The 87,257-nt window shown below is 72.7% G+C and carries 81 protein-coding genes (1 of these 81 running past the window's edge); 43 read left to right on the forward strand and 38 right to left on the reverse strand.

Features of this window, described 5'->3' with window-relative positions; all coding sequences use genetic code 11:
- Positions 1-61: the 3' portion of a tautomerase family protein gene (locus ACZ52R_RS19110; RefSeq protein ID WP_360502064.1), read on the forward strand. Its footprint begins 125 nt before the window's first position; only the last 61 of its 186 coding nucleotides appear in the window; its start codon lies beyond the left edge, outside the window; the stop codon is at positions 59-61.
- A 332-nt stretch (positions 62-393) separates the two neighbouring features.
- A complete protein-coding gene (locus tag ACZ52R_RS19115; protein ID WP_465623523.1) occupies positions 394-1,251 on the forward strand; it encodes a class I SAM-dependent methyltransferase in 858 nt (285 codons plus the stop codon).
- Positions 1,252-1,285: 34 nt separating this feature from the next.
- On the opposite strand, the gene ACZ52R_RS19120 is transcribed toward ACZ52R_RS19115, so the two are convergent.
- Positions 1,286-2,143: a class I SAM-dependent methyltransferase gene (locus tag ACZ52R_RS19120; protein ID WP_465623522.1), complete on the reverse strand. Its 858-nt coding sequence runs from the start codon at positions 2,141-2,143 to the stop codon at positions 1,286-1,288.
- Between the two features lie 328 nt (positions 2,144-2,471).
- On the opposite strand from ACZ52R_RS19120, the gene ACZ52R_RS19125 reads away from it, so the two are divergent.
- The gene (locus ACZ52R_RS19125; protein WP_465663939.1) at positions 2,472-3,677 is read left to right on the forward strand and encodes a cytochrome P450; all 1,206 of its coding nucleotides are present in this window, start codon (positions 2,472-2,474) and stop codon (positions 3,675-3,677) included.
- 126 nt (positions 3,678-3,803) lie between these two features.
- Here ACZ52R_RS19125 and ACZ52R_RS19130 read toward each other — a convergent pair whose 3' ends face one another.
- Entirely contained in the window at positions 3,804-4,835 is a 1,032-nt protein-coding gene (locus tag ACZ52R_RS19130) for a class I SAM-dependent methyltransferase (protein WP_465623519.1), read from the reverse strand.
- Between the two features lie 341 nt (positions 4,836-5,176).
- On the opposite strand from ACZ52R_RS19130, the gene ACZ52R_RS19135 reads away from it, so the two are divergent.
- The 7 genes from ACZ52R_RS19135 (at position 5,177) to ACZ52R_RS19165 (ending at position 10,971) form a co-directional block, all read left to right on the forward strand.
- The gene (locus ACZ52R_RS19135; protein ID WP_360502052.1) at positions 5,177-5,347 is read left to right on the forward strand and encodes a ribbon-helix-helix domain-containing protein; all 171 of its coding nucleotides are present in this window, start codon (positions 5,177-5,179) and stop codon (positions 5,345-5,347) included.
- 13 nt (positions 5,348-5,360) lie between these two features.
- A complete protein-coding gene (locus tag ACZ52R_RS19140; RefSeq protein ID WP_360502050.1) occupies positions 5,361-5,705 on the forward strand; it encodes a VOC family protein in 345 nt (114 codons plus the stop codon).
- Between the two features lie 377 nt (positions 5,706-6,082).
- The gene (locus tag ACZ52R_RS19145; RefSeq protein WP_465753777.1) at positions 6,083-7,474 is read left to right on the forward strand and encodes an MFS transporter; all 1,392 of its coding nucleotides are present in this window, start codon (positions 6,083-6,085) and stop codon (positions 7,472-7,474) included.
- A gap of 108 nt (positions 7,475-7,582) precedes the next feature.
- Positions 7,583-8,203, forward strand: a complete 621-nt coding sequence (locus ACZ52R_RS19150) for a response regulator (RefSeq protein ID WP_360502044.1) — start codon at positions 7,583-7,585, stop codon at positions 8,201-8,203.
- Between the two features lie 198 nt (positions 8,204-8,401).
- A complete protein-coding gene (locus ACZ52R_RS19155; protein ID WP_465753778.1) occupies positions 8,402-9,199 on the forward strand; it encodes an FAD-binding oxidoreductase in 798 nt (265 codons plus the stop codon).
- A 79-nt stretch (positions 9,200-9,278) separates the two neighbouring features.
- Entirely contained in the window at positions 9,279-10,049 is a 771-nt protein-coding gene (locus tag ACZ52R_RS19160; RefSeq protein WP_465623515.1) for an O-methyltransferase, read from the forward strand.
- A gap of 76 nt (positions 10,050-10,125) precedes the next feature.
- Positions 10,126-10,971 carry a class I SAM-dependent methyltransferase gene (locus ACZ52R_RS19165; RefSeq protein ID WP_465753779.1) on the forward strand — a complete coding sequence of 282 codons (846 nt, stop codon included), beginning with the start codon at positions 10,126-10,128 and terminating at the stop codon, positions 10,969-10,971.
- A 166-nt stretch (positions 10,972-11,137) separates the two neighbouring features.
- Here ACZ52R_RS19165 and ACZ52R_RS19170 read toward each other — a convergent pair whose 3' ends face one another.
- The 8 genes from ACZ52R_RS19170 to ACZ52R_RS19205 form a co-directional block, all read right to left on the reverse strand.
- Entirely contained in the window at positions 11,138-11,602 is a 465-nt protein-coding gene (locus ACZ52R_RS19170; RefSeq protein ID WP_465663947.1) for a VOC family protein, read from the reverse strand.
- Between the two features lie 37 nt (positions 11,603-11,639).
- Positions 11,640-12,680: a pyridoxal phosphate-dependent aminotransferase gene (locus ACZ52R_RS19175; RefSeq protein ID WP_465623511.1), complete on the reverse strand. Its 1,041-nt coding sequence runs from the start codon at positions 12,678-12,680 to the stop codon at positions 11,640-11,642.
- Entirely contained in the window at positions 12,677-13,072 is a 396-nt protein-coding gene (locus tag ACZ52R_RS19180) for a cupin domain-containing protein (protein ID WP_360502028.1), read from the reverse strand. Before ACZ52R_RS19180 ends, ACZ52R_RS19175 begins: the two co-directional genes overlap by 4 nt.
- Positions 13,069-14,058, reverse strand: coding sequence for a methyltransferase domain-containing protein (locus ACZ52R_RS19185; protein ID WP_465623510.1), 990 nt, complete (start codon positions 14,056-14,058; stop codon positions 13,069-13,071). The genes ACZ52R_RS19180 and ACZ52R_RS19185 overlap by 4 nt, the downstream gene beginning before the upstream one ends.
- A gap of 182 nt (positions 14,059-14,240) precedes the next feature.
- Positions 14,241-15,359 (reverse strand): NAD(P)/FAD-dependent oxidoreductase, encoded by a 1,119-nt coding sequence (locus tag ACZ52R_RS19190; RefSeq protein ID WP_465753780.1) that lies wholly within the window; start codon positions 15,357-15,359, stop codon positions 14,241-14,243.
- The gene (locus ACZ52R_RS19195; RefSeq protein WP_465663949.1) at positions 15,352-16,314 is read right to left on the reverse strand and encodes a cucumopine synthase-related protein; all 963 of its coding nucleotides are present in this window, start codon (positions 16,312-16,314) and stop codon (positions 15,352-15,354) included. The genes ACZ52R_RS19190 and ACZ52R_RS19195 overlap by 8 nt, the downstream gene beginning before the upstream one ends.
- 224 nt (positions 16,315-16,538) lie before the next feature.
- Complete coding sequence (locus ACZ52R_RS19200) at positions 16,539-17,696, reverse strand: NAD(P)/FAD-dependent oxidoreductase (protein WP_465753781.1); 1,158 nt, start codon at positions 17,694-17,696, stop codon at positions 16,539-16,541.
- 157 nt (positions 17,697-17,853) lie between these two features.
- Positions 17,854-19,830: an IS701 family transposase gene (locus tag ACZ52R_RS19205; protein ID WP_465753782.1), complete on the reverse strand. Its 1,977-nt coding sequence runs from the start codon at positions 19,828-19,830 to the stop codon at positions 17,854-17,856.
- A 527-nt stretch (positions 19,831-20,357) separates the two neighbouring features.
- Between ACZ52R_RS19205 and ACZ52R_RS19210 the strand changes: the two genes are divergently transcribed.
- The 4 genes from ACZ52R_RS19210 to ACZ52R_RS19225 all read left to right on the forward strand — a co-directional run bounded on the left by ACZ52R_RS19210 (position 20,358) and on the right by ACZ52R_RS19225 (position 25,025).
- Positions 20,358-21,560: a 3-deoxy-7-phosphoheptulonate synthase gene (locus ACZ52R_RS19210; RefSeq protein ID WP_465663953.1), complete on the forward strand. Its 1,203-nt coding sequence runs from the start codon at positions 20,358-20,360 to the stop codon at positions 21,558-21,560.
- Positions 21,561-21,642: 82 nt separating this feature from the next.
- Complete coding sequence (locus ACZ52R_RS19215) at positions 21,643-22,413, forward strand: 2,3-dihydro-2,3-dihydroxybenzoate dehydrogenase (protein ID WP_465663954.1); 771 nt, start codon at positions 21,643-21,645, stop codon at positions 22,411-22,413.
- Positions 22,414-22,440: 27 nt separating this feature from the next.
- The gene (locus ACZ52R_RS19220) at positions 22,441-23,064 is read left to right on the forward strand and encodes an isochorismatase family protein (RefSeq protein ID WP_465623500.1); all 624 of its coding nucleotides are present in this window, start codon (positions 22,441-22,443) and stop codon (positions 23,062-23,064) included.
- 8 nt (positions 23,065-23,072) lie between these two features.
- On the forward strand, positions 23,073-25,025 hold the full coding sequence (locus ACZ52R_RS19225) for an anthranilate synthase family protein (protein WP_465753804.1): 1,953 nt from the start codon (positions 23,073-23,075) through the stop codon (positions 25,023-25,025).
- Positions 25,026-25,078: 53 nt separating this feature from the next.
- Here the strand turns inward: ACZ52R_RS19225 and ACZ52R_RS19230 are convergent, their stop codons facing one another.
- From ACZ52R_RS19230 to ACZ52R_RS19250, 5 genes are read right to left on the reverse strand one after another with little or no spacing between them, the layout of a single operon-like run.
- Positions 25,079-26,524, reverse strand: coding sequence for a nitrosuccinate lyase (locus ACZ52R_RS19230; RefSeq protein WP_465623498.1), 1,446 nt, complete (start codon positions 26,522-26,524; stop codon positions 25,079-25,081).
- Positions 26,521-28,500, reverse strand: coding sequence for an FAD/NAD(P)-binding protein (locus tag ACZ52R_RS19235; protein WP_465623497.1), 1,980 nt, complete (start codon positions 28,498-28,500; stop codon positions 26,521-26,523). Before ACZ52R_RS19235 ends, ACZ52R_RS19230 begins: the two co-directional genes overlap by 4 nt.
- On the reverse strand, positions 28,497-29,711 hold the full coding sequence (locus tag ACZ52R_RS19240) for an FAD-dependent monooxygenase (RefSeq protein ID WP_465623496.1): 1,215 nt from the start codon (positions 29,709-29,711) through the stop codon (positions 28,497-28,499). The genes ACZ52R_RS19235 and ACZ52R_RS19240 overlap by 4 nt, the downstream gene beginning before the upstream one ends.
- Positions 29,712-29,713: 2 nt before the next feature.
- Positions 29,714-31,282, reverse strand: a complete 1,569-nt coding sequence (locus ACZ52R_RS19245) for a class I adenylate-forming enzyme family protein (RefSeq protein WP_465623494.1) — start codon at positions 31,280-31,282, stop codon at positions 29,714-29,716.
- Between the two features lie 19 nt (positions 31,283-31,301).
- Positions 31,302-31,844 carry an SRPBCC family protein gene (locus ACZ52R_RS19250; RefSeq protein WP_465623493.1) on the reverse strand — a complete coding sequence of 181 codons (543 nt, stop codon included), beginning with the start codon at positions 31,842-31,844 and terminating at the stop codon, positions 31,302-31,304.
- 146 nt (positions 31,845-31,990) lie between these two features.
- On the opposite strand from ACZ52R_RS19250, the gene ACZ52R_RS19255 reads away from it, so the two are divergent.
- Both ACZ52R_RS19255 and ACZ52R_RS19260 read left to right on the forward strand, forming a co-directional pair.
- Positions 31,991-32,983, forward strand: a complete 993-nt coding sequence (locus ACZ52R_RS19255) for an NADPH:quinone reductase (RefSeq protein WP_465623491.1) — start codon at positions 31,991-31,993, stop codon at positions 32,981-32,983.
- Positions 32,984-33,046: 63 nt separating this feature from the next.
- Entirely contained in the window at positions 33,047-34,693 is a 1,647-nt protein-coding gene (locus ACZ52R_RS19260; RefSeq protein WP_465753783.1) for an MFS transporter, read from the forward strand.
- Here ACZ52R_RS19260 and ACZ52R_RS19265 read toward each other — a convergent pair.
- From ACZ52R_RS19265 to ACZ52R_RS19280, 4 genes are all read right to left on the reverse strand, one after another.
- Positions 34,621-35,454: a class I SAM-dependent methyltransferase gene (locus tag ACZ52R_RS19265; protein ID WP_465623487.1), complete on the reverse strand. Its 834-nt coding sequence runs from the start codon at positions 35,452-35,454 to the stop codon at positions 34,621-34,623. The two genes, ACZ52R_RS19260 and ACZ52R_RS19265, sit on opposite strands and share 73 nt — an antisense overlap.
- Positions 35,455-35,676: 222 nt before the next feature.
- Positions 35,677-36,168: a DoxX family protein gene (locus ACZ52R_RS19270; RefSeq protein WP_465623486.1), complete on the reverse strand. Its 492-nt coding sequence runs from the start codon at positions 36,166-36,168 to the stop codon at positions 35,677-35,679.
- A gap of 266 nt (positions 36,169-36,434) precedes the next feature.
- Positions 36,435-37,997, reverse strand: coding sequence for a 4-hydroxyphenylacetate 3-hydroxylase family protein (locus ACZ52R_RS19275; protein ID WP_465623484.1), 1,563 nt, complete (start codon positions 37,995-37,997; stop codon positions 36,435-36,437).
- 38 nt (positions 37,998-38,035) lie between these two features.
- Positions 38,036-38,698, reverse strand: coding sequence for an FMN-dependent NADH-azoreductase (locus tag ACZ52R_RS19280; protein WP_465753784.1), 663 nt, complete (start codon positions 38,696-38,698; stop codon positions 38,036-38,038).
- A 322-nt stretch (positions 38,699-39,020) separates the two neighbouring features.
- On the opposite strand from ACZ52R_RS19280, the gene ACZ52R_RS19285 reads away from it, so the two are divergent.
- From ACZ52R_RS19285 to ACZ52R_RS19295, 3 genes are read left to right on the forward strand one after another with little or no spacing between them, the layout of a single operon-like run.
- A complete protein-coding gene (locus ACZ52R_RS19285; protein WP_465623481.1) occupies positions 39,021-40,304 on the forward strand; it encodes an aromatic ring-hydroxylating oxygenase subunit alpha in 1,284 nt (427 codons plus the stop codon).
- Positions 40,305-40,339: 35 nt separating this feature from the next.
- The gene (locus ACZ52R_RS19290) at positions 40,340-40,825 is read left to right on the forward strand and encodes an aromatic-ring-hydroxylating dioxygenase subunit beta (RefSeq protein WP_465623479.1); all 486 of its coding nucleotides are present in this window, start codon (positions 40,340-40,342) and stop codon (positions 40,823-40,825) included.
- Positions 40,825-41,142 (forward strand): ferredoxin, encoded by a 318-nt coding sequence (locus ACZ52R_RS19295; protein WP_465623478.1) that lies wholly within the window; start codon positions 40,825-40,827, stop codon positions 41,140-41,142. The genes ACZ52R_RS19290 and ACZ52R_RS19295 overlap by 1 nt, the downstream gene beginning before the upstream one ends.
- A gap of 62 nt (positions 41,143-41,204) precedes the next feature.
- Here ACZ52R_RS19295 and ACZ52R_RS19300 read toward each other — a convergent pair whose 3' ends face one another.
- Complete coding sequence (locus ACZ52R_RS19300; RefSeq protein ID WP_465753785.1) at positions 41,205-42,260, reverse strand: alpha/beta hydrolase; 1,056 nt, start codon at positions 42,258-42,260, stop codon at positions 41,205-41,207.
- 461 nt (positions 42,261-42,721) lie between these two features.
- Here ACZ52R_RS19300 and ACZ52R_RS19305 point away from each other — a divergent pair, with 461 nt between their 5' ends.
- The 3 genes from ACZ52R_RS19305 to ACZ52R_RS19315 all read left to right on the forward strand — a co-directional run bounded on the left by ACZ52R_RS19305 (position 42,722) and on the right by ACZ52R_RS19315 (position 45,284).
- On the forward strand, positions 42,722-43,471 hold the full coding sequence (locus ACZ52R_RS19305) for a maleylpyruvate isomerase family mycothiol-dependent enzyme (protein ID WP_465753786.1): 750 nt from the start codon (positions 42,722-42,724) through the stop codon (positions 43,469-43,471).
- A 270-nt stretch (positions 43,472-43,741) separates the two neighbouring features.
- Positions 43,742-44,338 carry a P-loop nucleotide/nucleoside kinase family protein gene (locus ACZ52R_RS19310; protein ID WP_465663967.1) on the forward strand — a complete coding sequence of 199 codons (597 nt, stop codon included), beginning with the start codon at positions 43,742-43,744 and terminating at the stop codon, positions 44,336-44,338.
- Positions 44,339-44,381: 43 nt separating this feature from the next.
- The gene (locus ACZ52R_RS19315; protein ID WP_465753787.1) at positions 44,382-45,284 is read left to right on the forward strand and encodes an NAD-dependent protein deacetylase; all 903 of its coding nucleotides are present in this window, start codon (positions 44,382-44,384) and stop codon (positions 45,282-45,284) included.
- A gap of 32 nt (positions 45,285-45,316) precedes the next feature.
- Here ACZ52R_RS19315 and ACZ52R_RS19320 read toward each other — a convergent pair whose 3' ends face one another.
- Positions 45,317-46,012, reverse strand: coding sequence for a hypothetical protein (locus ACZ52R_RS19320; protein ID WP_465753788.1), 696 nt, complete (start codon positions 46,010-46,012; stop codon positions 45,317-45,319).
- 274 nt (positions 46,013-46,286) lie between these two features.
- Here ACZ52R_RS19320 and ACZ52R_RS19325 point away from each other — a divergent pair, with 274 nt between their 5' ends.
- A complete protein-coding gene (locus tag ACZ52R_RS19325) occupies positions 46,287-47,297 on the forward strand; it encodes an NHL repeat-containing protein (protein ID WP_465753789.1) in 1,011 nt (336 codons plus the stop codon).
- A gap of 106 nt (positions 47,298-47,403) precedes the next feature.
- Here ACZ52R_RS19325 and ACZ52R_RS19330 read toward each other — a convergent pair whose 3' ends face one another.
- Positions 47,404-47,820: a DUF3291 domain-containing protein gene (locus ACZ52R_RS19330; RefSeq protein WP_465753790.1), complete on the reverse strand. Its 417-nt coding sequence runs from the start codon at positions 47,818-47,820 to the stop codon at positions 47,404-47,406.
- Positions 47,821-47,964: 144 nt separating this feature from the next.
- Here ACZ52R_RS19330 and ACZ52R_RS19335 point away from each other — a divergent pair, with 144 nt between their 5' ends.
- Both ACZ52R_RS19335 and ACZ52R_RS19340 read left to right on the forward strand, forming a co-directional pair.
- Complete coding sequence (locus ACZ52R_RS19335) at positions 47,965-48,582, forward strand: MerR family transcriptional regulator (RefSeq protein ID WP_465753791.1); 618 nt, start codon at positions 47,965-47,967, stop codon at positions 48,580-48,582.
- A 154-nt stretch (positions 48,583-48,736) separates the two neighbouring features.
- Positions 48,737-49,582, forward strand: coding sequence for a hypothetical protein (locus ACZ52R_RS19340; RefSeq protein WP_465663973.1), 846 nt, complete (start codon positions 48,737-48,739; stop codon positions 49,580-49,582).
- A 128-nt stretch (positions 49,583-49,710) separates the two neighbouring features.
- On the opposite strand, the gene ACZ52R_RS19345 is transcribed toward ACZ52R_RS19340, so the two are convergent.
- The 4 genes from ACZ52R_RS19345 to ACZ52R_RS19360 all read right to left on the reverse strand — a co-directional run bounded on the left by ACZ52R_RS19345 (position 49,711) and on the right by ACZ52R_RS19360 (position 52,812).
- Positions 49,711-49,908 carry a hypothetical protein gene (locus ACZ52R_RS19345; protein ID WP_465663974.1) on the reverse strand — a complete coding sequence of 66 codons (198 nt, stop codon included), beginning with the start codon at positions 49,906-49,908 and terminating at the stop codon, positions 49,711-49,713.
- Positions 49,905-50,354, reverse strand: coding sequence for a hypothetical protein (locus ACZ52R_RS19350; protein ID WP_465623460.1), 450 nt, complete (start codon positions 50,352-50,354; stop codon positions 49,905-49,907). The genes ACZ52R_RS19345 and ACZ52R_RS19350 overlap by 4 nt, the downstream gene beginning before the upstream one ends.
- 212 nt (positions 50,355-50,566) lie before the next feature.
- A complete protein-coding gene (locus ACZ52R_RS19355) occupies positions 50,567-52,054 on the reverse strand; it encodes a sensor histidine kinase (protein WP_465663975.1) in 1,488 nt (495 codons plus the stop codon).
- Between the two features lie 8 nt (positions 52,055-52,062).
- Positions 52,063-52,812 carry a response regulator transcription factor gene (locus ACZ52R_RS19360; RefSeq protein WP_465623457.1) on the reverse strand — a complete coding sequence of 250 codons (750 nt, stop codon included), beginning with the start codon at positions 52,810-52,812 and terminating at the stop codon, positions 52,063-52,065.
- 186 nt (positions 52,813-52,998) lie between these two features.
- Here ACZ52R_RS19360 and ACZ52R_RS19365 point away from each other — a divergent pair, with 186 nt between their 5' ends.
- The gene (locus ACZ52R_RS19365; protein WP_465623456.1) at positions 52,999-53,433 is read left to right on the forward strand and encodes an SRPBCC family protein; all 435 of its coding nucleotides are present in this window, start codon (positions 52,999-53,001) and stop codon (positions 53,431-53,433) included.
- Between the two features lie 193 nt (positions 53,434-53,626).
- The gene (locus ACZ52R_RS19370) at positions 53,627-54,022 is read left to right on the forward strand and encodes an SsgA family sporulation/cell division regulator (protein WP_465623455.1); all 396 of its coding nucleotides are present in this window, start codon (positions 53,627-53,629) and stop codon (positions 54,020-54,022) included.
- Between the two features lie 11 nt (positions 54,023-54,033).
- Here the strand turns inward: ACZ52R_RS19370 and ACZ52R_RS19375 are convergent, their stop codons facing one another.
- The gene (locus ACZ52R_RS19375; RefSeq protein WP_465753792.1) at positions 54,034-54,918 is read right to left on the reverse strand and encodes a winged helix-turn-helix transcriptional regulator; all 885 of its coding nucleotides are present in this window, start codon (positions 54,916-54,918) and stop codon (positions 54,034-54,036) included.
- Between the two features lie 109 nt (positions 54,919-55,027).
- On the opposite strand from ACZ52R_RS19375, the gene ACZ52R_RS19380 reads away from it, so the two are divergent.
- A complete protein-coding gene (locus ACZ52R_RS19380; RefSeq protein ID WP_465753793.1) occupies positions 55,028-56,305 on the forward strand; it encodes an MFS transporter in 1,278 nt (425 codons plus the stop codon).
- 151 nt (positions 56,306-56,456) lie between these two features.
- On the opposite strand, the gene ACZ52R_RS19385 is transcribed toward ACZ52R_RS19380, so the two are convergent.
- Both ACZ52R_RS19385 and ACZ52R_RS19390 read right to left on the reverse strand, forming a co-directional pair.
- The gene (locus tag ACZ52R_RS19385; protein WP_465663978.1) at positions 56,457-57,119 is read right to left on the reverse strand and encodes a response regulator; all 663 of its coding nucleotides are present in this window, start codon (positions 57,117-57,119) and stop codon (positions 56,457-56,459) included.
- Positions 57,107-58,468: a sensor histidine kinase gene (locus ACZ52R_RS19390; RefSeq protein ID WP_465663979.1), complete on the reverse strand. Its 1,362-nt coding sequence runs from the start codon at positions 58,466-58,468 to the stop codon at positions 57,107-57,109. The genes ACZ52R_RS19385 and ACZ52R_RS19390 overlap by 13 nt, the downstream gene beginning before the upstream one ends.
- A 129-nt stretch (positions 58,469-58,597) precedes the next feature.
- Between ACZ52R_RS19390 and ACZ52R_RS19395 the strand changes: the two genes are divergently transcribed.
- Together ACZ52R_RS19395 and ACZ52R_RS19400 are read left to right on the forward strand one after the other, a co-directional pair.
- Positions 58,598-59,044 carry a hypothetical protein gene (locus tag ACZ52R_RS19395; RefSeq protein ID WP_465753794.1) on the forward strand — a complete coding sequence of 149 codons (447 nt, stop codon included), beginning with the start codon at positions 58,598-58,600 and terminating at the stop codon, positions 59,042-59,044.
- A 58-nt stretch (positions 59,045-59,102) separates the two neighbouring features.
- The gene (locus tag ACZ52R_RS19400; protein ID WP_465753795.1) at positions 59,103-60,722 is read left to right on the forward strand and encodes a glycosyltransferase 87 family protein; all 1,620 of its coding nucleotides are present in this window, start codon (positions 59,103-59,105) and stop codon (positions 60,720-60,722) included.
- A gap of 168 nt (positions 60,723-60,890) precedes the next feature.
- On the opposite strand, the gene ACZ52R_RS19405 is transcribed toward ACZ52R_RS19400, so the two are convergent.
- The 5 genes from ACZ52R_RS19405 to ACZ52R_RS19425 all read right to left on the reverse strand — a co-directional run bounded on the left by ACZ52R_RS19405 (position 60,891) and on the right by ACZ52R_RS19425 (position 65,227).
- A complete protein-coding gene (locus ACZ52R_RS19405; RefSeq protein ID WP_465623442.1) occupies positions 60,891-61,169 on the reverse strand; it encodes an SHOCT domain-containing protein in 279 nt (92 codons plus the stop codon).
- A 46-nt stretch (positions 61,170-61,215) separates the two neighbouring features.
- Complete coding sequence (locus tag ACZ52R_RS19410) at positions 61,216-61,680, reverse strand: DUF6325 family protein (RefSeq protein WP_465623441.1); 465 nt, start codon at positions 61,678-61,680, stop codon at positions 61,216-61,218.
- Positions 61,681-61,789: 109 nt separating this feature from the next.
- Positions 61,790-63,352 carry an MFS transporter gene (locus ACZ52R_RS19415; protein WP_465753805.1) on the reverse strand — a complete coding sequence of 521 codons (1,563 nt, stop codon included), beginning with the start codon at positions 63,350-63,352 and terminating at the stop codon, positions 61,790-61,792.
- Positions 63,353-63,447: 95 nt separating this feature from the next.
- On the reverse strand, positions 63,448-64,785 hold the full coding sequence (locus ACZ52R_RS19420) for a DUF2252 domain-containing protein (RefSeq protein WP_465623560.1): 1,338 nt from the start codon (positions 64,783-64,785) through the stop codon (positions 63,448-63,450).
- A gap of 91 nt (positions 64,786-64,876) precedes the next feature.
- Positions 64,877-65,227 (reverse strand): hypothetical protein, encoded by a 351-nt coding sequence (locus tag ACZ52R_RS19425; protein WP_465623440.1) that lies wholly within the window; start codon positions 65,225-65,227, stop codon positions 64,877-64,879.
- Positions 65,228-65,519: 292 nt separating this feature from the next.
- Here ACZ52R_RS19425 and ACZ52R_RS19430 point away from each other — a divergent pair, with 292 nt between their 5' ends.
- Positions 65,520-65,888: an STAS domain-containing protein gene (locus ACZ52R_RS19430; protein ID WP_465623438.1), complete on the forward strand. Its 369-nt coding sequence runs from the start codon at positions 65,520-65,522 to the stop codon at positions 65,886-65,888.
- A gap of 186 nt (positions 65,889-66,074) precedes the next feature.
- Here ACZ52R_RS19430 and ACZ52R_RS19435 read toward each other — a convergent pair whose 3' ends face one another.
- Positions 66,075-66,881, reverse strand: coding sequence for a YhjD/YihY/BrkB family envelope integrity protein (locus tag ACZ52R_RS19435; RefSeq protein ID WP_465663982.1), 807 nt, complete (start codon positions 66,879-66,881; stop codon positions 66,075-66,077).
- Between the two features lie 408 nt (positions 66,882-67,289).
- On the opposite strand from ACZ52R_RS19435, the gene ACZ52R_RS19440 reads away from it, so the two are divergent.
- The 7 genes from ACZ52R_RS19440 to ACZ52R_RS19470 all read left to right on the forward strand — a co-directional run bounded on the left by ACZ52R_RS19440 (position 67,290) and on the right by ACZ52R_RS19470 (position 74,487).
- Positions 67,290-68,603 (forward strand): hypothetical protein, encoded by a 1,314-nt coding sequence (locus ACZ52R_RS19440; RefSeq protein ID WP_465753796.1) that lies wholly within the window; start codon positions 67,290-67,292, stop codon positions 68,601-68,603.
- Complete coding sequence (locus tag ACZ52R_RS19445; RefSeq protein WP_465663983.1) at positions 68,596-69,903, forward strand: cation:proton antiporter domain-containing protein; 1,308 nt, start codon at positions 68,596-68,598, stop codon at positions 69,901-69,903. Before ACZ52R_RS19440 ends, ACZ52R_RS19445 begins: the two co-directional genes overlap by 8 nt.
- 121 nt (positions 69,904-70,024) lie before the next feature.
- Entirely contained in the window at positions 70,025-71,635 is a 1,611-nt protein-coding gene (locus ACZ52R_RS19450; RefSeq protein WP_465753797.1) for a sulfatase-like hydrolase/transferase, read from the forward strand.
- Between the two features lie 34 nt (positions 71,636-71,669).
- Positions 71,670-72,125 (forward strand): SHOCT domain-containing protein, encoded by a 456-nt coding sequence (locus ACZ52R_RS19455; protein WP_465623429.1) that lies wholly within the window; start codon positions 71,670-71,672, stop codon positions 72,123-72,125.
- A 257-nt stretch (positions 72,126-72,382) separates the two neighbouring features.
- Positions 72,383-73,060, forward strand: a complete 678-nt coding sequence (locus ACZ52R_RS19460) for a response regulator (RefSeq protein WP_465623428.1) — start codon at positions 72,383-72,385, stop codon at positions 73,058-73,060.
- A gap of 124 nt (positions 73,061-73,184) precedes the next feature.
- On the forward strand, positions 73,185-73,478 hold the full coding sequence (locus ACZ52R_RS19465; protein ID WP_465663985.1) for an SHOCT domain-containing protein: 294 nt from the start codon (positions 73,185-73,187) through the stop codon (positions 73,476-73,478).
- A 16-nt stretch (positions 73,479-73,494) separates the two neighbouring features.
- Complete coding sequence (locus ACZ52R_RS19470) at positions 73,495-74,487, forward strand: Acg family FMN-binding oxidoreductase (protein WP_465663987.1); 993 nt, start codon at positions 73,495-73,497, stop codon at positions 74,485-74,487.
- Between the two features lie 144 nt (positions 74,488-74,631).
- Here the strand turns inward: ACZ52R_RS19470 and ACZ52R_RS19475 are convergent, their stop codons facing one another.
- Positions 74,632-76,395, reverse strand: a complete 1,764-nt coding sequence (locus ACZ52R_RS19475) for a sensor histidine kinase (protein ID WP_465663988.1) — start codon at positions 76,393-76,395, stop codon at positions 74,632-74,634.
- A gap of 193 nt (positions 76,396-76,588) precedes the next feature.
- Between ACZ52R_RS19475 and ACZ52R_RS19480 the strand changes: the two genes are divergently transcribed.
- Positions 76,589-77,515: an alcohol dehydrogenase catalytic domain-containing protein gene (locus ACZ52R_RS19480; protein ID WP_465753798.1), complete on the forward strand. Its 927-nt coding sequence runs from the start codon at positions 76,589-76,591 to the stop codon at positions 77,513-77,515.
- 498 nt (positions 77,516-78,013) lie between these two features.
- Here the strand turns inward: ACZ52R_RS19480 and ACZ52R_RS19485 are convergent, their stop codons facing one another.
- On the reverse strand, positions 78,014-79,594 hold the full coding sequence (locus tag ACZ52R_RS19485) for a flavin-containing monooxygenase (protein WP_465753799.1): 1,581 nt from the start codon (positions 79,592-79,594) through the stop codon (positions 78,014-78,016).
- A gap of 410 nt (positions 79,595-80,004) precedes the next feature.
- Positions 80,005-81,003, reverse strand: coding sequence for an alpha/beta fold hydrolase (locus ACZ52R_RS19490; RefSeq protein WP_465623416.1), 999 nt, complete (start codon positions 81,001-81,003; stop codon positions 80,005-80,007).
- A 211-nt stretch (positions 81,004-81,214) separates the two neighbouring features.
- Between ACZ52R_RS19490 and ACZ52R_RS19495 the strand changes: the two genes are divergently transcribed.
- From ACZ52R_RS19495 to ACZ52R_RS19510, 4 genes are all read left to right on the forward strand, one after another.
- Complete coding sequence (locus tag ACZ52R_RS19495) at positions 81,215-81,976, forward strand: helix-turn-helix domain-containing protein (protein WP_465623415.1); 762 nt, start codon at positions 81,215-81,217, stop codon at positions 81,974-81,976.
- Between the two features lie 172 nt (positions 81,977-82,148).
- Positions 82,149-84,176, forward strand: coding sequence for a glycoside hydrolase family 16 protein (locus ACZ52R_RS19500; protein ID WP_465753800.1), 2,028 nt, complete (start codon positions 82,149-82,151; stop codon positions 84,174-84,176).
- Between the two features lie 323 nt (positions 84,177-84,499).
- Positions 84,500-85,576, forward strand: a complete 1,077-nt coding sequence (locus ACZ52R_RS19505) for a hypothetical protein (protein WP_465663994.1) — start codon at positions 84,500-84,502, stop codon at positions 85,574-85,576.
- 115 nt (positions 85,577-85,691) lie between these two features.
- Positions 85,692-86,810 (forward strand): hypothetical protein, encoded by a 1,119-nt coding sequence (locus tag ACZ52R_RS19510; protein ID WP_465753801.1) that lies wholly within the window; start codon positions 85,692-85,694, stop codon positions 86,808-86,810.
- Positions 86,811-87,257 lie beyond the last annotated feature (447 nt).

Genomic DNA, 87,257 nt, shown 5'->3' on the forward strand with positions numbered 1-87,257 from the left:
CATCAACGATGTCGAGACGGACCACTGGGGTCGCGGCGGGACGCTGGCCTCCGAGCTCTGAGTGAACGGCCGGGCCGCCCCCCGGCCCGGCCGTTCCACCGCCCGGCTGCCTGGCGATCTCGACGGCGGGCGCGCTACCTTCGCGTCATCGGACGGCGAGGCCGTCAGCAGCCTGACGTGCGTGGTGCTGCGCGTCGATCCACCCGCGAATTCCAGCAGGGAGAGCGCTGTCCGCACGCCCGGGACCGCGCCGCGCAGCCCCCTCGCCGATCCGAACCCCGCAGGTTGCGATCGGGAGGACACCGGACATGACCATCCCGCACACCGGAACCCCATTCCCCGGAACATCAGCCCCCGGAACGCCGCACGGCCGGGCCGCCGCAAGGGGGCACCATGCCTGAGCAGACCGGCGCCGAGCCCAGCAGCACCGCGGTGCGCACCGCCCTGTGGCGTGCGCTCCACGTGCAACACGACGACCCGCCGGCGGTGTTCGACGACGAACTCGGTCTCCGTCTCGCCGATCCGGGCAGCGACTGGCGTCGGCGCCCCGACATGGACCCGGACGACAACCCGTTCGCCCGGGCCGCCGTCATCACCCGCGCCCGGTTCGCCGAGGACCTGGTCCTCGAACAACTCGGCCGCGGCGTGGGCCAGTACGTCATCCTCGGAGCCGGCCTGGACACCTTCGCCCAGCGCCGCACCGAACTCCTCCCGTCGTTGCGGGTCTTCGAAGTCGACTCGCCGGGACCGCAGTCATGGAAGCGGCGGCGGCTGTCGGAACTCGGCCTCGACACCCCCGCCGGACCGCACTTCGTGCCGTACGACCTCGAGTCGGGCGGATCCTGGTGGGAGGCCGCGGTGACGGCGGGCTTCGACGCCGGGCAGCCCGCCGTCGTCGTCTCGCTCGGTGTCACCACCTTCCTCGGCCGGGAGGCCGTCGTGGCCATGCTGCGCCAGGGCACCGCGCTGGCCCCCGGCTCGACACTGGCCACCACCTTCCAACTCCCGCTCGCCATGGTCGAACCGGGCCCCCGGGAGCTCCGCGCCCGGGTGGAGGAGGCCGCGCGCGCCTTCGGCACGCCGTTCACCAGCTTCTTCGAGCCCGAGGAGATGCTGGCGCTGGCCCGCGACGCGGGTTTCCGCACGGCCGAGCACATCCCCGCCACCGCCCTGACCGCCCGCTACTTCGCCGACCGCGCGGACGGTCTGCGGCCCTCCAACGCGGAGGAACTCCTGGTCGTCACCACGTGACGGCCGACCGGCGCCCCCGTGCGCCGGGCAGCCGTCAGGTGTGCGCCAGCATGAAGGGCTCGCCGGCCGCCGGACGGAAGTCGTCGGTCCGGCCGGCGAAGTAGCGCGCGGTGATCTCCTCGGTGGAGACGTACTGGGCCTCGCGGAATCCGGCCTTCCGGGCGAGGCCCAGTATCGCGTCGGGGGTGAAGTGGCTGCGGAACTGCACCCGGGGCCCGGGCTTCGGTTTGCCCGCGGCCGCGTGCGCGGCGGGATCCTCCGGTTCGTCGAAGGCGGTGGGCAGGATGAAGGTCATCGCCAGCGTCGAGCCGGCGGCGGCCCGCGCGGCCTGGTCCAGGGTGTCCCGCACCGCCTCCTCGCTGAGGTACATGGTGACGCCCGCGCACGCCAGCACCGCGGGCCGGTCCGGGTCGAAGCCGTTCTCGACCAGCCGGTCCCACCACACCTCGCCGGTCTCGAAGTCGACCGGCACCCAGTGCTGCCACGTCGAGGAGCCGTGGCCGAGTTCGGCCAGCCGCCGCCGCTTCCACTCCTGGGTCGCGGGCTGGTCGATCTCGAACACCCGCAGCCGGTCGGCGAATTCGGGCCGGCGCTGGACGAACGTGTCCAGTCCCGCACCGAGGATCACGTACTGGGTCACACCGGCGGCGCACTGCTCGGCCACCAGGTCCTCGACGAACCGGGCCCGGGCCACCACACCGGCCCGGAACCCGCGCATCCCGTCCCCGGCCATGTCCGGACGCCGGTGCCAGTCCTCGCCGGGGGACACCAGGCGCAGTCCGATCTCGTCCTCGACCACGTGCGGAGGCGCGTCGGTCCGCACGTGCAGGGCCCGCCAGAGGGCCACCCGCACTGCTGTCTCGTCCGGTACCTTCGATTTCTCAGTAGGCACGGTCAACCTCTCGGGTCAGTGGCGAAGGGTGCGTGCACGGGGGACCGCGTCCCCGGTTCCGAGTTTCGAGAGCCCGGATTTACGCGTCAAGCAAGGCCCGGAAACACCGCCGCCGGACGGCGGCGGGCGCATTCGCCGACAGTCGAGTGGGGAGATTCCCCACTCGGACGGCCCGGCGTCGTCCCGGTCCGCTCCGCCTTGCCAGCCGTCAACCTCACTACCTATAAACGGAACTGGTCGAATGCCCTCGTCCGACGGCATTTTCGGCCCGCCGACTTCCGACAGGACGGGATGGAATCCCATGGTCGACCGGAAAACACCACCACCCATGACGAGTGCGGCCACGAACGGGCAGCCGTACGCCTTCGATCCCTTCGCACCGGGAGTTTCTGACGACCCGTATCCGCACTTCGCGAAACTGCGCGCGACCAATCCGGTGTACCGGCACCCGGCGGGTTTCTGGATCGTCACCAGGCACGCGGACGTGGTCAACCTGTTGCGGGCCGACCACTCGGTGGAGGACGACAACGTCGCCAAGAGCCGGATCCACTCCCTGTCCATGATGGACCAGGACCCGCCGGACCACACCCGGCTCCGCAAGCTGCTCACCAAGGTGTTCACCGAGCGGGCCATCAACGCGCTCGCCCCGCTGATCACCGGCCTCGTCGACGAGGCACTGGACCGCGTCGAACAGCGGGCGGCCGAGCACGGCCAGGCCGACCTGGTCTCCGAACTCGCCTACCCGCTGCCGCTGTTGGTGATCTGCGACATGCTGGGCATGGAAGCCGACTACCACTGGCTGCGGGAGCGGGCCGAGATCCTGGCGCACTCACTGGAGCCGGTCGCCGAGCCGACCCCGGAGCTCATCAAGGCGATCGAGACGGCAGAGACCGAACTCGTCGACCGCGTCGCCACCGTGATCGAGGCCAAGCGCCGCAACCTCGTCCGGGAGGATCCGGACCTGCTGACCCAGCTGATCCGGGCCGAGGACGACGGCGACGTGCTCAGCGACGAGGAGCTCATCGCCCAGGTCGTGCTGCTGTACCTGGCCGGCTACGCGACCACCATGAACCTGCTGGCCAACGGCCTGGTGGCGCTGCTCCGCCACCCCGGACAGCTCCGCCTGCTGCGCGAACGCCCCGACCTGGACGCGAACGCGGCCGACGAACTGCTGCGGTACGACACCTCCGTGCAGTACTCGCGCCGGATCACCCGCTCGCCCCACGAGGCGAGCGGCACGGTGATCCCCGCGGGGGCGACGGTGCTGGCCGGCCTGGCCTCGGCCAACCGCGACGAGGAGGTCTTCGGTCCGTCCGCGGCCGAGCTGCGGCTGGACCGGCCGAACGCCCGCAAGCACGTCTCCTTCGGCGGTGGGCCGCACCACTGCCTGGGGGCCGCACTGGCGCGGCTGGAGGCCCGGATCGCCGTGGGCCGCCTGGTGCGCCGGTTCGACCGGCTGGCGTTGGCCGAGGAGATCGTCTGGCAGCCGCTGATGATCACCCGGGGCCCGGTCTCCGTGCAGGTCACGGTGTGAGGCGGGCCCTGCCCACAGCCTGACGCCCACAGCCTGAGCCCGAACCCTGACGCCCACAGCCTGACGCCTGCGACATGCCCCTGGCCCGGCCTCCGTTCGCGGAGGCCGGGCCAGGGGCATGTCAGGTCAGCGGGGCTTGTGGCCCGACTGGAGGTTGAGGCCGCCGCTGGCGGGAAGCCGTACCGGCTTGGCGGGCCGGAGGCCGGCGGCGCGCTGCCAGGAGGCCATCTGCGAGGGCGACCAGGTGCCGGACTCGCTGGCCAGGGCGAAGTAGAAGTCCCGCAGCGCGGCCAGCTGCTGCGTCTTGCCCTCGCCGCTGGCGGCGGGGAACTCGGCGATGGTGTAGGTCCCGCCGGGGCGCAGCGCGCGGGCCACCTTGGCGGTGAGCTCGCGGTTCTGCGCGTCGCTGAAGTGGTGCGCGACGCCGATGATCACCACGGCGTCGTAGCACTCCTCGCCGAAGTCGTCGGTCAGCGCGTTGCCGGGCTGGTGGCGCACCCGGGTGCCCATCCGCTCCTCGGCCAGCAGCGGCGCGGCGTGCCGGACGGCGTCGGGCAGGTCGAACACGACGGCGCGCAGCGACGGGTGGCGGCGGCACAGCGCGACCGAGTAGGCCCCGTGCGAGCCGCCGATGTCGAGCAGGTCGGTGGCGCCCGCGGGGACCGGGATGGCCTTGGCCACCATGCCGGTCTGACCGGTCGTCAGGCACTTCATGCCGCGCTGGTAGGAGTCCCACACCTCGTCGCTCATGCCGGTGTGGAAGTCCAGCGGCTTTCCGCTGCGCAGGTACTCGTCGGCCCGCGCCATCAGCCCCAGCTCGTAGAACTGCAGCATCAGTTTGTCGTTCACCGCGTGCTTGCTGGTGGTGACCAGCCATTTGCGGGAGAGCGGGCTGAGTTCGTACTGGTCGCCCCGGGCGCGCAGATATCCGGATGCCGCCAGCGCGGGGAGCAGTTTCGCGGCGCCGTCGGGGTGGATACCGCAGCCGGCCGCGATCTTTTCGGCGGTGGCGGGGCCGTGGGCCATTGTGTCGAACAGGCCGACCTTGACGGCGGCCATGATGACGTGGACGTATGTGCCCGCTACCTGGGTGTCGAGGACGGGCCGCGCGATCAAATTGAACTTGACCAGCAGCCATTCAAGTGGATTGCTTGCCATTAAGCCGAATCGCATGGGCCGAGCATAACGCGGGGTGCTTGGTCGGGGAACTCGTCGGGGTGGGGAACTTGCCTTCCACGCGGGGGAGTTCGGGCCGCCTGTGCATTTCCGCTATTGGGGGGGACGGTCCGCGGATCGGCCGCCGTTCCCGGAATGCTCGGGCGCTATTCGGGCAGTCGAGTGCGGTGGAGTGCAGTGGAGTGCAGTGGAGTGCGGTGGAGCGGACGGCGCCGGCCGGGGCGCGGGGCCCGCGCGGCTGCCCGGTACACGAGGCCCTTGCGGCCGTCCGGTACTCGGTGCCACTTCTTTACGACCCACCCCGGCAGTGCTAGCATGCTAGCATGACTGCCGAAGAGGTAAAGCAGTTCAACGTCTACCTGCCGGTGGAGCTGATTCGGCAGGTGAAGCACTACGCCATCGACCGCGAGCTGTCGCTGTCGGCGCTGGTTGCCGAGGCACTGCGCAACCATCTCGCCGAGCGCCAGAAGCACATACAAGACGGAACCGCGTGAGAGGAATCAACACATGACGACCCGGGGTGCCGAGGGCGTTTACGTAGAGACTCACAACTGGGGCAAGACGGCCAAGTTCCTGGAGTCTCTGGGCTTCAAGATCGAGTTCGCCACCGAGCACGGTTCCGGGATGCTCAAGAACGACGAAGGACCGTACTTCGTCGTCAGCGAGATCCCTGAGGAGCGTGCACCGCAGGTCCAGCTCGTGCTCCGCGTCGAGGACGCGGAGACCTTCCGGCCCGATCCGATCGTCGAGGTGGTCTCCCCGTTCGAGGAGACCCACTGGGGCACCCAGCGCATGGTGGTCCGCGACCCGGACGGACGGGAGTGGAGCATCGAGGCGCCGCTCAAGGGCTGAGCGGCTGTCGCGAGGTGGGAGCGCGTCGACGGCCGCCGGAACCCGGTGGTTACCCCTGACGTCCGGCGCGCTCCCACCCCGTCGAACGCCCCCGATTCCCTTCGGGGCCGGGGGCGTTCCCCGTGTGCGGCGCGTGGAACGGGCTGAGACGGTGGTGGCTTCGGTGAACGTGCTGCGAACATGGTCCACCAATGCGGTGCCCCCTTGTTCGTGGTGGAGAGCCCTGGTCGGCCGTGGCCCTTTTCGCGCCAGCATGCTAGCAATCTAGTGTAATAGTCATCAGAGGGATGCGGGGTTGGTTAGCGATGGTCAGTGAAAGCATCTCGGCCACGGCGGAGGACACCTCGCGGTTAACACCGCCACGGCGGGGCCTCGGCATGCTCGTCGTGATGATCGGCGTGCTCATCTCCGCGGTCGACGGCACGATCGTGGTACTCGCCCTCCCGGCGATCGAAGAGGACCTGAGCATCACCCTGTCCGCCGTGACGTGGGTGGTCGTCGGCTACCTCCTCGTGGTCACCGTACTCGCCACCCAGCTGGGCCGGTTCGGTGACATGTTCGGCCGGGTGCGCATGTACAAAGCCGGCTTCCTGGTGTTCACCCTCGGCTCGGTGCTCTGCGCCGTCGCCTGGAACGCGTCGAGCATCATCGGCGCCCGGCTCGTCCAGGGGGTCGGCGCCGCACTGATCGCCTCCAACAGCGGCGCGATCATCTCGGAGCTCTACCCGCCGCAGGAACGCGGCCGTGCCTACGGCTACAACGCCTTCGGCTACTCGTTCGGCTCGGTCCTCGGAGTCCTGGCCGGCGGCGTCATGGTGACCTACGTGTCGTGGCAGTGGATCTTCTGGGTCAACGTGCCGATCGGCATCATCGCGCTGGTGCTGGCGCAGCGGGTGCTGCGCGACACCAGCGAGCGGCAGCGCCGGAAGTTCGACTTCGCCGGCATGATCACGCTGGGCCTGGGCCTCTTCGGGGTGCTCTGGGCGATGACCGGACTGGCGTCCGGCCCGCTCGACGCGACCCTGATCGGATACCTGGTCGGCGGCATCCTGCTCCTGGTGGCGTTCGTCTTCGTCGAGCTGAAGCAGAAGGAGCCGACCCTCGACCTGTCCCTGTTCCGCATCCCGTCGATGGCGCCCTCGCTCCTGGCCTCGATGCTCCAGGGCATCGGCAGCTTCGCGGTGCTCTTCCTGGTCATCATGTACCTCCAGGGCACCCGCGGGATGGACCCGATCGACGCCTCGATGCTGCTCGTCCCGGGCTATGTGATCGGCGCGGTGGTGGGGCCCTATGCCGGCAAGCTCACCGACAAACTCGGGTCGGTCATCCCCGCGACCATGGGGCTCGGCATCTCGGTCGTCGCGATGGGGATCTTCGCCCAGATGACCACGACGAGCAGCCTGTGGCTGACCGCCATCGGCAACCTCGTGATGATGATCGGCGGCAGCTTCTTCTTCCCGGCCAACAGCACCGCCGTGATGAAGGCGGCCCCACCCGACCGGCTGGGCATCGCCTCCGGTGTGCTGCGCACCTTCTCCAGCATCGGCATGGTCTTCTCCTTCACCACCGCCATGCTCGTGGCCTCGCACTCGATCCCGCGGAACCTGGCGTTCGAGATCTTCGTGGGCACCAGCAAGCTGAACGGCGAGCTCGCGAGCGCCTTCGCCCACGGCCTGAAGGCGGCCTTCTACACCATGATGGGGATCATGATCCTCGCGGCGGTCCTCTCCGCCCTGCGCGGCGCGGGCCGGAAGGCCGCCACGTCGTAGCGGGACCCGCCGCCGCGGGGGCTCGCCTCCCGGTCCCGAGTGCCCGGGAGGCAAGCCCTCGCGGCGGCGGGCAACAAGGCAACTGTCGACCGACTAGTTGGCGGGAGAATGGTGATCCGGACAGCGACGTCGAAGGCACCCGGCGGCTCGCGCACCACGGTGCTGATCGCAGGCGACCACCCGATCTACCGATCCGGTCTGCACATCCTGCTCGACGAGGTGGAGTCGTTCCACGTCGTCGGTGAGTCCGGAACCGGTTCGGACGCGGTGGCCATGGCGCACACGCTGCGCCCCCAGGTCGTGGTGATGGACATCGTCCAGCCGGGCCAGAGCATCGCCGAGGTGATCACCCCGATCACCGGCTGCTGCCCGGAGACGGCCGTGCTCATCATCAGTCCGCTCGACGACCGGGAGGCCCTGCTCTCCGCGATGCGCGCCGGGGCCCGCGGCTACCTGCTCAACGGCGCCCGCTGGCAGGACCTGGTGCTCGGGGTGGAGATGGTGCGCGCGGGCGGGCTGGTCTTCGATTCCTCCGCGTCCGAGTGGGTGCTGGAGCACCTCAGCCGGCCGCTGTCGCCCACCGGGCGCTACTCCGAGCCGGAGAGCGGCCGGTGCGACATGCTCCAACTGGTCCGGAACGTCGGTCCGGCCGGGTCCGCGGGGGCCCGGCTGCCCGGCACACGCCGCACGGCCACGCGAGCCGGGGTCCAGCCCGCCACCCGGCGCTGACGGGCAGCCGGAGCGAGTCGCGGCTGGCAGCCGGCCGGAACGAGTCGTGGCTGACGGTCAGCCAAAAACCATACGCCGACCGGGAATTCGGGTGTCCGACTGGGGGAAGTCCCCAGTCGGGCACGCGTACGCGACCAGAGGCCCGCACGGTAGCGTTGCCAGCACTTTCTCGTCGCATTTCACGAAGCGAGGACGGCGATGGACCAGCGTTTCCACGCGTTACGGGTGGCCGAGGTGATCGTCGAGACGGAGGACGCCCGCTCGTTGGTGTTCGACGTCCCCGATGACCTCGCCGAGGAATTCCAGTACCGGCCGGGGCAGTTCCTCACCGTCCACATCCCCGATGCCGAGCACGGATCCGTCACCCGCTGCTATTCGCTGTCGAGTTCGCCGCACACCGCGGATCCCCTGATGGTGACGGTGAAGCGGACGCCGACCGGCCGTGCCTCCGACTGGCTGCTGGGCAGCGTGCGGGTCGGCAGCGTGGTGCACGTCCAGCCGCCGGCGGGCCGGTTCACCCCCGCCTCGCTCGACGGCGACTTCCTCTTCCTGGCCGCCGGAAGCGGCATCACCCCGGTGATGTCGATGATCAAGTCGGCGCTGGCCGCCGGTTCGGGCCGGCTCACCCTGATCTACGCCAACCGTGACGAGCGATCGGTGATCTTCGGGGAGCAGCTGACCGACCTCGCCGCCGCCCACCCGGACCGGTTCACCGTCCGGCACTGGCTGGAGTCCCGGCAGGGGCTGCCGGACGCGGCCGGGCTGCGGGCGCTGGCCGCGCCGTGCCGCGACCGCGAAGCGTACGTGTGCGGCCCGGGGCCGTTCGTGGCCGGTGCGGTCGAGGCGCTGGCCGCGCTGGGGGTTCCGTCCGAGCGGACGCACCTGGAACAGTACCGGCCGCCGAACCGCACCGCGTTCCCGGAGCGGTCGCCCGGCGCGGATCCGTGCGCGTGGACCTCGCGGAGCGTCAACCGCCTTCAGCTGATGCTGCCTTGACACCGAACGCTCGACACTTGACGTACCGACGCCGAACGGCACCTACCCCTACGAGCGGACCCCGGATCGGAGATCGGTGATGGCGAAACGGCTGAGCATGCTGATGCGGATGGGCAACCTGACCCGGACGGGCCAGGTCGGTGACGGCCGGGAGGAGGCGCTCGCCGACTACGTGCTCGCGCACGCCGCCCCCGGGGACGTCGACGACGCGATCCGGGTGATCGACGAGTACGCCTACCGGCAGGCCACGCTGATCAACATCGGGGACGAGAAGGGCTTGGTACTGGACGCCGCGGTGCGGCGGGCCGAGCCCCGGCTGCTGCTGGAGCTCGGCACGTACTGCGGGTACAGCGCGCTGCGGATGTCCCGGGTGATGGCACCGCAGGCCCGGCTCTGCTCCATCGAGTTCAGCGCCGCCAACGCCTCGGTGGCCCGACGCATCTGGGACCACGCCGGGCTGGGGGAGCGGGTCACCGTGCTGCACGGCACGCTCGGGGACGACGGGCGCACCATCGACCGCCTCAACTCGGAGCACGGCTTCGGCCCGGGCCTCCTGGACTTCGTCTTCGTCGACCACATCGCCCGGGCCTACCTGCCGGACCTGCAACGCATCCTCGACCAGCGGTGGCTCCACCCGGGCTCCATCGTGCTGGCCGACAACATGAAGGTGCCCGGCGCGCCGCACTACCGCGCGTACCTGCGTGAGCGCGAGGGCACGCAGTGGCGCACCCGCGAGCACCACGCCCACGTCGAATACCAGTCGTGGGTCAAGGACCTGGTGCTGGAGTCGGAGTACCTGCCCGCCGGGGCCGCTGCCGCAGCCGGCGGCACCGGCCCCGCGCCCGCGTGACGACGGACCGCTCCCGGCCGGACCCGGGAACCCATGACCACGAGGCCCACGAGGGCCCGACGGAGAGGAACCAGCAGTGACGGCGACGGCGGACAAGACCGCGATCCGGACCGCGTTGTGGCGGGCCCTGCACGTCCGGGCCGATCCCGAGCCGCACGTGTTCGAGGACGAACTCGGTGCGCGGCTGGTGGCACCGGACGACGACTGGCGGTCCCGGCCGGACATGGACCCGGTGCGCAGCGCCCGGGCGCGGGCGTCCATCGTGGCCCGGGCCCGGTTCACCGAGGACCTGGTCGTCGAGCAGGCCGGCCGGGGCGTCGACCAGTACGTCATCCTCGGCGCCGGCCTCGACACCTTCGCGCAGCGGCGTCCGCGGGGCGCCGAAGGCGTGCGGGTCTTCGAGGTGGACCAGCCGGAGACGCAGGCGTGGAAGCGGGCGCGGTTGACCGAGCTGGGCCACGGGGTGCCCGAGGGGCTGCGGCTGGTCCCCGTCGACTTCGAGGCGGACGACGACTGGTGGCAGCGCCTGACGGAGGAGGGCTTCGACCCCGGCCGCCCGGCGGTGCTGGCCTGCTCCGGCGTGACCATGTACCTCACCAGGGACGCGGTCGCCGACACGCTCCGCAAGGCCGCGGCCCTGGCCGAGGGCTCCGCCCTGGCCATGACGTTCATGCAGCCGGTCGACCTGGTCGACCCGGAGGAGCGGGGCGCGCGGGAAGGGGTGGAGCACGCCGCGCGCGCCGACGGGACGCCGTTCCGCAGCTTCTTCGGCCCGGACGACATCCTGCGGATGGCCAAGGAAGCCGGGTTCCGGCACGTCGAGCACCTCTCCGCGGGCGATCTCGCCGAGCGCTACTTCGCCGGCCGGGCGGACGGCCTCCGGCCCTCGACCATCGAGGAACTGCTGCTCGCTACCACCTGAGGCGTGACGACGAACCAGCCTGCGTGAACTGACGATATGTCATGTCGCGCAGGCTGGTTCCGCGTTGGTGCCACAACCCTCGTGTGCCTGGTGCGCCGGGTGCGCGAACGGCTCCGGGCCTGCCGCGGGTGCGCGGCAGGCCCGGAGCCCGATGGGTGCGGTGGTGTCAGCCCCTGCCCCGGACGTACGCGTTCGCCCGCCGCTCGAACTCCTCCGGGCTCACGTCCTCGATGCGGGTGGCGAGCGTCCAGCGGTGCCCGAACGGGTCGAGGAGCTGCCCGGTCCGCTCGCCGAAGAACTGGTCCTGGACCGGGCGCTTCGCCTCCGCGCCGGCCCGCACGGCCTGGGCGAAGGCGGCGTCCACGTCCGCCACGAACAGGTACAGGGTGACCGGCGTGCCGCCGAGGGCCCCGGGGCCGGGCAGACCGGCCGCGGGGGACTCGTCGGACAGCATCACGATGGTGCCGCCGATCCGGATCTGCGCGTGCGGCACCGAGCCGTCGGGCGCGGTGTACCGCTGCAGCTCCTTCGCCCCGAAGGCCCGGGAGTAGAAGGCGATCGCTGCGTCCGTGTCGGCCACGGACAGGTACGCCGTCAGTTCGGCGTAGCCGTCCGGAATCGGCTTGACCACGGTTGACCTCCAAAGATGCGTCGGATGCGGAGCGCGGCTACCGCACGCCCGCGGTGATCTGGTCGAGCGCGTCGAGGACCGCCCGCAGCTCCTCCTCGGTGCCGAGGGAGATCCGCAGGTGACCGGGGAAGCCGAACATCCCGGTGTCGCGCACGAGGATGCCGTGGTCCCGGGCCAGGACGTCCTGGGCCTTGCCGGAGTCGGGGACCGCGACGGTCACGAAGTTGGTGACCGAGGGCAGCCAGGGGTACCCGCGGCGGTCGAGCTCGGCGCAGAACCGGCGGCGCCGCTCCTCGGTCTCCCGCCGGACGCGGACCAGGAACTCCTGGTCCGCGAGGGCCGCCACCGCGGCGGCCTGCGCGGCCCGGTTCACGCTGAACGGCAGCACGGCCAGCGTCCGGCGCACCTCGGCGATCAGCTCGGCGGGACCGAGCGCGTAGCCGATCCGCAGCGCCGCCAGCCCGTAGGCCTTGGAGAAGGTGCGCAGGGCGAGCACCGGGGTGCCGTCCCGCAGCAGGCTCCTGGCCTGCGGCTGGTCCGCGGGGCCGAACTCGTGGTACGCCTCGTCGAAGACGAGCGGGGTGGCGCTGCCGCGCGCCGCGGCGGCCAGCGTGTCGAGCGCCGCCCCCGGCAGTGCGGTGCCGCACGGGTTGTGCGGATTGCACACGTAGCCGATCCCGCACTCGGGGAGCCGCTCCGCGAACGCCGCGGGGTCGATCCGGGGGCCGTCGAGCGGTACCCGGACGGCGCCCCGGCCGATGCGCTCCAGCGCCGCCAGGTAGCCGGGGAAGGTGCCGGCGTTGACCAGGCCGGGGCGGTCCCGGTCGCCGAGGGTGAGCGCGGTCGCCAGCACCAGCTCGTCGCTGCCGTTGGCCACCGCGATCTGCTCCTCGGGCACCTCCCAGTGCCGGCTGAGGTGCCGGACGAGCCCCTCGCGCTCCGGCGACGGGTAGCGGTTGATGCGGTCCAGTTCCCCGGTCACCGCCGCGACCGCGGCGGGGCTCGCGCCGAACGGACTCTCGCTGAGGTGCAGGCGCACCAGCGAATCCGCCGACGGGACACTGGTGTTGTAGATCACAGATGATCTCCCACCAGGATCCCGAAGCAGTAACTCCCCACCGTGGCCTCCAGGGTGAGGAAGCAGTGCTCGCTGCCGGCCGGGATCCGCATCACCGCCGGCGACACCAACTCGTGGCGCACGCCGTCGAGATGGACCTCGATGCGGGCCTGGCCCGGTTCGGGCGAGACCAGCAGGTAGAGCTCGTCGACGTCATGGGTGTGCGGAGCGGCGACGGGCCGGCCGACGAGCTTGCTCAGCTCCCCGCCGGCGAGCTGCACGGGCAGCCCGCCGAACATCTCCGCGGTGACGTAGAAGGGCGCGGGCCGGTGGTGCCCGGCGACCGCGAGCGGGATGGGCAGTGCGGTGATGATCTCGGCGTCCGTTCCGGTCGCCCGGTCCTGCACGGTCACGACGCCTCCAGGACGAACAGGTAGGTGTGCGGAGCGCCGAACGGCACCGTGCGGCGCAGGTGCATCCCGCCGCGTTCGAAGAGCCGCTCGTACTCCTCACGGGTGTGGATGGGCACGCCCATCAGCGCGTGGGCGAGTTCGAAACCGCTGGAGAAGACCGGCAGCCGGGAGTCCTCGCCCTCGGTGCGCGGCCGGATCGTGGTGTCGGCCAGCAGGAAGACCCGCGCCTCCGGGAAGGACTTGCGCAGCCGGGGGATGACCTCCTCGCGGCGCTCCGGATCGGCCAGCAGGTCGTGCAGGAACATGAAGCTCATCACGACGTCGGCCTCGTCGCCGCCGTCGACCTGGTGCTCCTTGAAGAGGATGTCGAGCACATCCGCGCAGACCGGCTGCACGGTGCCGCTCAGGCCGTGCCTGGCGACCGTCTCGTGCGCCAGCACCGTCGCGGGCCGGCTGATGTCGATGCCGATCCCGCGGCTGCCGGGCCGGTCCTTGACCAGCCGGGAGATCCGCTCGCTGACGCCCGCGCCGAGGTCGACCAGGGTGCGGAAGTCGATGCCGGCGATCTCCTCGTCGAGGATGTGGCGCATCAGCGCGGTGTCCGCCTGGGCGGATCCGAGCGCGACCATGGCCTCGTCGCGTTCCAGGTCGACGCGGAAGCGGCGGTCGCCGCGAGCGACCGGCGCCGCGTTGGCGAAGATGTCGTGGTAGCCGCCGACGCCCCAGGTGAAGAAGCCCAGGGCCCGGGCGACGTCCTCGCTGAGGGCGGTCGCCTGGACCCGGTCACCGTGCACGTCGAGGTACCCGAACGAGCCCGCGGCCCGGACGAGCGCCCGGAACACGGCGGTGTCCAGTGTGTTGGTGGCGCAGAACGAGGGAACGTCGAGCGTCCGCTCTGCGGTCAGGTGTTGGAAGACTCCGAGCTGTGCCAGCGCGTGCACCACGTTCGCGCAGATGTAGCCGTTGAACGCGGTGTCCGGATTCAACGGGGTCAGCGCCTGGCCTTGCCATTGCACAGGGAGTGCTTGTGCCGACGACAATTCACACCTCTCAGATCTCACTGCGGAAAACCGGTGCGTCGGCGGGGGCGGCGCGACCGCCCCCGCCGACGCCGTCCCGCGGCTGGGGGAGGGGGCGGCCGTGCCGCCGCCCCGCCGCGGGAACGTACTCAGGCCGGCTTGTGCGCCAGGTTGGTGGCGAGGGAGAAGGGAGTGAGGTCGACCTCCGGCGTGACGCCGCGGTGCAGGTCGCGGATGATCCGGCCGGCGGTCGGCGCGTGGGCCAGGCCGTGACCGGTGAAGCCGGCCGCGAACAGGATCCGCTCGTGCGCGCCCTCGCCCCGGCCGATCAGCGCCGACTTGGTCGGGGTGACGTCCAGGGTCCCGGTCCAGGCGCTGTGCAGCTCGGCGCCCGCGGCCTTCGGGTACCACTTCGGCAGCTCCTCGACGGCCGCGTCGAACCAGATGTCGCGCATGCCCTCCTGCTTGGAGATGCGCTCCAGGCCGACCAGGAAGCCCTTGCCCCGGCCCATCGTCTTCAGGCCGGAGACGGGGTGGAAGGTGAAGGGCGTGTCGGTGTCGGTGTCGGAGATCGGGTCGGTGTACAGCAGCTCGGCGAACTGGCCCCACACCGGCAGCTCCATGCCGGCGAGCTTGGCGACGTCGCCACCCCACGGCCCGGCCGCGATGACGATCGCGTCCGCGGTGAACTCCCCCGCGGTGGTGGTCACCTGGCCGCTGCGGGCGTCGATGCCGGTCACCTCGGTGCCGCTCAGCAGGCGGGCGCCGAGCTTCGTCGCCGCGTCCGCGTACCCCTTGACGATCGCTTCCGGCTTGACGCGGTAGCACTCCGGGGACCAGACCGCCGCCTCGAACGTGCCGGCGTCCAGCCAGGGGTTGTACTCGACGGCCTGAGCGGGGGTGAGCAACTGGACGTCGGCGCCCACCTCGCGGTGGGCCGGCAGCAGCGCCTCGATCTCGGCCGCCTGCTCGGGGCTGGTCAGCACCGTGAGCAGCCCGAGGTGCTTCAGCCCGAGGTCGGTGTTCGTCGTCGTCGCGAACGCGTTGAACTCGGCCATGCTCCGGACCGCCAGCTCGGAGTCGTACGGCTTCTTCGGGAAGTAGGTGCGGAACGCCCGCGCGGTCTGCGACGTGGTGGCCTCGCCGAAGCGGTCCCTCTCCAGCAGGAGCACGTCGATGCCGGCCTTGGCGCAGTGGTAGGCGATGGACACGCCGATCACGCCGCCGCCGATGATCAGCAGTTCGGCGGAGCTCTTCCCGTCAGGCATGTGCACTCCTCGCGGTGGTCGGACGGAACGTCCAGGTGTCGCCCCCCAGTTCCCACGGGAACAGCTGCAGGTTCCAGGAGCCGAGGGCGTTGGTGTAGGTGGCCAGGTGGGAGAGCAGCGCGATGAAGTCCTCCTTGGAGGTGGTCTTCTCCTCGATGACGGAGACCACCTCCTGAGTGAGGTCCCACAGTGTGTTCAGCCCGCAGTAGCCGAGGAATTCGGTGGGCTTGACGATGAGGATCCGGGCCATCTCGACCAGGGCGGACAGCGGTGCGTCGGTCAGCCGGGCGGCCCGCACCAGGCCGGTGTGGGAGACGTAACCCAGCGGCCGGGTCTCGCCGTTGATGCAGACCAGCGTGGTCAGGACCGAGCCCTTGGTCCCGGCACCGGTGTCGAAGCGGCCCTCGTGCGCGGCGACCAGTTCGTCGGGCGGATCGATCAGGACCCGCTCGGTCTCCGCGGCGATCCGCTCGATCAGGTCGCGTGCCCGGGCGGACTCCGCCGGCACGCGCCGCACCCCGTGGCCGGACTCGCCGTCCACCCGCCGCACCTGCGCGAGGATCGGGGCGCCGTTGCCGTGCACCGAGTCCCAGACCAGCTGGCCGATCTTCGGCAGCGCGTCGAGGTCCTCCGGGACGACGGAACCGATCGGCGCGGCGGGCATCGGCTCGGTCAGCTCGCCGTACTTGATGGTGAGGTGCTGCACCGCGGAACAGAAGACGGTGCCGCTGGGCTGGATCTTGCGGTCGACCTTGTGGTCCGGCACGGCGTGCAGGAGGTCGTGCGCCGGCGGAACGTGGTAGATGCAGTCGCCGGCCACGAGCGCGTGTCCTTGCAAGGTCTGGTACGGCAGCGCGGCCCAGAGCGGCTCGACGAGTTGCGCGTTGCGGCCTTCGTCGAGGGTGATGCGAACCCTGGCGTCGATCGACGGCCAGGCGATCTCAAACTGGCGCATTGTTCCTACTCCGTTCTCCTCGGTTCCTCCAATGCCCGCATGCGTTCAACAGGTTCGCGGGCCGTCGGATAGTGACGTTGGGACGCTATCAGCGACCGGAATCTCCGGGTAGGGAAATCCGCCGCACCTCCCGAAAAGCTTTCGACTTTGTCACGTCGATATCTCGGCGGTAAACCCGGTGTTTGTCAGTCGTGTTTGTCGGTTGTGTTTGTCAATCGCGTTTGTCAGTCTCCCGGGTTCCGCGGCGGCTTTGTCGGTATTTCGGGGCCGACCTGACAAAGCCCGGGTTCGGACGGCGTGGGCGCGAACGGCGTGAGGTCGACGCCGGGGGAGCGGCCGAGGTGGAGGTCGCGGATCATCCGGCCGGTGGCGGGTGCCTGGCCGAGGTCCTGGCCGGTGTACCCGGCCGCGACCAGGATCCGCTGGTGCGCGCCGCCCGCCCTGCCGATGCAGGGCGTCCTGGCCGGGGTGACGTCCACCGTCCCGGTCCACACGCTGTGCAGCCCGACGCCCCCGAGCTTCGGGTACCGCCTGGCCAGCTCCTCGGCGGCCTCCCGGAGCCACACCTGCCGCATGCCCTCCTGCCGGGAGACGCGCTCCAGACCGACCAGGAAGGACCGGCCGGCGCCCAGTGTCTTCAGCCCGGACGCCGGGTGCACGGTGAAGGGGACGTCGAGCTCGCCGTCGGCGAGGACCGGGTCGGTGCCGAACAGCTCGGCGGTCTGCGCCCACAGCGGGAGTTCCAGGCCGGCCGAGGCCGCGAGTTCGCCGCTGCCGGCCTCGGCCGCGAGGACGACGGCCTCCGCGGCGAACTCCCCGCGGTCGGTGGTGACGCGGCCGCTCCCCGCGTCCAGCCCGGTCACCCTATGGCCGGTCAGCAGCCGGGCGCCGTGTTCCCGCGCGCCGGCGGCGTAGCCCCGCATCACCGTGTCCACGTCGAGGAGGTAGGACTGCGGGCACCAGATAGCGGACTCGGTGCCGGCCGGGTCCAGCCAGGGATTACGCGCGCGGGCCTGGTCCGGGGTCAAAGGTTCCAGTTCCACGCCGACGGCGCGCTGGGCCGCCGCCTCGCGCTCCAGCGCGGCGGCCTCCTGCCGGTCGGACGCCACCACCAGCCAGCCGACGTCCGAGAGCACCAGGTCGGCGCCCCCGGCCGGGGCGAACGCCCGGTAGTCCGCGAGGCTGCGCACCGTCAGCTCGGAGTTGTGGACCTTCCCCGGCTGGTAGGTGCGCACCGGGCGGGGAGCCGGCGCGGTCTTTGCGGCGTCCGGGCCGAGCAGGACGACGTCGATGTCCGCCCGTGCGCAGTGGTACGCGATCGACAGCGCGGTCACTCCGCCGCCGATGACGAGCAGGTCCGTGGTGTGTGGCCGGCCAGGCATGTGCTCCCCCGTCTGAGGATTTCCGGTGTCGGAACGTGCGGTGCGGGAATTCACGATGCCGGAATTCACGATGCCGGAATTCACGGTGCGGGAATTCACGGTGTCGGAATGCACGGTGTCGGAATGCGCGCTTCAAGGGTGTGTCGGTGCGGCGGTGTCACCCGAGGTCTGCGCGGTAATCGGTTCGGGCGAGCAGCCGCACGAGATGGGCGACGGACGCGAGCGTGACGTGCCGGTGCCAGCCCGGAAAGGACCGGCCGCTGAAATCCCAGATTCCGGCGTTCCGGGAGACGGATTCCAGGTCCCGGTCCACCCGGCGCACGAGCCGGGCCAGTTTCAGCACGGTGGCGGCCGACACCGTCGTCAGCGTCGTCAGCCACAGCTCTTCGCACACGTTCTCCCCCACCGGGCTGACCGCGATCAGCCGCAGCGGCGCCTCCGCCCCCGGATGGGGCCGCTCGACGTCGGCGGGCCACCGGACATCGACGGTGGTGATCAGGTGGCCCTTCTCGACCGCGGGATCGGGGCCGTCGACCGGCCGGCGGCGGAACCTGGCCGCCTCGACGATCCGGCGCGCGGTGAGCGGCCCGTGCGGGCGGCGCCCGGTCAGCGCCGGGTCCTTGATCTGCAACGGCAGGGTCGCCGAGATCCGTACGAACAGGGGCACCTCGGCGGCGTGCAGCGGCCGCAGGAGCTGGGCGCGTTCCATGGCGCGCCCGTCGAGCACCACCGGCCGGTCGGGGCCCCCGGTGCGGGCCAGGACCTGCAGCAGGGCGCGGGCCGTGCACTCGCCGAGGGACTCCGCGCCGATGTCGTCGGGCATCCCCGCCCGCCGGCGCCGGTGCGCGTCCTCGACCCAGTCCTCGGGCACCTGAAGGCGCCAGCTGACCGGGGTGCTCGCCGTCTCGGAGACCGCGAGGACGCCGACCGCCCGCTGCCCGTTGACGGCCTTTCCCCGGATCGGGTCGAACCGCCGGCTCACCGCCACGGACTGCCGGCCCACCTTGGGGATCAGCACCGGGCGGATCACCCACGCCTCGGGCTCCATCGTCCGTGCCACGTACCGGGTGAGCGCGGTGCGGACGGGCTCCCAGTCCCAGGTGGAGTCGCTGATGAAGTGGTGCAGCCGCTGATCGATCCCCGGGCCGTCGACGAAGGCCGCGATGTTGCGGATGGTCTTGCGGCCGGGCGTGCCCAGGAGCCCCCGCAGGTACTGACGGGCCCTCAACCGCTGGTCACGCCGGGTGAACGTGGCGAACAGCTCGGCGCAGACCCGGTCGAGGACGAGCTCCGTCGGGTCGGGCGAGCCGGTGAGCCCCAGCAGGGGGGTCGGGTCGTCCGGGGCGCGCGGGGCCGGCACCGCCGGGGCGGGCAGTGCCGCGGACGGGCCCGGTGCCCCGGCGCCGTTCGGGCCCGGCGCCCCGGTGTCGCACGGCGCCTCGGGCACCTCCCGCAGGCTCCGGCGCAACCGGTTGAGCACGTCGACGACGGTGCACGGTTCCAGTTCGAATTCCGCCGCCACCTGGTGGACCGGCGTGCTGGGCTTCGGTGCCGGCGGCGTCCCGGGGAACTCGGCGTACCGCGGCGCCGCCGCCGGGCGGGTGCGGTCCAGCCGGACCAGGTTGGTCGGCGGGGAGTCGGGGACCTCCAGGCGGCCGCGGAGCGTGCGCACCGTCCGCGGATCGAGCCCGGTCACCGAGGCGATCGCCCGGTCCGGCCAGTGCCGGCGCGAGTTGAGGATGCGGGTGGCCGCCGCGGTGCGGTCGTCGAAGGAGAGGGGCATGCCGTGCCGGGCGTTGGACGACACCGCGGCCACGAAAGCCTCCTCCTCGTCCCCGTCGAAGAAGACCACCTCGATCGACTGGTCACCGCGCAGTTCCGCGGCCTTCAGCCGGTGCATTCCGTCCAGGATCCGCATCGTCGTGCGGTGGACGAAGATGGGCGGGAATTTGACCGGTGACCGGGCGAGCGTGGTGATGTATTCCTGGTTCTCCCCGTGCGTTCTGATATTTTCCCCGTGTCGCAGAATACGAATGGGAATCGTGCAGGCCGGCAGAACCGCCGGCGACTCCGGTGTCGAAAGGACCTCGGCCACGCTGTCGACCTGAGCGGCCGCAGCTTGTTCCCAGCGCATTGGTGCCCCCTCATCCAGTGAGTCCGTGTGGGGTATGGGTGTACCTGGAGAAAGCGAAAGGGTGGGATGGCCGGCCGACGCGCCGCACACCTGGCGCGCGCAGGAAGTACGCCACGCGGTACTCGATTCGGGAGATTCCCCCGACGGATCCCCGGCTCATGCTGAATTGGCAGATCTCGGCCCCAGGCTATACAAGCACTCGAAGGACAACAAGTGTGCGAGTCGATCGCCGCGGCAAGGGCGCTCCGTATTCTTCTCCCCAGTCGGACGGGTTACCGGAAATACCCAGTCGGACGGGTGCCCGAATGACCCAGTCGGACGGGCGGCGCGGAAACCGCGGAAATGCGCGGCCGCGGTCGGCCGCCGCCCCGGGACACCGGCCCGCGGCCGACCTGATGTGGAAGCACCTCACCTGACACAGTGCCCCGACGGGCATTGGCCCCGCCGCGCACGAGACCTGAGACTGAGGCGCAGTCAGCCGCCGATTCCCACCAGACCGTGTGTACCCGCCGCTTCGGGAGATCACCGTGCTCACTCGTACACCACCCGAGGACGCCTCGGTCACCGCCGCGTGCGACCTGGAGCTGGGTCCGGCGGCACAGCAGCCCCCATGGCCGGACGCGGAACTGGCCCGCCGGGTCCGCGGCCAACTGGCCGCCCTCCCGGGGCTGCTCGAAGCCGAGGAGGTGCTCGCGCTGCGCACCCGGCTCGCCGAGGTCGCCACCGGTGCGGCCCGGGTGGTGCAGGCGGGCGACTGCGCGGAGGATCCCGCCGACTGCACCCCGGGCGACGTCGCCCGCAAGTCGGAGCTGCTGGACCTCCTCGCCGGCCGGATGGAGGAGGGCACCGGCCGCCCGGTGCTCCGGGTCGGCCGGCTGGCCGGCCAGTTCGCCAAGCCCCGCTCCGCGCCGACCGAACGGATCGGTGACCTCGAACTGCCCGCCTATCGCGGGCACATGGTGAACAGCCCGGAGCCCGCCCCGGAGCGCCGGCGCCCCGATCCGACCCGGATGCTCTCCGGCTACCGGCTCGCCGACGCCGTCCTGCGGTACCTGGGCTGGGCCGACCGGGGCGCGCACCGGCGCCCCGCGCCGGAGGTGTGGACCAGCCACGAGGCCCTGCTGCTCGACTACGAGGTGCCGCTGGTGCGCCGCTCGGCGTCGGGCCGGGCCTGGCTGTCGTCCACCCACTGGCCGTGGATCGGCGAGCGCACCCGGCAGGTCGACGGGGCCCATGTCACGCTGCTCGCCCAGGTCGTCAACCCGGTGGCCTGCAAGGTCGGCCCCACGATGACGACCGGTGAGCTGCTGGCCCTGTGCGAACGGCTCGACCCGCGCCGGGAGCCGGGCCGGCTCACCCTGATCACCCGGATGGGCGCGGACGGGATCGGCGGCCGGCTGCCCGCCCTCGCCGCGGCCGTACGGGCCGCCGGGCACCCGGTGATCTGGCTGTGCGACCCGATGCACGGCAACACCTTCGCCACCCCGGACGGGTTCAAGACCCGGCTCCTGCCCCGGATCGTGCAGGAGGTGACCCGCTTCCAGGACGCGGTCGGCGACGGCGGCGGCGTCGCGGGCGGTCTGCACCTGGAGACCACCCCGGACGACGTCACGGAATGCGCCCGGACCCCGGCGGACGTCCCGCACGTCGGGGACAAGTACACCAGCCTCTGCGATCCGCGCCTCAACCCGGACCAGGCCGTCGAGGTGGTCTCGGCCTGGCGGACGTGAGCGCCGACCGGCTCGACGGCAGGCAACCGGCGGGCCCGAACCGGAACTTCCCCGTGCACACCCTGCAATGGAGGTCTGAACGATGGAGGACACAGTCGCCCTGGTCACCGGGGCAGCGGGCGGGATCGGCGCGGCCGTGGTCCGCGCCCTGGCCCGGCGCGGCACGCGAGTGGCCGCGGTCGACCGGGACGCCGGACGACTCCACGAGGTGACGGGGAAGATGGTCGCCGACGGCCTGTCCGTGGCGGCGTTCCCCGCCGACGTCACCCGCGCCGCCGAGGTGGCGGAACTGGTGGACGGCGTGGAGAGCACGCTGGGACCGGTGGACCACCTGGTCAACGCCGCCGGCGTGCTGCACCTCAGCCCGGTGCTCCGACTGACCGACGAGGACTGGGCCGCGACCTTCGCCGTCAACACCACGGGCGTGATGCACGTGTCACGCGCGGTGGTCGACCGCATGGTGCCCCGCCGTCGCGGCGCGATCGTCACCGTGGCGTCCAACGCGGCCGGCACGCCCCGCATGGACATGGCCGCCTACGCCGCGTCGAAGGCCGCGGCGACGATGTTCACCAAGTGCCTGGCCCTGGAGGTCGCCCGCCACGGCATCCGCTGCAACGTCGTCGCCCCCGGCTCCACCGACACCGCGATGCTCCGGTCCATGTGGCACGACGAGACCGGTCCGCAGGCGACGATCGACGGCCGGCCCGAGGCCTACAAGGTGGGCATCCCGCTGGGCAAGCTGGCCCGGCCGGCGGACATCGCGGACGCCGTGGTCTTCCTGCTCTCCGAACAGGCCGGGCACATCACCATGCACGACCTGACCGTCGACGGCGGCGCCACCTTGGGCGTGTGAGGAACCTTGGGCGTGAAGGAGAAGGCCATGGCAGGGATACCCCCCATCGAGCCCTACCCGATGCCGGCCGCGGGCGACCTGCCCGAGAACGTCGCCGGGTGGGAAGCCGACCCGGACCGGGCGGTGCTGCTCATCCACGACATGCAGCGCTACTTCGTCCGCCCGTTCCCGGACACCCTCCGCGGTGAACTGGTGGGCAACACGGCGCAGCTCCGCGAGCGCTGCGTGAGCCTCGGCATCCCGGTCGCCTACACCGCCCAGCCGGGCGGGATGACCGCCGAGGACCGCGGACTGCTCAGGGACTTCTGGGGACCGGGCATGCAGGTCGACCCCGCCGACCGCCGGATCGTCGACGAACTGGCGCCGGCCCCGGACGACTGGCTGTTCACCAAGTGGCGCTACAGCGCCTTCTTCCGGTCGGACCTGCGCGAGCGGATGGTGCGGCACGGCCGCGACCAGCTCGTCATCTGCGGCGTGTACGGGCACGTCGGGGTGCTGATGACCGCCGTCGAGGCGTTCACCAACGACCTCCAGACGTTCCTCGTCGCCGACGCGATCGCGGACTTCTCCGCGGACCACCACCGGCTGACCCTCGACTACGCCGCCCGGCGCTGCGCGGTGGTCACCACGGTCAAGGCGTTCTGCGCGTGACCGCGCCCATGACGCCCCCCGCGCCCACGACGCCCGCGGCGCCGGACCTGCTCGAGCTGGTCCGGTCGCCGCGGCCACCGGCGTTCGCGCTGATCCACCGCCCGGAGCGGACCGGCGGCGAGGTGCTGGACGTCCTCGTCGGCGAGGTGTCCGCGGTGGCCGCCCTGGCCGACATCCCGCTGCCCGAACGGGCCGACGGCGCGGGCCACGACGTGCTGGTGCTGGTGCCGTTCCGGCAGCTCGCCGAGCGCGGCTTCGCCTGTACCGACGACGGCGAGCCGCTGCTGGCGATGACCGTCACGGCCCAGGCCGAGGTGCCCTGCCACGAGGCGCTGGCACAGCTGCCCGACCTGCCGATCCGACTCTCCGGTGAGCACTTCGACATCTCCGACGACGACTACGCCGACCTGGTGCGCACGGTCGTCACCGAGGAGATCGGCCGGGGCGAGGGCGGCAACTTCGTCCTCAAGCGCTCCTACGTCGCGGAGATCACGCACTACTCGCCCGGGCACGGCCTGTCGCTGTTCCGCCGACTGCTCCAGCAGGAGACCGGCGCGTACTGGACGTTCATCGTGCACACGGGCGACCGGACGTTCGTCGGCGCCACCCCGGAGCGGCACATCAGCGTGCACGGCGGCACCGCCGTGATGAACCCGGTCAGCGGCACCTACCGGTACCCGCCGAGCGGCCCGGCCCTCCCGGACGTGCTGGCCTTCCTCGGCGACCGCAAGGAGACCGACGAGCTCTACATGGTCCTCGACGAGGAACTCAAGATGATGGCCGGGATCTGCGAGGGCGGGGGCCGCGTCGTCGGCCCGTACCTCAGGGAGATGGCCCGGCTGGCGCACACCGAGTACTTCATCGAGGGGCGCAGCACCCGCGACCCGCGCGAGATCCTCCGGCAGACCCTGTTCGCCCCCACCGTGACCGGGAGCCCGCTGGAGAACGCCTGCCGGATCATCCGCCGGTACGAGCCCGCGGGCCGCGGCTACTACAGCGGGGCCGTCGCGCTCATCGGCCGCGACGGCGGCGGCCGCACGCTGGACTCCGCCATCCTGATCCGCACCGCCGACATCGACCGGGGCGGCCGGCTCCGGCTCGGGGTCGGGGCGACCCTGGTGCGCCACTCCGACCCCGCGTCGGAGGTCGCCGAGACGCGGGCCAAGGCCGCGGGGCTGCTCGCCGCGTTGCGGGCCGACCGGCCCGCGTCCCGCGCAGACGGGCCGCCCGTCCGGGCCGACCGGCCCGCGCGCTTCGCCGACGACCCGCGTGTCCGGGCCGCACTGGCCCGCCGCAACACCGGCATCGCCGACTTCTGGCTGACCGACGCGGACCGGCGCAACGGCCCCCGGTCCGGGCTGTACGGCCCCCGGTCCGCGCTGGACGGCCGCCGGGTGCTGGTGGTCGACGCCGAGGACACCTTCACCGCCATGCTGTCCCACCAACTCCGGTCACTGGGCCTGGAAGTGACGGTCCGTCGGTTCGACGAGCGGTACACCTTCGACGGATACGACCTGGTCGTGACGGGCCCGGGACCGGGCGACCCGCTGGACGTCGGGCAGCCCAAGATCGCCCATCTGCACGCGGCGGTCGACCGGCTGCTCGCGGAACGGCGGCCGTTCCTCGCGGTGTGCCTCAGCCACCAGGTGCTCAGCGCCCGGCTCGGGCTGGAGGTGATCCGCAAGGGGGTGCCGAACCAGGGCCTCCAGCAAGACATCGACCTGTTCGGCCGCCCCGAGCGGGTCGGTTTCTACAACTCCTTCGCCGCCCGCAGCGACGACGACAAGACCGAGTGCCCGGGGATCGGCGCGGTGGAGATCAGCCGCGACCCGGCGACGGGGGAGGTGCACGCGCTCCGCGGGCCCGGGTTCGCCTCGGTGCAGTTCCACGCGGAGTCGGTGCTCACCGTCGACGGCGTCCGCGTCATCGCCGACCGGCTCGGTGAGGCCCTGGGACAGTGAGGACGACGGAAGGGGGCCCGCCGACCGAGGCGGGCCCCCTTCCGTCGTCAGCGTCACTCCTTCAGCGCCCGATCGACCAACGGCCCGGCGGCGCCGGTGTAGTGGGCCGGGTCGCACAGTCGCTCCAACTCGCCGACGGGCAGCCGGCCGTCGAGTTCCGGGGCCTCGGCGAGCACCGCGGACAGCGGGCGGCCGGACCGTTCGGCGGCCGCGGCGGCCTCGGTCAGCAGGTGCCGTGCGGCGGCCGGGCCGAGGGTGGCGCCCAGCACGGCGGCGATCCGTTCCGAGACGATCCGGCCCCCGGTGAGGGCGAGATTGTCGCGCATCCGGTCCGCCCGCACCTGCAGCCCTTCGGCCAGTTCCACCGCGGTGTGCGCCGATCCGCCGGTCAGCCGCAGGCACTCGCGCAGCAGCTGCCACTCCGCGTGCCAGCCGCCGGCCGACCGCTCGTCCTCGACGCAGAGGCACTGCGTCAGCCCGGCCGACAGCACCGGTACCTGGAGCGCCGCGCTCCGGATCAGGGTAGCGAGCACCGGATTGCGCTTGTGCGGCATGGCGGAGGATCCGCCGCGTCCGGGCGCGCCCGGTTCGGTCAGCTCCGCGATCTCGGTGCGGGCCAGGGTCTGGACGTCGAGCGCGATCTTGCCCAGGGCGCCGGCGGTGAAGGAGAGCGCGGCGGCGAGGTCGGCGATCGGGGTGCGCAGCGCGTGCCAGGGCAGTCGCGGCCGGGCGAGCCCGGTCTCCGCGGCGAACGCGTCGGCGAGGGCGTCGGCGTACCCGCCGGGGTCGGCGGCGCCCCCCGCGTCGGCGTGCGCGCCGGCGTAGGCGTCGGCGTGGGCGAGGTAGCCGGCGAGGGTGCCGGCCGCCCCGCCGAGCGCCACCGGCAGACCGTCCCGCAGCACCCGGTCGACCCGGTCGGCGGCGTCGAGCACCAGGCTCCGCCAGCCCGCGGCCTTCAGCCCGAAGGTGGTGGGCACCGCGTGCAGGGCCAGGGTCCGGCCGGCCATCACCGTGTCACGGTGCCGTCCGGCGAGGCGGGCCAGCGCCCGCGCCGTCCGGCCGAGGTCCTGCCGGAGCAGGCGCAGCGCCCGGTCGGCGACCAGCATGGCGGCGGTGTCGAAGATGTCCTGGCTGGTGGAGCCCCGGTGCACGTACTCGGCGGCGGAGGGGTCGTCGGCGGCGACGAGCGCGGTGAACGCCGTCACCAGTGCCACCACCGGATTGGCCGTTTCCCGCGCCTGTACGGCGATTCGGCGCAGGTCGAGGCGGTCGGCCCGGGCCGCGGCGGTGATCGCGGCGGCCGCCGGTCCGGGTACGGTGCCCAGCCGGGCCTGGGCCCGGGCCAGTGCCGCCTCGGCGTCGAGCATGGCCTGCAGCCACGCCCGGTCGGCGACGGCGGCCTCGACGGGGGTGCCGGCCCGTACGGGGGAGAGCAGGCCGGCATCGGCATCGGCACCGGTAGCGGCTCGGGCGTCGGCGGGGGGCGGCGGCATCGTCATATCGGAACTCCCGTCAGTTCGGTCGGATCGCTCGCCGGGTCGGCCGCGACCGGTTGGCGGTCCACCGGTGGCACGGCGAGCAGGGCGCGGGCGATGGCGTCGGCGTCGGCGAGGGTCACCGAGTCGACCCCGGGGCGGATGCCGGCCGCGGTGACCCAGTGCACCGCCTCGGTGGGGACGCCGTAGGCGAAGCGGCGCGGGTGGGCCTGCCCGTGCGCGTCGAGCAGCCGGTAGGGGCGTTCGGTGACGGCGAGTCCGCCGGTCTCGTGGGCGCCGCCCCGGGCGTTCGGGATGCGGTAGGTGGTGCACTGCTCGGTGCGGAGCAGGTGGAGCAGGAGCGGATCCGCGGTGCGGCGCAGGTCCGGCTCGGGCAGCCGGGCCTCGATGAGGACCCCGGACCGCACCGCGGGTCCCGGCGCGAGGGGCGAGTTGGCGACGAAGCCCGGGGAGGCGGTGTCGAAGCGCACCTGGGTGCCGGGCCCGGTGAGGGTGAGGACGCCCGCCTCGATCAGGGCGATCATCTCCTCGACGCGCGACACCGGCGGGCCGATGGAGAGGAAGGCGTTGAGCGGGGTGTACCACCCGTCGAGCTCGTCCCGGTGCGAGTCGCCGTCCAGGCCGCCGTGGTCCACCGCGAGCCGGATCTCGTTGCGCAGGTCGCGGAGCACGTCCAGGGCGGCCTTCAGCGGCCCGCTGACGTTGCCCGCCTTCGCCTCCCGCACGTCCCGCGCCAGGTACGCCAGCAGCCAGCTCCGGAACTCCGCCCGCCCGCCGAACTCCGTACCGGCGCAGGGCCGGGCGATCCGTGCCCAGTCCCACCGGTCCGCGGGGGCGATGCCGTGGCGTTCCAGCAGCCGGGCCCGGTCCGCCGGGTCCGGCAGCGCCACGTACTGCTCCGAGAAGGCCTCCCGTTCGGCCTGCCGCCCCCGGGACGCCAGCAGGGCGCCGTAGTAGACCGCTTCGACCTCCCGGGCGATCAGCGGCCACAGGTCGGCGCCGAAGCGGACCCGGCTGCCCGCGCGGGCGCGGCGGCGCAGCCCGTCGAGGAACCCGGGTGTCAGCAGTCGGGGCCGGTGGCGGCCGGAGGCGCCCTTCTCGTTCTCCCCGCGTGCGTGGTGCGGGACTCCGCGGCGGGAGAAGGCGTAGAGCAGGGGCTCGTCCCCGCCGGGCCGGTAGCGCAGCCGGTCGCCGTCGCGGACGAAGGAGCCGCCGCGGCCGACGGTCAGCAGGGCCATGTAGTCGAAGAAGTTCAGCCCGAGGCCGCGCAGCAGCACCGGGCGGCCCGGCGTGACCGCGCTCAGGTCGGTCTCCGCGGGGTTGCCGGGCGGCAGGTAGCCGAGGTGGTGGATGCGGGCCAGGCCGGCCGCGCGCTCCTCCCGGGGGGTCAGCCGGGCCGGGAGGTGGCCCTGGGCCAGCACCACGGCGTCCAGGTCGTCGAGCCGGGTCCGGTTCTCCAGCCGGACGCCCTGCGCGCCGTCGGGCAGGCCGTGGGTGTCGGCCATGGCCACGGCGAGCGACCGGTGCACCCGGACGCGCACCCGCTCGGGGGCGAAGGAGACCACCCGCCGGAAGGCGTCCCGGAGGTAGTGCCCGTACAGCGCCCGGGTGGGGTAGGAGTCGGGGCCCAGGGTCCGTGCCTCGGCGAGGACGTCCTCGTCGTAGTCGGCGGGGGAGCCGAGCAGCGCCACGTTCCGCGCCCAGGCGTGCAGGCTGGGGCCGGGCTCGATCGGCCCGGCGATGCGCATGCTGGCGTCCGTGTAGACGGTGATCTGCGAGGCCACGGTGTTGGCCAGCAGGTGGCGGGACTGCCCGGTCCGCCAGACGGCGCCGGCGCCGGGGGCCTGCGGGTCGACGACGTGCACGGTGACGGCGGGGGCCGTCGGATCGTGCCGGGCGTTGGCGCACAGCCGCTCCAGGACCGACAGCCCGCGGGGACCGGCCCCGATGATGCACACCTGCAGGTGCCGGTCGGTCATCGGGCCGCCTCCCGGTGGGGGAGGGCGGCCGGGGCGCCGGTGGTGAAGTCCCGTGCGCCGTGCATCCACGCGAGGTGGTCGTGCAGGTCGGTGGGCGACATCCCGGACAGCGCCGCGTTCCTGGCCGAGGCGTCCGCACCGGCGGGGTGCCACAGCGCGATGCTCGCGCGGGAGATCCGTTGGACCGCGGCGGTGCGGTCGCGCCGCAGCCGGTTGTACTCCGCGAAGCACCCGGCGACGTCCGTTCCGCCGCCGTCCAGCAGGTCGCCCAGAACCACCGCGTCCTCCAGGGCCTGGCAGGCCCCTTGGGCCGCGTAGTGCAGCATCGGATGGGCCGCGTCGCCGAGCAGGGCGACCGGGCCGTCGGTCCAGTCGTCGACCGGGGCCCGGTCGACCAGCACCCAGGACCTCCACTGCTCACCGAGGTCGAGGAGCCGGCGCGGCGTCGTGTCGAGCCCGCCGAACAGGTCGCGGACGACGCGCTGTTCGACCGGGACGCCGGCGAGCGCCCGGGTGGCGCCGCCGTCGTGACTGGCGGCCAGGTTGAGGTACTCGCCCCCGGCGATCGGGTAGTGCACGAAGTGGCACCCGGGACCGGCCCACCACGTCACGGCGTTCCACCGCAGCGGCTCCGGCACCCGCTCCATCGGGATGATCGCGCGGTAGACGGTGATGCCGGAGATGCGGGGCGGTCCGTCGCCGACCAGCTGCCGACGGACCGCGGAGTGGATGCCGTCCGCCCCGATCAGTGCGTCACCGGTGATCCGCTCGCCGTTGTCGAGGACGGCCGTCGCACGGGTGCCGTCCTGCTCGTACCCGGCGACCGGCCGGCTCGGGCACAGCTCGATCCGCGCCGTGTCGAGGCAGGCCGCGAGCAGCAGCCCGTGGAGTTCGCGGCGGTGCACGACCACGTACGGGTTGCCGAACCGCCGCCGGTAGCCCTCGGTGAGCGGCACGCTGGTGACGTGCTCACCGGTGACACCGTCCATGAACCGCAGCTCGTCGACGTGCACCGCGTGGGACCGGACGTCGGCACCCAGCCCGAGGCGGGCCAGGGCGTGCATCCCGTTCGGCGCCAGCTGGAGCCCGGCGCCGAGTTCGGCGAAGTGCGCGCCGCGTTCGAGGACCACCACGTCGTGGCCCCGCCGCGCGATGCCCAAGGCGGCGGCCAGCCCACCGATGCCGCCGCCGGCGACGACTACCTTCGCCATCGCTATCGGCCCCGGTTCCCGTTGCTCAGGGCTTTCGCCAGCTCCAGCCGCTTGATCTTGGTGGTGGCGGTCTGCGGCAGGTCCGCCTGGCGCCACTGGACCGGCGCCGCCATCGGGGGCAGGCCGGCCGTGGCACGCTCCCACGCCGCCTGGTCGAGCGGCTTGTTGTCCCGGGTGCACACCACCGGCACCGGCCTGCCGTCCGGGCCGGGCACGATGATGACCTCCGCCAGCTCGTCCAGCGCGGAGAAGAGGGTGTCCTCGGCGGTCAGGGTGCTGCCGAAGCCGGGGATGACGTCGACCTCGCGGTCGAGCAGGTGCAGGCAGCCCCACCGGGTGCGGTAGCCCACGTCGCCCATGCGCCACCACGCGTCGTGCTCCTGCCGGGCGTACCGCTCGGCTTCGCCCAGGTACGTCAGGACCCGGCCGTTGGAGCGGATCTCGATGAATCCGGGGGACGCCTCGGACACCGGCCGGCCGTCCTGGCTGACCACCCGGACCGCCGTCATGCCGGGGAACGCGTGGCCGACGCAGCGGCCGTCGGCGTCCTCGCCGCGCCACCGGGTGAAGATCCGCCCGACCACCGGTCCGGCCTCGCTCTGGCCGTAGAGCTGGGCGAAGATCGGCACCTGGTGCCGGGAGGCCCCCAGCATCCGCCGCACGGTCCGGGGGTGGATGGCGTCGAAGGTGCTGCTGAAGTACTTCACCTGGGCCAGCGGCCGTCGCGGGTCGTCCACCAGCTCCTCCCACCGCATGAACGTGTTGGGGTGGGCCTCGACCACACCCGGGCGCAGCCGGGCGAACAGGTCGGCGGTCCGTCGCGGGTCGTCGTCGGCCAGCATGACGAGCGGGAAACCGCGCAGCAGCGCGATGGCCATCGCGGTGAAGAGCCGGGAGTGCACGAAGGACACGTGCATCGCCACCGGGCGCCGCTTGCGGACCAGCGCGGCCGCCGCGGCCTGCGGCCGGTAGCGGGCCTGCAGCGTCCAGCCGGTGTGGACGGCCAGCTTCGGGATGCCGGTGGTGCCGGACGTGTGCGTGATCAGCGTCGGATGGTGGGCGGACACGGCGACCGGCGCGACCCGCGGTGAACCGGCCAGGTCCTGCAGCCGTCGGGCGTCGGGGTGGTCGCCCGCGGCGAGCAGCACCCGGCGCGCGTGGTCGAAGACCGCGGCGGGCAGTTCGCCGTCCAACTTGGCCTGGTCCGTGATGAGGTAGGGCCGGTCCACCCGGCGCACCAGCTCGGCCACGGTCGCGCCGTCGAGCTTCGGCGACAGCAGCACCGGCACCGCGCCGATCCGCACGGCCATGCACGCCAGCAGGGTGATGTCGAAGTTGTTCGTCTTGTAGACGACCACCCGGTCCCCCGGACGGACCCCGGCCGCCCACAGCCGGGACGCGAAGTCGTCGACCAGGTCCGCGATCTCCCCGACGGTCAGCCGGCGGCCCGGCTCGGGTGCCAGGTCCAGATCGTGGTCGAGGACCACGACGTTGGCCGGATGCCGGGCCGCCGCCCGGTCGAAGAGCGTGCCCAGCCGGATTCCGCGATTTCCCACCCGTTGCAGCAGCATGTTCCGCCCTTCCTCCCGGTCACGCCTTCTCGACGATCGCCCTGACGCGGCCCAGCGTGGCCTGGAGGTCCCCGGCCAGCTTCTCGGTCCAGTCGGCGAGGAACCTCCTCCTGGTGGCCTCGTCCATCTCCGCGGTGATCCCCCGGATCCCCTCGGTCGCGGTGCCCATGCGCAGGCCGTGCACCAGGACGCAGCCGTCGCCGTCCGGCGCGATCTCGTACGACCAGACGCTGTCCTGCGGGTTCCCGGCGCTGTCCCGCATGGCCCAGCGGAAGAGCCGCCCGGGCTCGGCGGCGACCACCTGCGACTCGGTGCGCCACACGCCGCGGACGACGGGCGCCCACGCGACGACGTCCGGGGCGCGCAGGTTCTCGCCGCGGAAGACGGCGCCCACCGTCCCCGGGCGGCCGGCCACCCACGTACCGCCCGTGCACTCCGGGCTCCACTCGGCGCTCCGCGGCAGATCGCTGACCACCGCGTACACCTCGGCCGGCGACGCGGCGATCCGGATCCGCGCCCGGACATCGAACAAGGGCGTGAGCTGGAAATCGGTTGAGGTCATGGATCGAATCTCGTGCGGGTGGCGCCGGCAGTCAAAGAAGAGGTCGCGGGTGCGTCAAGTCGGCACGTCTTGTGTGAGTTGACGAAGCCTCAGGTCGTTTCTCCGCACGTTCCCGCGCGCGGTCCACCGGTGCCAGAATCGGCAGGGTGCTGGCTGCCTATGTAGACCGACTCGGGTCACCCGAAGAGATTCGGCACGGCGAACTCCCGGCCCCACGGCCCCGATCGAACGAGGTGCTGGTCAACGTCCTCGCCTCGACGGTCAACCCGGTGGACACCTTCGTGCGGTCCGGGCAGTACCGGACCGCGCTGAGCTTCCCGTTCGTGATCGGCCGGGACGTGGTCGGCGTGGTCGCCGAGACGGGCGCCGACGTGTCCGGCTTCGCCCCGGGCGACCGGGTGTGGTGCAACAGCCTGGGCCACGACGGCCGGCCGGGGGCCGCGGCGGAACGGGCGGTTGTGGCGGCGGACCGGCTCTACCACCTGCCGGAGGGAGTGGCGCCGACCACGGCCCTCGCCGTGGTGCACCCCGGGGCCACCGCCTGGCTCGCGCTGTTCCGGCACGGCGCCCTCCGGCCGGGGGAGACCGTCCTCGTCGCCGGTGCCGCCGGCAACGTCGGCAGCGCGCTCGTCGTGCTGGCCGCCGAGGCGGGCGCCCGGGTGATCGCCACCGCCGCCCGCCGCGACCTGGCGTACTGCCACGGCATCGGTGCAGCCGAGGCGCTCGACTACGCCGATCCCCGCCTGACCGAGCACCTGAACTCGCTCTGCCCGCAAGGGATCGACGTGCACCTGGACACCTCGGGCCGGAACGACCTCGGCACCGCGGTCGAACTCCTCGCACCCCGGGGCCGGATCGTGCTGCTCGCCGGCGCGCGCACGCACCCCGTCCTCCCGGCGGGGGCGCTCTACATGAAGGACGGCTCGATCCGGGGCTTCGTCATCTCCCGTGCCACGACGGCCGAACTGGCCGACGCCGCCGACGCCCTCAACCGCCTGCTCCCCACCGGGCGGCTGAGGGCCCGGAGGACGGAGACCCTGCCCCTGCCCGCCGCCGCCGAGGCCCACCGGCGCATGGAGGCCGGTGAACTGCACGGCAGGCGGCTGATCCTGGACATCGCCGGAGCGGCCGGGCGCTAGCCACTGCGTAAACCGCTGCGTAGGGCGCGGCGAAGCTACTGCGAATCGAGGAGGCCCCGCCCGATGGAACGCCGATGGTGGACGCTACTGGTGGTGTGCGCGTCGATGTTCATGCTGCTGATCGACGTCAACGTGGTCGTCGTCGCCCTGCCGGACATCCAGCACGCGCTCGGCGCGAGCTTCGCCGGCCTGCAGTGGATGACGGATGCCTACGCCCTCACACTGGCCGCGCTGCTGCTCACCGCCGGTTTCCTCGCCGACAGGTACGGAAGGCGGCGGGTGTTCGTCGTCGGCCTGGTGGTCTTCACCGGCGGCTCGCTGCTCTGCGGCCTCGCGCCGAACGCGTCGACGCTGGTCCTGTTCCGCGCGGTGCAGGGGAGCGGCGGCGCGATCCTGTCGGCCACCTCGCTCGCCCTGCTCGCCGGTTCCTTCCAGGGCAGGCAGCGTGGCGTGGCGTTCGGTGTCTGGGGCGCGGTCGCGGGCGTCGCGACCGGTCTGGGCCCGGTCCTCGGCGGCGTGCTCACCGGTGGCGTCGGCTGGCGCGGGATCTTCCTGGTGAACGTGCCGGTCGGCATCGCCGCGCTGGTCATCACGGTGCGCCGGGTGGACGAGTCCCGCACCACGGGGGACCGCCGGATCGACTGGCCGGGCGTGGTGACCCTGACCACCGGGCTGTTCGGCCTGGTGTACGGGCTGATCACGGCGAGCGAAGCCGGCTGGGGGCAGCGCGGCGTGCCCCTCTGGCTCGGCCTGGCGGCGCTCTGCCTGGTGGCGTTCGCGCTGGTCGAACGGCGGGTGCCGGAGCCGATGTTCGACCCGTCGCTGCTGCGCATCCCGACCTTCGTCGGCGGCTCGGTGGCGGCCTTCGCCATGAACGCCTCGCTGTACGCGGTCTTCGTCTACCTCGTCCTCTATCTCCAGAACGGCCTCGGCGGCAGCCCGCTGGTCACCGGCGTCCGACTGCTGACCGGCTCCGCCTTCACCTTCGTCGCCGCCTTCGCCGCGGGCCGGCTGACCAGTCGGGTGCCGGTGCGGTGGCTGATCGGCCCGGGCCTCGGCCTGGTGGGCGCCGGCCTGCTGCTGATGCGGGGCCTGACCGCCGGGTCGGAGTGGACCCACCTCATCGCCGGGCTCGTCGTCTCCGGCCTCGGCGCCGGCCTGGTCAATCCACCGCTCGCCTCGACGGCGGTGGGTGTCGTGCCGCCGCACCGGTCCGGGATGGCCTCGGGCGCCAACCAGACCTTCCGGCAGATCGGCATCGCGGTCGGGGTCGCCTGCTACGGCACGATCTTCGCGGCCTCGCTGCACGCGACGCTCCGGCACCGGCTGGCCGACATCCCGGCGCTGAGCGGCCAGGTCGAGCAGATCGCCGGTGCGGTGCACCGGGGAGTCACCGACCGGGCGGTGGCGCTCGCGCCGGCGGAGGCCCGCGACGCGCTGGCCGACGCGATCCGGGCCGGATTCGCCGACTCCCTCGACGCCGTGCTGCTCGTCGCCGGCCTGCTGGCGCTGGTGGGTGGCGTGCTGGCCACCGCGCTGATCCGCAGCCGGGACTTCGTCGCCCCCCGGCCGCCGGTCCCGGGTCGGACGCCAGACGTGGGTCAGACGCCAGACCCGCGTCAGACGACGGACCCGCGTCAGACGACGGACCCGAGCAGGAAGGACTCGCCGACGTCCGGCCGGAGCCCGTCCGGGCGCCCGGCGAAGTAGCGCTCGGTCAGGTCCGCCGTCGAGACGTGCCGCACCTCGTGGAGCCCGCACTCGCGCGCCAGCCGGAGCATCTCCTCGGCGGTGAAGAAGCTGCGGAACCGGATCGGATAGTGCGGCTGCTCGCCCGCGGCGGCGACGGTCTCGGGCGGCAGCAGGAAGGTCATCGCGAAGGCGGAGCCCGGGGCCGTCTTCGCCGCCTTGGTCAGGGTGTCCGCGACCGCGTCCTTGGTGAGGTACATGCTGACCCCGGTGCTGGCCAGCACTGCCGGCCGGTCCGGGTCGAAGCCGGCCTCGACCAGGCGCTGCCACCAGTCCTCGTCCGCCTCGAAGTCGACCGGGACCAGGCGCAGCCAGTCGGGCACCCCGTAGCCGAGCTCGTTCAGCCGCTGCCGCTTCCACGCCTGCGGGCCGTCCTGGTCGATCTCGAACACCCGCATCTCGGCGGCGAGTTCCGGGCGCCGCTGGGCGAAGGTGTCCAGGCCGGCGCCGAGGATCACGTACTGCCGGACGCCGGCGGCGAACCGCTCGGCGACCAGGTCCTCCACGAACCGCGCCCTGGCGACGACGCCCGCGCGGAACCCGCCGGTGGCGTTCCTGCCCATGTCGGGCCGGCGGCGCCAGTTCTCACCCGGCGCGACGAGTTCCAGGCCGATCTCGTCGTCGAGGACGTGCGGGGGCGCGTCGACCTGGACGTGCATGGCCCGCCACAGGGCCACTCGCAAGGCGGTCGACTCGGGCGCGACGGTTCGCTGGGCAGGCATGACGTACTCGCTCTCGGTCCGTGGATCTCCGATCACGGTAGGTCATGCTCGGTGCCCGCGCCGTTGCGCCCGGGCGGATCCGTCGCGCCCGGGCGCGTGCTGCGGGGCTCGTCCCGTACTGCCGAGTTCACCCGATGGAATGACGCACGCTCCTCGGCATCGTCGCGGGAGCCGAGGAGCGTGGGATCGGTGTTCAGCTTGGCATCGGTCTGTTGCGGGGAATCAGTACGTCTCGTCGCGGAACACGCGCCACACGGTCGTCCCGGCGGCAACGCCGAGCGTGAGGGCGCCGAGCCCCCAGACGGCACCGGTCCGCTCGCGGCCGAGCGCACGGTCGACGGAGAGCGGCCCCGGGCCGTCCCAGGCCAGGCAGGCCGCGGCCGTGATCAGGACCACCGGGTACTCGTAGCCGCCGTTCTCGGCCCACAGGCCCTCCCGCCGGTGCACGGCCGCGGCGTTGACCATCTCCCCGATGAGGGCGGCCGCCGCCAGAGGGGTGGCCGTCCCGGTCACCAGGCCCACGCCCGCGGCCAGTTCGGTGACACCGGCCAGCGTGGCCATCGCCCGGCCGTTGCGGTACCCGAACTTCTCGAAGTTCTCCGCCGTCTGCTCGTGGCCCGATCCGCCGAACCAGCCGAACAGCTTCCGGCCACCGAAGCCGATGGCGAGTCCGCCGACGACGCCCCTCATGATCAACCGGCCCGTACCCGCCATCGCCGTCCTTCCGTCCTCCCGGCCGTGCCGGGGATGCGAGGTGCCGCCGGGCGCCGACCACCGGCGACCGGGGGTGAGATTGCTAGCATCCTAGCAGCCTTGGCATCTCTGGCGTCTGGCATTCCTGACGTTCGGTCAAATTACGTTGGCTGCAGCATCCCTGGCATCGCCCCTCCGGGTTGCCGGTGATCCCCGTGCTCCCGGGTGGCCCCGGTGGTCCCGGTGTGCGAGTGGGGAGATTCCCCGCTCGCACACCGCCACGGCCGCTACGACGACGGCTGGCTCTTCGCCGGGTACATCCCGGTGAGCGGCTTGGTCGGCGCGGGAGGGGGCGCCATGTGCAGCACCTCCGGCGAGAGCGGGATGTCCAGGCTCCGGTCCGAGCCGGCCAGCGCCCGCTCGACCGTGCGGTGGATCTCCGTCTTGTCCGAGCCCAGGTAGAGCCCGGCGGTCAGCCGCACCGGGTCGCCGCTGTAGTAGTTCACGTACTGCATGAGCCGCTGGCCGAACCCGTCGCCGGCCACATCCCAGGCGAGCTTGAACAGTCGGACCCGCTCCTCGGCCGAGACGCCCGGGCGACCCCGCACGAACCGGTCGATGAGCGGGCGCAGTTCCTCGTTGGCGAAGTCCCCGCCGGACGGCGCGTAGAAGAAGTTGCCCGCCGCCAGGATCTGGATGACCTCGACCATCCGGCGGTGCGTCGGCGCGGTCTGCATGAGGAACGCCATCATCCCCGGCAGGTACGGCACCCAGGTGCCGTCCGGCAGCGGGGCGGCCAGGGCCTCGGCGCCGTAGAACAGGGTCCGCAGGGTGTCGAGCCGGGAGATGAGGTCGCCGAGCTTCTCCTGGACGTGCAGGAACTCGTCGATCCCGGTCGCGTCGGCGACCTTCGTCGCGATGCCGCACAGCAGTTCCATCGAGGCCAGGCTCCGAGCGCCGTTGACCACCAGGACGCTCGGGTCGTTGCCGAGCACCCGGTTGACCAGGTCGCGGCTGCCGGGCCGGCCGTCGACGACGACCCGGTCCCACGGGACCAGCACGTCGTCGAAGACGGCGATGCAGTCCATCTCCTCGAACCGGCTGCTGAGCGGGTGGTCGAACTCCGTCCGGCCGGCCGGTGCCACCGGCTCGCGGCAGATGAACTTCAACCCGGGTGTGTCGGTGGGGATCGCGAACACCACCGCGTAGTCGTCGTCGCCCGGGGCGATGCCCCCGAAGGGGACGACCACGAGCTCCTCCGCGAACGGCGCCATGGTGCTGAGCATCTTCGCGCCACGGACGACGATGCCCTCGTCGGTCTCGCGCACCTTCCCCAGGTGCAGGAACGGGTCCTCCTGCTGGGACGAGGTCTTCGACCGGTCGATCGCCGGGTTGATCAGGACGTGCGTCAGGAAGAGGTCGTTGTCCCGTACGTGCTCGTAGTACCGGCGGGCGTTCCGGCCGAAGCGCTCGTCCAGGTCGCCGAACACCGGGGCGTTGGTGTTCCAGCCCAGGACGAACGCGTTCATGAAGTCCGGCGACCGGCCCATCATCCCGAAGGTGTGGTCGGCGCGGAGCTTGAAGTGCCGCCGTTTGGCGACCAGGTCCTCCTTGCTCCGGCACGGCTGGAACGAGCGCGACAGCCGTTCACCCGTCGTGGGGTCCGCGTAGGTGCAGATGTCGACGTACCGCGGGTCCAGTTGGAGGTCGTACTGCTCCGCGATGGTCCGCAGCGGGCCGGCGAAGACCGGCTCCTCGGTGACGTGGGTGATGCGGCGGCCGTTGAGGTAGATCTCGGGCTGGAGCGACGTCAGGTTGTCCAGGTACTGCTTCCCGGTGCGTGCGGGCACGGTGTCCTCCTTGTCGGGCGGTGGGCGGGAGTTGCGGCTCAGCCGAGGACGGCGCTCTCGCGCCGGGCGAGGTCCCGGCCCGCCGCGCGGGCCTGTTCCTCTGCGGCGATCCGGGTGCGCGCGGCCAGCTCGGTGAACCGGTCCAGTGCCGGATCGATCCCAACGAGAGTCAACTCCCGTTCCACCACGGTGAGTTGAAGCTTCCACACATCGTCGAACATGCGACGCATCCAGCCGATGGCGTGGTCCCAGCCGTCCCGCGGCGTCCCCGGCCCGTAGGCGCCGCCCCGGGCGGTCACCAGCACCGCCGGCTTGCCCGCCAGCGGTCTCTCCCCGCCCGGGGCCATCCGCGGATCGGTGAGGACGAGGTCCACCCAGGCCTTCAGGTGCTGGGAGACACCGAAGTTGTAGAGCGGCGCCGCGACGATCACGGCGTCGGCGGCGACCAGTTCGTCGGCCAGCGACGAGGCCAGTGCCAGGGCGTCCCGCTGCTCGGACGTGTGCCGCTCCGGGGGAGTGAACCGGGTCGCCACCGCGGCGGCCCAGGCGGTCGGCGGCAACGGGGCCTCGCCGAGGTGGCGCCGGACCACCACCGGCGCGTCCGGGGTCGCGGCGCGCCACTCCCGCTCCACGAGGTCGGCGAGCACGGCGGTGCTGGATCGGGGGCCGAGGATGCTGGTGTCCAGCCGTAGGAGAGTCATCACGAACTCCGGAGGTGGGGTGGGTGGGGGCGGCGCCGGGAGCATCAGCGCCCCCGTGTGCGGCGTCCTCGAACGGCCGGAGGCGGCTGGTCGGCGTTTTCCTGCGCGGGTCGATGCCCCGTCCGAGGGTCATCGGGAATCCGCCGCCTGTCAATGACGCCGGGAAAGGTTCCGGGGGTTTGTCCGACTGGGAATTCTCCCCAGTCGGACAAGGGCACCGGCGCCGCGCTGATCGTTGACGATGAACTCGCTCGGTTGTCACAATCGTCGCGAATCTTGAGCGGGCAGGGCGGCGTTCGCGTGCCCCTAGGGAGGTTGCCCCATGAAGTTGAGCCCGGATTTCGGCACCGATCTCGCCACCGGGGTGGTGGACCGGGAAATCTACACCAGCGAGAAGATCTTCGCACTGGAACAGGAAAGGATATTCACCCGGACCTGGCACTACGCCTGCCTGACCCGCGATCTGAAGAAGCCGGGTGATTACTTCACGGTTTCCATCGCCAACCAGCCGGTGCTCGTGGTGCGGGGCAACGACGGTGAGATCCGCGCGTTCCACAATGCCTGCACCCACCGCGGCGCGATCCTGACCGGAGAGCGGTGCGGCAACCAGGGCCAGGTCCTCAAGTGCATGTACCACGCCTGGGCGTTCAACCTGAAGGGTGAGCTCACCGGCGTGCCCTACGAGGAGGGCTACGGACCGGACTTCGACCGCGGCGCCCTCGGCCTGAAGCCGGTGCACTGCGACACCTTCCACGACCTGGTCTTCGTCGCGATCCGGCCGACGGTGCCGTCGCTCACCGACTTCCTCGGCGAGATGACCGACCACCTCGCGCCGTACGTGCAGGGCATCGAGCCGATCGGCCGCAACAGCTGGATCTACGAGGGCAACTGGAAGTTCTGGCACGAGAACTTCCGGGACGACTACCACGCCGAGTTCACCCACCGCAGCATCCGCGACCTGCTGGTCGGCACCGCCGCACGGGGCTGGAACTGGGGCGCGGCGCCCGGGCATTCGGTCCTCCAGTGGGCCTTCCCTCCGCTCGACCCGCCGAAGTACGCCCGCGCCCTCCAGCGCTTCAGCGGGGTGGACTTCTCGGACGGCACCATGCCGGTCGGCTGGAACAGCATGCTCGCCCAGGGACCGCCCGGCCCGCCGGACGGCTTCGAGGGCTTCGGGGGCGGCGAACCACCGGAGATCCGGCAGGAAGTGCTCGCGCTCTTCCCCAACCTCGACATCCAGCCCGGCCCCAAGGACACCCCGCGCGGCATGAAGGCGGGGTACATCCAGACGGTCACCCCGCTCGGCGTCGATCGGGCCCGGGTCGACATCACCGTCTACTCGGATGTCGAGGACGACGAGGCCGCGCGGCGGGAGGTGCTGGAGAACCTCGCCGACACCCAGGGCTCGTGGGGCAAGATCAGCTGCGACGACACCGAGGCCGCCGCCCGCTGCCAGATCGGCGTGCGCGGCGAGGGCGGCCGGTACAACCTCTTCACCCGCGGGACCGAGCCCGGCCGGGGCGGCGAGGACGCCGACGTCCGGGACGAGTACTCGCAGCGCGAGTTCTTCCGGGTCTACCAGCAGTACCTCCAGGACGAGTCGTGAGCGGCCCGACGACGGAAGGAAGGCGCGACACCGCCATGTCCACAGTGGTCATGACCTCTCCCGGCCTGCGCAACGAGGTCGAGGACCATTACGTGTCCTACGCCCTGACGATGGACGACAAGCGCCCCAACGCCTGGGTCGACCTGTTCCTCGACACCGGTCTGTACGCGGTCGGCACGCACAACAACGTCTCGACGACCGGCATGTGGTGGTACACCGACCGGGGCCTCGGCGCACTGAAGGAGCGCGCCGCCTACATGAACGGCTATCTGCGCCACAACCCGACCCGGACCCTGCACACCGTCACCAACGTGCGCGCCCGGGAGACCGAGGACGGCCGGATCAAGGCCGAGGCGTACGTCGTCCTGTACATCGCCGACCGCGTCGAACCGTCCCGCTTCCACGTCTGCGGCCGCTACGACGACATCCTCACGCGGACGGCCGGCGGGCTGCGCTTCGTCGAGCACCGCGTCGTCCTCGACGCCGAGACCATGCCCGGCAACATGGGCGTCCTGCTCTGATGCCGCTGCGGCAGGAGCGGGGCGGGAAGGCCCGGGTGGCGCGCGTCGAGGTGGACCTGACCCGCTGCGCCGGGTACGGCCACTGCGTGGACGCCGCTCCCGCGGTCTTCCGGATGAGCGACGTCGCGGAGGTCGCCGAGGTGCTGCTTCCCGAGCCCGGACCCGAACTGGCCGACTCCGTACGCGAAGCGGCGCGGGTCTGCCCGGCCAACGCCGTGTTCCTGTTCAAGGACCGGTCGCCGGGCCCGGACGGGGTCACGCCGGACGGGGTGGAGCCGGGCGGAGACGAGCCGGGCGGAGGCGGGCCGGCCACTTGAGCGGGTGACGTCACGTCGTGCCCGATGGCACCCTCACGGGGCCATCGGGCACTCGTGTGCCGTCAGCAGTGTCCGACCACCCGGTTCAGCCAGGCCGCGGCCGCCGTCCGGAGGACCCCGGTGTTCGGCGCCAGGTTCAGGCCGTGCCCGGCGTTCGGGAGCAGGAGGACGTCGAAGCTGGGCGCGGAGCTCCAGAACGGCGCCTCCTGGGCGCGCAGGGCCGCCGCCGACGTGCAGTCCTCGTAGCCGGCACCGCACATCAGCGGGTCGTGGTCGCCGAGGGCGAACATGACCGGGACATTGATCGCCTTGCTGACCGAGGGATCGGTGATGAGCGGGTCGCTCGCCTCCATGAAGACGTCGACGTCCTTGGTGAGTTCGTCCATGAGGAGCACGCCCGGGTCCATCGGCTGGTCGGCGTAGAAGACGGTCGCCCGGCTGCCCGGCCTGGTGGTGGCGTAGCCGGCGTCGTACGGGTACCGGCCCCCGGTCACCGGGTCGGTGTTCGGGTCCTGCCCGTTCGCGATGATCGCCTGCGTGCCCGCCGGGTTGTTGTAGTGGCCCAGGGCGGTGACCAGCAGCGCGTCGACGTCGTGGTACGTCGACGCCTCGATCTCCGACACCGCGGAACCGAGGGAGTAGCCGGCCAGCACCACCTTGTGGAAGCCGGTGCCCCCTATTCGGCCGGCCCGCAGGTCCTGTACGACCTTGTGGATGTGTCCGGCCTCGACGGCCAGGGTCAGCTGGGAGCTCGGCGGGACGGTGCTGTTGCCGGTGCCGAGCCGGTCGACGACGAAGGTGGCGTACCCGGCCCGGTTCAGCATCCGGCTGAACGAGTAGGTGTCCGGCTCGTACGGGAAGTCCCAGTAGTTGTGGTTGTAGGTCGCGCCGTGCACCATCGTCACCACGGTGCTCGGCGAGGACCCGGCCGGACGGCACAGCTCGCCCCACAGCCGGCCGGTGCCCGAGCCCAGCGGGACGTCGACGGTGGTGGCCTGGCAGACCGGGGTGGTGAGGTCGGCGGCGGGAGCGGAACCCGCGAAGCCGACCGACAGGAGCGTCGCCGCGGCGCACACCGCCGCGAGGCGCCGTAATGCGGAAACGGTCCGATTCTTCATCACGTTCGTCCTCACTTCGTCGAATCTGTCGCGACTGGTGGCCGGGCACCGATCGGATCGATCGGGCCATTGCCGTTATCGCTGTCCCGTATTCGGAGAAATGGAGGGGGCGCCCGGAATTCCGGATCCGGTGGCGTCCGGTGGCGTGGCTCGGCGCCGGCGCGAAATCCCCGTCGTGCTGCGCGGAACCGCGTGCGAGCAGGAACGGGTAAAGGGGCCGCGCGCGCGTTGATCCCCCCTGGGTCAGCAGCGATCGGGCAGGTGATACTGCGCGAGCATAACCGCCCGATGTCGTACCGGTACACCCTTCCCCGCGACCGTTGTCCGGCCGCCGGGAACGCGCTGACTTTCCGTCAACAGGAGGGGAGTGGTTCGGCCACGCCGCCGCCGACGAGAATCCGCGCATGGTTCCGAGCCCACGCCCAGGGGGGTGGGCTCGGTCGGCCGTAGAGTACGTGCCCGTGACCCACACCGCCGACCCCGCCGGCGCCAGACCGGCCGTCCTGCTCGCCGATGTCCGCGACTCCGCCGAGCGCCTCGCGGCCGGCCTGGGTGGCCTGACCGACCGGCAGGCCCGTGAACCGTCCGCGCTGCCCGGCTGGAGCCGCGCCCACGTCATCACCCACCTCGCGCGCAGCGCCGACGTGTACCGCTGGCTGCTGACGCTCGCCCGCACCGGCACCGAGCCCGGCCCGCGGGCCGACGCGGCCGCGCTGGACCGCGCGCTGCGCGAAGGGGCCGAGCGCGGTGCGGCCGACCTCGTCACGGACCTGCGGCGCAGTCTGGACGGGCTGTTCGACGAGGCGGCGGCGATGCCGGTCGAGCGCTGGCCCGCGCTGGTGCCGGCCCTCGCGGGGTGGCGCCACCCCGCCTGGTTCACCCTCCACCGGGCCCGGCGCGAACTCGAGACCCACCACGTCGACCTCAACCTCGGCCGCACCAGCGCCGATTGGCCCACCGGCTACGTCACCTGGGCGCTCGACACGACCGCCGCCACCCTGGCCGCGCGGGACTTCCCCGTCGCCCGGCTGGAGGCCACCGACCTCGGCCGCACCTGGACCCTCGCCGCCACCGGCCCCGCCGTCAGCGGCCCCGGGCATGTCCTGCTCGCCTGGCTCGCCGGCCGCGGCCCGGCCCCGGAGACCCCCGCCGGCGGCCCGCTGCCGACCCCGCCGGCGTGGCCGCTGCCGCCGGTGCCCGGCTGGGGCTGAGAGCGGGGCCGGCTCGGGGGGTGCTTCGAGGCCGCCGGTCGGCTGTACACCGGCAGCGCGGTTTCGTACACCGGCGGTCCCTCCTCGTACGCCGGCGGTCCTTCCTCGTACACGGCGGTCCCTCCTCGTACGCGGCGGTCCCTCCGAGTACACCTCGACGTCGGGCGGTGACAGCTGGGAGAAGGTCGACCGGGCCGACCCACCGTCGGCCGTCCGTCACCCACCGGGGAGGTGGCGGACGGCGGCGGCCCGGGCGCAGAATCCGGTGGCATGACCTCACGCGGCACGACCCGACGTCCGACACTGGTTGTCGTCAGCGGCCCGCCCGGGGCGGGCAAGACCACACTGGCGCACGCCCTGGCGGACGCGCTCGGCTGGCCGGTGGTCTGCCGGGACGAGCTCAAGGAGCGCATGGCCGCAGGCGGCGCCGATCCCGGCAAAGCCGCTGATTCCAGGAACGTCGCTGATCCCGGGAACGACCTGGACCTGAGGACGCTGGAGGCGTTCTTCCGCGCGATCGGTGCACTCCTCGCGGCCGGGACGAGCCTGGTGGCGGAGGCGGCCTTCCAGGACCGCCTGTGGCGACCGGGCCTGGAGCCGCTCGCCGACCTGGCCGGCATCCGCGTCGTGCGCTGCGTCGTCGACCCGGAGCTCGCCCGCCGGCGCATCGCGCGCCGTGCCGCCGACCTGCCCTCGCGGGCCGTGCACGCGGACGCCGCACTCCTGCGCCGCATCGAGGCGGGGGAGCGGCCGATCGAGTCGTGGGCGCCGATCGCGCTCGACGTCCCCTGCCTGCTCGTGGACACCGCCGACGGCTGGCAGCCGTCCCTCGCGCGGATCGTCGCGTTCGCCACGGGGGACGCGTAGCCGCCCGGCGAGGTTGCCCGGCGGCGGGGTTACCCTCGGCGGTATGGACGCGTCGGAAGCCACCGCACCGCAACCGCCGGAGAGCTCGGCGGGTTCGACGGTCCTCGCGGGTCCGACGGTTCTCACGGGCCTCACGGGCCTCGTCCGGCTGCTGGACCGGGGCGGTGCGGTCGTGCTCAGCGGCGCCGGACTGTCCACCGAGTCCGGCATCCCCGACTACCGCGGCGCCACCGGCCGCCGCCGCACCGGCATCCCGATGACCTACCAGGAGTTCATCGGCAGCGAGGCCGCTCGGCGCCGCTACTGGGCCCGCAGCCACACCGGCTGGCCCGCCTTCGCCCGGGCCCGGCCCAACGCCGGCCACCGCGCGGTGGAACGGCTGCGCCGCTCGGGTCACGTCGCGGCGGTCATCACCCAGAACGTCGACGGCCTCCACCACGCGGCCGGCACCCGCGAGGCCGTGGAACTGCACGGCGGCCTCGACCGGGTGGTCTGCCTCGACTGTCGGCGCACCAGCTCCCGGGCCGAACTCGACCAGCGCCTGGACGAGTTGAACCGGGGCTTCCGCCGCCCCGGCGCCACGCTGCGCCCGGACGGCGACGCGCAGCTGCCGCAGGAGCTGGTGGAGGGATTCCGCGTGGCGCCCTGCGCGGACTGCGGCGGCGTGCTCAAGCCGGACGTGGTCTTCTTCGGCGAGAACGTGCCCGCCGCCCGGGTCGACCACTGCTACGAACTGGTCGACACCGCACGCTCGTTGGTGGTCCTCGGCTCCTCGCTCGCGGTCCTGTCGGGCCTGCGCTTCGTGCGGCGCGCCGCCCGTGCGCAGCTGCCCGTCGCCATCGTCAACCAGGGCCCCACCCGTGGCGACGACCTCGCCGAGCTGCGCCTCGACCTCGCCCTCGGCCCGGCCATGACCGAGGCCGCCCGACTCCTGGGCGCTGCCTGACCCGGTCGGCGCCCAGGAGTCGGGCGGCCTCGTCAGCCCGCCGGCTGCCAGGGCCGCCCGGGCACCCACAGCGGTACGGGTCCGCCGCGCGGCATGGCGCGTGCCGCGTCCTCCTCCAGCCACCGGCACACCCGCTCCGGATCGGCATCGCACAGCTCCACCAGCGCGGCCGCGGCGATCCGGGTGCAGCCCAGTACCAGCGCGAGGGTGTCCTGGCGGCGGTGCCGCTCCCGTACGTACGCCTCGATCCGCTCGTCCATGCGTTCCGCGCTGCGCCTGCCGTGGTACGGCGCGTCGGGTTCGTCCGGCCCGTCCGGTTCGTCCCCGGTGGCCAGGGCCTGGACGCCGTGCCAGACCAGGGTCAGCGCGCAGGGCTCGGCCGGGTGTGACACGTCGTCCCGCCGCGCCTGCTCGCAGGCCTCCGCCGACCGCTGCCCCAGCCATTCCAGGGCCGTCGGCTCGTCCCCCGCGCAGGACTCGACGACCAGCTTCGCCGCTCGTTCGGCGACCGCCCGCAGCACCGCCGTGGCCGGCGCCCGTAGCCCGGGCGCCGCCGGGTCGCCGAACGCCAGCCAGGCGTCCGCGAAGGAGGCCGCCCGCAGGCCGCCCACCCAGGTCGGTGCCACGCCCGCGGTGCCCAGCCACTCCTGCGCGCCCAGTCGGACCAGTCCGACGGCGACCAGGTACGCCGCGTCCCCGTCGAGCCCTGACAGTCGTCCGTTGCGCATCACACACACCACCCCCACCAGCGGTCATCACCCCGTGACGGCACATCCCATCACACCGGGACGGGAACGAACTAGACAGGGCCACGTCACAAAATGGGGTCGGTGCGGACCGCCGGGACGCGCCCGACCGTGCGGGCGGGGCGACCGACCGGGGGATGTAGCCGTGGACGCGACGGTCGATCGGGGGTGACGCGCGGTCAGGGGTGTTCTGCTGGCGGGCAGGCGACCGTCGCCGCCCCGTCGATCAAGTCGATCAAGTGATCAAGGAGAGACCATGTCCCGCCTGCTCCGGCCAGCCCGCCGCTCGCCCGGCTCGCCCCGAACGTCCCGCACACCCCGCACGGGCAGGGCCGCCGGCCTCGTCCCCGCGGCCTGCGCCGCCCTCGCCCTGCTGGCCGCGACCCCGGCCGTTGCCGTCGCGCCGCCGCTGTCCGACCCCCGGATCGTCGCCCACTTCGACCTGGCCCGGGGGCAGCAACCCGAGAACATCGCCCTCGAGCCGGACGGCTCCGCCGACCTCACCCTCTCCTTCGCCCGGCAGATCGGCCGGGTCGACACCGCCGGCCACCTCACCGTCCTCGCCACCCTGCCCGCCCCCGCGAACCCCGCCACCCCGCTCATCGGCGCCGCGATCGTCACCGGCATCGCCCGCGCCCACGACGGCACCCTCTACTTCGGCTACGCCACCGGCACCGACGACCTACAGGGCATTTGGCGGCTCTGCCCCGGCGGCACCCCCGAGCGGATCGCCGCGCTGCCCGTGACCGGTTTCCCCAACGGCCTCGCCCTCGACGAGCACGCCGGCCGCCTCTACACCGCCGACTCGGCGCTCGGCGTCGTCTACGCGATCCCGGCGGACGGCGGCCCCGCCACCACCTGGTCCGACGACGCCCTGCTGAAGCCCGTGACCGCGTTCGGCGCCAACGGCCTCAAGGTGCACCGCGGTGCCGTCTGGGTGGGCAACACCGACACCGGCGACCTGCTGCGCATCCCCATCGGCGACGACGGCGCGGCCCGGCCCGCGGAGGTCCGGGCGAGCGGGCTCGCGGGCATCGACGACTTCGCCTTCACCGGGCGTGGCGACGCCCTGATCGCGGCCCTGAACGGGACCAGCGAGGCGGTGTACGTCGCGGCGGACGGCAGCCACCACACCGTCCTCACCGCCGCCGACGGCGTGTCCAACCCGACCTCGGTGGCCGTGCGCGGCGGGACGGTCTATGTCCCGAGCGCGGCGTACTTCACCCGCACCGACCCCAACCTGCTGCTCGCCGACCTGCGGCACTGACCGGCCGGCCTACCGGCCTACCGGCCCACCGGCCAGCCGAGCGGCCGAGCGGCCGGACGCCCGCCGCCGCACCCGCGTGCGGCGGCGGGCGGTGTCACGCCGGCAGTCAGGTGGCATCCGAGGCCGCGGCTCCGGCGCGCTCGGCATCGAGGCGGGCGTGGGCGTCGGCCCAGGGGATCGGGAGCTGCTCGACGGGCGTCGGCCAGAAGGTGAAGGTGGCTTGCTTCGTGGTGTCGCGCAGGCCCCTCATGATCGAGCGGTGGGGCTCGGCGGCCGCGAACGCGTTGAGGGCCTCGCGGCTCTCCCAAGCGGACAGCGTGTAGAAGGTCCGCCGCAGCGGCCGGGCGATCAGGGAGGCGCCGAGGGCGCCGGGCGCGCGGCGCAGCTGTCGCCAGACGGCCAGCGACTTGACGAAGAAGCGCGGCACGTCGGCGAGCGACCGCACCTCGAAGCGGGAGGCCATGACGACCGCCGAGGTGCCGGGGGTGGCCGGGTTCGGGGTGATCCAGGGCAGCGTGGGCATGGCTGACACTCCTCGTCGGGGAAACGGCGTCCGGGACGGCGCGGGGACGGCGCGGGGATGGCGCCGTATTGGGTAGTGGCACTATCTATGTTAGACAGTGCTGGTATCCAATTGCCAGACCCAGCGAGAAGGAAAGCGGGAGCAGTGCGCATCTCCGAACTGAGCCGCCGCAGCGGGGTCCCCACCGCGACGATCAAGTACTACCTGCGCGAGGGACTGCTGCAGCCCGGCCGCGCCACCGCCGCCACCCAGGCCGACTACGACGAGACCCACCTGCGCCGCCTGCGCCTGGTCCGCGCACTGATCGGCGTCCGGGGCCTCAGCGTCAGCGCCACCAAGGAGGTCCTCGGCGCGGTCGCCGCCCACGCCGGAGAACGCCACCAGGTCCTCGGACTGGTCCTCGGCGCCCGCCCGGTCGACGACGACACCGAACCGGCCCCCGTACCCGGCGGCGCCGAGGTCGAAGCCCTGGTCGGCGAACTCGGCTGGAAGGTCTCCGAACACGCTCCCTCCCGCGCCGTCCTCGGCGAGACCCTCGAGACCCTCCGCTCCCTCGGTGAGGAGATCTCCCACGACGCCCTCCTCGGCTACGCTGCCCTCGCCGAGCGCACCGCCGTCCTCGACCTCGACCAGCTCGATCCGCACGCCGACCCCGTCGACCAGGCCGAGAGCGCCCTCCTCCGCACCGTCCTGCTCGAACCCGCCCTCCTCGCCCTGCGCCGCCTGGCCCAGGAACACGAGTCCGCCCGCCGCAACACCTGAGCCCGCGGGCGCGGGGACGGCCCGGCTGCCCTCCCCCGGCCCGGGCCGGTTGCGGCGCTTCGTCCTGGCCCCGGCCGCGGTCGTCCGTAGGTCGGGCCGGGGCCGGCGGCGTGCCAGGCGATCGCGCGGGGGCCGGGGGTCGTACCGTCGGGCCATGCTCATCGGCCTGCTGTCCGCCCTTCTGGCCGCGCTGCTCACCGGGTCGGCCACCGTGCTGCAGGCGGTCGGCGCCCGGCGTGCCGCCGGCGCGGGCTCACCGGCGGGGGAGGCCGCCGCGTTGGCCGGGGCGCTGCGCGAGTGGCCGTTCCTGGTGGGCGTGGGGATGGACATGTGCGGCTTCGCCGCCGAACTCGTCGCCCTGGAGCGGCTGCCGCTCTACGTGGTCGAGGCGGCGCTGGCCTCCGCGCTCGCCGTGACGGCCGTCGGGGCGGCCCGCGTGCTGCGGGTGCGGCTGCGGCGCAGCGAGTGGGCCGGGGTGGTGGCGGTCTGCGCGGGGCTGTTGCTGCTGGCGCTCACCGCCGGGCGGGACGGCCACGGCACGGGCGACGACGCGCTGCGGCTGGGGGTGCTGCTGGTCGCGGTCGCCCTGCTCGGCGCGGGCTGGGCGGCAGTGCGGTACGGCGGTACCCGTCGGGCCCCGCTGCTGGGGTTGGTGGCGGGCCTGCAGTTCGGGGTGGTCGGGGTGGCGGTGCGGGTGCTGCCGGAACCACGGCTGCCGCAGCTGCTGGCCGAACCCTCGGCGTACGCGGTCGCGGTGGCGGGGATCGGCGGGTTCGCCGCGCTGACCTGGGCGATGCAGCACGGATCGGTGACCTCCGCGACGGCCGCGATGGTGCTGGGGGAGACGCTCGGCCCGGCCCTGGTCGGGGTGCTCGCCCTCGGCGACCGCACCCGGCACGACCTGACCCCGGTCGCCGTCCTCGGCTTCCTGGCCGCCGTGGTCGGCGCCCTGACCCTGGCCCGCTTCGGCGACGCCGAACAGCCCGCCGCCGCCGGCTGAGGACGGGCCCAGGAGGCGGCGGCCCGCCGGGGGACGATCACGCCCAGGACGCTTGGCGTCGAGCGGTGGTTCGGCAACGGCGGGCGAGCGGACACCGCTCGCTGAGCAGGTCGGCGAGCGGTGGCGCGTCAGTTGTCGTCGGCTGCCGCGTCGCTGTCGGCTTGGGCGGCCGCGCTCTCGGCAGCGTCGAGCTTGTGCTGCATGTCCTGGACCTGGCTGGTGTCCACGGCTCCGGGAGCCGGGTGCCCGGTGGGGCCGCAGGCGGTGAGGAGGGCGACCCCGGCGAGGAGCAGGGCGGGGAGGACGGCGGGCGGGCGGCGGGTCACTTGGAGGCGCCCTGGTTGTGGGCGGTGCACCAGGTGGCGACGGAACTGAGGTCGTTCTGCCGGGTCTGCAGGGTGGTGACCAGGTTCTTGCGGGCGGTGAGGCGGTCGTTGAGGAGCGTCTCGATCTCGGTGTGGCCGGCGGCCTTGGCGTTGCCGGCCCGCTGCTGCAGGCGGGCGACCGACCCGGACACGGTGGCGTCGCCGTTCAGCCGGGTGAGCGCCTTGGTGACACGCTGCTCGGTCTTCGGCAGTCGCTTGCAGATGGCCTTCGCGCCGTCGCCCGTGGGCGTGGACCCGGCGGACGGGGCGGCGGAGGGCGAGCCGGCCGCACCGTCCGCCTGGGCGGGGACGGTGGCGAGCAGCGAGCCGGCGAGGGCGAGCGCGCCGAGGGCGGCGGCCCGGCGGCTGACGACCCTGCGGCGGACGGACGTGCGGTTGGCGGACATGGGCGTCCCTTTCTGCCGTGGACGGTGTCGGAACCGGGCCGGTGGGTGCGGGCCCGGTCCGGCCCGGTTGCCGGGAGCGTAGGACGGCTTCTTGTGGATTCCCTGTGGAACGCGGAGCTGTGGAAGGCGGAGCTGCGCAACGGCGAGCTGCGCAACGGCGAGTCGCGGAACGGAGAGCTGTGGAGCGCGAGCCGGAGGCCGGCGCTCGGTGCTCAGCGTTCCTCGCCCGCGATCCAGTCCCGCCGCGCCGGGAGCCGGAGGGTCGGCGCGTCGGCGTCGGGCAGCGGCAGGCGGACCTCCACCCGGCACCCGGTTCCGCCGGGCGGCTCGGTGATCCGGACGGTGCCCCGGTGCAGCGCGGCCTGCTGGGCGACGAGGGTGAGCCCGAGCCCCGAGCCGGGGCTGTCGCGTCGGCGGTGGAAGCGGTGGAAGACCGCCTCGCGTTCGCCCGGCGCGACACCGGGCCCGGCGTCGTCGACGGTGAGCAGCGCGACCCCACCGGCCGGGGCGAGCCGGACCGTCACCCGGGCCGGTTCGGTCCGTGCCGTCCCGCCGCGCCCGTGCACGGCGGCGTTGACCAGCAGGTTGACGAGCATGATCCGCAGCCCGGGCTCCCACCCGAACACCCTGAGTTCCGGCGGGAGTTCGACGGTGATGTCGGCCGCGGGGTGCCGGCGCCGGGCGTCGGCGGCGGCCGCGTCGGCGAGTTCCGCGAGGTCGACCGGGCCGAAGGAGTCGACCTCGACGAGGTCGCCGCGCGCGAGCGTGCCGAGCGCGGTGAGCAGGTCCAGCAGCCGGGCGTGGTCGTCGCGCAACTCGGCGACGATCTCCGCCCGTTCGCCGGGCGGGAGGTCCTGGTGGGCGGCCAGCACGTCCAGGTTGGTGCGCAGGCTCATCAGCGGTGTCCGCAGCTCGTGCGAGGCGGCGGACGAGAACGAGCGTGCGGTCTCCAGGGCTTGGGCGGTGCGCAGCGCCTGCTCGTCGTAGCGGGAGAGCAACAGGGCCAGGGCGGTGGCGAGTTCGTCCACCTCGGCGGTGCCGCTGCGCTCCGCCGCGAAGGGCGTGCCGCGCTCGGTGCCGGGGGACGGCGGGGCCGCCGGGTCGAGTTCCGCGGCGCGGCGGCTGAGCCGGCGCAGCGGTGCGGTGGCGCGCTCGGCGAGGGCGAAGCCGATCAGGGCGGAGAGCGGTGCGGCGACCGCCGCCACGAGCAGGACCCGGCGGCGTACCGCCGCCGTCTGGCTGCCGGCCAGGCCGCCGGGCTCGGTGACCCAGAGCGTGCCGCTGCCGCCGTTCGCCCCGCTGCCGGCGACGTGGACGGTGAGCACCCGCCAGGCCGCGCCGTGGTCGCGGACGGTGGCCGGCCCGCCCGGTGCGGCGGGGAAGGCCTGGTCGTCAGCGGGCTGCGGCCCGACCGACAGCAGCACCGTGCCGTCCTCGGCGGTGACCCGCACGCCCGAGTCCAGGGCGGCGTCCAGCACCTTGCGCTGTTGGTTCTGCTCGACCTTGGGACGGCCCCGGGTGTCGGCTGCCACCAGCGCGCGCACGCTCGGCAGGACGGCGGACGCCCGGTCGGCCAGCCGGGCGTCCTGCTGGTGCCGCAGGTCCCGGCCGACCAGCGGCAGCAGGAGCAGCCCGGCCAGCACCACCAGCAGCGGCACCACGGCGGCGGCCCACAGGGCGATCCGGGTGGAGAGTCTCACGGCGGCCGCTACCCGTTCCCGCCGGGCAGCCGCAGCACGAAGCCCACGCCCCGGACGGTGTGGATCAGCCGGGGCCGGCCGTCGGCCTCCAGCTTGCGCCGCAGGTAGCTGACGAAGGTGTCCACGGCGTCGCTGCGCACCTCGAAGTCGTACCCCCAGACCCGTTCCAGCAGCAGCTCGCGGGAGAGCACGATGCCGGTGTTCCTGGCGAGTTGCGTGAGCAGCTCGAACTCCCGCCGGGTGAGCCGCAGTTCACGGCCGTCGAGGTGGGCCTGTCGGGTCGCCGGGTCGATCGCCAGCGGTCCCGCCAGGACGCGGTCGGTGGGCTGCGGCGGGCGGCGGCGCAGCAGGGCGCGCAGCCGCAGCACCAACTCCTCCAGGGCGAACGGCTTCACCAGGTAGTCGTCCGCCCCGGCTTGAAGGCCTGCCACCCGGTCGGCTGGTTCGTCCAGCGCCGAGAGCATCAGGACCGGGAGGTCGTCGCCCCGGGCGCGCAGGGTCCGGCAGACCTCGGCGCCGCTGATTCCGGGCATCGAGACGTCGAGCACCAGGACGTCCGTCGCGGCCGGCGGCAGGGCGTCCGGGGTGGCGGGCAGCAGACGGGCGAGCGCCGTCTCGCCGTCCTCGGCCAGCGCGACGGTGAACCCGCTCAGCCGCAGGCCGCGTTCCAGGGTGCGCCGGATCGCCGCGTCGTCGTCCACCACCAGGACCCGGCCGCCGCCGGGGCCGTCCGCGCCCGCGGGCCCGTTCCCGTGCATCGGCTTCTCCTCGTGTTCGGGCCGCCGACTCTCTCACACCATCGTTCTCCGGCCGCCGCAGGGGGTGCCGTGAAGGCGCCGCGGGGGATGTCGTGAAGGGTCGGTGCATACAGGACGGGGATCGGGGCACGCGGACAGCACGGGCCGCCGCCGGGCGTGGCGGGGCCCGGGAGACGAGGAGGAACGATGGGAAGGATCGAGGAGTCGGTCGAGGTGTCGGCCCCGCTCGACACGGTGTACGAGCAGTGGGTGCGGTGCGAGGAGTTCCCGCGGTTCATGCGCGGCGTGGTGAGCGTCGACCGGGACGGTCCCGGCAGCAGCGCCTGGGTCGTGCGGACCGCGGGCGGCCGGCGCGAGTTCGAGGCCGTGACCACGGAGGTGGTCGAGGGCGAGCGGGTGGCCTGGGACGGCGGGGACGGGCCGGTGCGGCACTCCGGGGTGGTGACCTTCCACCACGTGGACGACCGGACCACCCGGGTCATGCTCCAGCTGGAGCTCGAACCGCACGGGCTCTGGGAGCATTTGGCCGAGGCGCTCGGCTTCGTCGACCGCCGGGTCATCGACGACCTGGGCGACTTCAAGCGCCACGTCGAGGAGGCGACGGGACCGCTGGACCGCTGAGCCACCGTCAGAGTAGCTGTGGCGCAACCGACATGCGGACGGGTTGGCCTCTCCGCCCACCGGAACGGCAGACTCACAGCGGCAGACGCCGCGGACGACCGCGCACCTCCGAACGAGCACCAGCGACCGCGCACCGCCGAACGAGCACCAGCGAACTCCCTAGGAAGAACTCCCGAGAAAGGGGACCCGCTCGATGGAAAGTCTCACCACCCGGATCGCCATGCGGCTGATGACCGGCGACGAACACAGCCGGGACCTGGACGTCGCCTGGTCCTACCGGCCCGACGACCCCTACGCGATAGACCTCGACTTCAGCGACTTCCAGGCCAACGCGGTGTGGACGATCTCACGCGACCTGCTGACGGCCGGTATCCACACGCCCGTGGGCGAGGGCGACGTCCACGTCGCGCCGTTCGACGACACCCGGCTGCTCATCGCGCTCGCCGGCAACGAAGGCGTCGCCCTGCTCGCGACCTCCGCCGCGGAGGTCGACCGGTTTGTCGCCGCCACCACCGAACTCGTCCCGGCCGGCTCGGAGCACACCCGGATCGACTGGGGTGGCGGTCTGGAGGACCTGCTGGCCTCCTGACCACCTTGCCGTCAGTCCGTCGTGAGCCGGTCGATGAGGGTGAGGGCGTCCTCGACGGAGCCGGCCGGGTCGACGACCGGGTAGAGCACGCCCCGTACGGTGCGGGTGGCATCGAGGACGAGGGTGAGCCGCTTGAGCCGGTCGACGCCGGCGGCCCGGAGGGTGGGCAGGCGCAGCGTGGCGGCCAGCTGCAGGTCGGCGTCGGAGAGCAGCGGGAACGGGATGCGTGCGTGCTCGGCGAACGCGGCCAGCTGGTCCGGGCGTTGGGTGCTGACGCCGTAGACGTGGGCGTCGCGGGCGGCGAACTCGGCCATCCGGTCGCGGTAGGTGCTGGACTCCAGGGTGCAGCCGGCGGCGCCCGGGATGGTGCCCCAGCCGGGCGGGTAGTCCTGGCCGCCGGGCGGGTACGCGCCGGGGTAGCAGTAGAGCACCGTCCACGCGGAGCCGGCCGCGACCGGGTCGGTGCGGTGGCCGGCGGCGGAGGTGAGCTCCAGTGGCGGCAGCCGGTGGCCGGTGAGGGCGTGTGCGCGGCGGGTCTCGGCGGAGTCGGGGGTGCTGGTGGCGGAGAGTGAGCCGTCGCCCAGGACGTAGCGCCCGCCCCAGTCCTGCAGGGCGACCAGGACGGGCAGCAGGCCGCGGCCGGTCTCGGTCAGGTGGTACTCGTAGCGCGGCGGGTGCGGGTGGTAGAGCCGCTTCTCCAGCACTCCGTCCTCGACCAGCGCCTTGAGCCGTTCGGTGAGGACGCGGCGGCTGATGCCCAGGGCGGTGCGCAGGCCGTCGAAGTGGTGGGTGCCCCCGGCGATGTCCCTGATCAGCAGGAGGGTCCAGGTGTCGCCGACCACCGTCAGGGCCTGGGAGATCGCGCAGTCGGGGTCCGCTGCTTCGGTGTGCCGCATGAGTATCGATTATAGTGAGTTCCAAAATGAGACTCACTCGTCGGAGCGGCCCGGCCGGACCGGCGCACGGGGGCCGCCGCGCCAGGTGCGGCGTGCGGAAGGGGTGGACGTGACGACGCGGACAGCGGTCCCGGCGGGGCGCGGGGCGGAACCGGAGGCCGGGCGCGAGGCGAAGCACGACGACGGGGCGGGGGTGTTCTGGCGCTACTGGAGCGCCTCCACCGTCAGCTGGTTCGGGGACGAGGTCACCCGGGTGGCGCTGCCGCTGATCGCCGTGGTCGCCCTGCACGCGACGGCACTGCAGGTCGGCCTGATCACGGCGGCGGGCTACGTCGCCTGGCTGCTGGTCGGCCTGCCCGCCGGCGTCCTGGTCCACCGGCTGCCGCTGCGCGGCACCCAGGTGGCGATGGACCTGATCCGCGGGGTGGCCGTCGCCTCGGTGCCGCTGGCGGCGGCGTTCGGGGTGCTCGGGCTGCCGCAGCTGGTGGTGGTGGCGCTGGTGATCGGCCTCGCGAGCGTGGTCTTCGACGTCGGCAACTCCACCTTCCTGCCCTCGATCGTCGCCAAGGAGCAGCTGACCGCCCGCAACAGCCTGCTCTCCGGCACCGCCGCCGCGAGCGAGCTGGCCGGGCCCTCGCTCGGCGGAGTGCTGGTCCAACTCCTGGGCGGCGCGGCCTCGATGGTGCTGGACGCGGTCAGCTACCTGGTCTCGGCCGTCCTGCTGCGCAGCCTGCCCCGGGCGGAGCAGCCCGCCGGACGGACGCCCGGCGTCGGCCTGCGCGAGCAGATCCGCGAGGGCTGGCGCTACGTCACCCGGCACCCGGTGATCAGGCCGTGCGTCGCCGACGTCACCGCGATCAACTTCGTCTGCGGCGGCCTGATGACCCTCACCCCCGTGTTCCTGGTCCGCACCCTCGGCGCGCCGGCCGCCGCCGTCGGCGCCCTGATGGCCACCGGCGGCCTCGGCAGCCTGCTCGGCGCCGCCGTCACGCCCCGCCTGGTCGCCCGGATCGGCAGCGGCGGCGCCCTGCGGTGGGCGGCCCTGGCCGTCGCCCTCTTCGCCTTCCTCCTCCCGGCGGCCGGGTCCGGCTGGGCGACCCTGGTCTTCGCCGTCGGCAACGCCGGCTTCTCGGCGGGCGTCGTGGTCTCCAGCATCGTCACCCGCACCCACCGCCAGACCCAGACCCCGCCCGAACTGCTCCCCCGGGTGATGGCCACCGTCCGCTTCGTCTCCTGGGGCGCGATCCCCGTCGGCGCCCTCGCCGCCGGCGCCGCCTCCACCGCCTGGGGTCCCCGCACAGCCCTGCTGCTCCTGGCCGCCGCCAGCCTCGCCGGCCCCGCGATCCTCCTGGCCGGCCCGATCCGCCGCCTCCGCGACCTCGCCTGACCGGGGCCGCAGCGCAGGGAAGGGGGCGGCTGGGGGCGGGGGCGGCTGGGGGACGGGGGTCTCCAGCCGCCTCCGGCTGCCTCGGCTCGTGAGGCGGTGCGGCGCCTCGTCCGCCTCGCCGTGCGCCGCACGGCGGAGGGCTGACGGTTGGTCAGCTCGCGTCGCCCCGCAGGTGCGCCAGTACGGCGAGGACGCGGCGGTTGCCCTCCGCCGGGTCGAGGTCCAGCTTCATGAAGATGTTGCTGGAGTGCTTGACCACCGACGCCTCGGTGACGCTCAACCGGGCCGCGATCGACTGGTTGTTGTAGCCCTCGGCCATCACTGCGAGCACCTCGCGCTCGCGCGGGGTGAGCCGGCTCAGCGGCCGCGCCGCGGCATGCTGGGTCAGCAGCACCCGCACCACCTCGGGGTCGATGACGGTCTGCCCGTCGGCGACCCGGCGCAGCGTGTCCAGGAACTCGGAGACCTCGCCGACCCGGTCCTTCAGCACGTAGCCGAGGCCGCCCCTGTCCTGCCCGTCGCCACCGAGCAGTCGGGTCGCGTACGCCGTCGCCACGTACTGGGAGAGCACCAGGACGGGCAGCCGCTCGTGCCGGGCCCGCAGTTCGAGGGCCGCTCTGAGCCCCTCGTCGCGGAAACCGGGCGGCATCCGGACGTCGGTGATGACGATGTCCGGCCGGTGCTCGTCCACGGCTTCGGCGAGGGCCTGCGCGTCGCCGACCGCGGCGACCACCTGGTGGCCGCTGCGGCCGAGGATCTCGGTCAGGCCCGCCCTGAGCAGGACGGCGTCTTCGGCAAGGACTACGCGGAGCACGGGACCTCCACCCGGAGTCGGGTCGGACCGCCGACGGGGCTGGAGACCAGCAGCCGCCCCCGCAGGATCGCCAGGCGGTCCGCGAGACCGGACAGGCCGGTGCCGGCGGCCGGATCTGCCCCGCCCCGCCCGTCGTCGGTGATCAGCAGGATCAGCCGATCGTCGACCAACGTAGCGGTGATCCCGATCCGGGAGGCACTGGAGTGCTTGGCCGCGTTGGCCAGCGCCTCCGTCACCGTGAAGTACGCCGTCGCCTCCACCAGGGGCGGCAGCCGGCGCGGCAGGTCGATCGCGGCCTCCACCGGGATCGGCGAACGCTGCGCCACCTCCGCCACCGCGGCGGCCAGCCCGTGGTCGGTCAGCACCTGGGGATGGATGCCCCGCACCAGGTCGCGCAGCTGGTCCAGGGCCCGGCGGGCCTCGCCGCGACCCCGGGCGACCAGCGCGGCCGCCTCCGGGTTCTCCTCCCTCAGCTCCAGCTCGGCGAGCCCCAAGGTCATGGTGAGCGCCACCAGTTGCTGCTGGGCTCCGTCGTGCAGGTCCCGTTCGATCCGGCGCCGCTCGGCCTCGAAGGCGTCGGCGAGCCGGGCCCGGGAGCGGGTCAGCTCGATCACCCGGCGGTTCGCCGGGTCCTTGCGCGGGGCCAGCAGGATCCAGGCCGTCCACACCTGGCCCGCCGTCAGCCAGCCCGCCGCGTACGCCGACAGCGCCACCCCCGCGACACCGGCGAGGCTGAACGGCAGCGCGGTCAGCGGATCGGGGATCGCCTGACCCGGGATGATCATCACGGTCTCCGGGGCCAGCGCCCACACCGCCACCGGGGTCGCCACCAGGACGCAGGAGAACGCCAGCAGCGCGATCACGCCCAGCCCGGCCCCGGCGAAGACGATCGCGAGCAGGGCCGCGTACCCCAACTCCCGCCAGGTGGAACGCTCCGACAACCGGTGCCACAGCCGGTGTCGCAGCCGGCGCCGGAGCCCGTCCGCCGGCACCGGCGTGTGCGGGTCCGCCGGCCGCACCGGCTGCACCAGCCGCAGCCGACGCCGCTCCACCCTGGCCACCGGGATGCCCAGCAACGGGATGCAGGCCAGCACCAGCAGGCCCACACCCACCACCGACAGCAGGATCCCGACCGACACCAGCGCGACCAGGGCCAGCAGCAGCCCCAGTCCGAACAGCGCGCCGCCCAGCAGGTGCAGCCAGCACCGCAGCGGCCAGACCGAGAACAGGAAGTCCGCCGGCCGCCGCCCGAGCGCCTGCCGGACGGCGATGTCCGGCACCGCCGTCCCGTCCGAAACCGCCGTCCCGTCGGGAACCGCCGTCCCGTCGGCCTCGTCCGTGAGGGACATCTGGTGCCTTTCCGTCCGATGATCATCAAGAACCCTAGCCCGGACGACCGGCCCCCGTCGGTAGGGAAAACCCACCCCCCTACCCTCCGCACAGGTCCACTACGCCCCCGCACCCCGGCAGCTGCACTGGTGTTCACCCGGTCGCCGCCGCGGCCGCCGACCAGGCGTACTACCTGGACGGCGATCACCACCGCGCTCGCCGCGGGCGTCGCCGCCGTCCTGGTCGCTGCCGGTCTCGGCGCCTACCGGGCGGCACTGTCCGCCGCGTACCGGCAGGCCGCCCTCGAGGCGCCGTGGGGCGTGCCGGCCGGGCTCGTCCTCGCCTGCCTCGCGGTGGGCGCCGCGGTGGCACTGGCGGCCACCGGGAGACTGCTGAACCAGGGCGGGATCTCGGCGAACCGCGCGCGAATAGCCGGAGCCGACCGCCGAATCCTCGTCGCGATGTCGGACCTTGACGTCGACCCACCCACCCACCCACCTCACGCCCTCTCCCTCTCCCAGGCCCTCCCCACCTTCCACCCGGGCCGGCCGTGGTCGGGGAAACCCGACCACGGAGTCTCGACCTACCTGTCATGACCGTGCACCCCCGTCCGGCTGGAATGGACGGGTGCCGAAACGACTGGTGGGAGCCTCGATGAAGACAACCCGGCCCGGAGCCAAGGACGTTGCGCCGCCCGGGGGGAGTGCCGGACGAGGCGCGCTCGGGACCGCCGGTTGGCTCGGCGCGGCGGGATTCGCGGCCGCCCTCGCCGCCCTCTCCACCCTGGCGCCGCACCGCGTCTGGGGCTGGTGCGCCGCCGTCGGCTACCTGGGGGCGGCGCTCGCCGGCCGGCTGCCGGCCCGGCCGCGCCGCGCGCTGTCCGCCGGCGCGGGTTTCTCCCTCGGCTCGGCGCTGCCCGTCGGCTCGGTGCTGTCCCTCGGCTCGGCGCTGGCCGGCGCCGTCCTGGTGCCGTTCACCGTCCTGCTGGCGACCGGTCAGGCCCAGAGCGAGGTCCTGGTGATCGAGCGTTCCGCCGCGACCCTGCTGCACAGCGGCACCCCCTACCTGGCCGACCCGCGGGCCGTGACGGACTACAACCCGTACCTGCCGGGCATGACGCTGTTCGGCATGCCCGCCCGGCTGTTCGGCGACGGCTCCGCCCCCGCCCGACTGGCCGGCGACCCCCGGCTGTGGTGCGCCGCCGCCCTGCTGGCCTGTCTGGTCGCCGCGCACTCGGTGCTGCGGTGCGGCGCGACCCCGGGCGCCTGCGCCCGCCCCCTCGACGCCGGGCACGCGATCGCCGTCCTGGTCGCCTCCCCGCTGGTCGCGCTGCCGCTGTGCGTCAGCGGCGTCGACCTGCCGCTGACCGGGCTGCTCGCCCTCGCGCTCGCCCTCGCCGCCCGCCACCGGCCGGTCGCGGCCGGACTCGCCCTCGCCGCCGCCTGCTCCCTCAAGTGGACCGCCCTGCCCGCGGTCGCGGTCGCCGTCGCGCTGCTGGCGACCGGCCCGGGCCTCTTCGCCGCCGGCCCCTTCGGCGCCGACCGCCGTGCCGCCAGCCTCTTCGCCCCTGGCCGCCGTGCCGCCGTCCGGTGCATCGTGGTCTGGGCGGGCGGCACGCTCACCCTGGTCCTGCCCGCGTTGCTGGCCGCACCCGGCCCGCTGGTCGAGCACGTGCTCCGCTTCCCGACCGGGCGGGGCGCCGTCCCCACGCCCGCCACCAGTCCGATGCCCGGCCGGCTGCTCGCCGACCTGGGGCAGGCCGGCTGGTACACGGCCGTCCTGCTGCTGGTGTGCGGCGGAGCGGCCGTGGCCGTCTCGCTCGTGGTCCGGCCGCCCCGGGGCCTGGTCGCCGCCGCCGACCGGCTGGCCGCCGGCCTGTGCCTCGCCTTCCTCCTCGCCCCCGCCGGGCGGTTCGGCTACTTCGCCCTGCCGCTGCTCCTCGTCCTGTGGGCCCGGCTCGCCACCGACCGGCCCCTCGGGCACCGGTCGCCGAGCAGCCGTCCCGTCCGACCGAGCCCGCCCGTACCACCACGACGACCTGTTCACCGCATGACGCCCCCCGCGCCCGCGCCTCCCGCGTCCGCCGGGAGCCCGAGAAAGGCAGCAGCCTTGACCATGAAAGCATCGTCCGACCCTGGCCACGTGGCAGGCCCAGGACCTCGACTTCGAAACGGCCAAGGTCAACGACGACCTCATCAACGCCTGGAAGCAGCACCAGTCGGTGGGGATTCTGCACGCCCGCGACACCTTCTTCGGCTTCCACCTGGACGGTGACCGCCCCGGTCCGGCGCCAGGGGATCGTGCGGCGGGAGCGGGGCCTGTCGCTCACGGCCGGCCTGTGCGAGGTGCCCCGGCCGCGGAAGCGCGGCCGGGGCTGAGGGACGCCGGTCGGTGCGTTCGGCAGGTGCTCCCCGCTCCGGCCGTCAGCTCCGCCTCGGACGGTCAGACGCCGAGGATCTTCGCCTTCTGGGCGGCGAACTCGGCTTCGGTCAGCACTCCCTGCTCCTTGAGGGCGGCGAGCTTCTGGAGCCGGTCGAGCGTGTCGTCGGTGCTGCTGGGGGCCGCAGCCGGCGGTGGTTCCTGGTAGGTGGCGGCCGGTGCGGCCGGCGCGTCCTGCTGGGCCCACCGGCCGGCTTGCCTCCGCGAGACGCGGTTGGAGACGGCCGTCGCCGTTCCGGCGACCACGGCGGTGCGGGCCACTCCTCGAAGCAGTCCGGGCATCGGATCCTCCTTTTTCGATGGTGCGGGATGTGCGGGATGTGCGGGGTCAGGCCGGGCCGTCGGTGGCCTCGACGGCTTCCAGCGCCGCCAGCACGGACTGGACCGGGATCCGGCCGCCGGCGACGAACTGGGCACCGGCGCGGCGCAGGGCGGCTGCCAGGGGAGCGGCCCACAGGTTCTCGTAGACGAGGACGGCGGCTGAGCTCCCGGGCTCCAGGGCCTTCGCCGCCTCGCTGATGTCGTCGTCGCCCAGCAGCCCCGACGAGGCGCCTTCGAACACCGTGAGGTCGAGCTGTCCGTCGCCGTCCAGGTCGGCGACCTCCAGTGCGGTGAAGGAGCCGTCCGACTCCTTCTTGACGAAGGTCAGGTCCAGGATCCGGATGATGCCCCGGTCGACCAGGTCGAGGAGCAGGGGCATGCCCTCACCGGTCAGGCGGGTACCGGGGAACTCGACGATCAGGTAGTCGATCGGGCCGAGTTCGTCGGTTGCGTCGGCGGGAGAAGTACTCATGGCAACTCCTTTGAAAGGGAGGGTTGTTGAGTGTGGCGCGGGATCGCTACGGCGTGTCCCGGACTGTGGTCCGGTCCGTTCGGGCCGCGTGGTCGACGACATCGCGGCCTCACGGGGCCCGGCCGGGACGCGTACCGGCGGAGCGGGCGGACGCGCCGCCGCTGATCCTGGTGGCGGGCAGCCGGCCGGTGAACGCGAAGCTGCTCAGCGTGATCCCGGCGGCGGCCAGGACCGCGACCTTCAGGCCGTCGAGCTGGGCGGCCCGGTATGCCGTGACCACCGCGTCCGCCTCGTCCGGCGGGATCGACGTCTGGGCGAGGGCGGCGGCGGCCTGGTCGGCGGGGACGAACTGGAGGCCCGATTCCATGGTGATTCCGGCCTGTTGGCGCACCGTGTCCGAGACCGCCGGGTCCTTGGCCAGCGCGGCCGTGAAGGCGCTCGCCAGGGCGCCGATCAGGATGGAGCCGATCAGCGCGGTGCCCAGGGACGAGCCGAGGTTCTGGGCGGTGTACTGCAGTCCGCCGACCTCGCTGCGATCGGCCTCGCCGACGCTCGACTGCACCACGTTGCCCAGCTGGGACGCGAGCAGGCCCATGCCGAGCCCCAGGAGTGCCATCGACAGCGCGAAGGAGAGGTCGTCGAGTTCGGGCTTGATCGTGCCGAGCAGCCACAGCGTCGCAGCGAACAGCACCAGCAGGCCGGCCCGCACCACGGTGCGCGGGGACGCGAACCTGCCCAGCAGGGGACCGCTCATCGCCGCGACGAGCATCGTGACCGACACGGGCAACAGCCTCAGTCCGGTCTCGAAGGCGTCCAGACCCTGGACCACCTGGAGATAGAGCGGAATGGCGAAGAACAGGCCAAGCAGGATGGTGTTCTGACTGAACAGCATGAACAGGCCCGAGCGCAGGCTCGGGATGCCGAACAGGCCGAACCGCACCAGCGGCTCCGCCCGGCGTACCTCCCAGGCGTGGAAGAGGACGAGCAGGGCCATGCCCAGTGCGATGACGAAGACCGTGGGGGAGAACCCGAACACCGTGAAAGGAGGGTTGCGGGGACGGAGCCACCCCCAGGAACTGCTCTGCAGGACGGCGAGCACCACCAGGGCCAGTCCCGCGACCGACAGGACCACGCCGCCGAGGTCCAGCCGCGGCCGCTGCTCCGGCACGGGCTGCGGCTTGATCCACCGCATGAGGAGCAGGATGACCACGACGAGTACGACCTCGCCCGCGAACACCAGGCGCCAGGTCAGGTAGGTGGTCACCCACCCGCCGAGCAGGGGGCCCACGGCGATCCCCGCGCCGGCGAGGCCTCCGATGACCCCGTAGGCGATGGCCCGGTCTCGGCCCCGATAGGTGCCGGCCACCAGGGCGGCGAGCGCTGGGAGGACCAGGGCGGCCCCGAAGCCCTCGATGATGGACCAGCCGAGTGCCAGCACCCACAGCGTGGGCGCGACGGCGGTCAGCGCCGATCCGACGCCGTAGACGACGAGCCCGAGGCCGAACACTCGGCGGCGCCCGAACATGTCGCCGAGCTTCCCGCCGGTGATCATGAAGGCGGCCATGACCAGCGTGTAGAGGGTGATGACCGCCTGGATCGCCGTGACCTCGGTGTCGAAGTCGTTGACCAGTTGGCTGATCGACACGTTCATCACCGAGGCGTCCAGCACCATGAGGAACTGCGCCAGACCGAGGATGTACAGCGGCTTCCACCGGCCGGCCGCGCCTTCGGGAGGCGGCCCGGCCGACTCGGCGTGGCGCGGCCCGTTCACACCCCGGCCCGTGCGGTGATCCGGCCGTCGGCGATCGCGGCGGTGAGCGCGGCGTGGTCGGAGCGGGTCTGCTCGGCGTACGCGAGCGCGAAGTCGGCGACGGCCCGTTCGAAGGCGTCGCCGGCACCCAGGTAGGCGGCGACGGCGACGCGGTCCCCGGTGCGGGCGTGGCCGCGTGCGAGAGTGCGGCCGCACAGGTCGGCGTACTGCTCCAGGAGGGACCGGGGCATGCCGTCGATCACGGCGGAGCCCTTCATGTCCCGCAGTTGCCGCCAGTAGAAGTCGCGGCCCGCCGGGCCGGTGGCCCAGCCCAGGAAGATGTCACTGGCGGCCTGGAGCCTGCGTTGTCCGTCGACCACCCGCCGCCCCTGGTGCCGGTGGAGGCTGGGCGGGAGGTGCGGCTCCAGCACCGAGCGTTCCGCCTCCTTCACCTGGAGGACGAGCGGCTCGCCGGTGAGTCGTCCCCGGAAGAGGCCGATGTAACAGCGCGTGCCCACGCTGCCCACGCCGACCACCTTGCGGGCGGCGTCGACCAGCTCGAAGCGGTCCAGGAGCGCCGCCCGCTCGTCGGGGAGGGTGGCACGGTAGTCCTGCAGGATCTGCTGGAGGCGGGGCACGTCCTGCGGGTCCACCGGTTCGAGCAGCGGCGGGTCGTGGACGATGCGGGGCTCTCCGTCCGGGCCCGGCTCGGTGAGCTTGGCCAGGGCTTGCAGGCTGGTGCGCCCGCGTGCCTTCGCCAGGTTGCCTTCGACGCGCTTGCGGTACTTCGACTCCCGGATCTGCGGCAGGAGGTCGGCGGTGTCGACCCGCTCGTACCAGACGTCGAGCTCACCGAGTCCCGCGAGCCGTCGCATGGCGATCCGGTACGCCCGGGCGGATGCCAAGGCCGCGGCCCACGCGGACGCGTCCGGTTCGTCGTTCTCGCGCGCGGCCACGGCGACACTGGCGGCCAGGCGTTTGACGTCCCACTCGAACGGGCCCGGGAGGGTCTCGTCGAAGTCGTTGAGGTCGAACAGCAGGGCGCGCTCGGGCGAGGCGAAGAGACCGAAGTTGCACAGGTGCGCGTCCCCGCAGAGCTGGACGGTGAGCCCGGTGTTCGGGGAGGCGGCGAGGTCCGCGGCCAGGACGGCGGGCGCGCCGCGCAGGAAGGCGAACCGGGACGCGGCCATGCGGCCGTACCGGATCGGGACCAGCTCCGGGACGCGGGAGGCGGCCTGCTGCTCCAGGATTTCGACGGGGTCGGGTCGCTCCGGTGCAGGGGCCCAGCTCCCGAGGGCCGAGCGTGGCAGGCGCTTGCGAGCCTGCCGCCCCGCTGCGACGGAGTCGGTGGTCATCGGTTCCATCTGGCCAGTGTCGCCGCGCACCGGCCGAGCCGGGCGCCCGAGGCGGCCGATCGGGTGCATGCTCCGGTCGTTGCGGGCGTCATCACCGCGGCTGCGGGCCGGTCGGGTGCACGACCGCCTTGGTGCTCTCGACGACGCGCGCGATGGTGTGCGCCATCACGCCGGCGATGACGAACACGCTGCTGATGAGGATCCAGCCGTCCCGCTCGTTGACGCTGGTGCCGGCGGCGGGAGCGGCGCGGTCCGACTCGGACGCACGCTGGGGAGCGGGGCGCACCATGTCCTTGGTGATCGCGACGACGCCCGACAAGGCGTGCGCGACCGCGCCGGCGACGAGCGCCGAGGAACCGAGGACGAGCCAGTCGACACGTCCGAGCTCGGTGGAGCCGGGCGCGACGGTGAGAGGTGATATCCGGTGGTGGATGCCGGGCATCGGTCTCGCCTCCTTCGGTGAGTGCGATGGAACGATCCTCCCTTCCGACGTTCGCAGAAGACGGCCGGGGCGCCATGGGCCGTTCGGCCCATACATCGTGGGTCGGACGGCAGTGGGACCGTGTGTGACGGTGACGCTCCCGAGCGGAGTCAAGTTCCTCACGGGTAAAGGCCGTTCGGGCCATTGATGCGGTCCGGTCGGCCCACGACCGGTTGACAGGCCCGGTCCTACGGTGGACGTAGGGCCACCGTTCCGAGGCCTTTCCATCAGCCGAGCTTCCGGGGCGATCGTGATGAGAGACGACGACCTACTCCGCACCAGGGCCGGGATGTCCCGGGACACCGCGTCGGTGTCGTTGGAAGGCGAACTCGACATAGCGACGACGGCGCTCGTGGGCGATGCCGTCGCCCGGGCCCTCGCGGCTCGTCCGCATCGGCTGGACCTCGACGTCGAGGGCCTCACCTTCTGCGACGCGGCCGGTGTGCGAGCCCTCCTCCAGGCCCGCCGGGTCTGCCACCTCCACCACGCGGAGTTCCGTCTCATCGGCATCCGGCCGGGGTTCCAGCGCATCCTCGCCCTGCTCCGGGTCGCCGATCTCCTGTCGGCTCCACCGGCGCCGGTCCGGAGCCCGGCGGCCGCCCTCTCCCCGGAGCCCCTCTGAACCGGCTTCTCCTCTCTCCCGTCTCCCGCTTCCCGTCTCCTGTTCCGGGCCAGGTGGCCGCTACCCGAAGGAGTCCGTGTCATGACCAGCAGCGCCACCGAAGCGCCCCGCACCAACCGGGAGGCCTGACGGCCCCGGACGACGACCGTTCCGGGTCCCCGCACGGCCGCGGCCGTGCGGGGACCGTCATTCCTCGTCCGCCGGGCCCGGATTCGGAGTCCCCAGCAGCCGGGCCAGTCGGCCCTGGCCCGCCACCACGTACCCGCCGGCGATCCCCAGCGTGATGGCCGTGAACATCACGATGAGCCAGCTGAGCAGGGTGAAGACCATACCGAGCGGACCGAACTGCGCCACGCTGCGGTTCAGCGAGCGGGGGATGTAGAGCCGCGATGCCCAGGCGAGCGCCGTCAGCGCGGCACTGGTCAGCACGGCCCCCGGAAGCAGGGGGAGCCAGGGGATCCGGCCAGCGAGCAGCAGGTGCTGCGTCCACCACCAGAGAAGAGCGGCCGTGATCAGGTAGAGGACCACCCCGAGGCCGTCGCCCACCCCGAATCCGGCCTGTACCCGCCCCTGGACGGTCAGGGCGGTGAGCCACACCAGCAGCCAGGCGAGCCATCGCCATGCCGCCAGCCGCCCTGCCAGGTGGGGCAGGTGCCAGCTCCGTTCACACAGACGCTGCAGGGCACGGCTGCAACTCGTGGCCGAGAGCAGGGTCACCACGATTCCGACGGCGCCGAAGGCATCAGCGGTGGCGGTCTGGCTGGTCTGGAGCACCCTTTTCACCTCGTCGAGCGAGGCACCCTGGAGCCCCAGGACGGTGCGCAGGGAGTCCGAGACGCTGCTGCGCACCTCCTGCGGCATCAAAGCGGACAGCACGAACAGCACCGGGATGGCGGTGAGGAACGTCTGCGCCGCGAGACGGGTGGCGGTGTCCAGGACGTTGACGTGGATCAGCTGCGCCGCGAGTCGGCGCGGGAACGGGGCGTCGCGCATGGTGGCCGTCCGCCCCCGCAACCAGGCGGATCTGGCACGGATCCAGCGGGCGCGCCCGGGCTGACCACGCTGTTCCGCCACTGCGCAATCCCTCCGATCGCCGTCGGCACCTCCGGCCGCCGCTGCGGTCCGTCGTCGGCGACGGCGCTCCGGGTTCCGTCCAACACTGGGCAGCGCGATGGCGTTCGGCATGTCGGGCGGCCCGCCGTTCGGCGAAACGGCCCCGGGGGTTCACCTGCCAGGGGCGGGTCCGGTCCCCTGGGCGCACCCCGGTCGAGGTCTCCCGGGAGCGCGCAGCCATACGGCCGTACCTCCTCCGGACGGCCCTCCCCGGGGTGCCGGTGGCCGGGCTCTGCGGGGCAATGGGGGTCAGCGGTGCCACGGCCGCGCGGAGAGCTGGGAGATCCGATGAACGAGCCGCCAGAGCCTCCGTCCGCACGGGGGACGGGCGCGGCGGGCAACGGCGGCTCGCCCTCCGGCGCCGGGCGCCCCGCCCTGGCCGGGCGGATCGTCATGAGCACGGTCTCGGCCGTGCTGATCACACTGACCTGCATCCTGGTGCCGGTCTCGCTGCTCACCGTCTGGGTGCACGACATCGCGCTGGACACCGACCGGTACGTCGCCACGGTCGCCCCGCTGGCGACCGACCCCGCCGTCCAGGACGCCGCGGTCAATCGGCTCACCCACGCGGTGGACGTCAAGGTGGACGGCCCGGCGGTCGCCTCCGACCTGGCGGCCTGGCTGCAGTCGCAGGGGCTGCCGCCCAGGGCCGCGGCGGGGGTCAAGGCGCTCGGGCCGAAACTGGACGACGCCGTCGACCAGGTGGTCACCAAGGCCGCGACGAAGGTCGTACACAGCGACGCCTTCGCGACGGTGTGGACGCAGGCCAACCGCTCCGCCCACGCGGCCGTGGTCCACGCCCTCACCGGTCACGGCCGGGGCGCGGTCGGCGTCACCAACGGCACGGTCACCCTCGACGTCGGGACGGCCGTCGACCGGCTGAAGGAGGAGCTGGTGGCCGCGGGGGTGTCCCCGGCCGCGAAGATCCCGGACGTGAACAAGCAGCTGGTGCTCTTCCAGTCCGACAAGCTGGGCAAGATCCGCGGTGCCGCGCACGCGCTCGACGTGGTCGGCAACTGGATGCCCGTCCTCACCGTGCTGCTCGGCGCGATCGGCGTCCTGCTGGCGCGGCGCAAGCGCCGGGCCCTGGTGACCACCGCCCTCGGTGCGGCCGGCGCCTGCCTGGTGGTGGCCATCGCCCTGGTGATCGCCCGGCACTACTACCTCGACCACCTGCCCCCGGCCGTGCAGTCCCCGGCTGCGGCTGCGGCGATCTTCGACAGGCTGCTCCACTTCCTGCGGATCAGCCTGCGCACCGCGATCGTGCTCGGCGTGGTGGTGGCGCTCGGCGCGTACCTGTCCGGGGCGGGACGGTTCCCCCGTGCCGTCCGCGGCCGGGCGGACGCCGCCGCGGACTCCGCGGCCCGCTGGGGCGACGCCCACGGGGTGCGCACCGGACGGGCCGGCACCTGGACCGAGGCCCACCGCCGCTGGTTCGTCCTCGCTGCCGTGCTGGTCCTGGCCCTGGTGTTCGCCCTGTGGAACCACCCGACCGTGCTGACCGTACTGCTGCTCGTCCTGGTGCTCCTCGCGGTGCTCGCCGTCCTGGCGCTGCTCGCCGCGTCCGGACGGGTGGGCGAAAGTCGCCGGACCGGTGAGTGACGTCGGGTGGGCAGGGGTGGCGGTGGCCGGTGTCACCGCCGCCTACGCGCTCGGCTCGCGACGGCTGGCGGGCACACCGGTGTCCGCGGCCATCGTGTTCGTCGGGGCCGGCATCCTGCTGGGGCCGGTCGGCCTCGACCTGATCAGCGTGGGACACGACCGCGGACCGCTGCTCACACTCCTGGAAGCCGCCCTGACCCTGGTGCTGTTCACGGACGCCATGGCCGTGCGTCCCGGGGACCTGCGCACCGGCGCCGCCCTACCGGGCCGACTGCTCGGCATCGGCCTGGTGCCCAGCATCGCACTGGGCTGGCTGCTGGCCTGGCCGCTGCTGCCCGGGCTCACCGGGTGGGAGCTCGCGCTGGTGGGTGCCGTCCTCGCCCCTACCGACGCGGCGCTCGGCAGCAGCGCGATCGCCAACCCCCGGGTGCCGGGGCTGGTGCGCCAGGCACTGAACGTGGAGAGCGGGCTCAACGACGGCATGGTGCTGCCGTTCTTCGTGCTCTTCCTGGCGGCGATCCCCGGCACGCCGTACGCCGAGGAGGGGGCCGACGGGACCTTCTGGAGGGCGCTGCTGCTCAGCACCGTCCTCGGCCTGGCGGTCGGGGGTGGTGGCGGCCGGCTGCTGCGGTGGTCGCGCGAACACGGCTGGATCACCAGGGTATGGCGCCAGCTCCTCGTCCTCGCGGTGGCCGCGGCGTCCTACGGCTTGGCCACGGTCACCCACGGAAGCGGTTTCATCGCGGCCTGGGTGGCCGGGTTCGCCTTCGCGTACGCGATGCGCGGCAGCGGGCGGGCGGTGCCGGACCGTGATGACACCGCCGACCTCGCCGAGGACCTGGGCAACCTGCTGGCCCTGCTGAGCCTGCTGGTCTTCGGCGCCGTGCTGCTCGGCCCGGCACTGGAGCACCTCAGCTGGCGCATCGTCGGCTACGCCGTGCTCAGTCTCACCGTGGTCAGAATGGTCCCGGTCGCCCTCTCCCTCGCCGGAACCGGGCTGAAGGCGCCCACCGTGGCCTACGTCGGGTGGTTCGGGCCGCGAGGTCTGGCCTCGGTCGTGCTCGGGCTGCTGGTCGCGGAGCAGCACGTCCCGGGGGTGGAACTGATCGGCCGGGTGGTCGCGGTCACCGTCGGCCTCAGCGTGATCCTGCACGGGGTGTCCGCGGTGGTGCTCTCGGACCGCTACGGCCGCTGGTACGAGCGCGCCGCCGAGCGTGACCCGGGCCTGCGGGAGAGCGCTCGCAGGCCGCCCGCGATCCGGCGCCGCCGGGTCGACCCGACCGGCTCACCGTCGGGGTGAGTCCGCCGTCCGGTGTCAGACCTCACCCGATCAGACCCGGTCGGCCACGTCCCAGCGATGTGCCTTCGAGTGCCGGACCTAGATTCGACGAACCGCACCATCCCGCACAGAGCAGGTGGCCATGACCCGTCGTCCGAACATCCTGCTGATCGTCACCGACGAGGAGCGGGCCGCGGTTCCGCGTCCACCGGGCTTCACCCTTCCCGCCAGGGAGCGGCTCGCCGAACGCGGCCACACCTTCGACCGGTACTACACCGCCTCGGCCATGTGCAGCTCCGCGCGGTCCGTGATCTACACCGGGCAACATCTGCCGCTGACCGAGATCTACGACAACGACAACATGCCCTACATCCGCCCGCTGAACCCTGAGCTGGGCACCCTCGGCACGATGCTGCGCCAGGCCGGCTACTACTGCACCTATCAGGGGAAGTGGCATCTCTCCAACGCGTACGTCACGCCGCAGAACCCCGGACCGACCACCGATGCCCTGGAGCCCTACGGGTTCAGTGAGTTCAACGACTGGGGAGACATCGACGGCGGCGCCTGGGCCGGGCTCAAGATCGACCCGGTGATCGCCGGCCAGGCCGTGAAGTGGCTGCGCAACCGGGCGCCGGTCGTGGCGCCCGACCGGCCCTGGTTCATGGCCGTCAACTTCGTCAACCCGCACGACATCATGAGCTTCGACTACGGGGGTTCCCCCCAGGTGCAGTTGCCCTACGGGCTCGCGCACGCCGTGGTGGCGCGCGCCGCCGCGGACGTCCCGATCTACCGGCGCCGCTGGGAGTTCGACCTGCCCGCCAGCCTGCACGACGACCTGTCCGGCGCGGCCCCGGCGGTAGGCGAGTACGCCCGGATGCTCGACACCGTGTTCGGGCCCGTCGCCGACGACCGGCACTGGTACGACGGCCTCAACTTCTACCTCAACGCCATCCGGGACGTCGACCGCAGCATCGAACTCGTCCTCGACGCGCTGGAGGCCTCCGGCCAGGCCGACCGGACCGTGGTCGTCTTCACCTCGGACCACGGCGAGATGGCCGGGAGCCACGGCCTGCGCCAGAAGGGCAACCTGGTCTACGACGAGAACTTCCACGTTCCGTTCCTGCTCTGCCACCCCGACGTGGCGGGCGGGGGCCGCACCGAGGCGCTCGCCTCCGCGGTCGACCTGGCGCCCACCCTCCTGGAGTTCGCCGGGCTGGACCGGACCCGGTTCCCCGCCCTGCACGGTCACTCCCTGGTGCCGGCGCTGGAGGGGACGGCGGTCCGCGAGGGAGTGCTCACCGCCGTCGAGTCGATCACCACCCTGGACGCCGGGTTCTGGTTCGAGTTCGCCGACCCGCAAGCCCCTGCGCGGATCCAGTCGGGGGACCTGCGCCCGGACTGGAACAAGCGCGGATTCCTGCGCGGCTACCTCGACCAGCGCTACACCTTCGGCCGCTACTTCTCCCCGCTCGACCCCAACCGCCCCACCAGCCCCGAAGCGCTCCACGAGCACAACGACGTGGTGCTGTACGACCGCGTGGAAGACCCCGACGAGATGCGCAACCTCGCCGCCGACCCGGCCCACCGCGACCTCGTCGCCCGCTACAGCAGCCGGCTGGAGGGCCTCATCACCGCCGAGATCGGTCCCGACACACGCGCCTGGGTCACCGAACGCCCCCGCCTGCTCGGCTGGCCCACCTGGCACGGCGACACCGACCGGCCCGCGCCCGCCGGGGCCGCGGCCCGCCCCTGACCGCAGATCCCCGACTCACGAACAGGACACGCCCATGTACACGATCCCCTACACGGCCCCGTACACGCCCACAAGCCTCGCGGCCGACTACCCCGTGCTCAACATCTTCTGGACCACCTGCCTGGTCTTCCTCTGGATCCTGTGGTTCATGCTGCTCTTCCGGGTCTTCGGCGACCTGTTCCGGGACGACTCGCTGAGCGGCTGGGCCAAGGCGGGTTGGACGGTCTTCGTGCTCGTGCTGCCCTTCCTCGGGGTCTTCATCTACCTCATCGCCCGGGGCAAGGGCATGGGCCTGCGCGAGCTGAAGGCGGCGCAGGAGCGCGAGGCGGAGTTCCGCTCGTACGTACGCGAGGCGGCCGGCAGCCCGCCGGCCCCCTCCACCCCCACCCCCACCCCCACCGACGAGCTGGCCAGGCTCGCGGAACTGCACAACACCGGCAAGCTCACGGACGAGGAGTACCAGCGCGCCAAGGACAGGATCCTCGGCTGATCGACGTCGGGGAGGCAGCCGCGGTCAGCCGGCCGGCCGGTGCACGAACGACGGGTGCCGACCGGCCGGCTGCTGCTCGACCCAGGCCAGCCGGAGCACGACCGGTGCCCGGCGCGGCGCCCGGCCCGGTCACCCGGGCGGGATCCACCGCGCCTGGTGCCCGGTCGCCGTCGTCCCGCGTGGCTGACCCGGTGCGCCCCGCGGCGCGGACGCGCAGAATCGGTGGTGTCATCGACCGCGCACACCGGGAGCAGGCCATGGACACGCCCCAGCCCGTACGGGTGTTCCTGCTGGACGACCACGAGGTCGTCCGCCGGGGCGTTCGCGACCTCCTGGAGGCGGAGGAGGACATCGAGGTCGTCGGCGAGGCCGGCAGCTGCGCCCAGGCCCTCGCCCGGGTGCCCGCACTGCGTCCGGACGTCGCCGTGCTGGACGTACGGCTCCCGGACGGCGACGGGGTGACCGTCTGCCGGGAACTGCGCGACCGGATGCCCAAGTTGGTCTGCCTGATGCTGACCTCCTTCGACGACGACGACGCCCTGCTCGACGCGATCATGGCCGGGGCAGCCGGCTACGTCCTCAAACAGGTCAAGGGCGCCGACCTGGTCAGCGCCGTCCGCACGGTGGCCTCCGGCCAGTCGATGCTCGACCCGGCCACCACCCGCAAGCTGATGGAGAGCCTGCGCCACCACGAGGAGAGCGAGTCCGACGCGGCCCTCGCCGGACTCACCCCGCGCGAGCGGGAGATCCTCGCCCTGGTGGGGGAGGGCAAGACGAACCGGCAGATCGGCCAGGAGCTGTACCTCGCCGAGAAGACCGTGAAGAACCACGTCTCGCGGCTGCTCGCCAAACTGGGCGTCGAGCGACGCCTTCAGGCCGCCGTCATCGCCGCCCACGCGGAGGAGTCAGAGCAGCACCACCAGCGCCCGCGTTGAGCCGACAGGGCCCGGACGGGGCCCGGGTGGGCCCGGAGGTAGAGCCGAACGGCCCAAGCGGTGAGCACGGTCCCGGCCGCACGGTGGAGGGGACGGACCTCCCGTCACGGCTGAGGAGACGGCGATGACGTACTGGAACGGCCACGGCATGAACGGCTGGGGAATCGGCCCGATGACCGTGGGCATGCCGCTCTTCTGGGCGCTCGTGATCCTCGGCGTGATCGCCCTGGTCCGGCACCCGGGGCGGACGGCTTTGCACAGCCCGACGGCACCGGTCCCGCCGGTCCCGCCGACCGCGCCGCCGCAGCGGCCCGCCCCGGAACAGCTGCTCGCCGAACGCCTCGCCCGCGGCGGGATCGACCCCGCCGAGTACCGCACCCGTCCGGGCACCCTGCGCGGCGGCGACCCGCCCGCCTGACGTCATGGAGGCGGTCATGACCACCCTCGCCCTCGACGCCCCCACGCTGGAGAAGCTTGTCTCCGCGGCGGTCGCCGCACCCTCGATTCACAACAGCCAGCCCTGGCGCTTCCGGCTCCATCCGGACACCTTGACCCTGGAGGTCCGGGCTGACCGTAGCCGGGCCGTCCCGGCCGCCGACCCGCAGGGCCGGGCGCTGCACATCTCCGTCGGCGCCGCCGTCCTCAACTTGCGGGTCGCCGCACGTCACCTCGGCTGGGCCCCCGACGTGCGCCTGCTGCCCGACCCGGCCGAACCGGATCTGTTGGCCACCGTCCGGCTCGACACGGTGGCTGCCGTGCCGCTCCGGGGCACGGACAAGCTGTACGAGGCGATCTGGCACCGCCACACCATCCGCACACCGTTCACCGGCAAGCCCGTGCCCCCAGCCGTCCTCGACGAACTCGCCGCCGACGCTCGGTCCGAGGACGCCGTGCTCCACCTGCCCGGCCACGACGAGACCGCCCGACTGCTCCACCTCACCGCCGAGGCCGAACGCCGCAACACCACCGACGAGGCCCGGCGCGCCGAGAGCCGCAGCTGGATCCGCACCGGCGAAGCACCGCCCTACGGCATCCCGGCCGACGCGCTCGGCCCGCAGGACCTGTCCGGCCACCTGCCGATGCGTGACTTCTCCGCCCTCCACGCCGCCGAGCACCAGGCCCCCGCCACCTTCGAAGCCGAGCCCCGCATCGCCGTCCTCGCCACCGCGCACGACACGCCCCGGGACTGGCTGCGCGCCGGCCTCGCCCTGGAACACGTCCTGCTCACCGCCACCGCCCACGGCGTCCGGGCCTCCCTGCTGCACCAGGCCATGGAGTGGCCATACCTGCGCTGGGAAGCCCGCGACCCGCACCGGGGCCCCGGCTACATCCAGATCCTGATCCGCATCGGCTACGGCCCCGAGGGCGCCCCCACACCCCGACTGCCATCCGATGCCGTGATCGAGCCGAAGGCTTCGGGCTGCTAGCCAGGGCCCGGCCGACCGTTCTCGTCGGGTCAGCGCGCACCGGTCGGGGCGCGTCCCGGGGCCGTGCCAAGGCGCAGACAGTCGTTGACGGCGAGTGGCCCGTACCCCGCCCGCCCTGGTCGAAGATCGTTTCACCAGGTGTTCTCAGATCTTCGGCAGCGGGACCCGCCAGACCAGCTCGGTGCCGCCCTCGGGGCGGGGTCGGGCGGTGAAAGTGCCGCCCAGTGCGGCGGCGCGGTCGGCCAGGTTGGCGAGCCCGCTGCGGCGATCGCCCTCGGGAAGGCCGACGCCTTCGGGAAGGCCGACGCCGTCGTCGGTGACGGTGAGGGTCAGGTCGGCTCCGGCGGCCACCGAGACGTCGACGGCGTGGGCCCGGGCGTGGCGGGCGGCGTTGGACAGGGCCTCCTCCAGGACGGCGACGGCCGCGTCCGCGATCTCGGCGGGGACGGTGACGTCGAGCAGGCCGGTCATCCGCAGGGCCGGGGCGAAGCCGAGGGCGCGGGCGGCGCGTTCGACGACCTCGACGACGCGGGTGCGCAGGCCGCTCGCCGCCGGGCCCTTCTCCCGAAGGCGCAGGCCGAAAATGGTGGCGCGGATGGTCTTCGCGGTCTCGTCCAGGTCGTCGATCGCGCGCAGGACCCGGTCGGTGGCCTCGGGGTGCGTGATGAAGCGGGTGGCGCCCTGGAGGGTCATCCCGGTGGCGAAGAGCCGCTGGATGGCCAGGTCGTGCAGGTCGCGGGCGATCCGGTCGCGTTCCTGCAGCAACGCCACCTGCTCGGAGTCCCGGCGGCGCTCCGCGAGCTCCATCGCCACCGCCGCCTGGCCGGCGAAGCCCAGCAGCGGCCCGGACTCGCCCTCCTCGAACAGCGGCGCACCGGCCGCCCGGGCCAGCAGCAGCACGCCCCGGATCCCGTGCGCGGTGGTGCCGATGGGAATGGCGAGGGCCGGGCCCAGGCCCTGCCAGCGCGGCGGACCGGCGGTGATCCTCGGGTCGTGCTGGACGTCGGGGCTCACCACGAGCCCGCCGGTACGGAAGGCCGCCCCCATGAACGAGCCCTCGATGGGCAGTACCAGACCGCTGTGCTCCCGCTCGCCCAGGCCGACGGCGATCCGCACCTCCAGCTCGCCGGTCTCCGGCAGAGGCACGGCGACGACGGCGAGGTCCGCGCCGGCGATCTCGGTCGCCCGGGCGAGCAGCAGGTCCAGCACCTCCTGCTCCGCGCTGCCCGACAGCAGGGCCTTGGTCACCTCGGCACTGGCCTCCAGCCAGCGCTGCCGCCGCCGGGCCCGGTCGTAGAGCCGGGCGTTGTCGATGGCCACCCCGGCGGCGACGGCCAGGGTGGCGAGCACCGACTCGTCCTCGTCGTCGAAGTCGCCGCCGCCGCGCTTCTCGGTCAGGTAGAGGTTGCCGAACACCTTGGCGCGGATCCGGATCGGCACCCCCAGGAAGCTGCTCATCGGGGGGTGTCTTGCCGGGAACCCGTAGGACGCCGGGTGGTCGGAGATCCGGCTGAGCCGCAGCGGCTCGGGATGACGGATCAGTTCGCCGAGGATGCCATGCCCGGACGGCAGGTCGCCGATCAGCTTGACCTGGTCGTCGGTGACCCCGACCGGGATGAACTGCGACAGCCGCTGGTCCTCGCCGATCACGCCGAGCGCACCGTACTCGGCGTCCACCAGAGTGACGGCGGCCTCCACGATGTGCTGCAGGGCCTGGGAGAGTTCCAGGTCGCGCCCGACCGCCAGCACCGCCTCCAGCAGGCTGTGCACCCGGTCACGGGTACCCCGGGCGGCGTCCAGCCGGGCCTGCAGTTCCTCCAGGAGCTCGTCCAGCCGCAGCTGAGGCACGCGGGCGCCCGACGCCGAAGCACTGGTCTCCGACGGGCTGGTCTCCGACGCGCTGCCCAAGGGATCCTCCCTGGCTCGCCCCCGATACCCACTGACCAGCGTAGGCGCGATCGCCCCGGCCGGGCGGGCGCAAGGGGGTCCATCGGCCCAGCGGGAGCACCCCACCGGGCCCCTGGCGACGGCTGCGGCCCGGGAGACGCTGGACGTACGAGCGGAACCGCCGGATCCGCCCTCCGAGAGGAGCGACCGCGGCATGAAAGCGCTCACCTACCACGGACCCGGCCGCCGCACCTGGGGCGATGCCCCCGACCCGGCCGTCCAAGACCCGGAGGACGCCGTCGTCCGAGTGGACGCCGTCACCATCTGCGGCACCGACCTGCACATCCTCAAGGGCGACGTCCCCGAGGTCACCGAGGGCCGCGTCCTCGGGCACGAGGCCGTCGGAACCGTCACCGAGACCGGACCGGGCGTGCGCACCGTCACGGCCGGTGACCGGGTCCTGGTCTCCTGCATCTCCGCCTGCGGCCGCTGCGCCTACTGCCGAGCCGCGAGCTACGGCCAGTGCACCGGCGGTGGCGGCTGGATCCTTGGCCACCTGATCGACGGCTGCCAGGCCGAGTACGTCCGCACCCCCTTCGCGGACACTTCCCTGTACAAGCTGCCCGACGGCGTCCGGGACGAGGACGCCCTGCTGCTCGCCGACATCCTGCCCACCTCCTACGAGGTCGGCGTCCGCAACGGCCGGGTCGAGCCGGGCAACACCGTCGCGATCGTCGGCGCCGGACCGATCGGACTCGCCGCCATCCTCACCGCCCGCCTCTACAGCCCGTCCCGCATCATCGCGATCGACCTCGCGCAGAGCCGCATCGACGCCGCCAGGCACTTCGGCGCCGACACGGCCCTGACCGTGGCCGAAGCCACCCCCGAGGCCGTCCAGGAACTGAGCCGGGACGGACTGGGCGTGGACGTCGCGATCGAGGCGGTCGGCGTCCCCGAGTCCTTCGAACTGTGCACCCGCCTGGTGCGCCCCGGCGGCCGGGTCGCCAACGTGGGCGTGCACGGCAAACCTGCGCTGCTCCACCTGGAGGACCTCTGGATCCGCGACGCCGGCGGCTCCCGGCCCCTGTGGGTGCGCATCCGCCCCGCCGAGGTCACCGGCCGCCGGATCGGCACGGGGTGAACCTCTCCCCGCCGACGCACCACGGCTGCGCTGCCCGCGTCGGTAGTCCCGTCCGTCGGCCCGCGGCGGGGACCGGCCCGTTCGGCTCACCGCGGGTGCCGACGCGTAGCTGCGGGGCGAGAGTGACGCCAGATCCCGTCCGCAGTCGATCTCGGGGGCGAACCTGGTGGTCATCGGCCTGATAGTGGTGGTCTTCGTGGCCGCGTTGCTGCTCCCCATCCCGCGCGGGCGGCGCGATCACGAATAGCTGGACAGGGGCGCTGCGGCGGTACGCCCTGCGGAAGCCGCCGCCGGAGAAGCTCCTCCCGGAGGCCCAGCCGGCCTACATGTCGTCGTGGATGAGCACGCCGAAGGCCTCGTACGCCTGGTACCGAGATCTGATCGCTGCCCACCGGGCACGGAGTGCAATGTAGAGCCGGTAACTTCCTTGCAATATCGGCGAGTTGGGAAAGCTCGTGACTGATGGTTACGGTCTTCCTCTAGGGCCTGGGACCGCTCCTACGGGGTGCGGTTTTCGGCGGTGAGTCGGTGAGCGCGCTGCCGCGAGGCCGGGGGTGGTACTACTGCTCCTCCGGCGGGCCTTCCGGTACGCGGTTCAGACTGCTGTTTGGTCCAGATGTAGGTGTCCGGGGTGAAGGTGTGCAGGCGCTTGACCAGCCTTCCGGCGGACCAGGGCCAGCAGAAGGTGTTCACGCCCGGGAGTCCGAAGTAGTAGCCGGAGCCGCCGGTGGTGTTGTACACGGTGCCGCGGAGTGCGTGCTGGAGGGCGTTGTGGTGTGCCGCTTCAGCCTCCGGCGTGACGTCCAGTGCGGTGTTCCCGCTGGTGTACAGGTGGTTGAGGGCGGCGGTGATGTAGCGGAGTTGTGCCTCGACGACGGTCGGGACCGCACTCGTGCCGGTGAGGATGTTCGGGCCGGGAAGAAGGAAGAGGTTCGGGAATCCGCTGATGCTTGTGCCCAGGTAGGCACGGCGGTCGTCGGCCCAGGTCTGGGCGAGGGTGGTGCCGTGGAGGCCGTGCAGGCGAGGAGCCAGGGGGAGGTCACCGACGTGGAAACCCGTGGCGAGGATGATCGCGTCCGCGGTGGTGCGGGTGCCGTCGGCTCCGATGACCTGGGAGCCGTGGACTGCGGTCACGCGGGTGGGGCGCAGCTGGACGTTGGGCTGGGTGAGGGCGGGGTAGTAGGTGCTGGAGGCGATCAGGCGGCGGCCGCCGAGGCGGTAGCGCGGGGTCAGGGCCTCGCGGAGCGCGGGGTCGGGCACGGCGGCACGCAGGTGGAGGCGGGCTACGGCTTCCAGGGGTGCCAGCAGTCTCGGGTAGCGCAGGGGTACACCGATCGTCTCCTGCGTCCAGTGCTGCAGGCGGCGCAGGAGGCGGCGTGCCGCCGGGCGGCGTTCGAGGAATCGGCGGAGGCGGGGGGAGTACGGGTGGTCCGGTTTCGGCAGTACCCACTGTGGTGTGCTCTGGAAGACATCGATGTGGGCGGCCTGTGGCTGGATCTCCGGCAGGAACTGGACGGTGGACGCTCCGGTGCCGACCACCGCGACGCGGCGTCCGGTCAGGTCGGTGCCGTGGTCCCAGTCGGCGGAGTGGAAGACAGCGCCGGGAAAGCCGTCGAGCCCGGGAATGTCGGGGTAGCGGGGACGGTGCCATGGGCCGGTGGCGACGATGACCGTCCGGGCGGTCCAGGTGCCCGCAGTGGTGCTCAGGTGCCAGAAGTGGGTGTCCGAGTCCCAGTGGCCGGCGAGGACTTCGGTGCCGTAGCGGATCGCCTTTTCGGCGCCGTGCGTTTCCGCGGTGGCTTCGAGGTAGCCGAGGATCTCGGGCTGGGTGGCGAAGGACCGGCTCCAGGAATGGGGGGCGAAGGAGTACTCGTACAGCACGGACGGCACGTCGCAGCCGCATCCGGGATAGGTGTTGTCACGCCAGGTACCGCCGAGGCGGCCGGTCTTCTCCAGCACCACGACGTCGTCGATTCCGGCCTGGTGCAGTGCGATCACGGCGGCGATTCCGGACATGCCGGCGCCGATGACGACGACCTCCGTCCGCTGACAACTGCCGTCAATTCCTTCGCCGGTCACCAAATCCCCTGCCTGCGTGGGTGAATGCCTCGGCCCGGCGCCTGCCGAGGCCGTGCGAGCTCTTTCCGATCTCTTGCTCAAGGCGTCGAAGCGTAGCTTCAAGTAGGGCCTGAGATACCGGACATGACCATGGGTTGGCTCATATGAGTGACTTCGCGGGTTGGCATGACGTTCAGCGCCGATACCGTGTGATCGGCTTCCGAAGCATGACCTTTGTGCGGGAGAATCCGCCCGGATCTCGGCGGCCTCAGCACACCGCCGACGACCAGGCGACGGATCTTCCCTACCCGGACGGCCGGATGCCGGCCTTCGAACGACGAGCCGCGCACTTCCCCATCGCCGCTTGACAGAACACAGAGGCACCGCGGGTTCGGTAGAGATCTCGGATTGTGGTGAGTGGTGATGCCGGGTCAGCGTGGCGCGGCTTCGAGGGCGAAGCCGTGCAGGAGGGCTCCGGTGGCGTCGGGGGCCTCGAACATCGGTGTGTGGCCGACACCATCGAGCATCTCGATCCGGGCGTGGGGAACCCGGCGGTAGTCCTGGGCGGAGGACGGCTGCCATCGTCGGTCCTGGGAGCCGAAGATGACCAGCGTCGGAAGGCCGAGCCCGGCGACCCGGTCGGGGATGGGCTCCTCCTTCACGTACGCGGAGGACGCCTCGTCGGTCGCGGTGAGGCTGCGGTAGGTCATGCCCCGGATATCGGTGATGATCTGGTCGGGGATCCCCACCTTACGGGTGAACGCGGTGCTCAGCGCGTCACGGATCGTGCCGTCGGTGCGCAGCCGCCAGAGCAGCTCACCTACTACCGGGGTGGTCACCAGATGGCTGGCGAAGCTGTCGCCGATGTACGCGTCCAACCGCGGGCCGGTGTCGATCAGCCCGATCGCCGCCACCAGGTCGCGGCGCTGTTCGGCCAGCGACGTGGCGACGGTGCCGCCGGTCGAATGCCCGACGACGGTCGCGTGGCGCACCCCGAGCCGATCGAGTACGGCCCCGACCCGGCGGGCCTGCTCCGCGATGCGGTAGCCATCGGCCGGTTTGGCCGATCTGCCGTGCCCTAGCAGGTCCACCCGCACCACGTGCAGGTCCCGCAATGCCGGCAGCACTGGATCCCACCATGCCGTCGAGCCGCCCAGGCCGTGCAGGAGCACCACTGTGGGCGCGTCGCGGGGCCCATCCTGCACGACGTGGATGTCCCCGCCGGGAAGGCGCACGATCTGCTCGCCGGACGCTTCGGCTGTCTCCGTGCGCACTGACACGGTGTTGCCCGCGAGGAGGATGGCCAGCAGGCCGACGGCCAGCAGCGTGATCCGCCGCCTCCTTGCCCGCCGCCGTCCGTGCGGGGCGCGCGGCGCCGGATCCGCGCGGCTGTGGGTGCGTTGGTCTTGCGGGGTGGTCGTCTCGTCCATGGCTCCTCCGTCGCTCGATCTGTGCGTGACCAGCCTGCCGACGGCCGCCGCGAGGCGTCTTGGAGAAATGTCCACGCCTCGCGCATGGTTGATCCCGCCGCCGAGCCGCTCGTACAGTGGAGGCGTGCGACCGGTTAGCGGAAGGGCAGGTCCCACTGCGGCTTGGGAGATCGCGCGACCGTCGCGCCAAACCGCGCTGCCTGGTGTCGACATGGCAGGGTTCCGTATTCACGGTGACAATCCAGTCGAACTGCGAGCCATCCCCCACCCGGCCGTCACCGTGGCTGTCGAGTTCGGTGACCGCCCGTTCAGCATTCACGGCGCCGCCGGCCGAATGCGGGCGGCGAGCCTGGCCGCCGGGCTCGCCTTCAGCGCGTTCCAGGTGCGTGCCGAGGGCATCGAGTGTGTGCAGATTCGCCTGTCTCCGCTCATTGCGCACTCCGTGCTCGGGCTCCCGCTCGCGGAGTTGCGCGGGAGCGTCATCACACTCGACGACCTGTGGGGCCGCGACACGCCGCGCCTGCGGGAGCGGCTTCACCATGCGCGAACCTGGCCGGAGCGCTTCGCGCTGATCGACACAGAACTGTTCACCCGGCTCCGTGACGGCAGGGTGGTCGATCCCGAGGTGGCCTGGGTCTGGCGTCAGATCGTCGCCAGCCGTGGTCGAACCCGCGTGAGCGACCTCGCAGCCCGGACCGGGTGGAGCCGCCAGCGCGTGTGGTCGCGTTTCGGTTCGCAGATCGGCCTGACACCCAAACGTGCCGCCATGCTCGTCCGCTTCGATCAGGCCGTTCACCGCCTGGTCCGCGGACACACCCCCGCGCAGGTGGCGGCGGACTGTGGCTATGCCGACCAGCCCCACCTTCACCACGACGTCCGCGTGTTTGCCGGGACAACCCCCAGCGCTGCCGCGGACGAGCCGTGGCTGGCCGCCGACGACACAGCCTGGCCGGCACACGGCGGCGCGGCCTGAAGGCTCGGAGGTGGCTCCGGTCGGGCCTGCGGCAGATTCGGCGGGGTCTTCGTCGTGAATCCGCAGTCGCATCTCGCTGGAGGAGGCGATGACGGGGCCTTCTCGCCGGTCCGACGGGCTTCGCCGGTGGCTCGGCTCGGTGCCGGAGCGGGCATGAGGGCTGGAGGTCGTGATGGGGTTCTTCGCCGGTCAGGTCGTGCCGCGGATCGTCAACGTCGTCTGTGGGACGAAGGAGGCCGCGCATCTCCGGCGAAGGGTCTGCGAGGGTCTTGAGGGCGATGTCCTGGAGATCGGGTTCGGCTCGGGGCTGAACGTCCCGTGCTATCCGGCGGCCGTGACCCGGGTGACCGACCGGGCCCCGCGTCGGTCGTCACGGGCAAGTGGAGGACGGGGAAGCCGAGTTGATGGCATCCGGCCAGGCCTCGTGACCATGGCCGCCAGTTCGGGGCCGAAGCCGTCGAACGACGCTTTCCGGTTGATACGGACAAATGCTGATGAAAGCCTCAATAACGACCACCTTGGTCCGGTCTTCCTGATTCCGCCATCGGCCGGCTGTGCGACATGTCACAGCCGGCCGATGGCGGTGCCTCGAAAGCCCGCCCGACCAGGGGACTTTGCCGGGTGCGTGACCGATGTCGTCGATTCGGTGGCGGCATTGGGCTTGCATACGGACCATCCCTCCTTCAGGCTGCTGCGAGTCCACAGTCGAGGGGGGAGCGAAAGGGTCCTCCCTCGTATGGCCAAGCATTCGAAGCATCGCCGCAGCACACTCACCGGCGGGCGCCGTTTCCTCGCGCTCGGGATCGCGCTGGCTGCCACCGGGACCGGTGCGGCCGCCTGGGCCATGCCGTCCACGCAGACGGAACCGGTGGTGGTCGACTCCATCTCGATCACGCCGACCGGTCCCGGCGCCGACAGCCCGGTCACGGCCACCGCCAAGCTGCACGCCACCCGCCAGACCTCGGTCCAGGCGCTGACCATCGCGGTGCGGTCGGCCGACGGTGCCCACTACGACTTCCGCGGTGCGATCCCAGCGACGCTGACCTCTTCGGAGCTCACGTTCACGCCGCAGAGCCGCACCTTCCCGGCAGGCACGTACACGTACTTCGTGGCGTATGAGAGCGCCAACCACTGGCACAACCTGAGCCCGGTGAACACCTTCACCTCGCGCGCCTCCTCGGCTCCGGCACCGAGCCCGTCGCCCACGGCTACCGGAACGGCTACCGCAACGGCCACCGCCTCGCCGACCGCGGCCGGTACGCCGTCGCCGACCGCGACCGCCACTGCGGCCGGTACGCCGTCGCCGACCGCGACCGCCACTGCGACCGGTACGCCGTCGCCGACCGCGACCGCCACGTCGTCGCCGACGGCCACCGCCACGCAGTCGCCGACCGCCACGGCGACCACCTCGCCGTCGCCGACGGCCACCGCGACGGCGTCCCCGTCGTCGACCGCCACCGCCACCGCCACCGCGACGCCGTCGCCGACCGCCACGACCGCCCCCACGACCGGCACCTCCGCCGGACCTCTGGGCATCTCGGGCGCCTGGCGCCCGGTCTTCGCGGACGAGTTCAACGGCAGCTCGCTCGACGCCGCCAAGTGGAATCCCAACTGGTTCGGCTGCAGCACCTGCACGACTCAGCCGGTGAACTCCCAGGAGTCCGCCGCGTACTCCCCGTCCCAGGTTTCGGTGAGCGGCGGCAGCCTGCACCTGGCGGCGGTCCAGAAGCCGGCCACCGTGAACGGCAAGACCTACCCGTACACGTCAGGTCTGATCAACACCAACGGCAAGGCCCAGTTCTCCTACGGCGCGTTCGAGGCCCGCATCTATCTGCCGCCGTCCGGCTCGCAGGTCGCCAACTGGCCCGCCTTCTGGGCGGACGGTCAGAACTGGCCGACCGACGGTGAGATGGACGTGATGGAGGGTCTGGGTGGCGAGGCCTGCTACCACTTCCACTCCGACGCCGGCGGCCCGGGCGGGTGCGCGCACGGCGACTTCAGTGGATGGCACACCTACGGCGCGGAATGGGCGCCGGGCTCGGTCACGTACTACTACGACGGTGTGAAGGTCGGGCAGATCACCACCGGCATCACGGCGGCGCCGATGTACCTGATCCTCAACAACGCGGTCGATTCCAAGTACCCGGCCGTCACTCCGGCCGACATGCAGGTCGACTACGTGCGGGTCTGGCAGCACTGACCCGACCATCCCGGCAACGGCCCGGCCTCGCGGACTCCCACCGCGAGGCCGGGCCGTTGCGTTGCGCGTTCCGCGTTGCGCGACCCGCGACCTGCGGGTCGCGCGGTGGCGCACCGGCGCCGCCGACGGCAACTGCCTGCCGTACCGGCCTGTTCGATCACCCAGTGAAGAGCCCGTCGTCTTGTGCTCGGCACCAGTCGCGGGCGCGTCCGGACCGCTGCTTCAATCGGCCCGTAACCCAGCGTCACGGTCTCCCGGCTCCGGCCGGCACTCGTGGCTCTTCGCGGCTCTCCGCACGGTGAAATCTCGAGAGGACGAACTCGGTGGCAGACAAGTCCCTGTGGCGCTTCGCCGCAGGAAAGACAGTGGTCGTAGGTGCCCTTCTGGTCGTGGCGGCGCCGGGGGCCGCCTACGCCAACACGGTGGGCGTCACGGTGCGGACCCCCGGGGCCACCCTCGGGCCCGCAGGCGCCGACTCCTCGATCTCGACGAGCGCTCACTGCACCGGTGGGCTCGTCTCCGGTGGCGGCATCAACCAGGCCATCGGTACGGGCGCGGGAGTGAACGGCAACCACGTGATGGGCATCGAGCCCAGCGCGGACGGTTCCACCGAATACACCGGTTCGACCGGGGTCGTCGGCACCGACGTGACGTACTCGATCGCGAAGGGCGCCAGCGGGGGGCAGGTCAACTCCTCGTTCTCCACCACCCCGTACGCGGTGTGCTTCACCAGCAGCCTGATCAACCACACCCAGGTCGTCATGAACAAGGCCAACACGCCCACAGCCGCGACCACGGTGGGCCTGGTGACGGCGACCTGCCCTGCCAACGCGGTCCTGCTCGGCGGCGGTGCCCTGCTGACACCGGGCAACACCGGCACCTTCAAGCCGATCGCCACCTTCCCCACCTTCAACAATGCCGCGCACGACTACGGCAGGAAGGCGGCCGCGGACGGGGAGACCAACCCCGACTCCTGGAGCGCCGTCGGGTGGGACAACAGCGCGAACGCCGGCGACGAGACCTACGCGTACGCGATCTGCAGCGGCAACGGCATCGGCGTGAGCGGTGTCACCGTCAAGGTCCGCTTCGGCGAGGTGAGTGGCCCGAACACCGGGAGCACGGGCCAGACGGCGACGGTGAGTTGTGGCGTCGGGGACGGGAAGCTGGTCAGCGGCGGCGCCGCCGTCAGCGCGGGCAGCGTGACCACCACCGACTTCACCGGGCCGGGCTCCGGCGGCGACCACCTCAACGGGAGCTTCCCCAGCGACTCCAGCGGCAATCCGGTCAGCGACGGGACGACCACGGCGGCGTCCTGGACGGCGGCTGCCCACACCGGTGGCCAGACGTCGACCAACAACCACTCCGACGTCTGGGCGCTGTGCGCCAACGACGGCGTCTGAGGCACCCCTGAGGGCGCCCGGAGGCACCCCCGGGCCACCTCGGAGGCACCTCTGAGTCACCGGCGCCGCGGCCGTTCACCGCGGCGCCATCGGAACGTCGGAAAGGAAGAAACCGGTGCGGAAGAACTCCCTGCGGCGGTCCGCCCTGCGGACCGTCCTGATCCCTGGTGCCTTGCTCGTCCTGGCGGTGCCGGACATCGCGCACGCCGACACCGCGGTCGTCTCCGTGACGACCCCCGGAGCCACCATGGGCCCCGACACGCCTTTCACCGGTGTCTCGTCCCGCGCGGACTGCAGCCACGGTCTGGTCTCCGGCGGCGGAATCTCCCAGACCACCGGAAGCGACCGGGCGGGCAACGGCAACCACATGCTGGGCATCGCGCCCAGCGCCGACGGTGTCACCGAGTACACCGACGCACCCGGCGTCGTCGGCACCGACGCCACGCACTGGCTCGCGTTCGGCGGCAGCGGCAGCAACTCCAGCCCCGAGTTCTCCACCACCGCCTACGCGCTGTGCCTCTCCAGCAACCGGATCCGGCACACCCAGGTGGTCATGAACAAGGTGCCCGGACCGAGCGTCGGGAACACGGCCAAGACCGTGGTGGCGACCTGCCCGGCCGGAACCCTGCTGATCGGCGGCGGTGCCCGGACCACCCCCGCCGTCGTCGGCAGCCTCAAGCCGATCGCCGGCTTCCCCACCTTCAACGACGCCGTGCACGACTTCGGTCAGATGGCCGCCGCGGACGGGGAGACCAACCCCGACTCCTGGACCGCCGTCGGCGGAATCGGCGGCGGACGCGACAGCGGCAACATGACGTACGCCTACGCGATCTGCAGCGGCGACGACGTCAACGTCCGGAACATCACCACGACCGTCCACTTCCGCGAGCTGAGCGGCCCGGAGGCCGCAGGCACCCACCAGACGGCGACGGTCGGCTGCGACAGCCCCGATGGCGGGCGTGGCAACGGACGCAAGCACGACGTCCTGGTCAGCGGAGGTGCCGCCGCCAGCGGAGGCAAGGTGACGACGACCGACTTCAGCAAGGCGGGTTCGCAGGGCACCCACCTCACCGGGAGCTACCCCAGCGACTCCGACGGCAACCCGGTCAGTGACGGCAGCACGACGCCCGCGTACTGGACGGCCGACATCCACGTCGGCGGCTCACCCTCGCCGAACACCTACTCCGACGTTTGGGCGCTCTGCCTGAACCTCGACCGCGCAGGCGAGAGGTGACTGAGCGGGCGGTGGCCTGCCACCGCCCGCCGGCGGAGCATTTTGTGTCGGGTGCGGAATAGGAGTACTGTCTCCCAGTCGCTCGACATGGGAGCACCGGACACGCATCTGCGCGGACGGTCCCGGAGCGGCCAATCCCCTGAAACACCGGTTCCCGGTTCGGGCTGAGTCGTGTCTTGTCGCGGCTCGGTTCTTATTCGGCGTGTTCGTTTTATCGGATTGCGGCTGGATTCGCTTTTCGGAGCGGAGGTCGGCTAGAGTTTGAAACGTCGGACAGGGCGTCAAGCCCCGGAAGACACCGGCGAGTTGGATGAAGGAAGCCCCGGAAACGGAGCGGAAAACATCTGATAAGCTGGAAACACGAAAGAACGAAGCCCGGAGGGTCCGCTGGAAGGCGGTCCGAAGGAAGCGTCCGTTCCTTGAGAACTCAACAGCGTGCCAAAAGTC

The organism is Kitasatospora sp. NPDC034023 (assembly GCF_055575795.1).

Bases quoted from the DNA above. Each gene is read 5' to 3' on its own strand.
- ACZ52R_RS19115 (WP_465623523.1), top strand. From the start codon at position 394: ATGCCTGAGCAGACCGGCGCCGAGCCCAGCAGCACCGCGGTGCGCACC.
- ACZ52R_RS19125 (WP_465663939.1), top strand. From the start codon at position 2,472: ATGACGAGTGCGGCCACGAACGGGCAGCCGTACGCCTTCGATCCCTTC.
- ACZ52R_RS19130 (WP_465623519.1), bottom strand. From the start codon at position 4,835: ATGGCAAGCAATCCACTTGAATGGCTGCTGGTCAAGTTCAATTTGATC.
- ACZ52R_RS19135 (WP_360502052.1), top strand. From the start codon at position 5,177: ATGACTGCCGAAGAGGTAAAGCAGTTCAACGTCTACCTGCCGGTGGAG.
- ACZ52R_RS19140 (WP_360502050.1), top strand. From the start codon at position 5,361: ATGACGACCCGGGGTGCCGAGGGCGTTTACGTAGAGACTCACAACTGG.
- ACZ52R_RS19145 (WP_465753777.1), top strand. From the start codon at position 6,083: ATGCTCGTCGTGATGATCGGCGTGCTCATCTCCGCGGTCGACGGCACG.
- ACZ52R_RS19150 (WP_360502044.1), top strand. From the start codon at position 7,583: ATGGTGATCCGGACAGCGACGTCGAAGGCACCCGGCGGCTCGCGCACC.
- ACZ52R_RS19155 (WP_465753778.1), top strand. From the start codon at position 8,402: ATGGACCAGCGTTTCCACGCGTTACGGGTGGCCGAGGTGATCGTCGAG.
- ACZ52R_RS19160 (WP_465623515.1), top strand. From the start codon at position 9,279: ATGGCGAAACGGCTGAGCATGCTGATGCGGATGGGCAACCTGACCCGG.
- ACZ52R_RS19190 (WP_465753780.1), bottom strand. From the start codon at position 15,359: ATGCCTGACGGGAAGAGCTCCGCCGAACTGCTGATCATCGGCGGCGGC.
- ACZ52R_RS19195 (WP_465663949.1), bottom strand. From the start codon at position 16,314: ATGCGCCAGTTTGAGATCGCCTGGCCGTCGATCGACGCCAGGGTTCGC.
- ACZ52R_RS19200 (WP_465753781.1), bottom strand. From the start codon at position 17,696: ATGCCTGGCCGGCCACACACCACGGACCTGCTCGTCATCGGCGGCGGA.
- ACZ52R_RS19205 (WP_465753782.1), bottom strand. From the start codon at position 19,830: ATGCGCTGGGAACAAGCTGCGGCCGCTCAGGTCGACAGCGTGGCCGAG.
- ACZ52R_RS19215 (WP_465663954.1), top strand. From the start codon at position 21,643: ATGGAGGACACAGTCGCCCTGGTCACCGGGGCAGCGGGCGGGATCGGC.
- ACZ52R_RS19220 (WP_465623500.1), top strand. From the start codon at position 22,441: ATGGCAGGGATACCCCCCATCGAGCCCTACCCGATGCCGGCCGCGGGC.
- ACZ52R_RS19225 (WP_465753804.1), top strand. From the start codon at position 23,073: ATGACGCCCCCCGCGCCCACGACGCCCGCGGCGCCGGACCTGCTCGAG.
- ACZ52R_RS19230 (WP_465623498.1), bottom strand. From the start codon at position 26,524: ATGACGATGCCGCCGCCCCCCGCCGACGCCCGAGCCGCTACCGGTGCC.
- ACZ52R_RS19235 (WP_465623497.1), bottom strand. From the start codon at position 28,500: ATGACCGACCGGCACCTGCAGGTGTGCATCATCGGGGCCGGTCCCCGC.
- ACZ52R_RS19240 (WP_465623496.1), bottom strand. From the start codon at position 29,711: ATGGCGAAGGTAGTCGTCGCCGGCGGCGGCATCGGTGGGCTGGCCGCC.
- ACZ52R_RS19245 (WP_465623494.1), bottom strand. From the start codon at position 31,282: ATGCTGCTGCAACGGGTGGGAAATCGCGGAATCCGGCTGGGCACGCTC.
- ACZ52R_RS19250 (WP_465623493.1), bottom strand. From the start codon at position 31,844: ATGACCTCAACCGATTTCCAGCTCACGCCCTTGTTCGATGTCCGGGCG.
- ACZ52R_RS19260 (WP_465753783.1), top strand. From the start codon at position 33,047: ATGGAACGCCGATGGTGGACGCTACTGGTGGTGTGCGCGTCGATGTTC.
- ACZ52R_RS19265 (WP_465623487.1), bottom strand. From the start codon at position 35,454: ATGCCTGCCCAGCGAACCGTCGCGCCCGAGTCGACCGCCTTGCGAGTG.
- ACZ52R_RS19270 (WP_465623486.1), bottom strand. From the start codon at position 36,168: ATGGCGGGTACGGGCCGGTTGATCATGAGGGGCGTCGTCGGCGGACTC.
- ACZ52R_RS19280 (WP_465753784.1), bottom strand. From the start codon at position 38,698: ATGACTCTCCTACGGCTGGACACCAGCATCCTCGGCCCCCGATCCAGC.
- ACZ52R_RS19285 (WP_465623481.1), top strand. From the start codon at position 39,021: ATGAAGTTGAGCCCGGATTTCGGCACCGATCTCGCCACCGGGGTGGTG.
- ACZ52R_RS19290 (WP_465623479.1), top strand. From the start codon at position 40,340: ATGTCCACAGTGGTCATGACCTCTCCCGGCCTGCGCAACGAGGTCGAG.
- ACZ52R_RS19295 (WP_465623478.1), top strand. From the start codon at position 40,825: ATGCCGCTGCGGCAGGAGCGGGGCGGGAAGGCCCGGGTGGCGCGCGTC.
- ACZ52R_RS19300 (WP_465753785.1), bottom strand. From the start codon at position 42,260: ATGAAGAATCGGACCGTTTCCGCATTACGGCGCCTCGCGGCGGTGTGC.
- ACZ52R_RS19310 (WP_465663967.1), top strand. From the start codon at position 43,742: ATGACCTCACGCGGCACGACCCGACGTCCGACACTGGTTGTCGTCAGC.
- ACZ52R_RS19315 (WP_465753787.1), top strand. From the start codon at position 44,382: ATGGACGCGTCGGAAGCCACCGCACCGCAACCGCCGGAGAGCTCGGCG.
- ACZ52R_RS19320 (WP_465753788.1), bottom strand. From the start codon at position 46,012: ATGCGCAACGGACGACTGTCAGGGCTCGACGGGGACGCGGCGTACCTG.
- ACZ52R_RS19325 (WP_465753789.1), top strand. From the start codon at position 46,287: ATGTCCCGCCTGCTCCGGCCAGCCCGCCGCTCGCCCGGCTCGCCCCGA.
- ACZ52R_RS19330 (WP_465753790.1), bottom strand. From the start codon at position 47,820: ATGCCCACGCTGCCCTGGATCACCCCGAACCCGGCCACCCCCGGCACC.
- ACZ52R_RS19340 (WP_465663973.1), top strand. From the start codon at position 48,737: ATGCTCATCGGCCTGCTGTCCGCCCTTCTGGCCGCGCTGCTCACCGGG.
- ACZ52R_RS19350 (WP_465623460.1), bottom strand. From the start codon at position 50,354: ATGTCCGCCAACCGCACGTCCGTCCGCCGCAGGGTCGTCAGCCGCCGG.
- ACZ52R_RS19360 (WP_465623457.1), bottom strand. From the start codon at position 52,812: ATGCACGGGAACGGGCCCGCGGGCGCGGACGGCCCCGGCGGCGGCCGG.
- ACZ52R_RS19365 (WP_465623456.1), top strand. From the start codon at position 52,999: ATGGGAAGGATCGAGGAGTCGGTCGAGGTGTCGGCCCCGCTCGACACG.
- ACZ52R_RS19370 (WP_465623455.1), top strand. From the start codon at position 53,627: ATGGAAAGTCTCACCACCCGGATCGCCATGCGGCTGATGACCGGCGAC.
- ACZ52R_RS19375 (WP_465753792.1), bottom strand. From the start codon at position 54,918: ATGCGGCACACCGAAGCAGCGGACCCCGACTGCGCGATCTCCCAGGCC.
- ACZ52R_RS19390 (WP_465663979.1), bottom strand. From the start codon at position 58,468: ATGTCCCTCACGGACGAGGCCGACGGGACGGCGGTTCCCGACGGGACG.
- ACZ52R_RS19400 (WP_465753795.1), top strand. From the start codon at position 59,103: ATGAAGACAACCCGGCCCGGAGCCAAGGACGTTGCGCCGCCCGGGGGG.
- ACZ52R_RS19405 (WP_465623442.1), bottom strand. From the start codon at position 61,169: ATGCCCGGACTGCTTCGAGGAGTGGCCCGCACCGCCGTGGTCGCCGGA.
- ACZ52R_RS19410 (WP_465623441.1), bottom strand. From the start codon at position 61,680: ATGAGTACTTCTCCCGCCGACGCAACCGACGAACTCGGCCCGATCGAC.
- ACZ52R_RS19415 (WP_465753805.1), bottom strand. From the start codon at position 63,352: ATGGTGCTGGACGCCTCGGTGATGAACGTGTCGATCAGCCAACTGGTC.
- ACZ52R_RS19420 (WP_465623560.1), bottom strand. From the start codon at position 64,785: ATGACCACCGACTCCGTCGCAGCGGGGCGGCAGGCTCGCAAGCGCCTG.
- ACZ52R_RS19425 (WP_465623440.1), bottom strand. From the start codon at position 65,227: ATGCCCGGCATCCACCACCGGATATCACCTCTCACCGTCGCGCCCGGC.
- ACZ52R_RS19430 (WP_465623438.1), top strand. From the start codon at position 65,520: ATGAGAGACGACGACCTACTCCGCACCAGGGCCGGGATGTCCCGGGAC.
- ACZ52R_RS19435 (WP_465663982.1), bottom strand. From the start codon at position 66,881: ATGCGCGACGCCCCGTTCCCGCGCCGACTCGCGGCGCAGCTGATCCAC.
- ACZ52R_RS19440 (WP_465753796.1), top strand. From the start codon at position 67,290: ATGAACGAGCCGCCAGAGCCTCCGTCCGCACGGGGGACGGGCGCGGCG.
- ACZ52R_RS19450 (WP_465753797.1), top strand. From the start codon at position 70,025: ATGACCCGTCGTCCGAACATCCTGCTGATCGTCACCGACGAGGAGCGG.
- ACZ52R_RS19455 (WP_465623429.1), top strand. From the start codon at position 71,670: ATGTACACGATCCCCTACACGGCCCCGTACACGCCCACAAGCCTCGCG.
- ACZ52R_RS19460 (WP_465623428.1), top strand. From the start codon at position 72,383: ATGGACACGCCCCAGCCCGTACGGGTGTTCCTGCTGGACGACCACGAG.
- ACZ52R_RS19465 (WP_465663985.1), top strand. From the start codon at position 73,185: ATGACGTACTGGAACGGCCACGGCATGAACGGCTGGGGAATCGGCCCG.
- ACZ52R_RS19470 (WP_465663987.1), top strand. From the start codon at position 73,495: ATGACCACCCTCGCCCTCGACGCCCCCACGCTGGAGAAGCTTGTCTCC.
- ACZ52R_RS19480 (WP_465753798.1), top strand. From the start codon at position 76,589: ATGAAAGCGCTCACCTACCACGGACCCGGCCGCCGCACCTGGGGCGAT.
- ACZ52R_RS19490 (WP_465623416.1), bottom strand. From the start codon at position 81,003: ATGGACGAGACGACCACCCCGCAAGACCAACGCACCCACAGCCGCGCG.
- ACZ52R_RS19495 (WP_465623415.1), top strand. From the start codon at position 81,215: ATGGCAGGGTTCCGTATTCACGGTGACAATCCAGTCGAACTGCGAGCC.
- ACZ52R_RS19500 (WP_465753800.1), top strand. From the start codon at position 82,149: ATGGGGTTCTTCGCCGGTCAGGTCGTGCCGCGGATCGTCAACGTCGTC.